General features: G+C 46.3%; 101 protein-coding genes, 2 tRNA genes and 1 riboswitch (1 of these 104 only partly in view). Of the genes, 49 read left to right on the top strand and 54 right to left on the bottom strand.

Annotation, left to right across the window (positions count from 1 at the left end; all coding sequences use genetic code 11):
• Window positions 1-1,666, bottom strand: partial view of a CusA/CzcA family heavy metal efflux RND transporter gene (locus IRJ16_RS12260; protein WP_194111871.1) — the 5' end (the start) only. It extends 2,708 nt beyond the left edge of the window; 1,666 of the gene's 4,374 nt are visible here — the first part of the coding sequence; it begins with the start codon at window positions 1,664-1,666; its stop codon lies off the left edge, out of view.
• Between the two features lie 113 nt (window positions 1,667-1,779).
• On the bottom strand, window positions 1,780-2,157 hold the full coding sequence (locus IRJ16_RS12255; protein ID WP_194111870.1) for a hypothetical protein: 378 nt from the start codon (window positions 2,155-2,157) through the stop codon (window positions 1,780-1,782).
• A gap of 127 nt (window positions 2,158-2,284) precedes the next feature.
• Here IRJ16_RS12255 and IRJ16_RS12250 point away from each other — a divergent pair, with 127 nt between their 5' ends.
• Both IRJ16_RS12250 and IRJ16_RS12245 read left to right on the top strand, forming a co-directional pair.
• On the top strand, window positions 2,285-3,145 hold the full coding sequence (locus IRJ16_RS12250; protein ID WP_194111869.1) for a bestrophin family protein: 861 nt from the start codon (window positions 2,285-2,287) through the stop codon (window positions 3,143-3,145).
• A gap of 251 nt (window positions 3,146-3,396) precedes the next feature.
• The gene (locus tag IRJ16_RS12245; RefSeq protein ID WP_194111868.1) at window positions 3,397-4,503 is read left to right on the top strand and encodes an acyltransferase family protein; all 1,107 of its coding nucleotides are present in this window, start codon (window positions 3,397-3,399) and stop codon (window positions 4,501-4,503) included.
• A 95-nt stretch (window positions 4,504-4,598) separates the two neighbouring features.
• On the opposite strand, the gene IRJ16_RS12240 is transcribed toward IRJ16_RS12245, so the two are convergent.
• From IRJ16_RS12240 to IRJ16_RS12225, 4 genes are all read right to left on the bottom strand, one after another.
• Window positions 4,599-4,680: transfer RNA gene (locus IRJ16_RS12240), tRNA-Leu, on the bottom strand.
• A 124-nt stretch (window positions 4,681-4,804) separates the two neighbouring features.
• Window positions 4,805-6,208, bottom strand: a complete 1,404-nt coding sequence (locus IRJ16_RS12235; protein WP_194111867.1) for an undecaprenyl-phosphate glucose phosphotransferase — start codon at window positions 6,206-6,208, stop codon at window positions 4,805-4,807.
• A gap of 208 nt (window positions 6,209-6,416) precedes the next feature.
• A complete protein-coding gene (locus IRJ16_RS12230) occupies window positions 6,417-7,736 on the bottom strand; it encodes a nucleotide sugar dehydrogenase (RefSeq protein WP_194111866.1) in 1,320 nt (439 codons plus the stop codon).
• 79 nt (window positions 7,737-7,815) lie between these two features.
• Window positions 7,816-8,751 carry a KpsF/GutQ family sugar-phosphate isomerase gene (locus IRJ16_RS12225; RefSeq protein ID WP_194111865.1) on the bottom strand — a complete coding sequence of 312 codons (936 nt, stop codon included), beginning with the start codon at window positions 8,749-8,751 and terminating at the stop codon, window positions 7,816-7,818.
• A gap of 118 nt (window positions 8,752-8,869) precedes the next feature.
• Here IRJ16_RS12225 and IRJ16_RS12220 point away from each other — a divergent pair, with 118 nt between their 5' ends.
• Window positions 8,870-11,575 carry a TonB-dependent receptor gene (locus IRJ16_RS12220; RefSeq protein ID WP_194111864.1) on the top strand — a complete coding sequence of 902 codons (2,706 nt, stop codon included), beginning with the start codon at window positions 8,870-8,872 and terminating at the stop codon, window positions 11,573-11,575.
• 7 nt (window positions 11,576-11,582) lie between these two features.
• Here IRJ16_RS12220 and kdsA read toward each other — a convergent pair whose 3' ends face one another.
• On the bottom strand, window positions 11,583-12,359 hold the full coding sequence (gene kdsA / locus IRJ16_RS12215; protein ID WP_194111863.1) for a 3-deoxy-8-phosphooctulonate synthase: 777 nt from the start codon (window positions 12,357-12,359) through the stop codon (window positions 11,583-11,585).
• A gap of 94 nt (window positions 12,360-12,453) precedes the next feature.
• On the opposite strand from kdsA, the gene IRJ16_RS12210 reads away from it, so the two are divergent.
• From IRJ16_RS12210 to IRJ16_RS12200, 3 genes are all read left to right on the top strand, one after another.
• Window positions 12,454-15,180 carry a carboxypeptidase-like regulatory domain-containing protein gene (locus tag IRJ16_RS12210; protein ID WP_194111862.1) on the top strand — a complete coding sequence of 909 codons (2,727 nt, stop codon included), beginning with the start codon at window positions 12,454-12,456 and terminating at the stop codon, window positions 15,178-15,180.
• 60 nt (window positions 15,181-15,240) lie between these two features.
• Window positions 15,241-15,771, top strand: coding sequence for a Fe-S protein assembly co-chaperone HscB (hscB, locus tag IRJ16_RS12205; RefSeq protein WP_194111861.1), 531 nt, complete (start codon window positions 15,241-15,243; stop codon window positions 15,769-15,771).
• A gap of 23 nt (window positions 15,772-15,794) precedes the next feature.
• A tRNA-Leu gene (locus IRJ16_RS12200) sits at window positions 15,795-15,874 on the top strand.
• Window positions 15,875-15,998: 124 nt separating this feature from the next.
• Here the strand turns inward: IRJ16_RS12200 and IRJ16_RS12195 are convergent.
• Window positions 15,999-16,646, bottom strand: coding sequence for a hypothetical protein (locus IRJ16_RS12195; protein WP_194111860.1), 648 nt, complete (start codon window positions 16,644-16,646; stop codon window positions 15,999-16,001).
• Window positions 16,647-16,920: 274 nt separating this feature from the next.
• On the opposite strand from IRJ16_RS12195, the gene IRJ16_RS12190 reads away from it, so the two are divergent.
• Both IRJ16_RS12190 and IRJ16_RS12185 read left to right on the top strand, forming a co-directional pair.
• Window positions 16,921-17,478, top strand: coding sequence for a hypothetical protein (locus tag IRJ16_RS12190; RefSeq protein WP_194111859.1), 558 nt, complete (start codon window positions 16,921-16,923; stop codon window positions 17,476-17,478).
• A gap of 110 nt (window positions 17,479-17,588) precedes the next feature.
• Window positions 17,589-17,978 (top strand): hypothetical protein, encoded by a 390-nt coding sequence (locus IRJ16_RS12185; RefSeq protein ID WP_194111858.1) that lies wholly within the window; start codon window positions 17,589-17,591, stop codon window positions 17,976-17,978.
• Window positions 17,979-18,006: 28 nt separating this feature from the next.
• Here IRJ16_RS12185 and IRJ16_RS12180 read toward each other — a convergent pair whose 3' ends face one another.
• From IRJ16_RS12180 to IRJ16_RS12160, 5 genes are all read right to left on the bottom strand, one after another.
• Window positions 18,007-19,011, bottom strand: a complete 1,005-nt coding sequence (locus IRJ16_RS12180; RefSeq protein ID WP_194111857.1) for an MBL fold metallo-hydrolase — start codon at window positions 19,009-19,011, stop codon at window positions 18,007-18,009.
• 112 nt (window positions 19,012-19,123) lie between these two features.
• Window positions 19,124-19,711, bottom strand: coding sequence for a hypothetical protein (locus IRJ16_RS12175; protein WP_194111856.1), 588 nt, complete (start codon window positions 19,709-19,711; stop codon window positions 19,124-19,126).
• 62 nt (window positions 19,712-19,773) lie between these two features.
• Window positions 19,774-21,252 (bottom strand): alpha-amylase, encoded by a 1,479-nt coding sequence (locus IRJ16_RS12170; RefSeq protein WP_194111855.1) that lies wholly within the window; start codon window positions 21,250-21,252, stop codon window positions 19,774-19,776.
• 16 nt (window positions 21,253-21,268) lie between these two features.
• Complete coding sequence (locus IRJ16_RS12165; RefSeq protein WP_194111854.1) at window positions 21,269-21,415, bottom strand: lmo0937 family membrane protein; 147 nt, start codon at window positions 21,413-21,415, stop codon at window positions 21,269-21,271.
• Between the two features lie 52 nt (window positions 21,416-21,467).
• On the bottom strand, window positions 21,468-22,412 hold the full coding sequence (locus tag IRJ16_RS12160) for a helix-turn-helix domain-containing protein (RefSeq protein ID WP_194111853.1): 945 nt from the start codon (window positions 22,410-22,412) through the stop codon (window positions 21,468-21,470).
• Window positions 22,413-22,514: 102 nt separating this feature from the next.
• Between IRJ16_RS12160 and IRJ16_RS12155 the strand changes: the two genes are divergently transcribed.
• Together IRJ16_RS12155 and IRJ16_RS12150 are read left to right on the top strand one after the other, a co-directional pair.
• Window positions 22,515-24,773 (top strand): TonB-dependent receptor, encoded by a 2,259-nt coding sequence (locus IRJ16_RS12155; protein WP_194111852.1) that lies wholly within the window; start codon window positions 22,515-22,517, stop codon window positions 24,771-24,773.
• Window positions 24,774-24,815: 42 nt separating this feature from the next.
• A complete protein-coding gene (locus tag IRJ16_RS12150) occupies window positions 24,816-26,192 on the top strand; it encodes an HmuY family protein (protein ID WP_194111851.1) in 1,377 nt (458 codons plus the stop codon).
• An 87-nt stretch (window positions 26,193-26,279) separates the two neighbouring features.
• On the opposite strand, the gene IRJ16_RS12145 is transcribed toward IRJ16_RS12150, so the two are convergent.
• Window positions 26,280-26,756 carry a VOC family protein gene (locus IRJ16_RS12145; protein ID WP_194111850.1) on the bottom strand — a complete coding sequence of 159 codons (477 nt, stop codon included), beginning with the start codon at window positions 26,754-26,756 and terminating at the stop codon, window positions 26,280-26,282.
• 164 nt (window positions 26,757-26,920) lie between these two features.
• On the opposite strand from IRJ16_RS12145, the gene IRJ16_RS12140 reads away from it, so the two are divergent.
• Both IRJ16_RS12140 and IRJ16_RS12135 read left to right on the top strand, forming a co-directional pair.
• Complete coding sequence (locus IRJ16_RS12140) at window positions 26,921-28,516, top strand: M1 family metallopeptidase (RefSeq protein WP_194111849.1); 1,596 nt, start codon at window positions 26,921-26,923, stop codon at window positions 28,514-28,516.
• 7 nt (window positions 28,517-28,523) lie between these two features.
• Complete coding sequence (locus IRJ16_RS12135; RefSeq protein ID WP_194111848.1) at window positions 28,524-30,374, top strand: CocE/NonD family hydrolase; 1,851 nt, start codon at window positions 28,524-28,526, stop codon at window positions 30,372-30,374.
• A gap of 8 nt (window positions 30,375-30,382) precedes the next feature.
• On the opposite strand, the gene IRJ16_RS12130 is transcribed toward IRJ16_RS12135, so the two are convergent.
• Genes IRJ16_RS12130 through IRJ16_RS12120 form a run of 3 tightly spaced genes read right to left on the bottom strand, consistent with a single transcriptional unit; the run spans window position 30,383 to window position 33,903 of the window.
• Entirely contained in the window at window positions 30,383-30,646 is a 264-nt protein-coding gene (locus IRJ16_RS12130; RefSeq protein WP_194111847.1) for a SemiSWEET family sugar transporter, read from the bottom strand.
• A gap of 2 nt (window positions 30,647-30,648) precedes the next feature.
• Window positions 30,649-31,704, bottom strand: coding sequence for a glycoside hydrolase family 130 protein (locus IRJ16_RS12125; RefSeq protein WP_194111846.1), 1,056 nt, complete (start codon window positions 31,702-31,704; stop codon window positions 30,649-30,651).
• A gap of 9 nt (window positions 31,705-31,713) precedes the next feature.
• Window positions 31,714-33,903 carry a hypothetical protein gene (locus tag IRJ16_RS12120; RefSeq protein ID WP_194111845.1) on the bottom strand — a complete coding sequence of 730 codons (2,190 nt, stop codon included), beginning with the start codon at window positions 33,901-33,903 and terminating at the stop codon, window positions 31,714-31,716.
• Between the two features lie 315 nt (window positions 33,904-34,218).
• Here IRJ16_RS12120 and IRJ16_RS12115 point away from each other — a divergent pair, with 315 nt between their 5' ends.
• From IRJ16_RS12115 to IRJ16_RS12090, 6 genes are all read left to right on the top strand, one after another.
• Entirely contained in the window at window positions 34,219-36,216 is a 1,998-nt protein-coding gene (locus tag IRJ16_RS12115) for an alpha-amylase family protein (RefSeq protein ID WP_228080084.1), read from the top strand.
• Window positions 36,217-36,219: 3 nt separating this feature from the next.
• A complete protein-coding gene (locus tag IRJ16_RS12110; RefSeq protein ID WP_194111843.1) occupies window positions 36,220-37,257 on the top strand; it encodes a GntR family transcriptional regulator in 1,038 nt (345 codons plus the stop codon).
• A 42-nt stretch (window positions 37,258-37,299) separates the two neighbouring features.
• The gene (locus tag IRJ16_RS12105; RefSeq protein WP_194111842.1) at window positions 37,300-39,486 is read left to right on the top strand and encodes an alpha-galactosidase; all 2,187 of its coding nucleotides are present in this window, start codon (window positions 37,300-37,302) and stop codon (window positions 39,484-39,486) included.
• 7 nt (window positions 39,487-39,493) lie between these two features.
• Window positions 39,494-40,702: an SGNH/GDSL hydrolase family protein gene (locus IRJ16_RS12100; RefSeq protein ID WP_194111841.1), complete on the top strand. Its 1,209-nt coding sequence runs from the start codon at window positions 39,494-39,496 to the stop codon at window positions 40,700-40,702.
• A 1-nt stretch (window position 40,703) separates the two neighbouring features.
• Entirely contained in the window at window positions 40,704-43,031 is a 2,328-nt protein-coding gene (locus IRJ16_RS12095) for a glycoside hydrolase family 95 protein (RefSeq protein ID WP_194111840.1), read from the top strand.
• 568 nt (window positions 43,032-43,599) lie between these two features.
• Window positions 43,600-44,124, top strand: coding sequence for an ankyrin repeat domain-containing protein (locus IRJ16_RS12090; RefSeq protein WP_194111839.1), 525 nt, complete (start codon window positions 43,600-43,602; stop codon window positions 44,122-44,124).
• A gap of 113 nt (window positions 44,125-44,237) precedes the next feature.
• Here the strand turns inward: IRJ16_RS12090 and IRJ16_RS12085 are convergent, their stop codons facing one another.
• Window positions 44,238-46,577, bottom strand: a complete 2,340-nt coding sequence (locus tag IRJ16_RS12085; protein WP_194111838.1) for a S9 family peptidase — start codon at window positions 46,575-46,577, stop codon at window positions 44,238-44,240.
• A gap of 409 nt (window positions 46,578-46,986) precedes the next feature.
• Window positions 46,987-47,107, top strand: a riboswitch (SAM riboswitch).
• Between the two features lie 155 nt (window positions 47,108-47,262).
• On the opposite strand from IRJ16_RS12085, the gene IRJ16_RS12080 reads away from it, so the two are divergent.
• The 8 genes from IRJ16_RS12080 to IRJ16_RS12045 all read left to right on the top strand — a co-directional run bounded on the left by IRJ16_RS12080 (window position 47,263) and on the right by IRJ16_RS12045 (window position 54,176).
• Entirely contained in the window at window positions 47,263-47,898 is a 636-nt protein-coding gene (locus IRJ16_RS12080) for a peroxiredoxin (RefSeq protein ID WP_194111837.1), read from the top strand.
• 260 nt (window positions 47,899-48,158) lie between these two features.
• Window positions 48,159-48,662: a DUF4395 domain-containing protein gene (locus tag IRJ16_RS12075; protein ID WP_194111836.1), complete on the top strand. Its 504-nt coding sequence runs from the start codon at window positions 48,159-48,161 to the stop codon at window positions 48,660-48,662.
• Between the two features lie 168 nt (window positions 48,663-48,830).
• On the top strand, window positions 48,831-49,481 hold the full coding sequence (locus IRJ16_RS12070) for a redoxin domain-containing protein (protein WP_194111835.1): 651 nt from the start codon (window positions 48,831-48,833) through the stop codon (window positions 49,479-49,481).
• 189 nt (window positions 49,482-49,670) lie between these two features.
• A complete protein-coding gene (gene kduI, locus IRJ16_RS12065) occupies window positions 49,671-50,501 on the top strand; it encodes a 5-dehydro-4-deoxy-D-glucuronate isomerase (RefSeq protein WP_194111834.1) in 831 nt (276 codons plus the stop codon).
• Window positions 50,502-50,530: 29 nt separating this feature from the next.
• Window positions 50,531-51,346: an SDR family oxidoreductase gene (locus tag IRJ16_RS12060; RefSeq protein WP_194111833.1), complete on the top strand. Its 816-nt coding sequence runs from the start codon at window positions 50,531-50,533 to the stop codon at window positions 51,344-51,346.
• A gap of 95 nt (window positions 51,347-51,441) precedes the next feature.
• Window positions 51,442-51,879 carry a hypothetical protein gene (locus IRJ16_RS12055; protein ID WP_194111832.1) on the top strand — a complete coding sequence of 146 codons (438 nt, stop codon included), beginning with the start codon at window positions 51,442-51,444 and terminating at the stop codon, window positions 51,877-51,879.
• Between the two features lie 51 nt (window positions 51,880-51,930).
• Window positions 51,931-52,713 carry a DUF4350 domain-containing protein gene (locus IRJ16_RS12050; protein WP_228080082.1) on the top strand — a complete coding sequence of 261 codons (783 nt, stop codon included), beginning with the start codon at window positions 51,931-51,933 and terminating at the stop codon, window positions 52,711-52,713.
• 2 nt (window positions 52,714-52,715) lie between these two features.
• Window positions 52,716-54,176 carry a M28 family metallopeptidase gene (locus IRJ16_RS12045; RefSeq protein WP_194111831.1) on the top strand — a complete coding sequence of 487 codons (1,461 nt, stop codon included), beginning with the start codon at window positions 52,716-52,718 and terminating at the stop codon, window positions 54,174-54,176.
• A gap of 40 nt (window positions 54,177-54,216) precedes the next feature.
• Here IRJ16_RS12045 and IRJ16_RS12040 read toward each other — a convergent pair whose 3' ends face one another.
• From IRJ16_RS12040 to IRJ16_RS12020, 5 genes are all read right to left on the bottom strand, one after another.
• Window positions 54,217-54,513: a hypothetical protein gene (locus IRJ16_RS12040; protein WP_194111830.1), complete on the bottom strand. Its 297-nt coding sequence runs from the start codon at window positions 54,511-54,513 to the stop codon at window positions 54,217-54,219.
• A gap of 38 nt (window positions 54,514-54,551) precedes the next feature.
• A complete protein-coding gene (locus IRJ16_RS12035) occupies window positions 54,552-55,145 on the bottom strand; it encodes a nucleotidyltransferase family protein (protein ID WP_194111829.1) in 594 nt (197 codons plus the stop codon).
• A complete protein-coding gene (locus IRJ16_RS12030) occupies window positions 55,138-56,292 on the bottom strand; it encodes an XdhC family protein (protein ID WP_194111828.1) in 1,155 nt (384 codons plus the stop codon). Before IRJ16_RS12030 ends, IRJ16_RS12035 begins: the two co-directional genes overlap by 8 nt.
• A 148-nt stretch (window positions 56,293-56,440) precedes the next feature.
• Window positions 56,441-58,333 (bottom strand): DNA topoisomerase IV subunit B, encoded by a 1,893-nt coding sequence (locus tag IRJ16_RS12025; RefSeq protein ID WP_194111827.1) that lies wholly within the window; start codon window positions 58,331-58,333, stop codon window positions 56,441-56,443.
• A 263-nt stretch (window positions 58,334-58,596) separates the two neighbouring features.
• Window positions 58,597-59,604, bottom strand: a complete 1,008-nt coding sequence (locus IRJ16_RS12020; protein ID WP_194111826.1) for a WD40/YVTN/BNR-like repeat-containing protein — start codon at window positions 59,602-59,604, stop codon at window positions 58,597-58,599.
• Window positions 59,605-59,744: 140 nt separating this feature from the next.
• On the opposite strand from IRJ16_RS12020, the gene IRJ16_RS12015 reads away from it, so the two are divergent.
• Together IRJ16_RS12015 and IRJ16_RS12010 are read left to right on the top strand one after the other, a co-directional pair.
• On the top strand, window positions 59,745-60,308 hold the full coding sequence (locus IRJ16_RS12015) for a Crp/Fnr family transcriptional regulator (protein WP_194111825.1): 564 nt from the start codon (window positions 59,745-59,747) through the stop codon (window positions 60,306-60,308).
• Between the two features lie 75 nt (window positions 60,309-60,383).
• Complete coding sequence (locus IRJ16_RS12010; protein WP_194111824.1) at window positions 60,384-60,713, top strand: DMT family transporter; 330 nt, start codon at window positions 60,384-60,386, stop codon at window positions 60,711-60,713.
• Between the two features lie 19 nt (window positions 60,714-60,732).
• On the opposite strand, the gene IRJ16_RS12005 is transcribed toward IRJ16_RS12010, so the two are convergent.
• The 4 genes from IRJ16_RS12005 to IRJ16_RS11990 form a co-directional block, all read right to left on the bottom strand.
• Window positions 60,733-62,454 carry an outer membrane beta-barrel protein gene (locus IRJ16_RS12005; RefSeq protein ID WP_194111823.1) on the bottom strand — a complete coding sequence of 574 codons (1,722 nt, stop codon included), beginning with the start codon at window positions 62,452-62,454 and terminating at the stop codon, window positions 60,733-60,735.
• Window positions 62,451-62,984, bottom strand: coding sequence for an RNA polymerase sigma factor (locus IRJ16_RS12000; RefSeq protein WP_228080080.1), 534 nt, complete (start codon window positions 62,982-62,984; stop codon window positions 62,451-62,453). Before IRJ16_RS12000 ends, IRJ16_RS12005 begins: the two co-directional genes overlap by 4 nt.
• A gap of 185 nt (window positions 62,985-63,169) precedes the next feature.
• A complete protein-coding gene (locus IRJ16_RS11995) occupies window positions 63,170-63,931 on the bottom strand; it encodes a hypothetical protein (protein ID WP_194111821.1) in 762 nt (253 codons plus the stop codon).
• A gap of 121 nt (window positions 63,932-64,052) precedes the next feature.
• Window positions 64,053-64,595, bottom strand: a complete 543-nt coding sequence (locus IRJ16_RS11990; protein ID WP_194111820.1) for a hypothetical protein — start codon at window positions 64,593-64,595, stop codon at window positions 64,053-64,055.
• A 155-nt stretch (window positions 64,596-64,750) separates the two neighbouring features.
• Here IRJ16_RS11990 and IRJ16_RS11985 point away from each other — a divergent pair, with 155 nt between their 5' ends.
• The 4 genes from IRJ16_RS11985 (at window position 64,751) to IRJ16_RS11970 (ending at window position 68,500) form a co-directional block, all read left to right on the top strand.
• Window positions 64,751-66,079, top strand: coding sequence for an APC family permease (locus tag IRJ16_RS11985; protein WP_194111819.1), 1,329 nt, complete (start codon window positions 64,751-64,753; stop codon window positions 66,077-66,079).
• Window positions 66,080-66,087: 8 nt separating this feature from the next.
• Window positions 66,088-67,254 carry a trans-sulfuration enzyme family protein gene (locus IRJ16_RS11980; RefSeq protein ID WP_194111818.1) on the top strand — a complete coding sequence of 389 codons (1,167 nt, stop codon included), beginning with the start codon at window positions 66,088-66,090 and terminating at the stop codon, window positions 67,252-67,254.
• A 73-nt stretch (window positions 67,255-67,327) separates the two neighbouring features.
• Window positions 67,328-67,819, top strand: a complete 492-nt coding sequence (locus IRJ16_RS11975) for a cytidine deaminase (protein ID WP_194111817.1) — start codon at window positions 67,328-67,330, stop codon at window positions 67,817-67,819.
• Between the two features lie 9 nt (window positions 67,820-67,828).
• Window positions 67,829-68,500 carry a GDSL-type esterase/lipase family protein gene (locus tag IRJ16_RS11970; RefSeq protein WP_194111816.1) on the top strand — a complete coding sequence of 224 codons (672 nt, stop codon included), beginning with the start codon at window positions 67,829-67,831 and terminating at the stop codon, window positions 68,498-68,500.
• Between the two features lie 67 nt (window positions 68,501-68,567).
• Here IRJ16_RS11970 and IRJ16_RS11965 read toward each other — a convergent pair whose 3' ends face one another.
• Window positions 68,568-68,993 carry a nuclear transport factor 2 family protein gene (locus tag IRJ16_RS11965; RefSeq protein ID WP_194111815.1) on the bottom strand — a complete coding sequence of 142 codons (426 nt, stop codon included), beginning with the start codon at window positions 68,991-68,993 and terminating at the stop codon, window positions 68,568-68,570.
• Between the two features lie 168 nt (window positions 68,994-69,161).
• Between IRJ16_RS11965 and IRJ16_RS11960 the strand changes: the two genes are divergently transcribed.
• A complete protein-coding gene (locus tag IRJ16_RS11960; protein ID WP_194111814.1) occupies window positions 69,162-69,677 on the top strand; it encodes a YdeI/OmpD-associated family protein in 516 nt (171 codons plus the stop codon).
• Between the two features lie 62 nt (window positions 69,678-69,739).
• On the opposite strand, the gene IRJ16_RS11955 is transcribed toward IRJ16_RS11960, so the two are convergent.
• Window positions 69,740-70,267, bottom strand: a complete 528-nt coding sequence (locus tag IRJ16_RS11955) for a nuclear transport factor 2 family protein (RefSeq protein ID WP_194111813.1) — start codon at window positions 70,265-70,267, stop codon at window positions 69,740-69,742.
• Window positions 70,268-70,686: 419 nt separating this feature from the next.
• Between IRJ16_RS11955 and IRJ16_RS11950 the strand changes: the two genes are divergently transcribed.
• On the top strand, window positions 70,687-73,422 hold the full coding sequence (locus tag IRJ16_RS11950) for a DNA gyrase/topoisomerase IV subunit A (protein WP_194111812.1): 2,736 nt from the start codon (window positions 70,687-70,689) through the stop codon (window positions 73,420-73,422).
• Window positions 73,423-73,519: 97 nt separating this feature from the next.
• Here IRJ16_RS11950 and IRJ16_RS11945 read toward each other — a convergent pair whose 3' ends face one another.
• From IRJ16_RS11945 to IRJ16_RS11930, 4 genes are all read right to left on the bottom strand, one after another.
• Window positions 73,520-74,935, bottom strand: a complete 1,416-nt coding sequence (locus tag IRJ16_RS11945; RefSeq protein WP_194111811.1) for a thioredoxin family protein — start codon at window positions 74,933-74,935, stop codon at window positions 73,520-73,522.
• Window positions 74,936-75,013: 78 nt separating this feature from the next.
• Window positions 75,014-75,877, bottom strand: a complete 864-nt coding sequence (locus IRJ16_RS11940) for an aldose 1-epimerase family protein (RefSeq protein ID WP_194111810.1) — start codon at window positions 75,875-75,877, stop codon at window positions 75,014-75,016.
• 91 nt (window positions 75,878-75,968) lie between these two features.
• Window positions 75,969-76,763 carry a 5'-nucleotidase, lipoprotein e(P4) family gene (locus IRJ16_RS11935; protein ID WP_194111809.1) on the bottom strand — a complete coding sequence of 265 codons (795 nt, stop codon included), beginning with the start codon at window positions 76,761-76,763 and terminating at the stop codon, window positions 75,969-75,971.
• Window positions 76,764-76,793: 30 nt separating this feature from the next.
• Window positions 76,794-76,991, bottom strand: coding sequence for a UPF0175 family protein (locus IRJ16_RS11930; protein WP_194111808.1), 198 nt, complete (start codon window positions 76,989-76,991; stop codon window positions 76,794-76,796).
• A 269-nt stretch (window positions 76,992-77,260) separates the two neighbouring features.
• Between IRJ16_RS11930 and IRJ16_RS11925 the strand changes: the two genes are divergently transcribed.
• The 3 genes from IRJ16_RS11925 to IRJ16_RS11915 are packed head-to-tail and all read left to right on the top strand — an operon-like array spanning window position 77,261 to window position 84,663.
• Window positions 77,261-79,717, top strand: a complete 2,457-nt coding sequence (locus IRJ16_RS11925; protein WP_194111807.1) for a hypothetical protein — start codon at window positions 77,261-77,263, stop codon at window positions 79,715-79,717.
• Window positions 79,718-79,724: 7 nt separating this feature from the next.
• Entirely contained in the window at window positions 79,725-82,196 is a 2,472-nt protein-coding gene (locus tag IRJ16_RS11920; RefSeq protein ID WP_194111806.1) for a hypothetical protein, read from the top strand.
• A 13-nt stretch (window positions 82,197-82,209) separates the two neighbouring features.
• A complete protein-coding gene (locus tag IRJ16_RS11915) occupies window positions 82,210-84,663 on the top strand; it encodes a hypothetical protein (RefSeq protein WP_194111805.1) in 2,454 nt (817 codons plus the stop codon).
• Window positions 84,664-84,733: 70 nt separating this feature from the next.
• On the opposite strand, the gene IRJ16_RS11910 is transcribed toward IRJ16_RS11915, so the two are convergent.
• From IRJ16_RS11910 to IRJ16_RS11900, 3 genes are all read right to left on the bottom strand, one after another.
• On the bottom strand, window positions 84,734-85,069 hold the full coding sequence (locus IRJ16_RS11910; RefSeq protein WP_194111804.1) for a DNA-directed RNA polymerase subunit omega: 336 nt from the start codon (window positions 85,067-85,069) through the stop codon (window positions 84,734-84,736).
• 22 nt (window positions 85,070-85,091) lie between these two features.
• Window positions 85,092-86,024, bottom strand: a complete 933-nt coding sequence (locus tag IRJ16_RS11905) for an outer membrane protein assembly factor BamD (RefSeq protein ID WP_194111803.1) — start codon at window positions 86,022-86,024, stop codon at window positions 85,092-85,094.
• A gap of 148 nt (window positions 86,025-86,172) precedes the next feature.
• Window positions 86,173-87,330 (bottom strand): glycoside hydrolase family 88/105 protein, encoded by a 1,158-nt coding sequence (locus IRJ16_RS11900; protein ID WP_228080078.1) that lies wholly within the window; start codon window positions 87,328-87,330, stop codon window positions 86,173-86,175.
• A gap of 125 nt (window positions 87,331-87,455) precedes the next feature.
• Between IRJ16_RS11900 and IRJ16_RS11895 the strand changes: the two genes are divergently transcribed.
• Window positions 87,456-87,671: a hypothetical protein gene (locus tag IRJ16_RS11895; RefSeq protein ID WP_194111802.1), complete on the top strand. Its 216-nt coding sequence runs from the start codon at window positions 87,456-87,458 to the stop codon at window positions 87,669-87,671.
• Window position 87,672: 1 nt separating this feature from the next.
• Here IRJ16_RS11895 and IRJ16_RS11890 read toward each other — a convergent pair whose 3' ends face one another.
• The 5 genes from IRJ16_RS11890 to IRJ16_RS11870 all read right to left on the bottom strand — a co-directional run bounded on the left by IRJ16_RS11890 (window position 87,673) and on the right by IRJ16_RS11870 (window position 94,286).
• Entirely contained in the window at window positions 87,673-88,875 is a 1,203-nt protein-coding gene (locus tag IRJ16_RS11890; RefSeq protein ID WP_194111801.1) for a sensor histidine kinase, read from the bottom strand.
• A 99-nt stretch (window positions 88,876-88,974) separates the two neighbouring features.
• Complete coding sequence (locus IRJ16_RS11885) at window positions 88,975-91,002, bottom strand: tetratricopeptide repeat-containing sensor histidine kinase (protein ID WP_228080112.1); 2,028 nt, start codon at window positions 91,000-91,002, stop codon at window positions 88,975-88,977.
• 193 nt (window positions 91,003-91,195) lie between these two features.
• Window positions 91,196-91,648 carry an SsrA-binding protein SmpB gene (gene smpB, locus IRJ16_RS11880; RefSeq protein ID WP_194111799.1) on the bottom strand — a complete coding sequence of 151 codons (453 nt, stop codon included), beginning with the start codon at window positions 91,646-91,648 and terminating at the stop codon, window positions 91,196-91,198.
• Window positions 91,649-91,737: 89 nt separating this feature from the next.
• Window positions 91,738-93,639, bottom strand: coding sequence for an Nramp family divalent metal transporter (locus tag IRJ16_RS11875; protein WP_194111798.1), 1,902 nt, complete (start codon window positions 93,637-93,639; stop codon window positions 91,738-91,740).
• Window positions 93,636-94,286, bottom strand: coding sequence for a metal-dependent transcriptional regulator (locus tag IRJ16_RS11870; protein WP_194111797.1), 651 nt, complete (start codon window positions 94,284-94,286; stop codon window positions 93,636-93,638). The genes IRJ16_RS11875 and IRJ16_RS11870 overlap by 4 nt, the downstream gene beginning before the upstream one ends.
• A 119-nt stretch (window positions 94,287-94,405) precedes the next feature.
• Here IRJ16_RS11870 and IRJ16_RS11865 point away from each other — a divergent pair, with 119 nt between their 5' ends.
• A complete protein-coding gene (locus tag IRJ16_RS11865) occupies window positions 94,406-94,876 on the top strand; it encodes an Lrp/AsnC family transcriptional regulator (RefSeq protein WP_194111796.1) in 471 nt (156 codons plus the stop codon).
• An 88-nt stretch (window positions 94,877-94,964) separates the two neighbouring features.
• Here IRJ16_RS11865 and IRJ16_RS11860 read toward each other — a convergent pair whose 3' ends face one another.
• From IRJ16_RS11860 to ung, 3 genes are all read right to left on the bottom strand, one after another.
• Window positions 94,965-95,174 carry a helix-turn-helix domain-containing protein gene (locus IRJ16_RS11860; RefSeq protein WP_194111795.1) on the bottom strand — a complete coding sequence of 70 codons (210 nt, stop codon included), beginning with the start codon at window positions 95,172-95,174 and terminating at the stop codon, window positions 94,965-94,967.
• A complete protein-coding gene (locus tag IRJ16_RS11855; protein ID WP_194111794.1) occupies window positions 95,174-95,803 on the bottom strand; it encodes a DUF2975 domain-containing protein in 630 nt (209 codons plus the stop codon). The genes IRJ16_RS11860 and IRJ16_RS11855 overlap by 1 nt, the downstream gene beginning before the upstream one ends.
• A gap of 261 nt (window positions 95,804-96,064) precedes the next feature.
• Window positions 96,065-96,742: a uracil-DNA glycosylase gene (gene ung / locus IRJ16_RS11850; RefSeq protein WP_194111793.1), complete on the bottom strand. Its 678-nt coding sequence runs from the start codon at window positions 96,740-96,742 to the stop codon at window positions 96,065-96,067.
• Window positions 96,743-96,815: 73 nt separating this feature from the next.
• On the opposite strand from ung, the gene IRJ16_RS11845 reads away from it, so the two are divergent.
• Window positions 96,816-97,361, top strand: a complete 546-nt coding sequence (locus tag IRJ16_RS11845; protein ID WP_194111792.1) for a DUF2892 domain-containing protein — start codon at window positions 96,816-96,818, stop codon at window positions 97,359-97,361.
• Between the two features lie 61 nt (window positions 97,362-97,422).
• On the opposite strand, the gene IRJ16_RS11840 is transcribed toward IRJ16_RS11845, so the two are convergent.
• The 5 genes from IRJ16_RS11840 to IRJ16_RS11820 form a co-directional block, all read right to left on the bottom strand.
• Entirely contained in the window at window positions 97,423-97,692 is a 270-nt protein-coding gene (locus tag IRJ16_RS11840; protein ID WP_194111791.1) for a hypothetical protein, read from the bottom strand.
• Window positions 97,693-97,788: 96 nt separating this feature from the next.
• The gene (locus IRJ16_RS11835; protein WP_194111790.1) at window positions 97,789-98,136 is read right to left on the bottom strand and encodes a hypothetical protein; all 348 of its coding nucleotides are present in this window, start codon (window positions 98,134-98,136) and stop codon (window positions 97,789-97,791) included.
• A 38-nt stretch (window positions 98,137-98,174) separates the two neighbouring features.
• Complete coding sequence (locus IRJ16_RS11830; RefSeq protein WP_194111789.1) at window positions 98,175-98,879, bottom strand: SDR family NAD(P)-dependent oxidoreductase; 705 nt, start codon at window positions 98,877-98,879, stop codon at window positions 98,175-98,177.
• Window positions 98,880-98,958: 79 nt separating this feature from the next.
• Complete coding sequence (locus IRJ16_RS11825; RefSeq protein WP_194111788.1) at window positions 98,959-100,737, bottom strand: aromatic amino acid hydroxylase; 1,779 nt, start codon at window positions 100,735-100,737, stop codon at window positions 98,959-98,961.
• A 155-nt stretch (window positions 100,738-100,892) separates the two neighbouring features.
• Complete coding sequence (locus IRJ16_RS11820; RefSeq protein ID WP_194111787.1) at window positions 100,893-101,834, bottom strand: lysylphosphatidylglycerol synthase transmembrane domain-containing protein; 942 nt, start codon at window positions 101,832-101,834, stop codon at window positions 100,893-100,895.
• 170 nt (window positions 101,835-102,004) lie between these two features.
• On the opposite strand from IRJ16_RS11820, the gene IRJ16_RS11815 reads away from it, so the two are divergent.
• Both IRJ16_RS11815 and IRJ16_RS11810 read left to right on the top strand, forming a co-directional pair.
• Window positions 102,005-102,874 carry a carbon-nitrogen hydrolase gene (locus IRJ16_RS11815; RefSeq protein WP_194111786.1) on the top strand — a complete coding sequence of 290 codons (870 nt, stop codon included), beginning with the start codon at window positions 102,005-102,007 and terminating at the stop codon, window positions 102,872-102,874.
• Between the two features lie 124 nt (window positions 102,875-102,998).
• Window positions 102,999-104,054, top strand: a complete 1,056-nt coding sequence (locus IRJ16_RS11810; RefSeq protein WP_194111785.1) for an agmatine deiminase family protein — start codon at window positions 102,999-103,001, stop codon at window positions 104,052-104,054.
• 3 nt (window positions 104,055-104,057) lie between these two features.
• Here IRJ16_RS11810 and IRJ16_RS11805 read toward each other — a convergent pair whose 3' ends face one another.
• Window positions 104,058-105,203, bottom strand: a complete 1,146-nt coding sequence (locus IRJ16_RS11805; protein ID WP_194111784.1) for a hypothetical protein — start codon at window positions 105,201-105,203, stop codon at window positions 104,058-104,060.
• Between the two features lie 20 nt (window positions 105,204-105,223).
• Complete coding sequence (locus IRJ16_RS11800; protein ID WP_194111783.1) at window positions 105,224-105,640, bottom strand: hypothetical protein; 417 nt, start codon at window positions 105,638-105,640, stop codon at window positions 105,224-105,226.
• 223 nt (window positions 105,641-105,863) lie between these two features.
• On the opposite strand from IRJ16_RS11800, the gene IRJ16_RS11795 reads away from it, so the two are divergent.
• From IRJ16_RS11795 to IRJ16_RS11780, 4 genes are all read left to right on the top strand, one after another.
• Window positions 105,864-106,724 carry a LiaF transmembrane domain-containing protein gene (locus IRJ16_RS11795; RefSeq protein ID WP_194111782.1) on the top strand — a complete coding sequence of 287 codons (861 nt, stop codon included), beginning with the start codon at window positions 105,864-105,866 and terminating at the stop codon, window positions 106,722-106,724.
• Between the two features lie 15 nt (window positions 106,725-106,739).
• On the top strand, window positions 106,740-107,777 hold the full coding sequence (locus tag IRJ16_RS11790; protein ID WP_194111781.1) for a sensor histidine kinase: 1,038 nt from the start codon (window positions 106,740-106,742) through the stop codon (window positions 107,775-107,777).
• Window positions 107,774-108,517: a LytR/AlgR family response regulator transcription factor gene (locus IRJ16_RS11785; protein WP_194111780.1), complete on the top strand. Its 744-nt coding sequence runs from the start codon at window positions 107,774-107,776 to the stop codon at window positions 108,515-108,517. Before IRJ16_RS11790 ends, IRJ16_RS11785 begins: the two co-directional genes overlap by 4 nt.
• A 167-nt stretch (window positions 108,518-108,684) precedes the next feature.
• On the top strand, window positions 108,685-108,927 hold the full coding sequence (locus IRJ16_RS11780) for a helix-turn-helix domain-containing protein (RefSeq protein ID WP_194111779.1): 243 nt from the start codon (window positions 108,685-108,687) through the stop codon (window positions 108,925-108,927).
• 47 nt (window positions 108,928-108,974) lie between these two features.
• Here IRJ16_RS11780 and IRJ16_RS11775 read toward each other — a convergent pair whose 3' ends face one another.
• The 3 genes from IRJ16_RS11775 to IRJ16_RS11765 form a co-directional block, all read right to left on the bottom strand.
• Window positions 108,975-110,267 (bottom strand): HAD-IB family phosphatase, encoded by a 1,293-nt coding sequence (locus tag IRJ16_RS11775; RefSeq protein WP_194111778.1) that lies wholly within the window; start codon window positions 110,265-110,267, stop codon window positions 108,975-108,977.
• A gap of 171 nt (window positions 110,268-110,438) precedes the next feature.
• Window positions 110,439-110,846: a VOC family protein gene (locus IRJ16_RS11770; protein ID WP_194111777.1), complete on the bottom strand. Its 408-nt coding sequence runs from the start codon at window positions 110,844-110,846 to the stop codon at window positions 110,439-110,441.
• Between the two features lie 96 nt (window positions 110,847-110,942).
• Complete coding sequence (locus IRJ16_RS11765; protein ID WP_194111776.1) at window positions 110,943-111,986, bottom strand: glycoside hydrolase family 53 protein; 1,044 nt, start codon at window positions 111,984-111,986, stop codon at window positions 110,943-110,945.
• Window positions 111,987-112,149: 163 nt separating this feature from the next.
• On the opposite strand from IRJ16_RS11765, the gene IRJ16_RS11760 reads away from it, so the two are divergent.
• From IRJ16_RS11760 to IRJ16_RS11750, 3 genes are read left to right on the top strand one after another with little or no spacing between them, the layout of a single operon-like run.
• Window positions 112,150-113,496, top strand: coding sequence for a Gfo/Idh/MocA family protein (locus tag IRJ16_RS11760; protein WP_194111775.1), 1,347 nt, complete (start codon window positions 112,150-112,152; stop codon window positions 113,494-113,496).
• Window positions 113,497-113,499: 3 nt separating this feature from the next.
• A complete protein-coding gene (locus tag IRJ16_RS11755; protein ID WP_194111774.1) occupies window positions 113,500-114,360 on the top strand; it encodes a sugar phosphate isomerase/epimerase family protein in 861 nt (286 codons plus the stop codon).
• 15 nt (window positions 114,361-114,375) lie between these two features.
• Entirely contained in the window at window positions 114,376-115,137 is a 762-nt protein-coding gene (locus IRJ16_RS11750) for a 3-keto-disaccharide hydrolase (protein ID WP_194111773.1), read from the top strand.
• The last annotated feature ends 206 nt before the right edge of the window (window positions 115,138-115,343 follow it).

Genomic DNA, 115,343 nt, shown 5'->3' with positions numbered 1-115,343 from the left:
ATAGCAATACCGCAATGGCGAATAGCCCAAAAGCAATGCCCACCATCGTTTTTTTGAACTGCAAGGCTTTGGTAAGCCAGCTTTGATAACCATTCTCAATACGGGTCATTACCCTGTCCGAGATATTTGGATTATGCGATAGCTTTTTGCTGATGAACATCGAGCTGATCATGGGGACATAGGTCAGCGATAAGATGAATGCACCTAAAATAGCAAAAGCAACGGTCTGCGCCATTGGTTTGAACATCTTACCCTCAATACCCGACAGTGAAAGTATCGGCAGATAAACGATCAAAATAATGATCTGCCCGAACACCGCCGCATTCATCATGCGGGATGCAGAGCCGGTCACCTCGGTATTCATCTCATCCTGCGACAATTCGTTTACGTTAGCGTACTTTTTAGAAAAATGTAGGTGATGCAGGATAGCCTCGACGATGATCACCGCGCCATCCACGATCAGTCCAAAATCCAGCGCGCCTAAACTCATCAGGTTACCGCTCACGCCAAAGGTGTTCATCATAATAATGGCGAACAGCATAGCCAGCGGGATCACCGAGGCTACGATCAAACCGGCACGCAGATTCCCTAAAAATATCACTAGAACAAACACTACGATCAGCGCCCCTTCCAGCAAATTACTTTCTACCGTACCAATGGCGTTGTTAACCATTTTGGTGCGATCCAGGAAAGGGTCTATCACCAATCCTTCCGGCAAGGTTTTTTGTATCTCGGCAATGCGTTGCTTCACGTCAACAATAACCTCTGATGAATTGGCGCCTTTCAGCATCAGTACTATCGCCCCGCTTACTTCGCCAACAGGATGATAGGTGAGGGCACCATAACGTGTTGCCGCCCCTAAGCGCACATCGGCTATCTGTTTGATCAGTACCGGTGTGCCATTGGCGGTATTTTTAACCACGATGTTTTCAATATCATCAACATTACCTGCCAAACCCTCGCTGCGGATGTACATTACGGTTGGGCCTTTTTCGATGTAAGCACCACCGGTATTTTGATTGTTGGTGTGCAGCGCGTTAAAAACATCGCTGATAGTAAGGTGCATCGAACTTAACCTCGCCGGGTTCACGGCAACTTCATACTGTTTAAGTTCTCCACCAAAAGTAGCTACATCAGCCACGCCTTTGGTACCTAATAACTGACGGCGCACGATCCAATCCTGAATGGTCCTCAGGTCGGCCAGGCTATATTTGCTTTCGTAGCCGGGTTGGGGGCGTAATACATACTGATAGATCTCGCCAAGGCCGGTAGTTACAGGTGCCAGCTCAGGCTTGTTTGCACTTGCGGTGATATCTACCTGTTGCAGGCGCTCGGTCACCTGTTGGCGCGCCCAGTAAACATCGGCATCGTCGTCAAACACTATGGTGATGAGCGACAGGCCAAATCTCGACATGCTCCGGCTTTCTTTCAGTCCGGGTATATTACTCATCACCTGCTCTATGGGGAAGGTTATCAATCGTTCCACATCCTGCGCGCCAAGGGCAGGGGCGGTGGTAATGATCTGTACTTGATTGTTGGTGATATCGGGCACAGCATCTATTGGCAATCGGCTAACCTCGAACAGGCCGTAGATGATCCACAGCGCCATGAATAAGCCGATGACCAGTTTGTTCTTTACAGAGAACAGTATGATCTTATTTAGCATTTTAACAGAATATAATTTGCGGGAATGCCTGTTGACCGCATAGCAAAAAGCCAATGCACGTCAAGACCCCCAACGGGTCTTTACAGACAAATTGATAGAAAATAAAAGGCAAATTATACCCGCGGAGGGCGGAAATGGGAAGACAAGGCAGCATCAGGAATGTGGCCCGGACTATAATCGGTTAAATTGATATTAACGGGTTGGCCGTAAGTATTGACGGCGATAGTACGGACGGTAGGCATCATCAAGACGGTCGAGTGATGCGCATCAAGCTTTTTGAAAGGCAGCGCTTCATCGCGGTCATTATCGTTATCATCCTGATCGTTACCGCCATAATGCATGGACAGGAATTGCATCAGGCTTACACTTTTATCGCGTTCCTGATGTTCGGCAAAGTGCTGAAAAAGGATAGGCAGCTTAGCCAGCTGATCTACTTCCGTTGCTTCGGCCGCGATCAGGAATAGCATAAAGTATAGCAACACCTTTTTCATTAGTGGTAAAAGTAACAATTGTTACCGAAGCAGGCTTAACCCTTGTATAAATAATTTGTGAGGACGTAAGTCACCGCTGATAAAAGATGCCTTGCCATCTGCCCGCTATTTAGCATATTTGTGTGGTATGATAGATTACAATCCTAAAAGCTGGTTCACATTTATATTCCGCATCCACCGGGCAGATACCTTTCGCAAGTTGGCCCCACTGATGATGGCTATCATGGTTTACTCGGCCATCATCGTTTACCTGGAGGTGAATGTTTTTAAGTTGGCCGAGACCAGTCATGTCAAGAATATCAGTCTGGTGCATACCATTTTAAGTTTTGTGATATCGATGCTATTGGTATTCCGAACTAATACCGCATACGATCGCTGGTGGGAGGGGAGGCGCATACTTGGTTCGCTAACCAACACCAGCCGTAACCTGGCGATCAAGCTGAACGCGATCAAACTGAATGGCCAAGATCGTGCTTTCTTTGCAGCGGGAATACCGACGTATGCTAATGCCCTGCGTATGCACTTGCGTGAAGAACGATGGATCGCAAATGATGATCACATCGTCCAGATCGATCCCGATAAACATGTTCCCAATCAAATAGCGGCCGCGTTAACCGCCCGAATTTATAAACTACACCGCGACGGCATCATCGCCCGCGAGGAGTTGTTACTCATCGGTGTAGATATCGCATCGTTCACCGATATCATTGGTGCCTGCGAGCGGATCAAGACCACGCCGATACCATTCTCTTACAGCGTATTCATCAAAAAATTCATCTTCTTTTTTGTGATGACACTGCCTTACGGCTGGTCGTTCAGTTTGGGGTATTTGGTAGTGCCGTTGGTGGCGTTCGTACTATACGTGCTGGCCAGTTTGGAATTGATCGCTGAAGAGATAGAGGACCCCTTCGGTTACGATGCGAACGATCTGCCGGTAGATAGGATCTGCACTAATATCCAAAAGCATGTGCGGGAGGTGTTGGGATAGGGGAAGACCCTGTACCTAAAAAAACTCTTCTTCCCCAGTTCAGCTATTAACAAGCTGCACCCGGTTATTGATCTGTAATTTGCGATAGACGTTTTGATATGTTGGCGCACGACAAGGGCTGGTTCCGGTATCCGGCCGCCGGTAGGCTGTGTAACGATGCCACGAGGTTATATAGTTTAAAAGTAAAAACCGCATTCTTTTTATATTTTGCGGATAGTTTTGAACTATAAACCGCATATCTACTTTTATTAATGACCAATACCCAACTGGCCACCAAGCCACATTACCCCATTTTAGACGGACTTCGCGGCGTCGCGGCAATTATAGTAGTAACCTTTCACCTTGCCGAACCATTCTCTACCGGTAACCTGGATAAATTCGTGAACCACGGTTACCTCGCGGTCGACTTTTTCTTTTTACTATCGGGCTTTGTGATGGGCTATGCCTATGACGACCGCTGGCATAAAATGACCGTCGGCGAGTTTTTTAAACGCCGTATCATCCGCTTGCAACCTATGGTGGTGTTAGGGATGACCCTGGGCGCCATAGGGTTCTATTTTACCGATTCTACCTTGTGGCCGCTTATTCATACTGTTCCGCTTTGGAAGATGTTATTGGTATTGATAGTAGGTTATACGATCTTGCCGGTACCATTATCGCTTGATATACGCGGCTGGGAAGAGATGCACCCATTAAATAGCGTGGGATGGTCCTTGTTCTTTGAGTATGTTGCTAATATCCTTTACGCTATCGGTATCCGTAAGTTCTCTAAATCGGTTTTAGGTGTCTTGGTTGCTATATCCGCTATTGCACTCGCTCAACTGGCTATTAGCAACGGCGACGTAAGCGGTGGATGGACACTTAACCAGCCGCAAATGCGTATCGGTTTTACCCGGGTGATGTATCCATTCTTTGCCGGTCTGTTGCTCTCGCGCATTGCTAAGCCTGCCCAAATAAAAAATTCATTTTTATGGTGCGGTCTGTTGGTCGCCGTGGTGTTTTATATGCCACGTATTGGTGGTGCCGACGATATGTGGCTGAATGGTATTTACGATTCTGTTTGTATCATCATCCTGTTCCCGCTCATTGTCTATCTTGGTGCAAGTGGTGTTATACAGTCGCAACGTGAGCAAAAGGTATGCAAGTTTTTAGGCGACCTATCGTACCCGCTTTACTTGGTGCACTACCCGATCGTGTATTTCTACGTAGCCTGGATCAGCAATAACAAGGGCATGACACTTGCGCAAGCCTGGCCTTACGCTTTGGCTATCCTGATCGGCGCAACGGTGCTGGCTTATGCCGCGCTGAAATGGTATGATGAGCCCGTACGTAAATGGTTGCGGGAGAAGTTGGGCTGATACCGGAGTCGGAGACCTAAAGGCATTTGTGCGGAAGAAGGCATCTAATAACTAACAAATAAAAGAGGCTGTCCTTTTGGGACAGCCTCTTTTAGTGCGGAAGAAGGGACTCGAACCCCCACGCCTCGCGGCGCCAGATCCTAAGTCTGGTGCGGCTACCAATTACGCCACTTCCGCATCTTTAGGATTTTGAGTTGGCAAAGATATAATTAAAAACACTTATTGCGAAATGATTTTTGCTTTGCACACGTTTTAGCCTGTATGTTAGGCAGATAAAATAATAACGGGTGAAAATAGCCGCTTAAAAAGCGTTCTCTTCTCCTTTAACCGCATTCCAAACGGTCAGGAAGATGATTTTCAGATCCAGCAAGAACGACCAATTTTCAAGATACCAAACATCGGCCTCCACTCTCTCCATCATATCATTGGTGGTTTTGGTTTCACCGCGATAGCCTTTTATTTGTGCCCAGCCAGTGATACCTGGTTTCATAAAATGGCGCACCATAAATTGGTCTATCAGTTTAGAGTACTCTTCGGTGTGGCTAAGCATGTGCGGCCGCGGACCAACAATAGACATTTCACCCATCAGCACATTAAAGAACTGCGGTAATTCATCCAAACTTGTACGGCGCATAATAGCGCCGATCTTGGTAACCCGCTTGTCGCCTTTGGTAGCTTGCACCTTATCCGAATCATTATTCATACGCATGCTACGGAACTTATAGCATTTGAACGGCAGGTTGTCCCTACCCGATCGTAATTGAACGAACAACGCAGGGCCGGGAGATTGCATTTTGATGATCAAAGCTAAGAGAGGATACAGCCAGCTTAAAATAAATACGATCACAAAGCACGAGAACCCAAAATCGAACAGACGTTTCATCATCCTGTTCAACATATTCTCTAACGGTTCGGCCCTTACCGCGATCACGGGGATATGATCAAAGTTTTGTACCGTCATGGCTTTTTTTGAAGCGATATAATATTCAGGTACTATTTTAAAGCGGATAAGGTGTTTGTCGGCGTCCAGCATCAGTTGCTCTATCTTGTCAGAGCTTGATACGGGCAGGGCGCAAAATATCTCATCTACCTGGTTGGTGATCACGTAATCGATGCAGTTATCTGTATTGCCGAGGTACATTCCTTTTTGACTTATCTTTTTGGGGTCATCGTCAAAAAAACCCAATACGTTATAGCCTTTATCGGGATTGCTTTTGAAATAATGATAAAGATCATGACCAATCGTTCCCGCGCCAACAATGATCACATTGCGACCATCAATCAGCAAATTACGGTCGCTTTTTCTGATGGCCAGGAAGATCAGTTTCCATATGCCTACCAAAAAACCAAAAAGCGCCAGCGCATAAAATAAGTATTCGCGAGTGATAGAATAGGCTGCGGGGCCTATGATAATGATGATCGTAAAACAGATAAGGCAAACAAAAAGCAAATAGGTTTTAAATACGCTTTGGTAAGTACTGATGGAGTCCTTATTTAAAACCTGCTCGTAAAGGCCGGTTATATTGGCCGACAAAAGCCATATCAGGTTAAAAACCAATACCACAGGGAGGTAGTTTTTATTTTGAGCCCAAAAAATGTAAGATTTATCAACTATCAAATAGGCTATTACCATACTGATATTCAGTATCGTGTAGTCGATAGATAAGTTGATGGCCTTTATAAAAGTAGTATACCTGTAGATCATTTTTTAATTAGCAATAATTTGCCGGTTTGGATCAGTACCCTTAATGCCGGCTCAACCTAAAAAAGATAAAACAATATTTATGTCGATCTATCTGATCTCTCGGCCTCTAAAAAACGGGGGGCTTTTTAGAAGCTATAAAATTAGTATTTTTATGATATTAAAATAAAAGAATGGCGGCTTAAAAGCGTTTTTAGATCTTTTTTCCCTACTATAAATATCCATCGGCTAAACCCGGGGCCAATATTCGTTTCAGATCGTAGATCACCGACCTTGGATCTTTCTTCAACGCTGTAAGGTCTACTGCCAAAAACTCCCGGTGCGCTACAGCTATAACTATAGTATCATACCTATTTTTAAGCACCTCGGCATCCCTTGTTGTTTGTATGCCATATTCCAGTTCCACTTCTGCCGGATCGGCCCATGGGTCGTATATCCGGTAATTGGTATCATAATCGGCCAGCACATTAACTATATCTATCACACGGGTATTTCGCACGTCCGGGCAATTCTCCTTAAAGGTAAAGCCTAAGATCAGTATATCGGCGCCTTTTACCGGCACATCTTTACGGATCATCAGTTTGATCACCTCTTGGGCCACATAAGTACCCATACCATCATTCAACCGGCGCCCGGCTAAAATTATTTCTGGATGATAACCAACCTCTTGTGCTTTTTGGGCCAGATAGTAGGGGTCAACCCCGGTACAATGCCCGCCAACCAAACCGGGTTTGAATTTTAAAAAATTCCACTTAGTACCCGCAGCTTCTAACACAGCATGGGTATCTATACCCATGATATTGAATATCTTGGCCAGTTCGTTCACGAACGCGATGTTGATGTCCCGTTGCGAATTCTCGATCACCTTACAGGCTTCGGCTACCTTAATGCTTGGGGCCTTATGCGTACCTGCTGTAACGATCAGACGGTAAAGATCATCGATGAACGCAGCTACCTCCGGTGTCGAACCGGATGTCACTTTCAAAATATTTGTAAGCGTATGCACCCTATCACCGGGATTGATACGCTCGGGCGAGTAGCCTGCAAAAAAATCATGATTAAATCTAAGTCCCGATACCTGCTCCAAGATCGGCACGCAAACCTCTTCGGTAGCACCCGGGTACACAGTAGATTCGTAGATCACTACATCGCCCTGCTTAAGTACCGTGCCTACCGTGGTGCTTGCTTTTTTTAGTAAGGCAAGATCCGGTCGGTTGTGCTTATCGGTAGGTGTTGGTACGGCTACTATATAAATATTGCAGTTGGCAATATCGGCAGTATCCGACGTAAAGGACAAGCCATTGTGTAAGGCTTGCCTAAGATCAGCAGCATCGGTCTCCTGGGTACGGTCATAACCTTGCGTTAATTCATCAAGGCGCGATTCTTTAATATCAAAACCCTTAACCTTGGTCTGCTTAGCAAATTCGACCGCGAGCGGAAGCCCGATGTACCCTAAACCTATCACGGCTATACTGGTGTGCTTTGGTGCGTTGAATATGGTAGATGTAGCCGAAGCTGCTTGGACAGACATTTAAGATATTCGTATTAGTAGTAACAAATATATGTAATTTTCACAACAATATGTTTTATTTGATGCAAAAACACATACGTTAAAGTGTGTATATTTGATATACGCCAACAACCGACATATCGTTTGCAGAACCTACTAATAAAGTGGTGATCTTTTTTTCGATCATCAAATGTTCGGCCGCGTTGATGTATTCTTCGGGGTCGACGATGATTGGCGAAGTGGTCATAACGTCCTCAACTTGCAGGTCGGCGATGTTGTTATTTTTAACCAGTGCACGCCTAAGATCACCATCAGTTACGATACCGACTATACGGTCGGCGCTACCTACCATCACCATACCCAATCTTCCTTCGGACATTTTAAGCAATAGTGCAGTGAACGATGCATCGGGCTGTATGAACGGCAATTTATCGGTACGCATCAGATCTTTAACCTTTACCAGCAATTTTCGGCCAAGGCTCCCCCCCGGGTGGAAACGGGCAAAATCCTCGTGCAAAAACTTACGGGCTTCCATTAAGGCAACGGCAAGGGCATCCCCCATAACCAGCGCCGCCGTTGTAGATGATGTTGGTGCCAATTTAAGCGGACAAGCCTCGTGCAGGATATGGATATTAAGGTGATGGTCGCTATGTTTAGCCAGGGTTGATACCGGGTTGCCCGACATACCGATGATCACATTTTTGTTCCATTTAAGGAATGGGATCAGCTGCAGTACCTCGTCCGTCTCGCCTGAGTAGGATAGGATCAACACGGGATCGTTCTGACCCACGATACCCAAGTCGCCGTGAAAAGCCTCGCCAGGATGCAGAAAGAATGATGGCGTACCGGTACTGGTCAAGGTTGCAGCGATCTTCTTGCCGATGATACCCGATTTACCTACGCCCGTTATGATCAGCCGGCCGCTGGCATTCAATATCAGTTCTACAGCGCGGGTAAAGTTATCGTCGATATTATCCACCACATGTTGCAGCGATTCTATCTCGGTCTCGAAAACTTTTTTGGCAATATCTTTCATTGTTGCTTGGGGCGGCTAAATTCTGCAATATTAGCAACATAATACACATTGGTAACGTAAAAAGTTTTTGAAGGCTTTTTTTATGTAGATTAGCCCCTTACCTATACCATATATTCTGATGAAAAAACGTGCGCTCAGCCTTATTGCAATTACCTTTATCCTGTTCTCGTTCACCGTTGCCGACGAGCCTTTAGATAAACTATTAGCCGCTTTAGAAAAATTAACTGCCGATGCCCCGCAAGAGAAAGTGCATTTGCATTTAGATAAACCTTTTTACAGTCTTGGCGAAGATATTTGGTTTAAAGGCTACGTAGTTAATGCCGATGGCACCTTATCCGGCCGAAGCAAGATACTTTACATAGACCTGTTGGACGACCGCGACTCGGTAAAGAAGACCATTTTGCTGCCGGTTGTTAACGGCAGCACCAGCGGCAACATTCACCTAAGCGATTCGACCTTGAGTGCCGGCAATTATCACATTTATGCCTACACCAAGTGGATGCTGAATTTTGGCGGCGACTTCCTGTTCAAGAAAACTGTCCCGGTGATCAGTCCGCTGCATGGGGTTATCAGATCGTCTATCCAATACAGCAATGTGGTGCAGGCATCGGGTAAACAACTTAATGCGCAGATAAGCTACCTAACGGATAACAGCAAACCTTATGGCAACCAACCGCTGACCTATACGGTGCAGGTTAACGGCAAAGAGATAGCATCGGGCAAAGGCATAACATCTGCCGATGGCACCTTGCGCATTGCCGAACTTATTAAGAACGACAACAAGAACGCCAACATATTTATCAGCACCAGATTTGGCGGCAAGGATAGCGACGGCCCAACGTATGATTTTACAATTAAACCGTTGGCAGGCGCGGCCGATGTGCAGTTCTTTCCGGAGGGTGGGCACTTTGTTAATGGACTGCGCACCAAGGTGGCATTTAAAGCCCTTAAACCGGATGGCTTTGGCGAGGATATTAAAGGTTACATCACCGATGGCGGCACCGAGCATCTGGCCGAATTTAGTTCGGAACATGCAGGTATGGGCGTTTTTGCATTACAACCGCAGTCGGGCAAAACTTATACCGCGGTGGTTACCCATCAGGATGGATCAGAAAGTAAACACATCTTGCCCGCAGCTGACGAAAGCGGTTACGTATTGAACATCAATCGCGTTGGTAAGGATAGCGTATCGGTACGGATAGCAGCAAGTCCTGCCTTTGCTAACGGACGCGAAGTGGCGATAGTAGCGCAAAGCAACGGTGTCACTCAATTTGTGGCTAAAAGTAAATTGGAGCAGGCATCCACCGTAAGTATCGTATCTACCAAAAAGTTCCCGACCGGGATCGCGCACTTTACGTTGTTCTCTCCGGATATGCAACCTGTGGCCGAGCGTTTGGTATTTGTCGACCATAATGACCATCTGAATGCCGCCATAGCTCCTGATAAGCCAACCTACGCCAAACGCGGTAAGGTAAAATTAGATGTAACGGTGACCGATGCGCTTAACGAACCGGTGATCGGTAGTTTTTCTATGTCGGTAACGGATGCTAGCAAGGTAAGATCTGCCGAAGATGAGGAGATGAGCATATTCTCTGACCTGTTGCTCACGTCGGACATTAAAGGTTACGTAGAACAACCTAACTATTATTTTAATCCGGCCAATGCCGATAGACTTAAACATCTGGACCAATTACTACTTACCCAAGGCTGGCGACGCTTTACCTGGACCGACGTAATTGCCGGTAAACTCCCCGTGATCAAATATCAGCCCGAACAAAGCCTTACCGTTAGCGGCCTTGTTACCACATTGGGCAATAAACCTGTAGCAAAAGGGCACGTAACCCTTTTTGGTAAAATAAGTGGCGAAACGATGATCATAGACACTGTAGCCGATGACAAAGGCCGCTTTGTATTTGCCGATATGAATTTTGATGACAGCACTAAACTGGTAGTAAGGGGCAGTAACGCTAAAGACAGAAATTCGGTAAAGATCTTGATAGATAAGAAACCGCGCATACCTTACGCGGCCGGTTTTAGCAACGGCAACGTGCCTGCCAGCAGCTTGGACGATTACTTAAAATACAGCCAGTTACGATTTGATGAGTTGGCTAAATTTGGTCAGTTCGTTAATTCTATCGGGTTGAGGGAGGTGAAGGTTAAAGCCAGGAGAGATTATTTTGCCGAGCGTATTATCCCTAATTCCTCTAATATTTCGCCGGGATCTGCAGATCAGGTGATCAAGGCCGAAAAAGTTAGCCAGCAAACCAATTTGCTTAATGTGTTTTATGGTTTGGCGGGTATCGAGGTCAAAAACAATATGGTTTACCGAATAGGCCGCATTTCATCCATAACCCGCAGCGCCGGTGTGCCCATGATGGTGATATTGGATGGTGCTACTATAGAGGCATCTATGTTAAAGGACATTCCGCCGTTCGATGTTGCGGGGATAGAACTGCTTACCTCAGGATCAAACACGGTTTTATACGGCGATCAGGGTGCATGGGGTGTGATCATCATCACCACCAAACGCGGTACAGGATTGGGCAGCGTAGCAAATGCCATGAATGTGGCGCATTATGTACCATCGGGATATGCGGTGACCAGGCAATTCTATTCACCGCAGTACGATACTCCTACACAAAACAAAATGGCCGACCTGCGGTCGACCATTTATTGGGATGCTGACATTATCACCGATGCACAAGGCAAAGCCGGCGTAAGTTATTTTAACGCTGATGACCCGGGCACTTACAAGGTAACTTTAGAGGGGATGGACACTAAGGGGAAATTCCTGCGTAAGACCATCACCTACAAAGTGGAATAATTTAGCCTTAGGCAAGCAGCGGCAGGATGGTCTCTTCTAACTGGTGAAGCTTTACCATGTTAGGGCCATCGCTCAGCGCGTTATCCGGATCAGGGTGCGCTTCCATAAAGTAACCGCTTGCGCCAAATGCTTTAGCGGCCAGGGCCATCATGGGTACAAAAGTACGGTCGCCGCCAGTCTTACCACCGGCGCCGCCCGGGCGTTGTACCGAGTGGGTGCAGTCCATACAAACGGGGTGGCCAAAAGCCTTCATGTCGTATATGTTCCTGAAATCTACCGCAAGGTTATTGTAACCGTACATGTTGCCACGCTCGGTCAGGATAACCTGTTGGTTACCGGCCTCAATAACTTTTTGCGCCGGGTAGAACATATCTTGTCCCGACAGGAACTGCGCTTTTTTAACGTTAACGATCTTGCCGGTCTGCGCGGCGGCTACCAACAGGTCGGTCTGGCGGCATAAAAAAGCGGGGATCTGCAAAATATCAACAACCTCGGCAGCAATAGCGGCCTGATATGGCTCGTGGATGTCTGTAGTGGTTGGTAAACCAAAACGCTCTTTAACGTTCATCAGCATTTCCATACCTTTTTCTATGCCTGGTCCCCGGTACGAATGGATAGATGTACGGTTAGCCTTATCGAAAGATGACTTGAATATCACCGGGATATTGTGCTTTTGCCCTATCTCGGCAACCTTTTCGGCCACGGTGTAAAGTAACTCCTGGTTTTCCATTACACACGGACCTAATATAAAGAATGGCTTTTGCCTGATCTGATCGTATAACATAGTTTGCAATGTCTTTTTTTTGCAAAGATGCTTATTTTTTAAATAGGCGAAATTATTGTTAACTTTATATTATCCCCTTTAACCTCTGCCTGCCATGAAAAAGACCACCGGTTTTATTGCACCGATATTGTTGATCGCGCTCACTGCTATCGCCTTCAAGTATAAGAACGATCAGTTAGAAAAGCTATTTTCGCGGTTAGAGCGCTTTAATAAAGAATACCCGCAGGAAAAAGTCCACCTGCAATTAGATAAACCCTATTACAGCGTTGGCGAAGATATTTGGCTAAAGGCCTACGTAGTGAATGCCGAGCGCAATGTACTATCCGACCAAAGCAAGATCCTGTACGTAGACCTATTGGACGACCGCGACTCGGTAAAACAGACGCTATTGCTGCCTTTAGCTAACGGACTGGCTGATGCCAACATCCACCTGAATGATTCGCTGTTATCGACAGGGAAATACCACTTGTTTGCCTACTCCAAATGGATGAACAACTTTGGCAGCGAAAGCTTTTTCAGAAAGGATATCTCTATTGTGAACGCCTTACGCGGTGCTGTAAGCGGCGACATGCAATACAAAGCGGTAGTTAACGACAAGGGTAAAACCATCACCTCCGAGATACTTTTTAAGGATGAGAATGGCAGCACCTATGCTAACAAGCCGGTTACCTATACCATAAGCATTGGAGGCAAAAAACTGGGAGAGGTTAAAGGCACCACGGATGCGAGCGGCAAATTGGTGATCAGCAAAGATATTAAAGACGAATTGAAGGATGCCAACGTTGTGATCAGTACCACCTTGGCGCCGCAGCCCGGCAAAAGTATCTCACAGAACTTTGTGATCAAACCATTGGCCTCCGTGGCCGACGTTCAGTTCTTTCCCGAAGGTGGCACGTTGGTTGCCGGACTGCGCACCAAGTTGGGTTTTAAAGCCATTAAACCCGATGGTTTGGGCGGCAATGTTAGCGGCTTTATTACTGAAGACGGCGGCGCGAGGTTAGTAGACTTTAAGTCGGACCATGCAGGGATGGGGACGTTCGCTTTGCAACCCTCAGCGGGTAAGAACTACACCGCCGTGATCACCCACGAGGACGGCTCTGTAAAACGCTATGCCCTACCCAAGGCAGCCGCATCAGGCTATGTACTGAACGTGAACCGTATGGGCGACAGCATTGCCGTACGCATATCAGCAAGTGCCGGCTTGATAGATAACCGCGAGGTGACCATCGTAGCACAAAGCAACGGCCTTGTACAATTTGCCGGGCATACCAAAATGGACAGAGCATCTAACGTGAGTTATATCCCGCTTAAAAAATTCCAGTCGGGTATCACACAGTTCACGCTTTTCGCACCGGATATGGCCCCAATAGCCGAGCGCCTGATCTTTGTAGATCATAATGACCAGCTCTCCACCGAGATAAAACCGGATAAACTAACTTACACCAAACGCAGCAAGGTTGATCTTGATCTTACCCTGACAGACGCACTTGGCCAACCTGTAGTGGGCAGTTTTTCGGTATCTGTTACCGACGAAGGTAAAGTGAAGCAAGATGAAAATGATGAGACATCGATCTTATCAAACCTGTTGCTTACGTCAGACATTCGCGGGCATATCGAAAAACCTAATTACTACTTTAACCCGGCTAACCCTGAGCGTGGTAAACACCTTGATCAGCTTTTGCTGACCCAAGGCTGGCGACGTTTTAGTTGGACCAACCTGCAGTCTGGGCAATTGCCTGCGATAAAACATCCACACGAAAAAAGCCTGACCGTAAGCGGCCTGGTCACTACATTTAGCGGCAAACCTATACCAAAGGGCAAGGTGAGCCTGTTCTCCCTTGGCAACGGCTTCCCGATGATGATGGATACGGTGGCTGATTATAACGGCCGATATGCATTTGAGGGGCTTAATATTTCGGACAGCGCTAAGCTGATCGTGCGGGCTACTAATGCCAAAGACCGGGCGACCGTGAAAGTCACTATTGAACCAAAGAAAAGGATCCCGTTCATTAACCCCGACCATTCGGTCGGTCAGGTTGCGGACAATAGTTTGGCCGACTACCTTAAAAACACCCAACAGCATTTTACCGAACTGGGCAAATGGGGTTTGATGAAAAATACCACCGCCTTGGCCGAGGTTAAGATAAAAGCAAAGAGGGACTACATAGCCGAAAAAACGATACCACATTCCGCCAACTTGGACCCCGGCCATGCCGACTATGTGTTAAAGAAAGATCGCTTTGAACGTTACACCCGCTTTTTAGATGCCATGTATGGCTTGGCTGGCATAGAAGTAAAGGCCGGAAAACTATTTAATTTACGCGTAGGGGGGAGTTCCTTATCCAGCAATGGAGCGATGCTTATAGTAATTGATGGCGCGCAGATCCCCGAAGCTGTAGCACCTGAAGTACTGCAGAGCCTTAACGCTGGTGATATTTTAGGGGTTGAGTTGCTGATCGGAGGATCACGGGCCATTTATGGCCAGGCGGGAAATGCCGGGGTTGCCGTGATCACTACTAAAAGAGGCGGAGAGGATAATGTTTATGTACCGTCATTGAACGTGGCGCATTACACTCCACGTGGCTATACACCAACCAAGCAATTTTACGCGCCCGCTTATGACACCGCTGCCGAACAAAGCAAAATGAGCGACCTGCGATCTACGATCTACTGGGATCCCAACGTGGTGACCGACGATGCGGGTAAAGCCAAACTGTCTTTTTACAACGCCGACGGAACGGGCAATTACAGAGTAACGCTGGAGGGTATTGATACCCACGGCAAACTGGCCCGTAAAGTTTATACCTATATGGTTAACTAAGATCGCTATGCGGTTGCGGGAACTATGCAGCTTAGGCATATTTCCCGTAACTTTGCGCTGATGACGATCAACTATTTTGAATTTTACGATATACCGGAGTCCTTTAACCCGGACCAGGCCCAGCTGAAGAAGAACTTTTACCGTTTAAGCAAAGAATATCACCCCGATTTTTATGCCAACGATACCGAAGAACGCCAACAGGAGATACTGGAATTGTCTACCCTAAATAACAAAGCTTACCATACGCTATCCGACCCGGCTAAACGCCGCGAATACATCCTGCAAACGCATGATCTGGCTACCGAAGGTGCCAAACCACAGCTCCCCGCCGACTTTTTAATGGAGATGATGGACATCAACGAGCGCCTGATGGAGGTAGAAAACGCCGAAGAACTGGCCCATATCACTGCCGAAGCACTGGCTGTGGAAAACGAATTACAAGCCGACCTTGACAGCTTAACCGCTGATTATGAGACGCTGAACGACACAGCCAAAGAAGAACGCCTGAACCGGGTGGCAGATATTTACTATAAAATGAAATATTTGTTGCGGATAAAAGAGAGTTTAGATACATTTGCATCCCGCTTCTGAACAACGTCCTGTTCAAAATGCATGCCCAGCTGGCGGAATTGGTAGACGCGCTGGTCTCAAACACCTGTGGGAAACCGTGCCGGTTCGACTCCGGCGCTGGGTACAAACCCTCTCTACATTGCGTAGAGAGGGTTTGTTTTTTTTCGGGATTCTAAATACGTACTATAAGCATAGAAAAGCACCTTTGTGATTCGACCTCCGGTTTTAATACTGACTCAGACAGCAATTTAATCATAATCGGTTTTTGAAAGTATCCAAAACTCTCCTAAAGTACCGTCAAAAAGAAAAAACGTCACATCCAAGCCCATACCCATTTTTCCAAAATAATCAGACCACCCCTCATCAAATGTGTAATAAATTTTGAAATTCTTAATATTCTCTTTAAAAATAGAATTGGAGAAATCTAATGCAAGGTTCTTAATTTGATCGGAAGATTGTTTTGACTTTTCAAAAAGACCACCTACTTGTATCAACTCCTGTAATTTGACAACAAAAGAGGTAGGAGATATCTTTTCAAAACTCAATGATTTAAATCGCTCCCAATCTACGCCATCGGTAAATTCAGCGATCGGGGAAGGGCCTGGATTGAGGTAAAGATTTGTTATAAGGCTTTTTATAACATCATTTTCTAAGCACCGATAACCATGTTTTTCTTGTTCAAAAAAGTCCAAAGATTTAATTATTTCAGAAAATAACTTAGAATCCTTACAAGTACATCTTAATAAAATAGGGTCTGTATTATATAAATTGGAATATTCTTTAAAAAATGGGCTATTGTGTTGTTCAGTTGCCCATTCGTATTTGAACTCAAAATTGTTCAGGATACTGACAACTTCGGTAAATGTAAACTGTTTAAACTCCTCTCCCATAGACATAAAAATAATAAATATATGAATTTAGGTATATCCATATATTTCGAGGTAACACTTATAATAATGGTTCAATTAAAAACGAGTTAAATATTTCAAAACGGCCTCAATCATCAAACAGCGTGGATAAGCGTTTCAGATCGTCGAAAAATTGGTTCGTGGGCTCAACGGTTTGGAGTACTGAAAGCAAAACGCCTGATACGAAGTATCGGGCGTTTTTGTTTAACTTAGGTCTGTCAATAATAGCCCTTATTATGGATCTTGAGGCCTGCTCATCAAAATGGAAAACTTTATATCGAGGTTAAAACAGAACCTTTTGCTGCAAGTGTTTACGATCAACCTGCGCTATCTGCTCGGATCTGCTTTTGTTTACGCCAGCATCTTTAAGATCAACGGCATTAGGTTTATGCCAAAACCAACTGAAGGCACCCCGATCAATACCTTATCGCATTTTTTTGAAGCAATGTATCAGGCAGGTGTTTATTGGCATTTTATTGGATGGGGGCAGCTGATCGCGGGCTTTTTGATCATGTCCCAATCATTCAGCACGTTAGGGGCTGTCGCCTTTTTTCCGTTGATCCTTAATATCTTCGTGATCACCATATCGTTCAATGCCCCTAATATCCTGCTTGTAACTACATTGATGCTGTTTGCAAATACCTATTTGCTTATCTGGGATTGGAATAGATTAAAGTTTATATGCCTACCCGGGCCGTTAACTTATATAGATGACAAAGCGGCGTTCTCTAAAAAGAAGATCTGGACCTTTATTGGACTGGTCTTATTTTTTGTTGTCGTTTCTTTTCGGCTGTATCAAACGTATCATTACATGCTCTGATCTGCTCAGTGTTTTGCCTGTCAATACTTATTGTAGCTACCGGATCTTAGTTTGAAATGTCTTCTGATCATCGTTATTTCTATATTTGATATTCAAAAACCTTAACCAGTATGAAAAACCTTTTGCTATGCTTTTGCCTGTTACTGACCGCGGCTTGCCGGATACCCCCTAACGATACCGAACTTGATGTCATCGGCACCACCATAGAGTACTCGTTCGAGCCTGCCACAAAAGATGTGCTGTATCAGGTGCAATTTACCAGTCAGATAGGGTCGCAGATATCAGAGCGGATACAACCCGGGCAGTCTTTCAGTAAAAAGATAAATACCAACCAAACCATGGGTTTTAAGAATGCTGACCTTGTGGTACAAAACCTCGACGGACAAAAGATAATGACGGGCATAATCTCTTTTAAAAGGAGCGGCCGGGACAGAAAGACAGAAACAATAACAGTGGCACCGCAGGGGGCTTATAAGTTTACTGAAGTAGTTTATAGATAAGCCACCCCTCAAATAAGATCTTGGCTATCTATTCCCACCAAATATTCTGCTTAGGCTGTTCGCCCAGCGTGTATGGCTCGCCTATACGTGGTACATTGAGCGGCACCTCCAGCTTTTCGGCAGCGGGGATGAGGGTTTCGATCGGTTCTGTCCAGGGATGGTCAGCTTCAACGAATTTGGCCCAGTGGATGGGTTGTAGCAAAGCGGTCTGCAGGTCTGCGGCTGCCTGTGCGGGTTGTTCGAGCCAAAGATGTGTCCACGGCCAATTGGGGCTGTATTGGCCGCATTCCAGTAGTGCCAGGTCGAAGGGGCCGTACTGCAAACCTATCTGTTTAAAATGCGGACCGTAGCCACCATCGCCGCCATAAAAGATCTTGTATTGGCCGCTCTGTATCACAAAAGATGCCCATAATGTTTTGTTGGTTGTGCTGTAGCTGCGGTTGCTTTTGTGTTGAGCAGGGGTAGCGGTGATCTGTAACCCGCCGGATATCGTGGCCGACTGATGCCAGTTCAATTCGACGATCTTTTTGCGGTCGAACCCCCAATACACCAGATCAGCGCCGACACCCATCGGTACTATGGCTTGTTTGATCTTGTTTTTGAGTTTTTTCAATGTGCGATAATCCAAATGATCGTAATGATCGTGGGATATAATCAGCACGTCTATTTCGGGCATGTCTTCGGCGTCGTAATGAGTAGTCCCCTTAAAGGCCATCATCACCCCGGGTACTGGTCCGGCATGGTTGCTGAAGACAGGGTCGATCAGTATATTCCCTTGTCCGGTTTTGATCAGCAAAGACGAATGCCCGAACCAGACCACGGTAGGGGCGGGGGCTACCAGTTTTTTTAGATCAGTTTTTACCCACGGCAAAGCACTTGATGGGCGGATGCTCTCAGGTCGGCGTTTAAGAAATAGCCAGCGGTCGTGTTTGATGGAGTCTAACTTGGCCGTCAGGTTTTGGAAAGCACCTTCTTTGTAATTGCTCAGGCTGTCCCAGCCGCTTAGCGCAGCGCCCTCGGGGTTGGTCCCCATCGATCGATATACTCCGCAACTTGCTATCGTTAAAAGCAACAGTGACATTATCACATACCCCAAAGAACTTCGCATCATAACTTAAAATAACGCCTAATTGCGGCGTATTATTTCAATAACGGGCAAGGCGGACTGAATGTTTAGTATCTTCCGTCCGATCTTGTTGACGATAGACCCTATGATAGAAACGATACCTGCTGATCTGCAAGTAACGCGGCAAATGATATTTGATGAGTTCGGTATAACCTGCTCGGCACCCGTTGAGGTCGGTCTCTATTTTATCTTTGGTTGGCCTAAGTATAACGAACCAAAACACCAGCACACCCGATACGATCAGATAAGCCCAATTGCCACTGATCAAAAAGCCGACGATACCCAGCATGGATGGCCCTTCTATCAAAGCCAGCCTAATGATCATGGCGGTTTGATAGCCGCTTAACTTTTCGGTCAGGGATGTCCGGCTAACGGCAGCTTCTAACTGTTTATTGAAAAGCAGGTTGCCAACAGTAAATGCGCTTACCGCCAGCACAGCTACAACGATCATTAACGGCTGACCATTAAAGTCAAGATCAAAGTGCAGGTTACGGATCTGTAGGAATGCTACCGCCCCGAACATCACCTGCCCTAAGAGTAAGGCAAGATGTATTAGTTTCAAAGTTTTAAGGGCATTGCCGGGAGTGATCTGTGATGTGTTTGGCATGTCATAGGTTCTTTAAACCCAAGTTACAATTAAAACATCACAGATCTTATCCAGGTCAACAATTATCCTTCGCGTTTAACCGCCCAAACCGATACCGATCCGCCTTGCACTTTAAATTCAGCCCAGCCGTTCTCGTCTATGGTGATCTCGTCGGCCACTTTGCCTAAGTGATCTGTAAATACCTGTCCGGCAAATTTTGCACCTACCTCCATTGCTTTGGCGGCCTCATCAGCGTTGGATATTAATACCGCGCAACCTGATCCTTCGTGTTTGTCGTCGCCTTCGCGTGTCCAGCCAATGCAGTTGGGGTTATCGAAGTAGTCGCGTTGTTGGCCATAGGCTAAGTGTTTACGCGCCCACAGTAAGGTCTCCATCTCGGGCACTTTTTCAAGCGTTACTTTTTGGTCCTCGCCGTCGTGTCCTTCATCGGTGTAGGTCGATCCGTAAAGGTCGGTGTAAAAGATGCAAGGATAGCCCGCCTCGCGCAACATGATCAGCGCATATGCAATTGTCCTGAACCAGGCTTCTACAGGTTGCTCTAATGATTGCAACGGTTGCGTGTCGTGGTTCTCCACGAGCGTAACGGCCAATTCAGGGTCAGTTTCAACCAAGCTCCCGTTAAAGATGGTGGTCAGATCGTATTCAGCACCCTCGTTAGATGCCAGGTGGAAGTTGCGTTGCAATGGTGCATCGAATAACGACATACGCCGACCGGTTATCTCGATGTATTTGATCAGTGATGAAACATCAGTCTGCGCCCAGTATTCGCCCACGGTGAACAACTCTCTGCCGGTCTCGGCACGCAAATGATCCAACCATTCGTTGTAAAAGCCGGGGTCCATGTGTTTGATCGCATCCAGGCGGAAACCATCGTACCCAACGGTATCCAACAGCCATTTGCCCCAGCGTTTCATTTCCTCGCGCACAGCGGGGTTACGGAAATCGATATCGGCCAGCATCAGGAAATCGTAATTGCCATGCTCGTCAGACAGTACGTCTTGCCAGCCTTCGGTATCAGGATGGAGGATATTAAAGATGGCGGTCTCCTTGGTGCGGTCGTCATAATCAACTCCGGCAAAACAGTTATGGTCCCAGATGAATTCCGAGTACTTGCCTTTACGGCCCGGGAACGTGAATTTGGTGTAAGCCTCGATCTCGTACGGTTCGCTGATAAACTCGGTACGGTTTTCCGGATCCACTTTACGCACGGTCACGTTCTCCTTTTCGTCGGCACCGCCCATATGATTCAGCACAATATCGGCGTAAACCTGCAAGCCGGCAGCCTGCGCTGTTTTCACCGCGTCGATCAGCTGTTCTTTAGTACCGTACTTGGTACGGACAGATCCTTTTTGATCAAATTCGCCAAGGTCGTAAATATCGTAAGAGTCGTAGCCATTGGTTTTGTCGCCTCCCATGCTTTTTTGGGCAGGGGGGAGCCAAACGGTATCGATTCCTATCTCTTTCAATCGGGCCGCGTCATTTTTAAAATGGTCCCATAGGCTGCCATTGGCAGGGTAGTACCACTCAAAAAACTGCAGCATAGTGAAGTTTTCCAAATTATGCCCTCCTGATGACACCTAAAATTAAAGCGATAATAGCGATAACCAATAGGATATGGATAAGGCTACCTACAGCATAAGCAAATGTTCCGATAGCCCAACCAATGATCAGGATAACGGCGATAATATAAAGTAAGTTTGACATAGGTTATAATGTTAAATGTTTCAACACTTAACCTGATGCAGAGATGAAAGTTTTAAAGATCTGATATTTTTAGGATAGAACTTAGCTCGGCAGCCTTGCTTGGCACGTGGCCGAACTTCTTTTTAAAAGCGACGGTAAAGTGGTGCCCGTTCTTATAACCAACCTCGTGCGCTATCTCGCCGATAGTGTATTGCCCCGACGCGATCATGCGTTTGGCTTTTTCCATCCTCAGGTCTGTCAGGTAGCCAAATACCGTAGTGCCGTAAAGTTCCTTAAAGCCTTTTTTGAGTTTAAAATCGTTCAGTCCTACTTTATGGGCAAGTTCTATTAGTGTGCAAGGGCTCTGCAGGTCGCGACCGATCAGCGTACGGGCTGCGTCCAGTTTTTGGCGGTCTGCCGGGGGTAGTTTGGACTGATCAGTACCTTCGCCCGGTTTTGACTCATTGGTCATGGTCATAAATAGTAACTCCAGCGTTTTGGCGATCATCATGATACGGTGGAACGGCCCCTCGCCCGCATGGCGAATGATCATGCCGATAATAGCTGCCATAGCCGGATCGGTAGGGTAGGTGGTCTTGGCACTACAGACATGCCGGTCCGCATCTGCTATTAATTTGGCCGATGCATCTTTTTTTATCCCGACGATCAATAAGGTGGCATCACCGGATATCGATAAATGGGTTTTATCCGCAGGTAATGCCCGATAGGTATTCTCGTGGAGGATATTAATATTGTTGGCAGTTATACCAACCTTTAACGCTCCCGATAGTATATAGGCGATAACACATCCCTGGTCCGCTATCAGTGTTCCCAAACTTATTGCGTCCGGTAATTTCAGATTGATGACATGCAAATGCAAGTCATCTGCTGATAGCGTCTTCACCGTAAGGTATTTTGCAATGCCGTCACCTACAGCTATTTTGCTCACAACATTCTCGTGACCTGCGTCGCCGTCGAACAAGATCGTATTTGTAGAAAGTGCTGTAAGCCTGAACATTAATGAAATATCCGTTTAGCGTTGATAAAAATCCTTTTGGCGTTGACCGTTAGGTTCTAATAAGTTTCAAATTTGCGACATTATTTTTAATTAGTCTAAATAATGATAAAAGTTTTCAAGATATTCTTTATCACGCTCTTATTTACATCTGCTACAGCCTTCGCACAGCATACTTTAGGGACTTTAAAAGGAAAAGTGATCACCAGCGATAACCAGCCCGCCATAGGCGTTACCGTACAGGTGACCGGTACGCGCTATGGTGCCTTGACCGGCGCTAATGGCCAATACAATATTAAACTGCAACCGGGTAATTACACAGTGGACTATAAAGCTTTAGGTATGCTGGCCAAACAAGTGCCGGTAACCATTACCGCCGGCCAAACCACCGCCCAGCCCGATATTAAACTGGAAGTAAATGCCCAACAACTGAAAGAAGTAGTAGTGACCGGGCAATATGAGCAACGATCACTTAAAAACTCGGTTTACCAGGTGCGTACCATCACCAGCGAGCAGATCCGGTTGCGCAACGCTACCAAAGTGCAGGATGTGCTGAGCGATCAGTTGGGTTTCCGCTTCACTAATGATCTTACCTTAGGTATATCTGATGTTAGCTTGATGGGTGTTGCCGGACAAGGTGTTAAAGTTTTGTTAGATGGCGTACCGTTATTGGATAGGGGCGAATCGCGCGAGAGTATCAATCAGATAGATATCAACACGATAGACCGTATCGAGATCGTAGAAGGACCAATGTCGGTAAGTTATGGGCAGGATGCTATGGGCGGTGTGATCAATATGATCACAAAAAAAGGTACAGGCGGTGAAGCGCTGACCGTTAACGCCCGTGCTCACGAAGAATCGGCCGGTAAAAAATTCCAGGGTGTATCCGGTACAGGCAGCCACCTGGCATCGGCAGGGATCAACTGGGAGCGTAAGGGCTTGCAGTTAGGCGGTAATTTCACCCGTAATAATTTTAACGCCGAGTACATTGGCTGGAAACCTAAAGACCAGTATATGGGTAACGCTATTGTAGGTTACCGTACTAATAACATGCACGTATGGTACCGCTTTGATGGCGAGGACGAGACCATCAACGCCAAAGGGACGGTGAACCCTACCGAGAACAGCCGTACCGACCAGAACTATATGAGTAACCGCTGGATGCATCAGCTACAGGCAGATATGAAATTGAGCGACCGCCTGTCATTGAACGGTGCCGCATCTTACACCGACTACACGCGCCGTACGCAGACCACTAAGCTGGACCTGAACACCGGCGACCGCCGCCTTACCTTAGGCGCGGCCGAACAGGACAAGGCCACTTTCGATACCAAATTTTTAAGGATGACTGCGCAGTACAAGCTGTCGCACCGGGTATCTTTTCAACCCGGTGTTGAGGTCAACCTAACCCGCAGTACGGGCGCCCGTATCACCGGCACACCGCAGATCAATGACTATGCTTTCTTTATCTCGTCAGAGATAGCGCTGACCAATGCGATCAGCATCCGGCCGGGAGCAAGGTTCACTAAAAACTCTATTTACGATGCACCGCCGGTGACGCCATCGTTGAATACCAAGATAAAATTGAACAACGTGTTGGATCTGAGATTGGCTTATGCCCGCGGTTTCCGTGCGCCGGCCTTGCGCGAATTGTACTTTAACTTTTTTGATGCCAGCCACTCCATCCGCGGTAACGAGAACCTGAAGGCAGAATATTCTCAAAGCTTTAATGGATCGTTATCATGGCAGGTCATCCAGCAGACCGATGTTAGGCTACGGTCGACCATTGGTGGTTTCTACAATCACTTTAACAACCAGATCGTGATGGGTTTTGACCCGGCCGACGCGTCCATCTCTACCTATCTTAACCTGGATAAAGCAAAAACAGCAGGTGGAACATTCGAAAATACGTTGAATTACAAGCAGCTGCAAGCCAAGGTAGGTTTTTCTTATACCGGCATGTCTAACCGTTACGCCGAGGATGATAGATCTTTGCCGGCCTACCGCTGGTACCCTGAGGTTAACACCAATCTGATGTACAACTTTACCAAGCTTAAAGGTAACATCAGCCTGTTCTACAAACTTAACGGCACGCTACCAAGCTACAACGCGGCTTTGGTGGGCGGTAACTTAACCGTAACCAGGTCTGAACGTGCGGCCTTCCACACAGCCGACCTGACGCTGAACAAACAGCTGAACAAGCAACTGACCCTATCAGGCGGGATGAAGAACCTGTTCAATGTGACCAATGTGGCTAATACAGCTACTAATTCAGGCGGTGCGCATAGCACGGGCGGCCTTGTGCCGATGGGGTATGGCCGATCATATTTCCTTGGGCTGACCTTCCAATACAGCAAATACTAAACAACAGCAAATTAACTATTTAACATAACAAGCAGAATAACTATGAAACGTTCGTTCATTTACCTTTTAAGTTTGGCTTTACTTGCAGGCGCATGTAAGAAGAACGATCCGGCTTTACCGGACAATCAGATCGCCTTCACGGCATCAACCCAGGGCCTTGCATCTACCGACAGCGAGATAACTGTAACTTTAAACCTTGGCCGCGTTAGCGATGTAACTGTACCTGTGGTATTAACGCTACAAGGCGCTAACGTAACTTATGGTACGCATTTCACTACCACGCCGGCAGCTGCCGACGGCACGCTGAACCTTACCGTACCTGCAGGCAGCAGCTCAGTAAGCTTTAAGCTGACCAAAGTAGCGGGCATATTGTTACAAGGTACCGAGTCGTTAACGTTCACTATCACATCAGCCGGGTCGGGCATTGTGTTGGGTAGCACTAAAGAGTTAAAATTGAGCTTCTCATCTATCATCTCAACAGGTTCGACTCTGACTTTACAAGGTGGCACCGGTGGCGCGGTTGCTATCAACGCTGTTTATGTAGACCTGAGTGCTAACGCGCAAACTTCGGTTGCCCGTGCAAGCTGGGATCTGGGCTTTTACAGCGGTACCGATTTCCGCGTGATCCTGAACAACACTACTTCTGCATCAGCCGTAGTGGTTAACAAAACCGACATCAACGCTGTTACCGCTGCCGATGTTACTTTAGACGCACTGCGTGTTGGACAAGGCCAGGGTAACTTCACCATCATTGATGACGTGACCGGCGACCTGACCAACACCGTTATTGGTGCAGTATCTGCTACTGATGCCGAAAACAAAGTTTACGTGATCAACCGCGCGGGCGGTACAGGTAACGTGGCCGAGGCTGCCAACCTGATCAAGATCCGTGTATTGCGTACATCAACAGGTGGTTACACCCTGCAATATGCTAAACTGACCGAGACCACTTTCAAAACCGCTACCATCACTAAAAACACAGCTAACAACTTCAGCTATGTGAATTTGGATAATGCCGCTGCTGTTAACGTGGAGCCGGCTAAAGATCGTTGGGACTTTGTATGGAGCTACAGCATGTATTTCACCGGGACACTTCCATACGCTTTTTCTGACTTAGTATTTACCAACTACCTGAACAATACTACTGTTGCCGAGGTAACTAACACTGCCACCCTGACCTACGCATCATACGCCGAGGCTAACATCGCTACAACTGCCTTCGTTACAGGCCGTAACACTATCGGCAGCAACTGGAGAGCTACTACCGGTACGGTAGGAGTTAGGACCGATCGTTTCTACGTGATCAAAGACTCAGCAGGTAACGTGTACAAACTGAAATTCGTAAGCTTCACTACTCAGGATGGCGGCGAACGCGGCTATCCAAAGATCGAGTACGCTTTAGTTAAAAAAGGCGCATAAGCTATTAAAGACCTTGTTTATAAAGGTGCGAACCGGTGCAAGACCGGTTCGGTTGCCCGTCCAAAATTTGGACGGGCTTTTTTGTGCTTAGGCGTTATCGTAAGCCGCTTGTAGGTCGGCTATAATGATCTTCTTCATCTTCATCATGGCCTGCATCACGGCGTTGGCTTTTTTGCGGTCGGGATCTTTCATTAGTCGCGGCAATATCTCGGGTGCAACCTGCCACGAAAATCCAAATTTATCCTTCAGCCAGCCGCATTGCACTTCCTGCCCACCATCGGCTGTAAGCGTATTCCAGTAGTGGTCAACTTCTTCCTGGGTGTCGGGTTCTATAGCGAAGGAAACGGTCTCGGTAAATTTAGCCTCCTGTCCCCAGTTAAGGGCTACTACCTTCATGCCGAATATCTCGAACGAGGCTGTCATTACCAAGCCGGCCATTACAGGGGAGTTTTCAGGGTATCGTTCCACGCTCAACAATTTGCCGTTGAAAGTAGATACATAAAAATCGGCTGCTGCCTCGGCCTCGTCTCTGAACAGCAGGAAAGGGGTGATCTTGTTACGCATAATTTTATTGGTTTGATGATAACAAAGTTAACCCGTTAAAGTTAGGGCAGTGCGGGTGTATAACGCCGAACGTGGGGGCGTTTTACGACAAAAATTATTTTAGGAAATTTTTGTATTTGTCTAAAAATATTAGTATATTTACGTTCCGGTTTTCCCTATCCTTCATGAAGAAACTTTACGCGCTGGTATTCCTTTTCGCACCATTTATCGTCATCGCTCAAAAGCAGTCGTTCACATCAGGCGGAAAATTGAAGCCCGAGCAAGCCATTATGGACATCAGGCATTACACCATAGCGCTTGATGTGGATGTTGATCAAAAGTTGATAAATGGACATGCCACCATCGATGTGGTGATGGGAAAGCCTACCAAAACATTGTTGCTTGATCTGCTCGACTCGTTCAAGATCAGCAAGGTACTGGTAAACAACACCCCGCAAAGTTTTAAGTACGAAAATGATCTGATCACCATCGATCTGAAAAACGAACTGCCAGCCGGGAAAGCCGCCATACAAGTATTTTACGGCGGTAAGCCACACATAGCCAGGCGCCCGCCCTGGGATGACGGCTTTAGCTGGGCCAAAGACAGTAAAGGCACACCAAGGGTAGAGATCACGGCCGAAGGCACCGGCGGTAAATTATATTTCCCGTGCAAAGACCACCCGTCCGACGAGGCTAACGAGGGTGTGGATATGATCATCACCGTGCCCAAAGCGTTGGTGGTAGCCGGGCCGGGGCTACTGGTCAAAACATTTAAGAATGGTGACAAAGCCACCTATCATTGGAAGACCCGCTACGGTATTAATAACTACAGCATTGTTTTTAACGCGGCCGATTATACGGTAGTGAGCCGCCCGTACAAAACAATAGACGGTAACACTGTCCCTATTCAATTTTACGTGCTGAAAGAAAATGTGGACAAGGCCGAACATCATTTAGATGTTTTTGAGAAAACCATCCGCCAGCAGGAAAAATATTTTGGCGAGTACCCTTGGGTTAAAGAGAAGATCGGCATTGTAGAGACAGCGCACTTGGGCATGGAGCACCAAAGCATGAATGCCTATGGTAACAAATTTAAATACACCAAAGTTGGCGGCGAAGATCATGACGGCCTGATGCACCACGAGTTAGGCCACGAGTGGTGGGGCAACAAAGTTACCGCTAACGATTGGGCGGATATGTGGATACACGAGGGGATAGGCACCTATGGCGATGCCCTATATATTAAGGATCTGGAGGGCGATCAGGCTTACATCAATTATTTTAAGCGTAGCGCGTTGGGCATCCGCAGCGCTAAGCCGCTAATCATGGGTAAGGATATTGACGAGGAGACCGCCTACAATGGGGAGATATACAGCAAAGGCGCGTTTTTTATGCATACACTGTGCTATGTGATGGGTGAGGACGTGTTTTTTCCGGCGCTTAAAAAGTTCGCTACTGATCCGCGGTACACTTACGATAATATTATCAATACCCACGATGTGGAGCAGTATTTCAGCAGCGTTTACGGTAAAAGTATAAAGCCTTTATTCAACCTATATTTGTACACCACCAATAAACTGGAAGTTACCGTTAAACCTGGTTCTAATGATCGTTATAGCATCCAGTTGACAAATATCGATATGCCTTTGCCGGTTGATATCACTACTGATAGTGGCACTCAAAAAGTAGTGCTCAGCAAAACGCCGACGGTCATCACCAGTAAAACTATGCCTGTGATCGACAAAGACGCTTACTACCTTAAAAAGATAACTATTGACTGATAGACCGATGAAGAAATTTTACCTTCTGATCTTCCTTTTTATCCCATTTATAACCGCCGCTCAAAACCCCGACTCGGTATGGTTCGTGAATAATTACATCAAGAAAGAAGTTGCCATACCAATGCGCGATGGCGTGAAATTATTCACGTCGATATATTTCCCAAAAGATAATTCAGAGAAGCACCCGATATTGCTTACCCGTACACCATACTCGGTGTCGCCTTATGGCACTGTTTACAAAGCCTACTGGCGTAATTACATGATGCGCTATTGCCGCGAGGGTTATATCATGGTCAATCAGGATATTCGTGGTAAGTATATGAGCGAGGGTAAGTTTGAGGTGGTGCGCCCTTTTAACCCGAACAAGAAAACGCCGCAAGACATTGACGAGGCGAGTGATAGCTACGATACCATAGATTGGCTGGTAAAAAACATCGATAATAACAATGGCAATGTAGGCGGCATAGGTATCTCCTTTCCGGGATTTTATGCCACGATGATCGCGCTTAGCCACCACCCGGCTTTGAAAGTTGTTAGTCCGCAAGCACCGGTGACCGACCGCTTTTTTGGTGATGACGATCACCACAACGGCGTAATGATGCTGATGGATGCTTTTGAATTTCAGGTAGCAGGTGGTTTTGCTGCGCCAAGTCGTACGCCATCGGTTAGAGGAGCAAGGGGAACTTTACGTTTTAACGCACCTGATAATTATGAGCATTACCTTAAACTTGGCGCGATGCCTAACCTTACCAAAATGAGCGGCGATACCATGAAGTTTTGGAGTGATATGATGGAGCACCCAAATTTGGATGCCTGGTGGAAAGCTCGCGATGCGCGCGCGGGTATCAAGGATGTAAAACCTGCCATGCTGGTGACCGGTGGCCTGTTTGATGCAGAAGATGCCTATGGTGGCTGGGAAACTTATAAAGCGTTGGTAAAGAAAAGCCCGGCTACCAATAGTAAGCTGATCATTGGTCCGTGGTATCACGGGCAGTGGGCCAGCGCTAATGGATGGCAATTAGGTAATATCCAGTTTGATAGCAATACATCGACTTATTACCAGGATCTGGAAGTGCCTTATTTTAATTACTACCTGAAAGGCAAAGGAGCTGATACCCTGAGCAAGGCGACGGTCTTTTTCTCGGGCGAGAATAAATGGCGACGTTTTAAGGAATGGCCGGTAGCAGATGCAAAACAAACGCCGATCTATTTACAGCAAGGCGGGAAGTTGTCCTTTAACCCATCTAAAACCAAAGCACTGACTTTTGATAGCTACCTAAGCGACCATGCCAAGCCTGTGCCTTATGCCGAAAAGGTACACAGCCGCCGTACCCGCGAGTACATGGTAGATGACCAGCGATTTGCCGCGCGCCGCACCGATGTGCTGACCTACGACGGTGGCATCCTGACCGAAGACATAACCCTTGCCGGCCCCGTAATAGCCGACCTGATGGTAAGTCTGAGCGGCACAGATGCCGACTTTGTGGTGAAACTGATCGACGTATTACCGGACAACACGCCCGCCGATCCGCTGACCAAATACCCGATGGGCGGCTACCAGATGCTGGTACGGGCCGAGATCATGCGCGGCAAGTTCCGCAATAGTTTTGAAAAGCCTGAGCCATTTGTGCCTAATAAACCAACGCAAGTGAAATTCACGTTACCAGATATTGCGCACACCTTCAAGAAAGGCCACAAGATGATGATCCAGATCCAAAGCACCTGGTTCCCGCTAACGGATAGGAATCCGCAGAAATATTTAGCCAACATCAACAAAGCGACCGATGCCGACTTTGTGAAAGAGACCATTAAGGTTTATCACAATAGCTCGAAGGTGATATTGCCGGTGATCAGGTAATGTGATATTTAAGCGTTATCCCGATACCTGAATTTTAAAAACAGCATGATAAGGTCGAACGTAACTGACAGGCAGTTAGTGATAATGATAGGAAGGTCATCTTTGTGAATACCATAATATACCCAAAGGCCGTTTCCGATCATCAACACAGCGAACATCACAGGTGACACCTGCTTGGCCTCTTTCTTTTTAATGGTGGTAACGATCTGCGGAATAGCCGCGCCTGACGTGCAGATCCCTGCCGCCAGGCCCAAAATTTCGGTAGCTTCCATAGCTACAAGTACTTCAATCCGGCCATGATCTGTTGGATAGATAATTTAGCTCCACACACGAACTCATCGGCTGCGCCGTAATAGATGGTCGCTTCGTCACCGTCAACTATGTGTCCGTTGGTGAATACCACGTGGCCAAAAAAGCCGCTGGTCTCATAAGTCTCGGTAGGTACCATGATCGGGTCCTCAGAGCGGGCTAACACTTTTGACGGGTCGTCAAGATCTAACAACAAAGCACCGAGGCAATAACGATGTTCTTTAGTAGCGCCATGATAGATCTCTAACCAGCCTTTGTCTGTCTTGATAGGGGCGGCACCGGCACCAACACGACCGCTGTCCCACATACCTGCGCGCGTTTTGGCGATGCATTTATGGTTGCCCCAATGCAGACCATCCGGCGACTCGGCTAACCAAATATAGTTACCGCCGAGATCTACACTGCTGGGGCGGTGTAACGCGTAATATTTGCTTTTGATCTGTTCCTCAAAAATGGCGCAATCTTTATTATGCGGCGGGAAGATCAGACCATGGTCGATGAACGTTTGCCAGTCGGTAGTGGTCTTCATGCCCACTGCCACACCACTTTCGGATACGGCTGTAAAGGTAAGATAGTAAGTATCGCCCATTTGAGTCACGCGGCAATCCTCTATCCCGAAGGTCTGCCATTTGCCACGGCCAAAGATCTTAGTGTTGATATCGGTAGGTTCGTAAAAGTGAATGCCATCATCGCTGCAAACCAAACGGAGGTGCGATAATGTGGTGAGGTAATCAATGCCTTTGTAGCGGACCACGCGTGCGTCGGTAGCGATCAATTCAGGGTCGGTCAACTCTATTTCCATGAGGCTGGTCTCGCCGTCTTCACTCAAAATAGGGAAGGATACATGTATCTCGCTCTGCTCGGGGCGTTCGGCCACACGCACCAGCATCCAGGTCTTGCCTTGAAAGCGGAACACGCCCGGATTTAACAGGCAAGCGATCTTGAGTCCTTCGGTGCTTGGGTTAAGGTCCTTAGGCGATAACAAAGGATTCTCCGGGAAACGTTTGGCTATATCTGTCATGTTCGTTCTTTATTTAAAATGTATCGTAATGTGCTGATCACCGGCAACGGTAAATTCCATATGCCCGTCCTTTACTTTTTTTCCTTTAATGGTGGTTTTAGATGAGTCCGTTACTTCTATTTCAGGCAGTTTATCCTTGTCAGCTTTGATGACCATCAACCGGCAAATAAGCCTGCCGTCACCCGCCAACCTGAATTTGACCGTTTTGCCACGAGTGGCCGAATAATCGTAGGTAGGGTAATCGGTATAGATCATGATATCAGAACCCGGCAACCTTAAGTAGTGCCTTGGGATAATGCCGAACGCATTACCGGCACCGTAAACTTCCTGACCGACCTCGCCGCTGGGTTCCCAGCCATCGTGCAGGTCTTCCAAGGCTATCCAAAGGTTATGATCAACGTCGCCAACTTTTACCTCGTTGGATAGCATCTCTTTAGGGAGTTGCGTTGGGTAATAATATACCGCCCGTTCAACAAGGTAACGGATATACTCGGCCATCAGTAATCGTAACGATGGTAATATGTCGACATCCTCGGCCTGGTTAAGGTACTCGTGAAAAGCGCAGAACACTTCCTGCTCTTCGTAAACCGCCGTGTAAGGGGCATCGTTAAGTGGAAATAACGCAAAGAAGGTCGGGAAGTTTTTGCCGAAGCCGTAATTGCAATCCCATAGCTGCACGTTCTTAAAAACACTTGCCAGGCACAGATAGCTCAGATCAAGATAAAGTTGTTTTTTGGTGATCTTATACAAACGCAATAGCGCACCGGCAGAGAATGCGGTATTGTTGGCTTGATAAAAAACATCGAAACCAAGCCCTTGGAGTTTATGCGCGGCTTTTTCGGCTTCGGCCAAGTAACGTTTCTCGCCGGTCAGTTCCCAGGCTTGCAGCATCACGTGGGCATATAATCCGGGAACATCTTTTTCGCCGCCTTTACCGGGTTGCGTCTCTTCTTTCACCACCTCTAAAGTGTCCATCTTATAAAAGACCGGCCACTGATATTTGAAATGATGCGCAACTTTAATAGCGAACGGCAGAGAATCGAGAAAGAGCTTCTTAGCTACCTCATCACCCTTTAAAGCCAAACGCGAAAGATTGAGCAAAGGGTGATGCAGGTACCAGGAGTCCATCGTCAATGGCTCTTTCTGCTCTTCTTCGCCCTCCAATCGGTCAGCAACTTTTGGGTGCCAGCGCATGATGGTTTTGTACTGTTCGTCGTAAAAAGATGGCAAGCCTTCGCGGAGTTTATCAATAACATCGTTCGGCTTACCGCTCCACTCTTTGTAGTCGGTAAGCGGCAACATCACGGCCAGCTGTACCATGATCTCGGGAGGAGTAGCATGGTCGGATACATAGGCATTAAAATAATGTTTACCATCTACCTGCTGCCAGCAACCGGGACTGTCGATCAGGTCGGTCAAACCTTTTTCCAGTATTTCCGGCCAGGGTTGGTAATGGGTATTGGGTTTTGGCAGGGCAAGATAGACCTGGGCAAGCAGATCTAAATATTGCTGAGTTATGTCACGTTCTTTTTCGGGAACTTCGGTTGTAAGTGCGATGAAGGCGTCGCTGATCACGTAGGTGGTCCCTGCTTGGAGCGGTTTGTTTTTTAACGTCGGTGGCAAAGCAAAACCTATCTCCGGCCACTCACCGCCAACGGTCTCACCGGCAGATGTTTCGGTCTGCTGGTTGTAATCAGCAAGCGCGCTTAAATTTTGCAGGTAAAGTATTGCGGCTTTTTGTGGCTTAGTGGTCGTAAAATAAAGCTGTCCGGAACGGGTCCCGACCTGCTTTAACCAAATTTCCCCTTCGGCATTATCTAAAGGGAGGATATCCCGTGGCCAGTAAGGGAAAAGCGTCCCTTCGGTCGGGGTCAGCGTGACGGTGTATCGTAACATCGACGCCTGTTCTGTTGGGAGTATGACCTTCACATCGAATTTGCCTAATATCGATGTTATAGTAAAAGTTAGCTGCCCGTTCTTGTCGGATACGTTCCCGATATCTAACTCGTCATCGGGCGAGTAAGCCAGTCGGAATGCGATGCGGCAACGGTTCGGCCAAATAACCGTCAACCAGCAGGCGCTTACAGAGAGATGGAAATTGAAGGTGTAACCCTCTGCGTCCAATACTTTGAAAGGTTGTCGCACAGGGTCATTCAATAGTTTGGCAGCCGCGGCGGCCCAGGGTGAATGAGGTTTCATAATAACAAGGTTTTAATTTATAAAGCAAAAAGTGATGGGTAGCTGTCCATACTTGTCTGATCAAAAATTAGCTCAGTGTTATGTAGGTCGTCCATGTGAGTAGAACAGGGGCTTTGTTAAAAGTGTTTTATTGATAATTAATAATTTGTCGTTTAGGATAAGTTGACCCGGTGCATCTATAACACGAGCAGTGCCAAAATAGTAGAATTAAAAGCTTAGAGAATTTATATAGAATAGACCAGAATAGAATAGATTTGTAATATGCTATCTACTTTTTATAAAACCGCTCTCACGGCTTTTGCTTTATTAACAACCATGTTCATCAGCACAAAAGCTGTTGCACAGCATAAGGTTTTGCCTTTTGGTAACAATGAAGCTTTGGTGATCAATATTGCTAAAGGGACTTATAGTATTCGCTGTAAGAACAATCTGATCATTAATGGGACCACCGCAGCTTTCTCATCCAACGGAAAAAATTACCAGACTAATTATTACGCTAAACATAGCCTAGTGACCAGTGCGGTAACCGATAAGTTAGGTAAAGGCAAACATTACACTTTAATATCCGAAGCAGCGGACAAGCCCACCATGCTACAGCATTTTTACTGCTACCCTAACCGGGATTTTGTGGTGACGGCTTTAGAGATACAAGGCGAGAGCTTAAGCTCTAATTATATGGCGCCTGTGATGGTCGGTGAGGCCGATCTGCGTGCGGGGACTAAGCTATCCACGCTGTTCGTGCCGTATGATAATGATACTTTCATTCGCTATTCGTCTATCAAGCTAAGTGATAAAGATAACACCAGTGCCGAAGTTGGCGTAGTGTACGACAGCGTTTCGCGCAAAGGTTTGATTATTGGCTCATTAGAGCATGATGTTTGGAAGAGCGGCGTAACGACCGCGGGTACGACAGGCAAGATCACTAAACTGCAAGCCTGGGCTGGTTATAGCGATGTAAAGGTTACCCGCGATTCGATGTCGCATGGATACCTGAGCGGTAACAGTATCGTATCGCCAAAAATGTTCATCGGTTATTTTAATGATTGGCGCGATGGGTTGGAGGCCTACGGTAAGGCAGGCAGCCTTGTTGAAGGCCGCTACATTAAACCCTGGACCAAAGCCACACCCGTAGGTTGGAATAGCTGGGGTGTGATCGCCGAGCACTTGACGTATGATAAAGCTGCCGGTGTGGTCGATTTTTTTGATAAGCAATTACCTAAGTTCCGTAATGAGGATGGAAAGGCCTATATCGATCTGGATTCTTATTGGGATAATATGACCCGGGGCGGACTGAACGGTGATGTATCTGAATTGAAAGATTTTGTAGCTTATTGCCACTCCAAAAACTTAGAGCCGGGTGTTTACTGGGCGCCATTTACCGATTGGGGTTACAAGTCTACCGATAAGAACCGCAAAGCCGAAGGCGGCGACTATAAATTTGCGGATATGTGGACCAAGACCGCTAAAGGTTATCACAATCTGGATGGTGCCCGCGCATTAGATCCTACACATCCCGGTACTAAGCAGCGCATCGCTTTTGTGATCGGCAAGTTAAAAGAATGCGGTTTTAAAATGATCAAGATAGATTTCCTTGGTCATGGCGCGGCGGAGTCTACAAAATTTTATGATCCAAAGATCACTACCGGCATGCAGGCTTATCGTATAGGTATGGAAGCTATTACAGATGCTTTAGATAACCAAATGCTGGTTTACGCGGCCATTTCGCCGTCGTTGGCTACAGCCAAATATGCCCACATGCGCCGTATTGCCTGCGACTCTTGGAAATCCATCAAGGATACCCATTATACACTTAACGCTGTGACCTATGGCTGGTGGCAGACCTATTTGTACGACTATATAGACGCTGACCATTTGGTTTTTGAGAAAGAAACGTTGGGCGCTAATAAAGCCCGTTTGGTATCGGGCTTAATAAGTGGCCCGGTAATCCTCGGAGACGATTACTCCAAGTCGGCCGATTGGCAGGCGCAGGTGGCTAAATGGTTACAACTGCCCGAGGTGAAGACATTGATCAAATCGGGTAAAGCTTTTAAGCCGGTTGATGGCAATGCAGGTGATGGTACGGCGCAGGCTTTCATTCGTAAGGATGCGACTTGCTGGTATTTGGCGGTATTCAATTATCAAAAGAAAGCTGCTGATTTGCAATTGGATCTGAAGCGTTTGGGATTAAATCCTACGGGAAATTATCACGCTGTGGAGATACTGGATGGTAAACAAGCGATCTTAAGTAAACAATTCAATGCAAGTTTTACTGCCGAGGGCGCTTATCTATTTAAAATAACTGCAAAGAAGTAACTGATGGCAAACGTCTCGTCAAACTCTACCATCATCTTCGATAAGATCCGTCTGCTGGAGAAGTTGCGCTCTTTATCCAAGCACGAAAAATTAGTACAAGGGATATTGGATGCCATTGCCGATGGCGCTTTGCAGGTGAATGATGCCCTGCCGACGGTCAACACCATGATCGCTGAATTGGGCTATGCCCGCGAGACGATCATCAAAGCTTATCGCGAACTCATAGAACGTGGGGTGATCGCGTCACAAAACCGTAAAGGCTATTTTGTGGTGAGTACCAACACCAGTCAAAAGCAAAAGATCGCGCTGATCATGTACGCGTTCGATGCTTTTCAGGAGGCCTTGTATCAAAGCTTTATAGAACACGTCGGTGCGGATATGCAGGTTGATCTTTACTTCCATCACAACAATCCCGATGTTTTTGAGGCGGTCTTTAACCGTATCGCCGGGCATTATGGGCTGTATATCGTCGCGCCGATCATTAATGATCATACTGACGAGATACTTGCTCAATTATCACCGTCCAAGCTATTGCTGATCGATAGATACGTGGATCTGGGTAGTGAGCATTCCTATATCGTACAGGAATTTGAGGATTCGTCATATAAGATATTTAAAGAGCTTGAAGCCGGTTTTAAGAAATATGATGAGCTTATCTTCTTTTTCCGTGAGCATACCGCCGAGCCGGAAGAGATACTGCGGTCGTTCCGTAAATTTATTTCGGAGAGTGGTATTGAAGGTAGCGTCGAGACCCATTTCAGACCGGGCAGTATCCAAAAGGGCAAAGCCTATTTCAGTATCCATAACCCGGAGTTGTATGCCATCCTTAAAGAGAGTATGGATAAAGGCCTGCAACCCGGAGAGGAAATTGGCGTATTGGCCCATAACGATGATATCGTGAAAGAGATCATCGCGGGAGGGATCACAACCTTCTCTGTCGATTTTAGAGAGATAGGACGCCTGGCGGCTCAGTTCGCTATAGACCGGCAGAAGATACAGATCACTTTACCGACGCTCCTGCATCAGCGGAAGTCGCTGTAAAACCGAAAAGAACCAATTTTAGAAACCTACAAAACAAAATAAATGAAGAAGACCCTACAGATCACCGGCGTGCTGGCTGGCGCGTTATTCGCGCAGTCAGCCTTGGCGCAAACCGTTATCCCCATCCAAACGGCTAACAACGCGCTGGTTTTAGAAGTGACCAAAAGCAACGACCTGAACATCCAATACTTCGGTAAAAAATTGGCTGACACGGCTGAGTACAAGCTGATCGGCGGCGTAGCTAAGCAGAGCAACGATTATACCGGCCAATATAACGCGGCTTATACCTCGTCGGGTTCGCGCAATTTGTTGGAGCCTGCTATCTCGGTGACCCATGCTGATGGCAATAACTCTTTAGATCTTAAATATGTAAGTCACGAGTTGAAGTCGGGTGATAACGGTACTTCGGTATTGAGCATCAAAATGAAAGACCCGGTGTATCCGTTCGAGGTGACGTTGTATTACAAAGTCTACCCTCAGCAAGACGTGATCGAGCAGTGGAGCACCATCAAACATAGCGAGAAAGCCCCGGTGATCTTACAGAAATATGCTTCGGCTAATCTGTACTTATCGGCAAAAAAATATTACCTGACGCAGTATCACGGCGATTGGGCCAAAGAGATGCAGCCCGAAGAGACCGAGTTAGTACATGGCATCAAGACCATTGATACTAAGTTGGGCACCCGTGCTAACCTGTTCATGCCGTCGGTATTTATGGTTTCTTTAGATAAACCTGCTGCCGAGGATGAAGGTAAAGTACTTTACGGCGGCCTGGAGTGGAGCGGCAATTTTAAGACAGACATGGAGGTTGACCCGATCAACCACCTGAGGTTGATATCAGGCATCAATAACTATGCTTCGGCTTATGAGTTGAAGCCGGGTGTGGAGTTCACTACGCCTGCGTTCTGGTTCACTTATTCAGAAAAAGGTAAAGGCGATGCGAGCCGTAAAGTGCACAACTGGGCGCGCAATTTTAAGGTAATGGACGGCAAAGGTGACCGCTTTACCCTGCTGAACAACTGGGAAGCCACCTACTTTGATTTTAACGAGCAAAAGCTAAGCGAACTGTTTAAGGACACCAAAAAACTGGGTGTTGACCTGTTCTTGCTGGATGACGGCTGGTTCGCTAATAAATACCCGCGTAATGACGACCATGCAGGTTTGGGCGACTGGCAAGAGAACAAAAAGAAGCTGCCTAACGGTATCGCCTCGTTGGTGAAGGATGCGCAAAGTAATGGCGTAAAATTCGGTATCTGGCTGGAACCTGAGATGGTGAACCCGAAAAGTGAATTGTACGAGAAACATCCTGATTGGGTGATCAAAGAGCAAAAGCGCGATGAGTATTACTTCCGTAACCAATTGGTGCTGGATCTGGCTAACCCGAAGGTGCAGGATTTTGTGTACAGCATCGTCGATGATCTGTTCACCAAAAACCCGGATGTGGCTTACATAAAATGGGATTGTAACGCGGTGATCTATAACGCTTACTCGGTGCATTTAAAAAATAAGCAATCGCAATTTTACGTGGAGTATGTGCGTGGATTGTATAACGTGTTGTCGCGTATCCGTGCCAAATATCCAAAGGTGCCAATGATGTTGTGCTCGGGTGGTGGTGGCAGGGTAGATTACGCGGCGCTGCAATACTTTACCGAGTTTTGGCCGAGCGACAACACCGACCCGCTGGAGCGTATCTATATGCAATGGCAATATTCTTACTTCTATCCGGCTATCACATCATCAAACCATGTGACGGATTGGGGCAAACAACCGATCAAGTTCCGTACAGATGTAGCGATGATGGGCAAACTGGGTTTCGATATTGTGGTATCCAAACTGCCGGCTAAGGATCTGGAATTCTGCCAGAGCGCGATCAAAAACTACAACAGCCTTAAAGATGTGATCTGGCATGGTGATCAGTACCGTTTGGCCGATCCAACGGCTGGTGATGTAGCTTCGGTTTTATATGTCGATGCGGCAAAATCATCAACAGTAATGTTCAATTACCTGGTGAACAACCGTTACGATAGCGGCAATAAGTCGCCGATCAGATTAAAAGGTTTGGACGCAGGGAAGAGATATAAAGTGACCGAGATCAACCTTTATCCGGGCAATAATTCTGCCCTGCAGCAAGGCAAAATTTATTCGGGCGATTTCCTGATGAGTATCGGTGTTGATCCGCAGGTACGTAAGGATAGGGAAAGTGTAATACTGGAAGTTAAAGCGATATAAGTTGACCATGATGAGGATCCGCCTGATACTTCTCTTATTTGCTTGTTGTTTTTGCTCTGCGGCGATAGCACAGCGAACATCTGTCGACACCAATTATTTTGAGGTACGCAAAGGTCTTGGTCATTTTTATCAAGCCGTGCTGAAAGACAAAAAAGCGACGATAGCATTTTTAGGCGGATCTATCACCTTTAATCCGGGATGGCGGGATAAGGTTCGCGCTTATTTGAAGGGTAAATATCCTAATACTAAATTCCGGTTCATATCGGCGGGGATACCGTCGCTGGGTAGTTTGCCGCACGCGTTCCGTTTGCAGCGGGATATTTTAGATAGTGGCAAGGTCGACCTGTTGTTTTTTGAAGCAGCCGTGAACGACAAAGTGAACGGCACCGATAGCCTTACGCAATACCTTTCGTTAGAAGGTGTTGTCCGCCATGCGCGTAAGAGTAACCCTTATATGGACATCATCATGATGTCCTTTGCTGACCCGACCAAGACGGCTGATTATACTAAGGGGGTCGTCCCCGGCGAGGTCTATCGTCATGAACGGATCGCTGCTTATTATGGCCTGCCATCCATCAACCTGGCTAAAGAGGTTGCTGATAAACTGAATGCTAAAGTCTTCAGCTGGGAAGAGGATTTTGTGGACCTGCATCCGTCGCCCTTTGGGCAAGAATTGTACTATCAACGGATCAAAAAGTTGTTGCGGTCAGAAGCTGATAAATATTCCCCAACAGAAGCAAAGATATTTTCCTATCAATTGCCAAAACAGCTAACTAAAGGTGTTTTCGAGAATGGCGCTTATGTTGATATCAAGACCTCCGCTTATGATAAAGGTTGGAAGTATAACCCTGAGTGGGAACCGGATAACGGACAGGAAACACGTCCCGGTTTTGTGAATGTGCCGATGCTGATCAGTACCGCGCCGAATAGCGAGCTTAAATTTCAATTTAAAGGCAATGCGGTTGGCATAGCTATAGTTTCAGGCGGTGACGCAGGAATGATCAGTTATCGTATCGATAACGGTCAACCTAAAACGTTGGATCTTTTTACTGAGTGGAGCAGCTGGCTGCATTTGCCGTGGTACCTATGCTTGAGCAGCGATCTGAAGCCGGGCAAGCATACTTTGACCCTAACTGTATCGGCAGATAAGAACGCCAAGAGCAAGGGGAATGCTGTGCGCATTGTACATTTTTTAGTGAACCAGTCTAAACAATAATATGAAGATCAGTAAGATGATTCTGGGTTTGGTGTTCGTTGCTGCCGGTCAGGTGGCCGTTGCACAAACCCAGCCTTTAAAACTTTGGTATAACAAACCGGCCCCGCAATGGGAGGGTACTTTGCCCTTAGGTAACGGTCGTTTAGGGATGACGCCCGATGGTGGCGTAGAGAAAGAGCATATCGTGCTGAACGATATCACGCTATGGTCGGGCGCGCCGCAGGATGCCAATAATTACGAGGCCTACAAATTTCTGCCGCAGATAAGGCAGTTATTATCCGAAGGGAAAAATAACGAAGCGCAGGAGCTGATCGATAAGAACTTTGTTTGTACGGGTAAAGGTTCGGGTGCGCCGCCTTTTGGCTGTTTCCAAACCTTGGGCAGTTTGGATATCGCTTTCAGCTATCCGGGTGATGCTAAACCGGCGTTTACTAACTACAACCGCGCATTATCAATAAATGATGCTATCGCGACAGCGACTTATAAAGTGGAGGGCGTAACCTATAAACGTGAGTATTTTACCAGCTTTGGCACCGATGCTGACCTGATCAGATTAACGGCAGATAAAGCAGGTCAATTAAGTTTTACGCTTGACCTTAACCGCCCTGAGAGATCAAAGACCATTGTAGCTAATGGCATGCTGCAAATGTCAGGTCAGTTAGAGAGCGGCAATGCTAACGGCGGGATGAGATATCTGACCAAAGTAAAACCGGTGATCAAGGGCGGTAGCATCAGTGTCGATGGTAATAAACTGGTGATCAAGAACGCTACCGAGGTGGTGATCTACGTGTCGACCGCTACCGATCTTAAAGATCCGGCTTATGCTACGAAGGTTGACGCGATCATGGCTAAGGCTATCAAAACGCCATATGCCCAAGAAAAAACAACGCATATCGCCAATTTTCAAAAACTATTTAACCGCGTTAGTTTGAGAATTGGGAATACGCCAACACCTAATATCCCTACAGATGAAAGATTGTCTGCTTATTACTCTGCTCCTGATAAAGATACAGGGCTGCCAAGTTTATTTTACCAGTTCGGGCGATATTTGACCATCAGCAGCACACGTGTTGGACTATTACCTCCAAACCTGCAAGGGCTTTGGGCTAAAGAGATACAAACCCCTTGGAACGGCGATTATCACCTGGATGTGAACGTGCAGATGAACCATTGGCCGGTCGAGGTATCTAATTTGTCTGAGTTGAATTTGCCGCTTGCCGACCTTGTCAAAGGTATGGTAGCCCCTGGGCAAAGAACGGCTAAGGCTTATTATAACGCCGATGGCTGGGTGGCGCATGTGATCACCAATATCTGGGGATTTACAGAGCCGGGCGAAAGCGCATCGTGGGGCGTTACTAAAGCCGGGTCGGGTTGGTTGTGTAATAACTTATGGGAGCATTACCTATTCAGTAACGATAAAAAGTATCTGGCGCAGATCTACCCGATCTTAAAAGGTTCGGCGCAGTTCTATAATAGCATGCTGGTGAAGAATCAAAAGACCGGCTGGTTGGTAACGTCACCATCATCATCGCCCGAGAATACTTTTTACCTCCCCAACGGGAAGACGGCAAGTATATGCGAAGGCCCGACCATTGATAACCAGATCATTCGCGAGTTATTCAATAACGTGATCACCGCATCTAAAACTTTAGGTGTTGATGCCGGATTACGTGCCGAATTATCGCGCAAGCTGGCGCAGATACCGCCGCCAGGAGTGGTGAGCAAAACTGACGGTCGTTTATTAGAATGGTTGGAAGATTACAAAGAGACAGATAAACAGCATCGCCACGTATCGCATTTATACGGATTATATCCTGCTCCGCTGATCACTCCGGAAAGCACTCCTGAACTGGCCGAGGCTTGTAAGAAAACGTTAGAAGACCGCGGCGATGACGGCCCAAGCTGGTCTATCGCAAGTAAGCAATTGTGGTGGGCAAGGTTAAAAGATGGTAACCGTGCATACAAACTCTTTAACCAAATGATGCACTCTACCGAAAAGACCCACATTAACTACGGCGGCGGGGGCGGGGTATATCCTAATATGCTATCAGCGGGGCCACCGTTCCAGATCGATGGTAACTTTGGCGCGTCGGCAGGTATTGCCGAGATGCTGATCCAGAGCCATGCCGGGTTTATCGAACTATTACCGGCTCTGCCCGATGCTTGGAAAGCAAGCGGCGAGGTTAAGGGTATGAAAGCACGTGGCAATTTTACCGTCAACTTTAAATGGCTGAATGGTAAGGTGATAAGTTATCAGATCAAGTCGACCGCAGGAAGGCTTGTGAAAGTGAAAGTTAACGGAAAGATAAAACAGGTGCGTGCCGTATAAATGTCTACGTTCGGACTATCCGGCCCGCACAAAAAAATACGTAGTAATACGGGTTGATTGGTGACCTGTAAAACAAGTACTTAGTATTGTTTACTTGATAGTATACGATCAATAGTTTAGTGTTACGGCCGCGCCTGCAAGAGGTAGCGGCCGTTCGTCTTTTGTAGCCTTTCGGGGAATGTCGAGGAGCGTCTTACACATATTTTGTTTGATCAATATGTAATTCAACCGTTTATGCCTCAGAAATTGCAATCGGTTGATCGTCATGTTCATTTCACAATCAAAAGAGCTTACACCTTTTGTCTCTTTAACTTAAGATAAAATATGGCTTACCAAGGCTATCCTGCTCAAAACTTATAGTTGTTGTAACATTTATTAAGCGATCTAAGGGCAGATTCTACTGTGCTTTTAAGATCTAAAATATTTCTTTAAACGAAAATCAACCTCAAGATGCTGAAAATGAATATAATGAACAAAAGATCCATGGGGCTATTTTTGCCGTAATATTGACGTGATCTTTAAAAATAACGGCGCAAGCCACACACTATTAAACTATTAAAAAAGTAAAATGAAGAAGAAATTATTCCTGTTGACCGCGGCCCTGATGTTCTCGGCGCGTATGTTCGCTCAAGACATTTTTACCGCAATTGCTGCTAAAGACGCGGCAGGCGTGAAACACCTGTTAGAGCGTGGTGCTGACGTGAATGTGAAGAACATAGCGGGTAACACGCCGTTGATGACCGCCGTTCAGTCTTCGCAAGACCGCATGGCTAAGTTGATCCTGCAAAAAAATGTGAATGTTGATCTGACCGACAAAGCAGGCAACACCGCGCTGATCCTGGCTTGCAAAGCTAACCGTACCGATGCCGTTTATTACATCCTGAGTCATTTCCCGGCAGTTAACACAAAAAACACCGAGGGCCAAACCGCTTTAATGGCTGCTGCCGCTAACGGTAACACCGAGTTGGTGCAAACACTGATCAAGCACGGCGCTAAATCTTCGTTGAAAGATAAACAACATAAAACCGCTGCCGACTATGCCGCTAACAACGCTGAGGTTGCCGCCGCATTAAATAACACTACAGCTGAGTAAGTAGTCGGTAAATATTTTAAAGGTTCCGAATAATAGTAATTCTGAACAACCTTTAAAAACGACGAAGCCCCGAATGATCACATCCGGGGCTTCGTCGTTTTTATATTTAAAGCTTATTGCGCGGCAGTAGGCTGTGCAGGGCGGCCGCCTGTCATTTTGTAATCTAAAGGTGGCTCAATACCTTTCAGGTGTTTTACAAAGTAATCCCAACGGCGGCGCATCATGTAGGCCGAGTGTTCGCCAAAGCCGTGTGCGCTGTTAGGGAATACTACCAGGTCAAAGCTTTTGTTGGCACGCTCTAAGGCTTCAACAACCAGCATGGTGTTTTGCATTGGTACATTGTTATCTAACAAGCCGTGTACAAGCATCAGTTTGCCTTTCAGGTTTTTGGCGATGCTTTGGTTAGCTTGCGCGGCGTAGTCAGAGTTGGTAACTAAACCGTTATAACGCTCGCCCCAGTTGTCTTCGTAGTTCAGGTTCTCGTGGTTGCCCGATTCGGCTATGCCTACTTTAAAGAAATCAGGGAAACGGAACATGGCACCCGCTGTAGCGAAGCCACCACCTGAGTGACCCCAGATACCTACCTTATTCACGTCGATATATGGGTAACGGGTAGCTAATTCTTTAATCCCTGCTACCTGATCGCCAAGCGTGTTGTCGGCCATGTTGCCGTAGCTCATATCGTGGAAGCTTTTTGAGCGGTAAGGGTTGCTTGTTCCTTCGATAGCTACTACCACAAAGCCTAATTCGGCTAACGCATTACAATCGCCTTTTGCGATAGAGAAAGACCAGCTACCTACGCTACCACCTTGCGGACCAGGATAGATATAATCGATAACCGGATATTTTTTGTTAGGATCCAGGTTACGCGGTACCCACATTAGGCCGTAAACATCGGTCTTGCCGTCGGCTGCTTTTGTAGAGAATGGGATAACAGGTTTCCAACCGGTAGCGGTCAGTTTGCTGATGTCGGTCTTCTCTAACTCCAGCAATTGCTTGCCCTTCATGTCGCGTAATACGGTAACCGGAGCAACATCCGGTTTAGAGTAGGTATCGATGATGTAATTTCCAGATGGCGAGAACGACGTACTGTGCGTACCAGCGCCCGGGGTTAACACGGTGAAACCTTTACCGTCAAAATTAACTTTGCAAAGCTGGGCAAAATACGGGTTCTCTTTTTGCAGACCCATGGCCGTTAAATAGATCACTCGGGCTTTTTCATCAACCTTAACTACGTTAGAGTTTACCCACTCGCCTTTGTCTATCTGGTTCTTCAGTTTACCGGTAGTGGCATCGTATAAGTAAAGATGGCCCCAGTTATCACGTTCCGAAAACCACAGTATCTCGTTGCTTTTGCTCAGGTATCGCCAGTTAACATCGCCCCAGCCCGACTCGAATTGGGTTTTAACTGTCTCCTGGAATATCTCGCGTACATCGCCGGTGGCAGCATCGGCCATGCGTACTTTCTCTTCTTTGTGATCGCGGTTGGTAGATGCGAAAACCAATTTGGTTGCATCATCGCTCCAATAAACGTCGGCCCAACCTTCGCCTCCTTTAATATCGTCGCTCAGGGTAGAACGGTGCGGATCAGCATCGCATTTCAAGCGGATCACTTTTGGCTCATCCACATTAATGATAACACGGCTTAGCATCGGTATTACTTTATCACCAGGGAAAGGATACTTCCACTGATACAGTTTAGGCGCACCAACCGAGGTGTTCACCATGTAAAAGTCGTTCACCTGGCGCTCATCTTGCTGAAAGGTGGCTATCTTTTTAGAATCGGGCGACCAAACCAATATCGGGCCCGGGCCTTGTGCCCAACCGGCGTTGTCGGTACCGTAGCCGTTGTCTTTAACACCATCGGTAGTCAGTTGAGTTTCTTTATTGGTGGCCACATCGCGCACCCAAAGGTTGTAGTCCTTAATAAATACTACCTTCTTTTTATCCGGAGACGTGCTGCCTGCACCAAAACCGCCGCGGCGGCCGCGACCACCGAAGGCACCGGCGGCTGATTCGATAGGTGTTGAATCGGGAGTTACCGCCGAACCATCAAATTTATACTGTTTACCATCCGCCGTAAATATCACCGACTTTTTATCGGCCGCGAAGCTGATGGTAGTGAACGGCAGGGTAGTAGCTGTATAACTTTTACCAGCGGTAGCAGAAAGTGCGGCCGCTAATTTAGCGTGATCAAATGCCAGGGCTTTTGAACCCTTTGCCGGGTTGTAAACCATAAACTGGCCACCTTCGGCAGGGCTAGCTTTGTACCAGAAACGGTCGTCAGGCATCCAGTTAGGGCGGATGCCACCGCGGGTAACCAGCGGACTAAGCGCGCTTGTTAATTGAGTTTCGGCACGTTCGTAATCTTTTGCCGTGTAGGCGGCAGGGGCTTGCGCCTGCGCGGTCAGGGCCAGCGCGAAGGGCAGTGCAGAGAGTAAAAATTTATTCATTATTGATGAATTTGTAAGCAATAGTTAGGAGCTAACACAATGAAGCAGCAATATACCGCAAATTAAGTACAAGTCAAGTAAAGGTTGTGATACAGTTAAGGGTTGTCTGAACTGCTGATCTTGACCGCTGATCTGAATGATTTTTTTGATTTCGCTGATTGTGGCAAATGATGCTTAACTACGATGTATCGTTGGTATGCATGTCAAGGAGCATCGTTTAAAAGTGTAAACTTTTTCAGGACGAGACAATAACCCAAAACAGCGAAATCAAAAAAATCATTTAAATCAGCGGTTCAGACAATTAATTGCCCTAAAAATCAATCCTTTAAAAATAAATACTACTAATTCCATAGATTTATTTGTTATTTAAAATAACGTTCTTACATTTGTGTCGTTATCGTTCTTTATTTACTTATCCAGAAAGACTGAGGGAAAGGCCCAAAGACGTCTTAGCAACCTGTACCAAGCCCGTTGGGGCAAGTAAAAAGGTGCTAATTCCTGCTCTGTTACCAAACAGGGAAAGATAAGCGAGTGAATACACCGCCGTGAAAACGGTTCTCTCTCTTGCAGCTTCTGCGATAAGCAAACAACATCAGGATATTAATTTTAGGTTAGGCATCTGCGTAAAACTTTTTGAAGTAATTGCTGCCAACCAACATAAAAAAACATTTTAACACATCTACCCATGGGATTAAGATTAGGCGATGATGCCCCAAATTTTAAAGCACAGACCAGCGAAGGCGACATCGATTTTTACGAATTTTTAGGCGACGGCTGGGGCGTGCTGTTCAGTCACCCGGCAGATTATACGCCGGTTTGCACCACAGAGTTAGGCCGAACTGCGGCACTGAAAGAGGAGTTTGCTAAACGCAACGTAAAAGTAGCGGCGCTAAGTATCGACTCGGTAGCATCACACAAAGAATGGATAAAGGATATCAACGAAACGCAAGGCGTTGAAGTAACTTTCCCCATCATTGCAGATGAGGACCGCAAAATTGCTGAGGCTTATGATATGATCCACCCGAACGCCTCGCTGAACGCGACCATTCGTTCGCTGTTCATCATCGGTCCCGATAAAAAGATCAAACTGATCATCACTTACCCTGCATCTACCGGCCGGAATTTTAATGAAGTACTGCGTGTGATCGACTCGCTGCAACTGACCGCCTACCACAGTGTAGCCACCCCGGCCGACTGGAAAGACGGCGATCAGGTAGTAGTGTTGCCATCGATCAAGACAGAAGATATCCCTGACAAATTCCCGAAAGGGCACACCGTGATCAAACCTTATTTAAGGTTGACACCGCAACCGAATAAATAAGAACCTAACCCCAAAAGGGGACAGGAAACAGAGAAAAGCAGGGCTGTGCAAGGTCCTGCCAAAATTATAACACCACCCTTGATAAATATTACTGTGCAAGGTTTTATAAACAAGGAAATTAAGATACACGTGGCTCCTTTAGTAAAGTAAAACTGTGAAAGGTTTTATGAAGCCTTCTCCGCTGTTTGGCGGAGAGGCTGGGGGGAGTTTTCTTAAGTCTTAAGTAGGAAGTCAAAAGTAAGAAGTCAAAAGTCAAAAAAATGGGATCGGCAGATATCATCAAAAGCAAAAGAAGCTTGCTCCCCCTTCAGGGGGCTGGGGGGTATGGGCTTAGTTGCCCTGTAGATCACGTTACTATTAACGAGCACAAAGCACGCGTGAATGCCTTCTTTGTGCTGGCGTTGGCGACCACCTATCTGTTCAGCGGGTTTTGGCCGATACTTGTTTTTCTGGCTATCGATTTTTTGCTGAGGGCAGGGCAATGGGGTAAATATAGTTTGATAGGTCTGCTAAGTGATGTTGTTGTAAAGCAACTCAACATGGGCCACAAACCTACCGACGGTGGCCCTAAGCGTTTCTCGGCCGGAATGGGTTTTGTATTCATCTTTAGTATTTTGGCCCTTGTAGTTTTCAATGAAGAACTTGCCGCACAGATACTCACTTTGGTGTTGTGCACCTTTGCATCCTTTGAAGCCTTTGCAGGCTTTTGTATCGGTTGCCATATCTACAGCTTCGGGTTATTTTTAACAAGGAAGAAAAGCTAAAAAAATTTAACAAAAAAGACTACTTATTTGGTCGACTAAATTAAATACGATGAGTTATCCAATTAAGGCATACATGCTGATACCCACGCAGTGGCGATGTTGTTGTTGCTGCCATCAACTGCAATAAACAAATGTCTTTTTTACTATAACTCTTAAATAAAATATACCATGTTAGCTACCGCCCTAAATACCGCCAAATACCCATTCTTTGATCTGTTAGAAGTTGTTCCGGATGTGGATCTGTCGTTCCGCAAGTACAAGCCCTTGCGCCCTGTGCGTACGGGTAATTCGTTACCGGGTTTCAACCTGCGTTCGGGTTATAACAACTGGCAGCACTTTTTTAACGGAGCCGAGATACATGGCCCTATCCAGATCAGGCAATTGCTGAACAAGCCATTGGTGATCAGCTTTTACTCGCCGCAATGGCAGCAGCACGGCGTAGATCAGTTGAAACAACTGAACGCCCTGCAAACCGAGATCAAAGCTAATGGCGGCAACCTATTGATCGTCACCCCTGAAAAAGAAGCTGCTTTAGAGAAATTGGCTTGGGATAACAGTTTGTCGCTAAACTTCTACTTCGATGCCGACCATGAGCTGGCCCAAAGCCTAAGGATCTACAGCGATGCTGACCCGATCTGGAACCGTTTTTCGGGCATAGACGAGAATGTGCCATTGGCCGCTACCTATGTGTTGGATACCAACAAACAAGTGGTTTACGATGAGCCCGGACTGGACCTGGAAAGATCGATAGACGGTAAGGATATCGTAGCGGCCGTTTATCAGGCTGGTTTGAGTAACAGCCTGAAGCGTTCGGCATAATAATAATGGCTGTCCGGAATAGACGCCCACCATGATTTTGTACCTATATTTTTGTTTGGTTTTTGAGTTAAGGTCCCGCGATGGGGCCTTACTTGTTTTAGTGGTTGGCCGGGTTTGTAAATTCGGGTGCATTGCTGTAAACTTGTATATCCCTAATTGAAAGGTAAAACCACATAGCACCAAACACTTTTGAAAGTTATACATAGCGTACACCCCGAAGATTTTAAGGCCTATCAAACCGCGCAGATCCGCGAGCGTTTCCTTTTGGATGGTATTGTATCGCCGGGTAAAATAGAACTGGTTTACACACACTACGATCGTATGATCGTTGGCGGGGCATCGCCATTAGAGACCACTTTAGATCTGCCTAACTATGCCAACCTACGCGCCGAATATTTTTTGGAGCGCCGGGAGATCGGCATCATTAACGTGGCCGGTAATGGTACAGTAACCGCTGATGGCGTTACCTATAACGTAAACAAGCTGGATTGCCTGTACATTGGCAAAGGCACTAAAAATGTCAAATTCGCCAGCGTAAACGCCGAGGAACCTGCGGTGTATTTCATCCTGTCGTCACCAGCGCACATGACCTATCCCACGGCCTTGATGACGAACGAGGATGCCATAAAGGTTAATGCAGGAGCTGCCGAAACCGCCAACCAACGCACTATCAACAAATACATATTTTTAGAAGGCATCCGCAGTTGCCAATTGGTAATGGGCCTGACCATTTTAGAGCCGGGCAGCATTTGGAACACCATGCCGCCACACGTGCACGATCGCCGGATGGAAGCCTATTTCTATTTCGATGTGCCGGAAGGGAATAAGATCGTACACTACATGGGTGAGGGTAGCGAGACGCGCCATATCATGATGAATAACCACGAGGCTGTGGTATCGCCACCGTGGAGCATACACAGTGGCAGCGGAACGGCCAACTATAAATTTATTTGGGGGATGGCCGGCGAGAACCAGGATTATACTGATATGGATGCCATTGCCGTACCTGATCTGAGATAAGTTTAACATCGTACATACAAAGAGAGACATTGGAAAATAATTTTTCGTTAGCAGGTAAGGTGATCGTCGTTACGGGCGGTACCGGTATATTGGGCAAAGCTTTCATCGACGGTATCGTAGCCGCCGGTGGGGCTGTCGGTATCTTAGGCCGTAACGCGGCCATTGCCGAGGAACGTGCCGCTGCCATTAACGCGGCTGGTGGCAAAGCGATCGCCCTGATTGCCGACGTATTAAATACTGAAGAACTGCAAGCTGCTAAAGCCAAAGTAGAGGCCGAATTTGGTCGCCTGGATGGTTTGGTAAACGCCGCCGGGGGGAACATGCCCGAAGGCGTGCTACAGCCGGATCAGGATATCTTTAGTATGAATATCGAGGGAATGAAACGTACTTCCGAAGTAAATCTTTGGGGGACGATCATCCCGACGCAGGTTTTTGGCGAGTTAATAGCGCGGACAGGGAGTGGCAGTATAGTAAATATCTCGTCGATGAACTCTAAACGGGCCATTACCAAAGTATTAGGTTACAATATGGGCAAGGCTGCTGTCGACTGCTATAACCAATGGTTCGCGGTAGAGTTGGCTAATCGTTACGGCGACGCTATCCGGATGAATGCATTAGCGCCGGGCTTTTTCCTGACCGAACAAAATCGTAACTTGTTGACCACAAGCGACGGCGGTTATACCCCACGCGGCGAACTGGTGATCAAACAAACGCCTTTCAAACGTTTCGGCAAACCCGACGAACTGATCGGTGCGCTGGTTTGGTTATTGAGCGATGCATCGGCATTTGTGACCGGATCGATGATATGCGTGGATGGTGGGTTCTCGATATTTGGAGGGGTGTAGTAGTGAATGCGAAAGGCGGTCCCGATAGCTATCGGGAGCCAATTGCGAAATGTTCCGCTATTGATTAAAAGCTATAAATTTAAACTGAACGATATATGAGGAAAATACTTTTACTCACTTTACTTATCATAGGCGGCTTATATGGCTGCAAAAAGGGTTACGACGAATCTACATCTACCAATACACTCATCGTTGGTAAATGGGGCCACGTGAAGGACTCGATAATCAATTTTGTGAACGATACCTCTGTTGTGACGGTGCAACCCGGCGGAGTTGATTCGATCGAATTTAATAAAGGTACATCGGGTAGTGATAGCTTTACCAACTTCAGGTACGAGTTGCGTGGCTACTTCCTGACCTTAAAATATCCCAGTTATGTATCGGTTAACAACATCACCGTACCGGCGACTGATTATGATCTGAAGATCCGCTCGCTGACCAAGAACGATATGGTGCTGTTTTTTGATTTTACCGAAAGGGACAGTATTGGCCGTTTGAATGGCAGCACTGTGTTCCGTACTTATTCAAAGTAAGCTTGGTATATCAACAATAAAACCTAAATTGGCTTTGTAAACCATTAGCCAATGAGGACCATCTTTAAAAATATTTTGGCAATGGGCATCGTTATGGTGCCCTTTGTTGTTAGCGCCCAAAAAGTAACGCTCGATTATTATTTTAACCGCGAGGTACGCAAAGTAAAGGGCGCAGAAGAGCGTTTTCACTATACCTGGGAGGATTTATCGCAAGGCGGTTTCTCTAAATGGGGCGGTTGGTTCAAGGATGCCGGTGCTACATTGGGTTCGTTGGAGACCGCGCCAACTGTAGAGAACCTGAAAGGAACTGATGTTTACATCATCGTCGACCCGGATTCCAAGAAGGAAAACCCGTCGCCTAACTACATCGAACAGAAAGATATCGACGCGATAGAGAAGTGGGTTAAAGCCGGCGGCGTACTAATGCTGATGGCTAACGACAGTGCCAATGTGGAACTGCCGCATTTTAACAAACTGGCGACCGTATTTGGAATGGAGTTCAATAACGATCTGCATAACCACGTTACAGATGATGCCCACTTTGCTGATGGTACCCTCACCGTCAGCAATAACCCGATATTTAAAACGGCTACCAAACTATTCCTGAAAGACATCGCTACGATCAGTATCAAAGGCCCGGCAAAGGCTGCCCTGAAAGATGGCGACGCGGTGATCATCGCGACAGCTAAATATGGCAAAGGTACGGTACTGGCCGTTGGCGACCCATGGTTGTATAACGAGTATGTGAATGGCCGCCTGCCCGTCGGTTACGAAAATGACAAGGCCGCGCAGGATATTGCCCGTTGGTTATTGCAGCAAGTCCCTAAAAAGTAGGTATGCGTTACCTGTTCGCTGTACTGCTATTCTTGAATGTTGGTTGTGACGCCCAACAAAAGCCTATCAAAAAGATCGCGACTGAATGCTCTGAAGCCGATCTGAAGGCCAGCCTGTACCACTTAGCCAGTAAGGAAATGAAGGGCAGGCTGATGGGTAGCCATGAGGATACACTGGCGTCGTTGTTCATTATCGATAGGTTTAAGAAGGAAGGCATTGCCGGCGCGTATGATGGTGGCAGATCATATCTGCAGGCTATCACCGTGCAACGACAGTACGACAACGCATCGTTGACCATCGGCACCAAGGTCCGTCAGCAATTAGATGGTTGGGAATTGTTCCCTTTCAAACCGATCAGTTTAAAAAATGCAGGCGTAGTGGTTACCGACCATACCGACGCGGCCGCTTTTATGAAAGATATCCTAGCCATGAATGTTAGCGGAAAAGCCGTGGTAATTGATCTTGGGCTATTTCAGCGAAATACCGAACAGGCCGTAAATGCCTTGATGAAAAAGCTAAAAGCGGCGGATGCTAAAGTACTGGTCTTCGGTAGCCCGGGTATCATAGACCGTGTCGAAGAGCAAAAGAGCACGGCCTATCTGCCCAAGTACAAATTGCCTTTTTATTTTGAACCTGAAGAACAGATACTGCCGAATCTGTACCTTACACCCGAGCGGTTTGACGAATTGCTGAGTACAGGCTTAACTAATACTACTCCCGGAAAGCATTATGCAGATCTCAAGTCAGGCATTGATCTGTCGGTAGATATCACTTACAAACCGGAGCAAGCGCCTAACGTGATCGGTGTATTGAAAGGGACTGATTCTAAGCTGCCTGCCATTATTCTATCCGCTCATCACGATCATGACGGCCCCAAGGGAGACGAGATCAATTACGGCGCGGTGGATAATGCCAGTGGGGTAGCGGCCATTATGCAGATAGCTACGATGCTTAACAAAGCAGCCAAGCAAGGCTTACGACCCAAGCGAACCATTATCTTTGCGTCCTTCACCGGCGAGGAGCGGGGATTGTTGGGGGCGCAATGGTACGCCGATCATCCGCTTCTGCCCTTGAGTAAAACGCATGCGATATTGAATATTGACCAGTTAGGCAGGACGGATACTTTGCATGGCAACAAGTCGAAGGATAGTGTTAACTACGCCTACATCTTAGTGAAGGACAGCGTGAAGCGAGGGTTACGTAATGCCTTGTACAAGGCAAATGAAGTGATCCCAAAATTGGTGTTGGATAAATACTATGAAGATCCGCGGTATGAGCGCCGTCGGTTACTCGGTTCAGACCAATATCCCTTCCACATTAAGGGGGTGCCTTTCATCAGGATAGATTGTGGTTTCTCGCGCGATTATCATCAAGTGACCGACACGCCTGACAAGATCAACTATCCGCTCTTGAAACGGCAAACACAACTTGCCTTTTTAACACTGTGGAATTTGGCCAATTGAACTTTGAGAAATGCGAAATGGCCGATGACGCTACCAACCGCTAATTGATCGGCTTTAGTTCGTCAAAAAAGCCGCTTTCCCAAGCTTCGTTGACAGCATTTTCCATCTGCGCTCTTTTTAGGGCTGATACCACGATCATATTCGGGATGGCGATAAATTTTTTGTCGGCCACTTCCATTGATAATCTCATCGCGTTATAAAAACAGACCTGATAAGAATTTCCGTCAGGTAACCCCCCGACGACGTTATCGCAATATCCCCATATCGCCAGTTCGTCTTCGTAGCGTGAAATATCAAAGTTGTAATGTAAAGTTGGTAGGGGTTCCGGTTGGCTCATATACGATCCCTATCTAACACTTTTAAAGAATCTGCACATTACTTCAATCCTTCGTAGTCTTCCTTGGTATCGATATCTATAGCCGCCGGTTTAAATGGCACGGTCGCCAGTTTAACATCCGGTTCTAACAGGATCTGGCGTGCACCTTTATCGCCTTTGAGTTGATAGATCCGCTCGAACATCTCGCGACCGAAAATGGCAGGTGAGCCTACCGTATCGGCAAATGAGGTGGCGACAATGCTTTGATAACCTTTATGGGCAAAGATGTCGGTCAGGTTATCCAAATGGGCACTGGTGATCAGTGGTTGATCGCACAGCAATACCAAAGCGCCCTTTACATCGGGATAGGAGCGGGCCAGGGCACGCAAGCCGGTATGGATAGACGAGGATATGCCGGTTTGCCAGTTGGTATTATGGGCAACGCCAACCTGCAGGCCGGCGCATTCTTTAAAAAGTTCGTCGTGCAGGGCGCCGGTCACTACAATGATCGGGCCTTTGCGGCGTATAGCCGAGGCGGTCTCGACCGCATGGCGCAGCAGCGACTTGCCTTTGTACTGTAAAAACTGCTTGGGCTCGCCCATGCGGCTCGAACTTCCGGCCGCCAGGATGATGATACCGATGTTATTATCCATTTGTTAGTGCCTTAATATTTAGGTCGCGGTTATGTATCGGGGCTTTCAGGTCCCTTAACGATCCGCCTTTAAAACCATTACGTACGGCCTGCAATTCGGCCATAATGCTCAGGGCTATCTCATCGGCGTTCTCGCCGCCAATGTCCAGGCCGATCGGACTGTAAATGCGCTCGTCGAGCACGGCGGTGTTAATGCCTTGCTGCTCCAATTCGCCCAATATCCGGTCGGTCTTTTTACGCGGACCAAGGATGCCAATGTAGCTAATATCCTGCAACATACTCAATTGTTGCAACACCGCCATGTCGTAAAAATAATTATGGCTCATTAAAACCGCCAACCCTTGCGGGATGACATGTTGCGGCAGTTCCTCTAACCGGGCTACTTGTACCCACTCCGCTCCGGGGAAGCGATGTTCGGTCACCAATTGCGGGCGACCATCCACCACGCTCACCCGCCATCCTAAACGGACGGCCAGTTGCACCAACGGCTGGGCATCATTACCGGCTCCGTAAATGGTCAGGATAGGGGAGGGTTTGATCAGCTCTAAAAATACTCGGACATGACTGCCGGCATATCTATAGTCCTTAACCTCAGATATGCCATCTGCCAAAACTTCCGCCATATCCGGTATCAGATGGTTGTTGCCGAATGTTTGATCAAGAGCATTGTTTTTGATGCTGCCATCGTTCAGTAGCAACGCACGGTCACCGGTGCGGGCAATATCCGGACTATCGCTTTTAAGCACAGTAGCCAACAGAGATGGTTGTTGCAACAAAAATACCTCTCGAAGTAACTCTAAGGGATTATGCTCATCATTAAAGTCGATCGGCTCAAGTAGGATAAATATCTGGCCTTGGCAGCCAAGTTGCGCGCCGTGTTCCAGGTCTTCCTCAATATCGGTGCTATCGTAAACAACGATCTCCGGCTTACCACGGAACATCACCTGTTGCGCGCGACGACGGGCATCGCCTTCCAAACAACCCCCGCTGATGGTGCCGTTTAGTTGACCGTCGTTAGTGATCAACATCCTTGCACCCGGTCGGCGATAAGCCGAGCCGTTAACCTCCACTACCGTGGCTAAGGCACATGGCCTGCCCAACTTACGTTCGGCATCATAGGCGGCAAGAAGGGGTTGTAGTTCGGACATGGGCTGTTGTTAACCGTAAATATAGTATAATATCGGTTTAAACAACAATGAGGTGATTTTGATGGGAAGAAAGTTGAGAATATCGGAAAGTGGGAGGGGAAGACTTACGAAGTATTAAAAACTTCGTAAGTCTGATCGCAATTGTTTATCACACCGCCACCGGCAAAACCACATCCTCAGCTACAGCAATTGTCGGGTTAACCGTCTCGTCATCCTTCTCCACCCTCAAGTTACCGATGATATGCTGCTGACGAGTTGGCGTGTTCTTACCCATAAAGTATTCCAGCAGGCCTTTTACGTTGGCATCGCGCAGGATCACCGGGTCAAGGCGCATGTCTTTACCTATGAACAGGCCGAATTCCTCGGGTGATATCTCGCCTAAACCTTTAAATCGGGTTATTTCGGGTTTAACACCTAAGCGGTTGATGGCGTTCACACGTTCTTCGTCGCTGTAGCAATAAACGGTCTCTTTTTTATTGCGGACGCGGAACAGCGGCGTTTGCAGGATGAACACGTGACCGGCCTTCACCAGATCAGGGAAGAATTGCAAAAAGAAGGTCATCAACAGCAAACGGATGTGCATACCGTCCACATCGGCATCGGTAGCTATTACTACGTTGTTGTAGCGCAGGTTCTCTATGCCGTCCTCAATATTCAGGGCGTGTTGTAACAGGTTAAATTCTTCGTTCTCGTAAACTACTTTCTTGGTCAGGCCAAAGCAGTTCAATGGTTTACCCTTCAAGCTGAATACGGCCTGGGTCATCACATCGCGCGATTTGGTGATCGATCCGCTGGCCGAGTCACCCTCGGTGATGAATAGCGTAGTATCCTGACGACGCTCGTGGCTGTCCTCAAAATGCAATTTGCAATCGCGCAGTTTACGGTTGTGCAAGGATGCTTTTTTCGCACGCTCGTTGGCCAGTTTTTTAATGCCGGCAATATCCTTACGCTCACGCTCTGATTGCAGGATACGGGCTTTCAACGCCTCTGCAACCGCTGAGTTTTTATGCAGGTAGTCATCCAGCGCTTTCTTCACAAAATCGCCGATGAAGGTACGTACCGATGGCCCATCTGGACCAACGTTCTGCGAACCTAATTTGGTTTTGGTCTGCGACTCGAATACCGGCTCTTGCACTTTAATGGCTATAGCTGCCACGATCGAGGCACGGATATCCGACGCATCATAATCCTTATCAAAAAACTCGCGCACCGTCTTCACCACCGCCTCGCGGAAGGCTGCCTGGTGCGTACCGCCCTGCGTAGTATGCTGACCGTTGACAAAAGAGTAATATTCCTCGCCATATTGCTGGCCGTGGGTCATGGCTATTTCGATATCCGGTCCTTTCAGGTGGATGATCGGGTAGCGCAGATTTTCGGCAGTGGTGTTCTTGGTCAGCAGATCATACAGGCCACGTTCTGATAAGAACTTCTGTCCATTGAAATTCACGGTTAAGCCCGAGTTCAGGAATACGTAGTTCCAGATCATATTCTCTACAAACTCCGGGCGGAAGTGGTAGTTACGGAAGATGGTCTCATCCGGGAAAAAGTTGATCGCTGTGCCGTTACGTTGTGTGGTCTCTTTTTCGGCGTCATCGCGGATCAGTTCACCTTTGGCAAATTCGGCAACCTTGGTGCGGTTATCGCGGTAGGATTGTACGGTGAACGAAGCACTCAAAGCATTTACCGCCTTGGTACCCACACCATTCAGACCGACCGATTTCTGGAAGGCCTTACTGTCATACTTGCCACCGGTATTTATCTTGGATACGCAATCGATCACCTTACCCAGCGGGATACCACGGCCATAATCGCGCACGGCAACCTTGTGGTCGCTCATGTTGATATCAATGGTACGGCCTGCCCCCATCACAAACTCATCTATCGAGTTATCCACTATTTCCTTCAGTAACACGTATATACCATCATCGTAAGCCGAGCCGTCGCCCAATTTACCAATGTACATACCCGGCCTAAGCCTGATGTGTTCCTTCCAGTCTAAGGACCGTATGCTGTCATCTGAATATTCTACCTGATCTGCCATGTGTATCGCTGGTTAGGGCACACAATTGTGCCTTTTGGCAAAAATAATAATTGAAGCGAATTAAAGCGGAGCGAGTATTCCACATGTTAACAATTGGGAGGGGCAAGGCGGTGAGTGCAAGGCGACGGGGAGGGGGGCGTCGTTATTTATCGTCGCGAACCCCTCCCTGCTACCGCTCAAACCTTGCCCACCCCTTCCCAAGGAGGGATTTGAATATTTTACAGAAAATTCTTTAATTAATAAAGAATTAGATATCTTTGTATCTACCTATTGATCGTCATCACTTTGGTGTCATTCAAGCCTGTGCCGATGATCATGATCTTATAATCGTTCATGGCGGCTATGGAGGTGAAGTTGAATACCTGAGATGGCTCAAACCCTTTCATTTGATACGTTGTCCACGAACTTCGGTTGGTCACAAAGACCATCCCGTTAGGCCAAAAGCCGGTCCCGAATTTATTGCCGATGCCTACCGCGTCGTTATCGTTCACAAAATGTAGTTTAAAAATGGCGGGATCGATCTTGGTGATAGCCATGTTGGCATCCACATTGATCAGCGTATCGGCCGACTTATTGATCAGCGTCCGCTCTGGTGTAAAGTAAACGTTGCCCAGGTTATTGGTAGTTGTGGTCTGCACTTTTAGCCAGGTATTGCCGCCGTTGGTGGTTTTAAAGTACATGCCTTTGGCCGCTGTAGCAATACCGGTCTGAGCATTTTTAAAACGGATATCGTGAAAGCCGTTCGCGCCGGCTTCTTTAACACTGGTCCAGGTTTGGCCACCGTCGGTCGTCTTGCTGAAAAGGTTATCGCCAATGATGAATCCAGTAGTATTGCTGATGAAATACATGCCCGTAAGCGGTTCGGTAGTGCCAAAATTAATGACGGTCCAGGTCTGGCCGGCATTGGTTGTTTTAAGCAGGATCCCGGCGTTGCCTATGCCGCCTGCAATGTATCCCGTCTGGCTGTCGGTAAACTGGACGCGTTTAAGCGGAACATTTGCAGGTGAGGGAATAGATGTCCAGCTAAGGCCACCGTTGATAGTTTTGATGATGGCGCCTGTGGTGACGGCGTAACCCGTTAGGCTGTCGGTAAAGGTCAGGTCATAGTAATCAGCCTTGGGTATGTTGGTGGTTAATGTTTTCAGGCTGTCCATGGTAAGGTGCCTTATTTTCGGCCAGTAGTCTACATTAATTTCTCCTCCTGTGTTTTTGCGGCAGGCGCTAAAGGTGGCAAGGATCAGTAAAGCAAAAAGTAATAGTTTGTTCTTCATACAGGTTTTTAATTTGGTTTAATGGCTTTACGGGGGTAAATGCCATTGTGCTACAGGGGGCAAATTTGGGTCTTATGAAACTGTCCCGCGAAATAGGATCCTGATCTGTGTAGATTTGCAGTGCTACCATCAGCATCCAAATGCAAATAGAAGATATCATATCCCGCCTGCAACCAATGTCTGCCGCATCTTCCGATGCCCTAACAAGCATCACCACTTTGGTGAGTTATCCCAAAGGACACGTTCTTTTAAAAGCTGATAAAATAGAGCCGTACCTGTACTTCATCCGCAAAGGTTTGGTGAGGGCTTATGCCAATACTGTCGATGCGCAGGTTACCTTTTGGTTCGGGTGTGAAGGCGACGCGGTGCTATCCATGAAAAGCTATGTGGCCGATGAGAAAGGTTACGAGGATATTGAACTGTTAGCCGATAGCGAATTATACCAGATACGCACCGAGGATCTGCGGGCTTTATTCGCTACCGATATCCACATTGCCAACTGGGGGCGCAAATTGATAGAGCGGGAATTGGTAAAGACAGAAGAGCGCCTGATATCCATGCAATTTAAAACCGCTACCGAGCGTTACCAAGATCTGTTGCTAACAGACCCGAACTTACTGCAGCGGGTGCAGTTGGGTTACATCGCATCGTACCTTGGCATATCGCAAGTAAGTTTGAGCCGTATCCGGGCGGATATTAAATAAACTCCTGCATTTTTTAACATTTGTAAAAAGTCGGAGGCATTCATATCCTCATCTTCGCCGTAGATTTTTACGGATATGAATTGGATCATTTTGTGTGTAGCAGGTTTGTTCGAGGTGGCCTTTGCCTTTAGTTTAGGCAAGGTAAAAGAGACCAGCGGCGCGACGATGTATTTTTGGTTGGCTTGCTTCCTGGTATCGGCCACCATTAGTTTTGGTCTGTTAGTCAAAGCGATACAGACCTTGCCGATAGGTACCGCTTACGCGGTTTGGACAGGCATCGGGGCAGTAGGTACGGTGATAGCCGGCATCATTTTCTTTAAAGATCCGGCCACGTTCTGGCGGTTTTTCTTTATCGGGACGCTGATCGGATCTATCGTTGGTTTAAAAGCGGTATCATCTCATTAAGACGATACCGCCTGAAAATTTACTCTTTTGCCCGGTTCAACCTAACGCCTACAGTAATATGTAACGATCCCGGGTCTGTCATCTTATAATTTCCATAGCCTGACGTGACACTGTATCCGCTCAGGTTCTTCAAGTAATTTGCCTGGATATTGAACCTGCCATATTGATACTGCAATCCGCCCGAAATACCAACGCTCATCTTTTGATCTAAGCGAGTGCCGTTGAGTTGAGCCATCGTATTGCGGAAGTAGGCGGTATCCCGGCTGATGGTGGCAGGAATGAGGCTGGTAACTCCGCTGGTCTGACTGATCGGGAATTTCAATACCGGTCCAAGCTTAACACTCAAATTGTCGTTCACCTTGTAAATGGCTTGTATGGGCAGGGTTACAAAATAATCCTTGCGGCTGTCGGTCACCCGGATCAACTGACCCGAATCTACCTTGCTGCCGTTAGCATGGTCATACCCGCCACTGATCTTTTGCGGGTTGTACAACCACAGTTGCGCACCGATACCCCACTTGGGTTTAAAATAGTAAGTACCATAAAGCCCTGCATAAAAGTCGATCTGTAAAGAGGTGTTCCCATTGGTATCGATCAACCTACGACTAAAACTACTATTAGTATTGATCCCTGCCAAAATGCCCCATTCAAAATTGCTGGGTTCGCCTGCTGTTTGGTTTTTGGTTTGGTTGATCTTGTTTTGCAAAGCAATGTTCCGGATGTTCCCCGTCAACGGCGACCATCCTCCCATGCCGGGTGATTTAATGGTATGTTGAGCATCGGCAAATTTGTTAACCGACAATGCCTGCATTGTGCGCTCGTACCAGTCGTTCGCAGTGGCTATCTCGTTAGCATCGTTCCTGACCGAAGAATATGATGTATTTGCTTTATCATCGATATTGTTGACCCTACCATCAGGCGATCTTTCTTTTGATGATCTGTCGCCTCCGGCCGGCATCCTGCTGTTATTTCGACCGCCATTATTCCCTTGTGCTCCACGCCCGGATCTGTCATTTCTGCCCTGACTCCTGCCACTCCTGTTCGGTACATAGCCCGAACCATTCTTGCTGATGCCGGACTTGTTATTGACCGATGCAGCGAGTTTTCGTCCACTGCTATTAACGACAGCACCTGACCTCGAAACTGAAACAGTCCTCGACGCAGTGTTCTTTGATATGGTGTTATTTTTTGATGTTGACGAAGCCGCGTTGTTTGCAGGAACAATACTCGTCGGATCCTTGCTGTTTGCTGAGTTCTCTGCATTGTTATTATAGTTCGCCGCGGTATGGCCGTTCGTTACGATACTATCAACGTCAGCGGTCATCTCGGCCGAGTCGGTCAATGCCTGATAGTTTTCAGATAGCGTATCGGTCAGGATCTTGGTCGAGTCCATCAATGCTTTCTGTTCGATAGCGGATCTGGTTAAACTGTCCTTGCTTTTTTTATCAGAGGTGCTGCCGATAAAATGCGACGCCACATAAACCGTCACGGCTACAACTGCTGTCGAAAGGCCAATTATGCCGCCTAACTTAGCCAAGCCCGATGCTCCCGCAGATGCGCCTGAACTTGCACTTGAACCAGCCGAACTACCGCCATCGGTCGGGCCGCTTTGAGTTGTAACCGGCATGTGCTGATCCAACAGACCTTGCATACCCGACCAATCCATATCCGGGTTGGCATCGATCTTTAACTCGTCGCGTTTTTGCTGCCAAAGTTTGGAGTACTTCAATGAATTTTTCATAGTCCGTTGCTCCTCCTTTCTTTTGTTTGTTGGTTGCCGGGGTCCAGCAGTTCGCGTAAACGTTTTTTTGCTTCGGCCAAATGCCAGCGCGATGTGCCCTCGCTGATGCTCAATTGTTCGCCTATCTCTTTATGGCTAAGGTCATCCAGCACCGACAGATTAAAAACCATTTGTGCTGCGGCGGGCAGGGTGCGTATCTGTTTCAGGATTTCGTCAAAGTAAAGCTTCTCTAATATCCTCGGCGGGATAAACTCGTCGTCGGTATCGGCAGCGATGGTGTTGGTGTTGTTGAACCGGAGTTCCTTCCGGCATAGGTCGATAGCCGAAAACACCATGATCTTGCGGATCCAGCCACCCAATTCGCCCTTATCTATATCGAAATTTTTGATCGACTGAAAAACTTTTAAAAACCCGGTATTGAATGCCTCCTTAGCCAGCGCCGGGTCGGCCAGGTAGCTATGGCAAACACGCAGCATATCGCTGTAAAAAAGCTTATACAAAGCCTCTTGCGATGCCCTGTTATTTTGCATACATCCGTTTACTAATTCCTGAGTGCGTTGCCGGTTAAGGTCCATTAATAAAAAGTGCTCATAGGTATATTCAGAAGCATCTTCGTACGCTACGGTTAAAACGTTGGGTAGGTTGGTAAATATTTTGAAAAAAAATTAGCGGGCGACGGTCAACGCCATCGCCCCGCTAATATAGGGTGATAATTTTATCTGATGATCACTTTGTTGCTCAGTATTACACCGCTGGTATGGTTCCAGTTAAAAGTGATAGTGGCAGCAGTAACTACCACGGTACCGGTGTAGGTAACATCATTCAGCCTAACGCCGATCGTGTAGGTACCGTTAGCCAGCACTGCCGGGCCCTGGTTAAATTTGATGGTGGCATATAACTGCTCGGTGCCGGTAGGGCAATTGCCATACATTAATACGTTGATGATGTTAGAACTGTAATTACCGTTAGCATCTACCGATGCATTGGTGTTAAGCCTGCCGGCAGGGCAATACTTGTTTTTAGTATTGGCTATCATGTAAATGTAGGTGCTGTCGGATGTTGCGCTTTTGTACAATTTAGGGTTCAGTGTAATGTCGTCGTTAATAATTTCCATTGGTACGCTTGTGCCCGGTGCCACATAGACCTGCGAGTTTACAACAATGGTAGCGGTTTGTACCGCGCCGTTGTTCACTTTTGCAGTAACGGTATAAGTACCCGCTTTGCGAAAGGTAAGCACCGCTGCCTGGCCTTTGGTGGCGATGGTGTTATACCCGGTTGGCAATACCGCCCAGGCGATACTATCAGTAGCGGCGGCGTTGGTGATGTACAGTGTATCGGGCTGGCCGATCATTACCTCGGTGTTGCTCAGTTTAATGTTGCCAACGGTTTTAATGGCCGGGTCGTTGAGTTTGTTGCAGCTTTGAATGATGAAGCAAAATGCGATAAGTGCCAGAACGGAAAAGATAAGCTTTTTCATGGTCGTGTTCTTTTTAAATGGTTTAATTGATGTTTTTTACTGCATCATCGTACCATGGAAAGAAAACGTTGGGTAGAGCAGCACTTTTTGTTGAAAAAGTGCTGTAAGTGAAGCGATAGCGTTATTGTTCGTCCTTAAATTTAATGCAACTTTTTGCCCTATAGATATTCTTAAACATATCCGGACCACGATCATTGGTAATGCAGACGGCCATGATGATGCCTTTGCGGTTCTTCTGTAGGACGGTAAGCAGAGCGTATTTGTAATGGTTAGTGGTCGGCGAGTCGGGCAGGCTCATGAAATAAACCTTACCGGCATCGGCGTTGTAATCGGATAGACTTGTCGGCGGGATATCCTTAATGTAAAACATATTATCTCCGGCCAATTCCTTTGCCAAGGTTTTGCCCCGCTCTATATAAAGCGAATCAGACGTGCCTTCGGTATGTGGGTTTATTTTAAAACGGATCTCGAAACTGCCCTCGGGGATGGCTATAGCGTAATCATACTTATTATCATCGGTCTTGGTAACTTCTTTAAATCCCTCGGGTAAGTCAAAACCGGCTATATCGCTGCCCGAGCCTTTTGGGAACGCCCGGTATTCTTTAGCGCTTTTGGTTTTAGCGGTTTGCGCAAGGGTTACATTGCCGAAAAACAACAATGCCACGATAAACAATAAATGCTTAATTTGCCCTTGACAATATTTCATAGTTAGCTGATAAGTGCCGCTTTGTTTACGAATTTATGTATTTAAATGTTACATCTTTACGGCAAAATTGTAATAATAGTTTATTGTAATTAAATTAATACGCAAACAGATACATGAGCATTATCCCCCGCCTTAACCGGTTCGACCTGACCATGATCGTTATCAGCCTGGTGATAGGCATGGGCATATTTGCAAACCCCAGCGAGGTGGCCGTACGCGCGGGTGATACCTATATTTTTTTCGGCGCCTGGATATTTGGGGGGATAGTTACCCTTTGCGGTGCACTCACTTTTGCCGAGATCGGCGCGCGTTACCCGCATACCGGCGGTTTTTATAAGGTGTTCTCCTATTGTTATCACCCGGCCTTCGCATTCATGATCAATTGGGTGTTGGTGATCAGTAATGCGGCTTCGGTAGCGGTAGTGGCTATCATCGGTGCAAACTATATTAACCCGGTAACACTTCCGCCCGAATGGCAGGGGCCGACGGGTGTGAAAGTAGTGGCGGTGCTTTCGGTACTGATCTTATACGCGCTGGCTTTCTTTGGTATCAAAGTAAGTGCACGTACACAAAATGTGCTGTCGATATTGAAAGTGCTGGCGGTGATCCTGCTCTTCTCGGCGGTATTTATGCATGATGATAGTACGGTTATCACTAAAGCGATACCTACGCAAGGCAGTCTCATTACTGCCTTAGGTTTAAGTTTGGTGCCGATATTTTTCACTTACGGCGGCTATCAACAGACCATCAACTTTGGCGGTGACATCATCGACCCGAAACGGAACATCCCCAAGGCTATCGGATTAGGCATCGGTACGGTGATCTTTCTTTACCTGGCTATCAACTTTGCCTACTATAAAGTATTGGGTTTAGGTGGATTACAACAGACCACTACACTGGCATCTACCATGGCGGGCGTGATCTTCGGTAGCGTAGGTTCTAAAATAGCCTCGGTGCTAATGTTCATTTCGGTGCTGGCTTATATTAACGTTAACGTAATGGCCAATCCACGTGTTTACTACGCCATGAGCGAGGACGGCACCCTGCCCGAGATATTCCGCAGGGTTAATCCTAAAACACAGGTACAGGAATTTGGCGTAACCTTCTTTGTGGCGAGTATATTAGTGATCCTTTTCTTTTCGGACAGTTTCCGTAAGATGCTGGACTACGTAATGTTCTTTGATACTATTGGTCTGTCCTTGGCGGCAGTGGCGATATTCATCCTTCGCAAAAAGACAAAAGAACTGGACAATACCGATATCTATACCATTAAGTTGTTCCCGCTTGTGCCTATTGTTTTTATCCTGTCGTACTGGTTCGTTACGTTGAATATCTTTTGGGCTAACCCGGGGGCGGCTTTGGTTTGTTTAGCAGTGTTTGCGCTGGGATTGGTGATCTATTACGCGAGTGTTTATATGAATAAGGGAAGGTTGCCGAAGTGATGAATAATATGGACCTTTCCTACATCCTCAACCAATTGGGCGAAGATCGCGAGCAGTATTTCAATGCTGTCGCGCCACCTATTGTGCAAACGAGTAATTTCAGTTTCAATTCCGTAGCCGACTTCCGCAAAGCCATGAGCAACGAGTTTGAGGCTAACCTTTACTCGCGCGGCAATAACCCAACTATTAATATCCTTCGCAAAAAGTTAGCGGCTTTAGATGGTGCCGAGGACGCTTTGGTTTTTGGTAGTGGTGTAGCAGCCATCGCCATACCCATCATCGCCTTACTTAAAAGTGGCGATCATATTGTTTGTGTAGAGAACTCTTACAGTTGGACCATCAAACTATTCACCAAACTGCTACCTCGATTTGGTGTCACCTGCACTTTTGTCGATGGGACAGAGTTGAAGAATTTTGAAGCCGCCATTCGCCCGGAAACCAAACTGATCTATCTCGAAAGCCCCAATACGTTCAGCTACGAGTTGCAGGACTTGGCTGCAATAGCCCAATTGGCAAAAAGTCGCGGTATCCTGACTATGATAGATAATAGCTATTGCACGCCGCTATATCAACAGCCCATCAAACTCGGTATCGATCTGGTGGCTCAATCAGCAACCAAATATATCGGCGGGCACTCGGATGTAGTTGCAGGCGTAGTTACGGGCAGCAAGGCTTTGTTAAGTAAGATATTCGAGTTGGAATACATGGGCATAGGAGCCAGCATGGCACCGCAATCGGCGTGGTTACTCATTCGTGGTTTGCGCACTTTATCTTTAAGATTACAGCGTAGTTTTGAAAGTACAAAGATCATCACCGCCAGGTTGCAACAACACGCGGCTGTCGATCAGGTGATCTGGCCATTCCTCCCCAGCTTTAAACAAGCCGAACTGGCCCATCAACAAATGCAAGGTTGCGGCGGCTTGTTCAGCTTTACATTGAAGAATTCGTCGTTACAAAAGATAGAAGCTTTTTGCGATGCCTTGCAACATATGCTGATGGCGGTATCGTGGGGCGGGCACGAAAGTTTGATCATTCCGGCAATAGCGACCATAGCAGCTGATGACTATGACGCGAATAATTATCGTCATCAATTGATCAGAATGTATGTGGGGTTGGAGGATGCCGAGTATTTGATAACAGATATGGAAGGTGCATTGAGTGCACTTAAACCATAATGAAGTAGTTTCTTGCATTATTCCCCGATTTTCCCTATCTTGTTTCCCCCGCTTTTTTAACCGGGCCGAAATAATGATAAAGCACGAAATAAAGATAGCGTTCACCGAATACAACAGCCTTGCTGAACTTGATACGGCCGACCAAATTATCTGTCGCGAAGCAGTGAAAGCAATGGAGCATTCGCATTCACCATATTCCAAATTTAAAGTAGGTGCGGCTTTGCTGTTAGAGAGCGGTAAGGTGATCCGTGGCAGTAATCAGGAGAACGCAGCTTATCCATCCGGGCTTTGTGCCGAGCGGACCGCCTTGTTCAATTGGGGTGCTAATCATCCGGATGATCCCATCCAAACTATCGCTATAACGGCACATACCGATAATTTTGATATCCTGAAGCCTGTAACCCCTTGCGGATCCTGCCTGCAGGTGATGGCCGAATATGAAAAAAAGCAAGGTGCCCCGCTAAAAATTATCCTATATTGCATCGACGGACCGGTATGGGTGACCACGGGCGTCGCCAGTTTTTTACCCTTTATGTTTTTTGAGGAGCGCCTTGTCGCTCAGTAAACCTGCAAAATGAAGATCAAATTTTTACTTGTCGCCGCGCTGATATTCAGCACGCATGCTTTTGCCCAAACGGCTAAACCGAAAGAAACTTACCCTTTCGAGAACGAGATCAAAGTCTACAAAGCCAAGGATAGCGTTAGCATGCCTAAGTCGGGCGGCATCCTGTTCATCGGCAGTTCGTCCATCCGCATGTGGACCGACCTACCGGCCAAGTATCCTAAAAAGAATATCATTATGCGCGGTGTTGGTGGCTCTACTATAGCGCAATGGGTGCAATACTATATGCCGTCTATTGTATATCCGTACCAGCCGTCAAAGATATTTATCTACGTTGGCGATAACGATCTGGCCAGCGGGGCAAGCTCGGCATCGGTGTATGATAATTTTGTGAAACTGCTTGGCATGATCCAAACCAACGTGCCTAAAGCCAAGGTTTATTTTATGTCTATGAAGATGAGCCCAAGCCGTGCCAAATTTTACGGCGAGGTTACCTTGGGGAACGAGCGTATCAGGGCCTACATCAAAAAGCAAAAAGATGTGGAGTATTTAGATGTCAACACGGCCTTGTTCCACGCAAAGGCAATGCCCGACTCAACGTATTTCCGGTCGGATATGTTGCACCTGCAACCCGGCGGATATGACCAGTGGCAAGCGGTGCTTGAGCCATACATTAAAAAATAAAACAGAAAGGCCCCGAATTTCGGGGCCTTTACTTCGATAAACAAAACTAAAACTCGGGGAAATTATCTTATTTAAAAACGCTATGCACGTTGGTGATCTTCCAGCCATCGCCGGTGTTGGCTACCGTTACGTAGTTGCTGCGGATAAAGCCGTTAAATTTCATATCAACTTTCACTACGGTAATGTTGTCGTTGCTTTCAACTTCTGATGTGCTTACGGTACAGGCTTGCTCCACATTCTGGTTGTCTTTCATAAATTTCAGCATGTCTTTTTTGTTGTAGCTGCAAACTTGCGTGCCGCGTAACATGCTAAAAGTGGCGGTCGGGTCCAATACCTCATTAAAGCCTTGTAGTCTGCCGCGGCTCATGGCATCGATGTAAGTATTGATGGCGTAGTGTTTGGTTAGGCGCTCAATCGGTTTGTCGGCAGCATTAGCGGTAAATACGGTTGTTAATAAGGCAAGGCCTAAAGCAATTGTTTTTAAAGTTTTCATGGTGTTGTATTTTTAAAGGTTATTATTGATCTGTTACTGTCTATAAGATGTTCGCAATTATCAAAACGTTACAACGTTTCGGGTTCAATTGCGATATTTAACAAACATTTAACATTTTCGCATATTTTTTAACGTGCCTCATTATCAATTCGCTCCATTCTCAACATTATGATCAGCTACGACATCATCATTCTGCAATTCGAGGATAAGGGCGAAAAGACCGAGTGGACCTATATCGAGATCCCGGCAGACATCGCTCAGGAATTAAAACCGGGGAACAAAAAGTCGTTCAGAGTAAAAGGCATGTTGGATGCTTTCCCGATCAAAGCTGTAGCCCTGATGCCGATGGGAGAGGGGAAGTTTATCATGGCTATTAATGCGGATATGCGCAAAGGCATCCATAAGCGGGCCGGAGCGATGCTAAAGGTAACATTAGAAGAGGACACCGATACCGCCGTAATACTGCCCGACGAACTGGAAGAATGTTTTGAATACGAACCCGAAGCCCGCGCCTATTACGATAGTTTGGCCCAAGGGCACCAACGCTATTTTATCACCTGGATCAACAGCGCTAAGACAGCGCCAACGCGAGCCAACCGCATCGAAAATATGTTTAAAGCGATGCTGAATAAATGGGACTATGGGCAAATGATCAGGGCGATGAGGAAAAAGGATCGATCATAACAATTATGCCCGGGAAATAAGCGTACGGATATGGGTGTGCAGATCCGTACGCAAGATCTTTCTTAATGTGATGGCATGGTAAAATGGCGCGAAAACTCATCGATCTGTGCTATTCGGCCCCCTTTAAATTGCATGTGGTCGGTATAGGATAGCGAGTCGGCTTTGCCTTTGCTGTCTTTCCAGCATTGCGTGTACCAAACAGTAACAAATTGTTCATTTCTGTCCTTATCAGTAACAGCCTGCCAATCTTTTATGCTCATTTTAATATCTTTCATGTCTCCCATGCCTTCTGCCATTTGAGCCATCCAGTCACCGAACGCACCTTTAAAGGTCCCGCCATCGTAATTGAACACCATGGTGTCGGCAACGCAAGCTTTGGCGGTGGTGTTGTCGTTAGTTTCTAAAGCTTTCAAGAACTTTAAGGCTGTTAAGGTATTGGCATGGCTGGTATCGGTTTGCCACTGATCGGGTTTCTCGATCTTGTAAGGATACTCGGGCGATGCGCTGATGGCCGGTGCAGCGACCTTTTCGGGTTGTGAACATGCGGTAGCTAATAATACCGGAATGGCCAATAGATAAATTTTTTTCATGATGATCAGGGTTTGATGATTTGAAGATAGATATTTAAACCGGGATATGTCAATACCTGTCTTTTGGTGCAGCACTGACCGGTAGACCTAAACCTGATCGGAGGGAAAGCTTTTGCGAAGGGCCGGTCTGGAGCGTAAGGGCAAAACTTGGACAGAGAGCAGGGTTACCGGTACCGAAGAACCACTGTCGTTCATTTTCCGGATATCTAAAAGCAGGTCCTTCTGTAGAGACTTATACTTGCGTCTCAAACTACAAAGGTCCAAAATGCAGATCTTGAATTTTTGCATGCGGAAGCCACAAATATGCTGCTCTACATTTATCAGGCACGATCCCACACCGCACTCCCGATGTGCAAAACTCGTCCCCCTATAAAAGGCAAGTATTTTTATCTTTACCCATCCATAATTTTTAGCTGCCGATGAGTGAAGATCTGGGCGCTGACGACGCGCTTTTAAATAACGAAGACAATAAACTGAAAAACGTAATATCGCTCGACGGGTTGTACGAGAACTGGTTTTTGGATTACGCATCATACGTGATCCTTGACCGTGCTGTGCCGCACATTAACGACGGCTTGAAACCTGTTCAGCGCCGTATCCTGCACTCGTTGAAGGAGATGGACGACGGGCGTTTTAATAAAGCGGCCAACGTTATCGGTAACACCATGAAGTATCACCCGCACGGGGATGCTTCTATTGGCGACGCCATGGTGCAGATAGGTCAAAAGGACCTGCTGATAGACCGCCAGGGTAACTGGGGCGACCCGATCACCGGCGACTCGGCAGCGGCGCCGCGTTACATCGAGGCGCGTTTGTCTAAGTTTGCTTTGGAGGTTGTCTTTAATCCTGATACTACCATTTGGCAGGCCAGTTATGATGGTAGGAACAAAGAGCCGATCACCCTGCCGGTAAAGTTCCCTTTGCTGTTAGCTCAGGGGGCGGAAGGCATTGCTGTTGGATTGGCCACCAAGATCATGCCGCACAACTTCATCGAGCTGATAGATGCCTCTATAGGCATCCTGCGAGGTGTCCGGGCCGATCTGGTGCCCGATTTCCCGACCGGAGGCATGGCCGATGTATCGTTATATAACGAAGGGCAGCGGGGCGGCAAGGTGCGTGTTCGGGCTAAAATTTTGGAACGCGATAAACGAACGCTTGCTATTACCGAGATACCTTTCAGTACAACAACAGGTGGATTGATCGACAGTGTTATCGCGGCTAATGATAAAGGCAAGATCAAGATCAAAAAGATCGAAGATAATACCGCCAAGGATGTTGAGATAGTGATACACCTGGCGCCGGGTATATCGCCGGATGTGACCATCGACGCGTTATACGCCTTTACCGATTGCGAGGTCTCGATATCGCCTAACACTTGTGTGATCAAAGGCGACAAGCCACACTTTATGAGTGTGAATGACATCCTTAATGAGAGCACCTTGTTCACCAAGGAGTTGTTGAAGCGGGAGCTGGAGATAAAACTGGCGGAGCTGATGGAGCGGATATTCTTTAGTTCTTTGCTCAAAATATTTATTCAGGAAGGGATGTATAAACATCCTGATTACGAAAGTTCGTCGACGTTTGAATTGGTGGTGGAGACGCTGACCAAATTGTTCACGCCTTTCTTCCCGCAGTTCTATCGCGAGATATTGCCCGAGGATTATAAAAAGCTGATCGATAAGCCGATGAGCAGCATCACCCGTTTCGACTTTAAGAAAACAGATGAGCAGATCAAAAACCTGAACGACGAGATCAAACAGGTTAAACACCACCTGAAACATCTGACCGACTATACCATCGACTGGTTCGAAAAGCTAAAAGTTAAATTCGGTAAAGACCGTGGCCGTAAGACCGAACTACGGGCCTTTGATAAGGTAGAGGCAGCACAAGTAGCTTTGGCTAACGTAAAATTATACGTTAACCGCGAGGACGGCTTCATTGGCACCAGCTTAAAGAAAGACGAGTTTGTAGGCGATTGCTCGGATATCGACGAGATCATCGTGTTCCGCGGTGATGGTAAAGCCATGATCACCAAGGTGCAGGAGAAGGTATTTGTGGGTAAGGATATCGTACACGTAGCCGTCTTTAAAAAGAATGACGAGCGCACGGTTTACAACATGATCTACAAGGACGGCGAGAGCGGCGTAGCTTACGTAAAACGTTTTAACGTTGTGGGCGTTACTCGTGATAAGGACTACGATCTGACCAAAGGTACCAAAGGCAGCAAGATGCTTTACTTTACGGCTAACCCTAACGGCGAGGCCGAGTTGGTGAACATCCAACTGAAGCCACATTCAAAATTAAAGAAACTGCAGTTTGACGAGGACTTTGCCCAGTTGGCCATCAAAGGCCGTGGATCTATGGGTAATATCCTGACCAAGTACCCGGTTAAAAAAATCACGCTGAAGAGCAAAGGTGTATCTACCCTGGCCGGTCGCAAGATCTGGTATGATGACATCTTAAAACGCCTTAACGTTGATGGCCGAGGTAAATATCTTGGCGAATTTGATGGCGAGGACAAGATCCTGATCATGGAAGGGAATGGTTTGTACGAGCTGGCCAGCTTTGACCTGAATAACCACTTTGACGATAAGATGATCCTGATCGAGAAGTATAACCCCGAAAAGGTTTACACTGTGGTGCATTACGAGGGTAAGTCTAAAAATTACATGGTGAAGCGCTTTATCTTTGATAACATCGTTATCGGTAAACAGGTCAGCGTCATTAGCGAGGAGAGTGGTTCCAAACTGATCCTGATATCAGGCGCGGCCCAACCTATCGTAAGTGTTGAGCAACTAAAAGGTAAAGCACTGACACCGGAGACGGTTGAATTGAATCTTGTGGACCTGATCGATGTGAAAGGCATGAAAGCCATGGGTAACCGCCTATCGGCCCACACGGTACAGACCGTAACCCTGATTGCCGAACATGACGACGAAAGCGATGTGCCGGATCCCGAACCAAATACGATAGAGGATACTGAGATCACCGTTACACCTGATGATAAAACTTCAGTCGATGCCCCGCCAACGGCCGCCCCTGTATCAGAGGCGGTTGATCAGGCTGAACCGAAACCGGCAAAAAAGGTCGACTTTGAGATCACCAATCCTGATGATATCGATATAGATGATTCGGGACAGTTAGGATTGTTTTAAGAAAGAGAAGGGACGCAAGTTTTGCGCCCCTTCTTAGTTTATCTCTCATCGTTCCTCGCAATGACGTTCGGAGAGAGATTTGTTGTAGGGGTAAAAACTATAAACTCCTACCTTTGATCTTACCCAACTCCACCCTTACCCGCTCCATGGTCTCTTTATCTTGTTGCTCCAGCTTAGCGATCTTAAGCGCGTTCTCCTGACTGGAATTAGCCTCGTCATATAAACCCATACGGTAAAGCAAATGCGCCAACGTGTCGTAGTAGGCATATCGGTTGGGATCTAACGCGATCGCTCTTTTAGCCCAAGTTATGGCTTTAGAAAGGTTACCCTTATCTTTTGTGCCCATTTTGTAAAACTGCCATGCCGCGTTATTAAGTGTGTTTGCCGTACTGTTGTTGATCCCGGGTATCAATATGGTGTTGGCAATAGTATTACCGTTCTCGTCTTTCAACTTTGCACCGGCTATCAAGGCATCATCGGCAGCCTGTAACCCCGGCGCCTTTCTGATGCGTTCCCTTATCGCGTTATCCTTTCTCTTGGCAGAGTCGGCACTGATGTCCATGTAAAAACCATCGTGTAAATAGGTCGATAATTTGTAATAGGTTGTGGTGTCATGCACTGCATCTACGTACTCCAAAAGTCGGCCATAACCCGTAGCCATACCCTGCCTTGGGTTGCCGCGCCAGGTATTGAGCAGAAAATCGATCGCCTGTTTGGCCATAGGGAAATCTTCGCGCCTGATGGCTTCGGCATACGTGTTGTCAATAATACGGTCGTTGATAGCGATGCGCAGGTTAACGGGCTCGTATTTATATAAGCTGTCCATTAATTTACGGTTGGTTTTGAACGACTGATAGGTCTTGCCAAAAGCGTACGGTCCCGCTTTCATCACAAAAAGTAATTGCTTATAATCCTGAAAGGCGGAGGGCGGCAGTTGGGCGGCATAGTCGTCGGCCAGTTTAGCATTGTCGTAAACGCCCATGCCCTGGTTCAATTCTATATAGTCTTTCAAAAACTCTGGCTTTCTATTTCCTGCCAGGTATTGAGCCTGGTATTGGCTAATGGTTTTCCCCGATGCCAATGTTTCTTTTGCCTTTTGGAACATATTAAGATACCGCGCAGGCGATAACGAATTGGTGTCGGCTTTGTAAACCAAATTGTTCAGCTTATCAATGAACAGGTAAGCCGGGGTGCTTAGCAAACTATATTTTTTTTGAAAGACGGCGGCCTCGGGGTCCTTGTAAAATATATGGTAGGGAATAAAATTATGGTTAACAAATTGGGCAACCTGCTTGTCATCCAATCCACTTTTATAGGACACTTTCCTTTTAAACTTAGCCGAGTCGAGCATGGCTTTTGGGATGATGGCCGATATCACCACCAATACCATTTTATCTTCGGACGCGGACTTGCTTAAGGCTTGTTCGTAAGTGGGTTGGTATTGTATCTTTTGTGCAAAGGTCGCTGTGGTCGCAAAAACCACAATGCATAAGAGTGATAAGGATCGTCTCATTGTTAGGATATGAAAAATGGTCCCTGCAACTTACATAAATTGCAGGGACCACACAAATGCTTTCAACCCTAAGGTTTTTTATATGCTGATGTAATAACTTGCGTCAAAAACATGGCCGTGTACCAGTTTTTGGATGCCTGCTTTGTTCTTCAATTCAACGGGTTTTCCGCTTACGTCAGCATGGCCCAACCAAGGCTCGATGCAGACAAAATCGGCGCCCGGCTTTGCCCAGATACCCAGGTACGGGAAGTGCGGGAACTGCACAGTAAGGCTTTCATTGTGCTTGGTACTCCTGATCGCCACCTGGCGCGACTGCGGATGGACGAATACCAAAGCATCTTTAGCGAACATCTCGCGGGTCAGCGGTAGGTTGCGGCCTTCTAATTTCACTGGTTCGGTCTGGCCGTTAAAAAAGCCGTCGCTACCTAACAGGTGGGTATCTAAAGGTTCTTCGATCTCAAACTCCAGATAGTAATCCTCATAATTTTCACCTTCGTTAAAAGGAACATTGAACGCCGGGTGGCCTCCGACAGAAAAATAGATGGTCCGCTCATCAAGATTCAAAACCTTGTAGGTGATGCGCAGGGCGTTATCGATCAGGTCATAGATCACCTGAAAGTCGAATTTGTAAGGATACATCTTCAGCGTCGCCTCGCTATATTTTAACGAGAACTTGGCGTGAGTACCATTGGTCTCTTTAATAGAAAAATCCGAACCTCGGGCAAAGCCATGGCGTGGCGGCAGATCATACGTTTTACCATCCACCACGATCTGGCTGTTGATCACCGAACCTACCACCGGGAACAGGTTGGGTGCGTGCGATGGCCAGGCATCGCCATGCCACATGATCTCGCGGCCGGTAGCCTTATCTATTAGCGAACTTAGTTGCGCGCCCTTATGGTCTATGGACGCCTTTAGGTATTCATTTTCGATAACTGTCATCTCTATAGGTTGTATTTGTTCCGTTCAAATATCAACACAAATATCCGTATCGTGTTTACGAATTTTCTTTTTGAGATGACAGAGCTCTGCCTTATTGTGAGACCTTCAATTTTGCCATGATCACCGAGTCCTTCTGCGCCGGTGTCAACTTGTAATTAAATTTGAATAGCGCACCTTCAAAATCGCCATATGATGGATTTGGTATCACGATGAACTTCTTGCCAAATTCGGCCTTCAGTTTTTCGGTGGTCGCCATGCGGGCTTCTTCGGTGGGCTTGTTATCGTACAGCAGGTCAAAATCCGGCAGGTTATCGCCGCATAATAACACAATATTGTATTTGGCCAGAACCATTTGGCGACGGGCTTCCTTGCTCGACGTGCCCGACTTTAATAGCAAATGCGCATCATCGGCAAAGGGCAGGTTGAATGTCTTTAGATTTTTAAGCGTGCCATCACGTTCGTCCTGATCGCGGTTGGTGATATAGAAAACCGTTACGCCTTTCTTAGCGGCGTATTTAAAGAATGCTGCTGCGCCCGACACCGTATCGGCAATACCTTTGGCTGTCCAGGTTTTCCAATCTTTGGTGTTAAAATCCTGATTGGCTAAGGCGGCACGGGCACCCTCAGGACTGTTATCTAAAAGGGTCTCGTCAATATCTGTCACTAAGGCCAATGGTTTTTTGCCTTTGTGTTTAATGGCTTCATCTAAACGGAATTTGGCAATATTGTAGGCTTGGAAACAAAGGGCCTTATACTCGGCCGAGCGTTGTTGATATATGGCCGCCCAAGCTTTTCCCGCGTTTACGGTGGATAAGCTTTTGTCTTGGGCAAATGCGTTAGCGGTAAGGCAAAGCACGGCAATGCTTAAACTTAATTTTAACTTCATGATGTAATTGTCGATGGACGGAAAATTCCGTTAGTAAAGATAGGTAGCGGTGGCGCTTTCCTGCAAACTTTGGGCCGTCAGTTCTTCAATGAAGGTCGACGTGGTGCATCCTACAAGCCCGGCGGCTTGTTCAATGGTCACTTTACCGGTATCATATAGCCTGGTGGCTAAAGCCGTAAGTACATCTTGCTCAGATACTTTTAGGCCTTCAGGTAAGTTGATGCTCATTGTTTGCATGTACGAATATACATTATTTTCATTAATGCAAGTAGTTGAGGTTAAATTTTTCAACAAATTCTTAATGAAATTTCACCATTTTGTGGGAAACTTTTGATAGTTAGCGGCATTTGAGTTTGAATGTTGAAAAACTTCTCGGCATCTCGCCCCGGGTTTCATAAAATTAAGATGCCGCGTTAAAAGTGTTTTGGAACACCCTCTTCGTCCAATTTTTTTTTGCTAAATTTATCTCAACCTAATAACCAATAAACCTTAATAACATGTCTCTGCGTACTATTTACTTGCTTGCCATGCTATTGGTATCCATTTCGGCCGCCAAAGCACAGGATAACTACAAAGATACTGTAGATCAAAAGATAAAATGGTATTCTAAAAAGAATGCTTCGTCGGTATTGTTCGCGCATATCGATAAAACCATCTATGTGAATAACGAGACCATCTGGTTTGCGGCTTACCTGTTGGTCCCTGATAGTAACCTGCTCAAACACCAGGTTATTTCGGTCGGTCTGGTAAATAACAACACGCAGAAATTAGTTGTCGAGGCTAAATATCCCATGCGCGCCTTTGCCCATGGCAATTTACTGGTGCCGGACACCGTTGCGCCAGGTAATTATAGTTTTGTAGCCTTTACCAACCTAAAGGTCAATGGACAGCCGGCCTTGCGGTTTATACAACCCGTTACCATTAAAACGCCGGTGCAACCGCCATTTACGATCAACGTAACATTGGATACGCTTTATAAAGACCCTCTAAACACCCGTTTGATCCTGACCGCCCGTGACCCTAACGGTTTGCTGGAGGGCGCTAAATTGAATTTTACCTTAGGCAAAGACAAAAAGACCCGGTTTGTGGCCGAGGCTAAAACCAACGTGTTAGGCAGCCATACCTTACTGATCCCAAAGAGTTATATCAACAACGATCAGCATAATTTAGAGATACAGGTAAAAGCCGACCGAAAGGTAAAGACCATTCATTTTGATATACCTGTTAAAAAACAAGTTAACGATGTGAAATTCTATCCCGAGGGTGGTAGGTTAGTAGCCGGCCTGACAAGTAGGATAGGTTGGGAGGTGAAGACACCTGCCGGTACGCCCATTCGTGCTGCGGCTATACTGTATGCTGATAAGCGGGCGGTAGATACGATAGAGACCGACAGTTACGGCATGGGGATCTTCAGCTTAACACCTATGCCGGGCAAACATTATACCGCCAAACTCATCCGTATTAAAAATGATGATGCTGTATATCAACTGCCGCCCGCAATGGCATCGGGGGTAACTATTAATATGCCCAATGCGATAGTGGACGATACACTTAAACTGGGCATTAAAAGTGCTGTCGCCGGGAAATATATTTTAATGATACATAACTACAGCAAGATCGGCGCGTCGGTCACGCTCAACGTAAATAAGGTAGGTAACGCTATTAAATTGGGTTTGCCTAATGTGGCCAGGGGGCTTAATACTATAACAGTGCTCGATGATAAATTTAGACCGGCAGCTGAACGGATGTTTTTTGCACATTATGATAAGCGATCCGCCGTCAAGATCGGCGTGAGCGATATGCAGCCGGGTCTGCGGCAGTTAATGACGATAAAACTAAGGCTTGATCCCGGCAAAACTGACGCTACTAAAGCCCTGGTATCTGTAGCGGCGGTGCACGACGACAGGCTGGCGATAAAAAAAGAGAATAACATAGAGAACTATTTTTATCTGCAAAAGAATATTAGCGACCTGCCGGTAAAAGAGCACGTGATGGGGAGACAAGCACTCGACAAAAGCTACCTGAACAATTTATTATTGATACGTGGTTGGACCAAATACAACTGGCCCGATATGTTGAACACTGTTGCCGCTGATACTGTTAAAACACTGGACGAAGTATTGTTTTACGGCAACATAGCCGATCCTGACCAGGATCACCTATCTCATAAGAAATTGGTTGGCGTAAATCTGTTTAAAGATTCTTCCTACGTATCCAAATTAAAGGCGGATATTAATGGTGACTTTAAACTATCCGGTTCGCAGATATTTGCCAAACGTAAGGATGATCGTATCTGGCTAACCGGAGATAATAACACGGTCCTATACAGGATCAAATTGACAGATCCGTTTATAGGCATTCAAAAAGAGATAGCCAAAAACATCGAACCCGGTCTTTTTGACCCGCCGGTAAGTAAGAATACCGAGGAATTTGTTTTTGCGGGTCTGAAGAGAACAACTAATTTGAGGACGGTGGTCATTAAGGGAGCCCCCAAAAAGAGCTATGGTGCCAATGATTGCGGCGATTACGTTTGCCGCTTCAATATCCTTAATTGTCCTAACCATCCGTTCGAGTCGGATAATCGCCCGCCCGTTGGTGGCGAGTTGATACGTGATCCGGGTGCTGGTGGTCTGATTTCTTACGAGCGTTGCGGCATAGCGATAAATAAGGAGCACATGGAAGCAGATGGCATGCTCATATTCAGAGGTGTTTTTAACGGTAAAGAACATTACGGCGCCGATTATAAAAAACTCGATCCTTTAGATGATGACTTTTTATCTACCGTGCTTTGGAAGCACGACATCATGCTAAGCACAGATAGTGATACCGAACTAAGTTTTTACACCAGCGATATTACAGGCAAATTTAGGATAGTAGTGCAGGGTGTTACTGATAAGGATGTGGTGTATAGCGAGGCGATATTTAACGTTAAAAAGAAGGAAATAGCAAAATAGCTATCATATGAATATTTCAAAGAACTTGGTTAATGCTATTGTTATATCGCTGCTGTTTTTTGCAGAAGCAGAGGCACAGGCACAAACCCCCGCTACTTTAAATGATAAATTGGCGCTTTACGCCAAAAAACATGCAGCGCCGGTTTTATTCCTCCATTTTGATAAGACCATTTATACCAGTAACGAGGAGGTTTGGTTCACCGGATACCTGTTAAATGCCGACAGCATTGCGGCTAAAGCCCATCGCACACTTTCGGTAAGTTTGATCAGGGGGGCGGACCGCAAAGTAGTGGCACAGAAAAATTTTGTGATGGATGGCGGCTTGAGCTTTGGCAATATGTCTATCCCCGATTCGAGCGCGGCGGGTGGTTATACTTTTGTTGCCTACACCGACCGGATGAACGGCAAAGATCCCGAAGTGCTTTTTGAGCAACCGATAGTTTTAAAAACTACTAACCAGCCTTCTATAGGCTTAACATTGAAATTATTGGACAGCACAAGCACCGTTGGCCCTGTGAAAACGCTGTTGAAGGCGCGGTCGGATAAGTCGATCTTGCTGATCGGTGCGCCAATAAAATATACTGTTGGCGGTAGTAAGAAGCCTGTGTTGGCTGTCGACGCGCAAACTGATGTTACCGGGGGGCATACCTTAACCATCGACAGGAAATTACTGACCTCAGCTAACCACACCCTCCGTGCAGAGGTTAAGAACGGTAAACAAACCGAGTTTATTAAACTAAGCATCCCGGTAAAGAAAGAAAAGCCCATTGTGAAGTTCTATCCGGAAGGGGGCAATTTGGTCTTGAATATGCAAAATCGCATCGCCTGGGAGGCCAGGGATGCCGGTGGAAATTTCCTGAAGCTTGGTGGGGTCCTATTTAAAGATAATAAGCTTGTCGATACCTTAGAGACCAATAGCTATGGCATGGGTGTGTTCTATCTTAAACCCGAAGCCGGGTCGGCGTATAGGGTAGCCATTTTGCAGAATGGAACAATCGATACCAGCTATCGCCTGCCAGCTCCAATGATGAACGGACCTGTGGTCAGTGTAGCCCAAGCTTTACCTAAAGATACACTGGTGCTACGTCTGCTAAGTAACGAACAACGCACCTACCGTTTATTGCTGCACAATTACCGTAGCGAGTTTGCTGACCTTCAAGTTGTAGTGCCCAAATATGGCCGCACCGTGAAGATCAGTACGGCGGCTATGCCACGCGGCCTGGCTACCATTACGCTTTTGGATAGCCTGGACAGGCCATGTGCCGAGCGGATGTTCTTTGCCGGATACAGCGATAGGCCGGTATCGGATATCTCATCAGACAAAACATCGTACAGCATGCGCGAACAGGTAAACGTAAAACTAAAATTCAATACCGGTGATGCAAAGCCAACCAGTGGTTTTGTGTCTGTAGCCTGTGTGCAGGATAATAGGCTAAGCGCTAAAAATCCTAACAACATCGAAACCTATTTTTACCTGCAACGCGATCTGCAAAATTTACCACCTATAGATGGCGTTTTTGGTAACGACGAGGTGCGTAACCGTTATGTGAACGATCTGCTATTGGTGAGAGGGTGGAGCAGGTACACCTGGACCGATCTTAACAAAGTATCATCCACCGATACGATTAAGAATTTTAATAATCTGGCTTATAAGGGTAGCGTATCTTACGCAGGAAAAAAATTGAAAAAGCCCATCAACCTAACATCAATGATGAAAGATAGGATCGGGATGATATCGACCGATGCAGCGGGTGATTTCAAAATGTCTGAAAACGAACTGCTGACCGAGCCTGACAAGAACATCTTTCTTTTTATTAATGGTATTGCCCGTGATGTTCCTTACCGTATCAAACTTGATGACCCGTACGACCGGACATCTAAACGATTGGCGGATACACTGGACCTTGACGAGCCTGAAACGCCTGGTGCTGCAGAGAATAACCGCTCGTTAGTATCGGTTGAACCGGGTTTGGCTACGCAATTAAAACAGGTCAATATCAAGTCAACAACTGATAATTCTTTGTATGGACGTGAAGGTATCCACCGGCAGAATGAGTGCGGCGACTATGTATGCCCATTTAATATATTGAATTGTCCAAGGCATAATAATGAACCGGGTAACACCGAACCAATACAAGGTGCCACTTATGCAGGTGGGATAGTTTATACCGGCTGTAAGGTCTTTAAAAACGGATCGGCCGCTCCCGATAATATGCTAAAGGTAAGTGGTATTTACACCCATAAGGAATTTTATGTTACTAATTACAATGAAACTAAAAACGGTCCGCCCGACTATCAATCTACCATATTTTGGAAACATGCCGTGGCTTTGAATGATAAAGGCGAGGCGGATGTGATGTTCTACACCAGCGATATTGCCGGCAAATTCAGAGTGGTGATGCAAGGCGTTACCGATCAGGGATTGGTATATGGTGAGACTTCCTTTGATGTTAAAAAGAAACAAATACCCCAACAATAATTTTACTTGACTAATGCACAGACTGTTTAGTATAGCTTTCGCCTTGTCCTTTCTACTGGTATCCGTTGCTAAGGGTCAGGGCAAGTACATTGATACGATATTTCAACAAGCCAAGGTCTACAATAACCAAAAACCATCGTCAGTGCTGTTTGCCCATTTAGATAAAACGGTGTACGTAAATAACGAGACCATCTGGTTTGCGGCCTATCTGCTAAACCCGGATAGCAACCTGCTTAAACATCAGGTAATATCTGTTGGCCTGGTGAATGATAACACTCAAAAGCTGATCGTAGAGGCCAAGTATCCCATGCGCGGTTTTGCAGATGGTAACCTTATCATTCCGGACACAATCACCCCGGGCAATTACAGTTTTATAGCCATCACCAACCTTAAAGTAAATGGCAAACCGGCTTTACGTTTTGTGCAGCCTATCACTATTAAAACTGCTACGCAACCACCTTTTACCGTAAGTATTACGTTGGACACGCTTTTTAAAGATCTGGTGAATACCCGCGTACTCATTAATGCCAAAGGCCCCGATGGTCCGCTGGATAAGGCCAGCGTGAGCTATATTTTAGGCCGGAACAAAGACAAAAGTACCCGTGTAATGGGCGAAGCTAAAACTAATGTACTCGGCAGTTACACGCTGCTTATCCCCAAAAACAGGATCAATAACCTGCAGCATAATTTAGAGGTGCAGGTAAAACACAACAAGATAACCAAGACCGTGCACCTGGATATCCCGGTGAAAAAGCAGATAAACAGTGTGAAATTTTATCCCGAGGGCGGCAATTTAGTTTCAGGACTGATCAGTCGGGTTGCCTGGGAGGCTAAAACTCCGGCCGGTACGCCCATTAAAGCGTCGGCTGTGTTATATGCCAACAGTAAGCCGATCGATACCATCCAAACGGATAGTTATGGGATGGGGACGTTCAACATCAGCCCAACTACTGCCGCAACCTACACGGCCAAACTGATCAGGGTTAAGCATGATGATGTGGTTTACCCTTTACCTACGGTGTTACCGGCCGGAGTTGTGATGTACATGGCCGAATCTGTAGCTAATGATACCGCCCGGCTTATTGTGCGGAGTAGTTTTAAAGGCAAGTTTACCTTACTGGTGCATAACTACCGCGAAATATTTGCAGCGATAGATATTGATGCCGACAAACGCGGACGAAGTGTGAAGATAGATCTTAGTAATATGCCGCGGGGCCTTACCACGGTGACCGTATTGGACAGTTACCAAAAGCCGGTCGCCGAACATATGTTTTTTGCGCATTACGATCACCGCTCTAACATTAACATTAAAGTGGACGATAGGCAACCCGGCCTTCGGCAAAAAATGACCGTTAAACTTAAGTTAGACCCGCTGAAGACCAAAGCGTCATCGGCGCTGGTATCTGTGGCTTGCGTACAGGATAACCGGCTGGAAGTGAAAAAGGATAACAACATCGAACAATATTATTACCTGCGTAACGAGATAGAGAATATCCCGGCTAAAGAAAATCTGATGGGCAGCCGCGCCCCCGACCGAAAATACTTGAATGACCTGCTGCTCATTCGTGGCTGGAGCAAATATGCCTGGCACGAGATGATGAAGGCCGTCCCCGAAGATACTATCCGCCGGTATGATGAGTTTGCTTACAATGGCACCGTACTTAAGGGTAAGGACTCGGTAAAGAGAGCGATGAGATTATTATTGCGCAAGGATTCGGGCATACTGATCATGGTCCCAACGGATCAGAACGGAGATTTTGCGCTGACCAACGGTAACGTATTTGCTCAAAAGACCGACAACAGGATGCGGATACGAACGACAGAAGCATCGGCCGACCATACGGTTATGCTAACGGACCAGTATCATTTGGCGCAATTAGGCATTGCCAAAGGAATCGAACCTGAGCCATTTGATCCGCCGGTGACGAGCGATACTAAAACTTTTGTATTCACCCCGTTAAAAAATGCAACCAAACTTAGGCAGGTGAATATAAAAGGAAAGAGCGATAAACTGCGCGGCGCTAACGATTGCGGCGATTATGTTTGCCGTTATAATATCCTTAACTGCTTTAATCACCCCGGAGACCCGGAGAACAGGCCACCAAAAATTGGCGAAACGCTGCGCGAGGCCGGCGGCGGCGGTCTGATCAAATATGTGCATTGCGGCGTAGGTAACGTATCTGCCCCGGGTATGACCGTTTTTACCGGCATCAATAATTCCAAGCAATACTATGGTGCCGATTATGCTGTGTTAAACCCGTTGGAGCCCGACTATCTATCCACCGTTTTTTGGAAACATAGCGTAATGCTGAGTAAAGATAAAGAGACCGAACTGACCTTTTACACCAGCGATATCACCGGCAAATTCAGAATAGTGGTGCAGGGCGTCACCGATAAGGATGTGATCTATAATGAGGCATCTTTTGAGACCATCGCCAAAAAAGACGACAAACAGATACAGCCATAGTTAAAGCTACAAACAGCAAAAGCCGCCTTGCAAAACAAGGCGGCCCCGGCGTATCGTTTCAGCTTAAATATTAAGCGTCTTTCTCTTTATTAGGGTTGCGGTAGTAAACCTTATCCTCTAAAAACTCTTGTATAGCTACCAAAGTTGGTTTTGGCATGCGCTCGTAGTGTTTAGATATCTCTATCTGCTCGCGGTTCTCAAACACCTCTTCCAGGTTATCGTTAGCTGATGCGAACTCAGATAGTTTTTGGGTCAATTCTTCTTTGATATTGTTAGATATCTGGTTGGCCCTTTTAGCAATGATCACCAACGACTCGTAAATGTTATCGGTTTTCACGTCAAGCTCGCGTAAGTCGCGGGTAACGGTGCTGCTGGCAACAGTTGGTTTGTTATTAACGTTTGTCATATATCTTTTTTATCAAAAATTATTAGTTGGCAGGTATTTTTTGGCTGCTTTGTTTGATCGATGGTAGCGCTGTGCGTTGTAAACTGTCTTTTTGAGCAGCTTTACGTGCTTTGGCCATATCGGCATTGATCTCTATCAGCGCTAACTTGTTTTGCTGTATACCGCGTTCGCTATCTTTTTTATAGTTAGCAGCGTCTTTAAGGTATTTGCTTGCCGGATATTTTTCAGTGAACTGATCGGCAAAGGTGATCGCGGCATTGTAACGCTCTTCTTGCTTAAACTCGCTGCTGTTCTTTGCGTACAGGTATTGCGATTTGATGATCAAATATTCCATCTCCTCGGCATACTTGGTATCCGGATAATCGCGCAAGGCATTATTAAAGGTGATCACTGCAGCTTGATAATCCAAAATGGTCAAGTGCAGGTTAGCGTTAGCAAAAGCTTTTTCTTCCAGCTTGTTACGCAGGTCGGCTATCAGTTTGCTGGCCTCGGCAACACGGTCGCTTTTAGGGTACAAGTTAATGAACAATTGCAAAGCGTCGATAGCTCGGCTTGTGTTATCCTGATCCAAAGTGTAGTTCGGCGAATCAAGGTAATAGCAATAAGCGGCCATAAAGCGGCACTCTTCGGCACGCGGGCTGTTTTGGTAAGTATCAGCAAAGTTTTTGAACTGGTACCTGGCCGACGTGTAATCGCGCAAGCGATAGTTGGTGTAAGCGTAATAGTAAAAAAGGTCAACAGCATCCTCGCGGCCACGGTAGCGTTGGGCAACATCATCAAATAATTCTAAAGCTTTAGAATATTCTTTTCTGTTATATAGCCTAACTGCCTCTTGGTACTTTTTAGTGTAATCGTTACTTCCTTTTATCTTCTCGAACTTGCTTTTGCAGCTTGCCACGATCGCAAAAACAGCTATCAGTACACTAAAAAAAACGACACTTTGTCTTTTAAACATTTTGCAAAGATAATGAATAATGTAAATATGGTCAATTATTTATTTGACGACCAATATAGCACGAACAGCGCTTCAATTTAGCATAGCGCCTTGCGTTTTAACATCTTTTAACAAGTGTAAATATTTACATCACATTACGACATTCCTATCACTTTGCTTTAGGATGGGTAGCCATATAATCATAAAGTTGTGTGCCGGCTAATAAAAACGATCCAACGCCATAAACTTCGGTGCTTGTCTCGGTAACGCTGTCGGGCGCGCCACCAATGCGCTGTACATAGCCCAACATGCCGTCAGGATGTACGGCAGTGGTTAACGCCGCCCAGGCTTTTTTAGCGACCGGCCAATAGGTCTTAGCGTCGATCAGGTTATTATTCAATCCCCACAGGATGGCGTAAGTGTAAAAGCCTGTCCCGCTGGTTTCTTTTATAGGGTAGCTTTCGGGGTCCAGTAATGACGCATGCCAGCTACCGTCGGGTTGTTGGATAGATACTATTTTAGCCATCATCTCTTTATACTGGGTCTCAAATTTCTTACGCTCGGGATGGTCAAGCGGCATATTGTCCAGCACGCGCACCAATCCGCCCATCACCCAACCGTTTCCTCTGGACCAAAATACCTTTTTGCCATTCTTTTCGGTCTTGTTAAGGTAACTGCCATCGCGCGAGTAAAGGCGCTCTACCGGGTCGTACAGGTATTCGGTGGTCTTCCACCAAAGTTTAACGGCGGTCTCCAGATATTTCGGGTCGCCGGTGGCAGTGCTGAGGTAGCTTAAAGCGGTCGGCCCCATAAATAAAGCATCGCACCAGGCCCATTCGCGCGATTGTATCTTGTTCTTCCACTCCAACGATTCGTCGTGCGGTTTGGCCACAATGCTATCGGCCAGTAAGCGGAAAGGAGCGATCATCTTTTTGTCCTGATACTTGGTGTACAGCAACGAGTAGGTTTGCCCGATGCAATAATCATCAGCCATAAAACGGTCGCGGCCGGTATTCCAGTTCAAGCTGTTGCCAATATCGACAAGGAAGGTAAGGTATTTCTCGTTATTGGGCATGCTACCCAAGGCGTATAGCCCGGTATAGCAGGCGGCGTTGGTCCAATCTACCTTGGCATGGCGGAAACCGGTCTTGGTCCAGGAATCCAGCTGCCAATCGGCAACTTTGTGCATAATGTTCTGTATGTAGTCTTTTTGCAGGATAGGATCGAGCGTGCCGGGGCCTTTATCCAGATTAGCCGACCAGCTAAGGTTGCTACACAGTAACGCAACCATCAATACCGAAAGCAGTTTACGTTTTGCAGTTGACATGTTAATAGATGTAAAATTGGTATGGGCAATTTAGTAAAAATAGCCTACGATAAAAATACTTATTGTTATGCAAACCAAACATTTACAAGTGTTAAGCTATTATCAATTTACTAATTTAAACAGACATGAATAAGCCAATAGGGATAATATTATTGATCATAGGGTTGCTGATGTTCATTTACACCGGATTTACTTACACCAAGAAAGAGAAAGTGGTAGACGCCGGCCCGATAGAGATATCGGCAGATAAGCAACATACTGTGAACTGGCCGCCTTATGCGGGAGGAGTATTTGTAATTGCCGGGATTATCTTATTGGTCACCGGAAAGAGAAAGCCCTGAGCTATTTAGGTATCGACACGTAGAAAGTGGTACCCTTGCCAATTGCAGATGTTAATGATATACTGCCACCCAAGGTATTGATGATCTCTTTAACGGTAGATAAGCCAATACCCGTGCCTGAGTTATCAAAGCGGTCGGCCTTATTAAGCGTGAAGTTATTGGTGAAGATATCGTCAAAATGTTTTTCGTCGATGCCGATACCGTTGTCTTCTACCTCAAAAAGATAGTTATCATCATCGTAGCTAAAGCGGATATCGATAAGGCCTTCCTCTTTATCGTTATATCGGATAGCGTTGGTAAGCAAGTTGATAAAGATCTGCTCGGTCGCGATAGGGGATACGTTTACCTGGTAACCATCTTCGGGCAGCGATATCTTAAAATTGGCAGGCACCTTGATCAACCCGATAACCTGTTTCAGGATATCATTCAGATAAATGCGCTGTTTGCGTTTCAATAAAGTATCGGGCGATTTAGAATAGGCCAGCATCTCGTCCAGCATGCTCATTAAGCGATTGATGGATGTGATGTTCAGGTCGATCAATTTCATGCAACCGGCATCTTGCATCTTTGCCAAGCGCATCCGCAGCGCTTGCGATGATAGCAGCATACTGCTTAGCGGGTTCTTGATATCGTGCGCCGCCATGCTGGCAAACTTCTCTATAAAGGCGTTAGAACTACGTAATTGCTGATGGGCCTTCTTCAAGGTCTCGGCCTTACGGCGAAGATCGAGCTTGTTGATCACCTGTTTGGCCAAGATCTTAAGCGCGTTGATCTGTTCGGCGGTAAGTTCTTTCGGGGTATGGTCTATCACGCAAAGCGAACCTAAAGCAAAGCCGTCTTCGGTAACCAAAGGTACCCCTGCGTAAAATATCACATGCGGTTCGCCGGTAACCAAACTATTCTCTGTAAATCGAGGGTCTTGGCTGGCGTCGTTCACCATCATCACCTCATTGGGCGATGCAATGGCATGGGCACAGAACGAGACATTTTTTGGGGTTTCGCGGGCATCCAGCCCTTTGTGAGATTTGAACCATTGCCTGCTATCGTCAACCAAACTGATCAGCGCTATAGGCGTTTGGCATATTGCCGAAGCCAGCGTGGTCAGCTCGTCAAAGTCATCCTCTTCGGCTGTATCCAGTATGTTGTACGATCGCAGGGCAGCTAACCTGTCTGCTTCGTTATCCGGCAAGGGGAATTTAGGCATATTTGAATTAGGGATCTGCTACAAAGATACCCTGTTTAACAGTTAAAAGTTCAGCATCATTAACGCAATAAGTTGTGTAAATGTTTTAGATCGCGGATATTAAGTTGTGGGCAGCTCCACATAAAAAGTGGTCCCTACGTTCACTTCGCTATCCAGCCAGATACGACCCTGGTGCATGCCAATAATGCGTTTAGAAATAGACAGACCCAAACCGAACGGATGCTCACCATCTGTACCTACCTTTTTAGCCGGGGTAAACATCTCAAAGATACTTTCCCTGTCTTCTTCTGGGATCCCAACGCCTTGGTCAGCTATCGATATAAGCACGGTATCACCGGTAGTTTTAACCCCAACCTTTATCTCACCACCAATATGGCTGAACTTTACAGCATTACCGATAAGGTTGTTAAATGCCCGCCAGATCTTTTCCTGATTGGCCAAGACCACCGCAGGCATTGCAGATGGTTCGAACAAGATACGTTGCTTTTTTTCGTCGGCCTTAAATTGGAGTAGTTCGATAGAGTTTTGCAATAGCGCATTAATATCTATCGGCTGCTTTACCATTTCCAACTCTTCTTTTTCGTCGGCCAGTCCGCTTTTCAGCAATTCGTTGATCATATTCATGGCGTTATTGCCGGTGGTTTCGATCAGTTGCACCATGTGCTGACTATCCGCTGAAAGATCATCCTGTAATTGCAACACGTTAGACAGACCGATCATGCCCGATAAGGGATTACGAAGATCGTGCGCCATTACCCGCATAATACGGACATGATTCTGATTCACGCGTTCCAGTTCGCTCAGCGTTTGTTGTAATTGCTGATTATGTAAGGTGGATGCCTGATGACTTTTGCGGGTCTTTTTAAGGCTGCGGTAAACAAGGTAGCCTATGATCAGCGACAACAACGCGATTATACCGATACCTATAAGATAAAGTTTTTTTAATTTATTACGCTGAGAAAGCTCGTTAAGCGACTGTTGTTGCTGGATGCCATAAAGCTCGCGCTGGATATTGAGGCGGAAAAGGTTGGTGGAGTTTTTGTCCAGTGTATCCTGCTCGCGTATGTACTGATCCAGAAAATGATAAACACTATCCGGTTGCCTGGTCATTGATAGGTAATAGGCATAAAGCCTTTTCCATTCGGCAGCCGAATTTTGATTCAGGTCAGCGTACTTGTTCAATAGCTTTTTACTATGACGGAAAGACTGGTAAGCGGTATCAAACCGCCCGGTAAGGATGTCTAACTCGGCCAGTTTTAACAATGGTGGGATCCGCATGCCATCCGTTTCAGGGTCGGGGATGCTCAGGCATTTATTTAGATAATACCGGGCCGAATCAAATTTACTTTGTGTAAGGTGTACGCTGCCAAGGTTATCATACAATACCTCGTAAGCCCCGTTTACAGATACTTTGCTGATCTGGTCATTACCCACCGCGGCATTGATCAGGGCGTGATCTAAGCGATAGTAATGTAACGCGCTATCCATCATCCCGGCTTGTTCGTATGATACACCTATGTTATTGAGCGTGCCTTGCTTTACAAAAAAATCTGTTTGTGCACTCACATTTTGGTCGCAAAGACCTTGCTTACGGTAACACGACCGCCAGTAGCTTGCGGCGTGGCGGTAGTTTTTTTGGTTAAAATAGATCATACCAAGTTTGCTGTCCAACGTGCCATCATCGCACATATGGGTCAGGGGCAATGTCTTTTTTGCTTTGTCAAAAAGGTCTAAAGCGGTGGCATATTGGCCTGTTTTTAACCGGTGGTCGCCGCCGGCAAGTGTAGCGCAGTAGTAGCCCTCGGGGCATTCGTCAATGGCTTGCTGGTCGGGGAATAGTGCCAATGCGCTATCAACATACAAGCCCATTACATCGGCTGTGCGGGCGTGGTGTTGTGCCATCAAATAATAATAGCGGACCAGGGCGCCTTTCTTGTCACTCAGTTGAGGGCGCAAGTTAGCCAGCGATCTTAATGCCTTTTTGTGCCTGCCCGCGTAAAAGTCGGCTTCGGCGGCGTTAAGTTCCGCGCTGATGCCTGGCGATACCGAAGACCGTGGTTTAGAACAAGAATGTATGAATGCTAAAAGTATAATTATCGGCAAAATGTATTTGCCATTATATATCATACTTGCCACGCGATGCATAAATAGTTAATAATGAATTGGGGTAACTTAGTGCCGGTTATAATTTCGGTGCTTAATTTATAGTAAATAATATAACCCGTCGAATTTTATTTTTGAATTTATAATGAATGAAGTTCAGGTTTTATTGCTTAAAGGTTTTGGGTGGGTTGTTATTGATGAAAGATGAGCGTCGATGCTACATTTTCATCGCGCGGTCAAGTTCCATTTTAGAATCGCGCTCTTTCATGGTGTCGCGCTTATCGTATAGTTTTTTACCCTGGCCAAGGCCGATCTCTAATTTGGCAAAACCACGCTCGCTAATGAAAAGTGCCAGCGGGACGATGGTAAAGCCTTTCTCGGTGCCTTTGGTCTCCAGTTTTTTTAATTCCTTTTTATTAAGCAGCAACACACGATCGCGTTTTTGCTCGTGATTATAAAAAGAACCGTAGCTGTATTCGGCAATATGCATATTGCGCACATACAGCTGCCCGCTAATAAAAGTACAGAAAGCATCGTTAAGATTAGCTTTGCCCTCGCGGATAGCCTTTATCTCAGTGCCGAGCAGTTTTATCCCCGCAACATATTTATCAGATATGAAGTACTCGAAGTAAGCTTGCTTGTTTTTGATATAGATATTATCCTTGCTCATCTGTTCTCCGTTTGGCGGGATGCAAATATGCAAAAAAAATAATAAGGAGATGTAGAGACGCTATACCTCGTGTCTCTACAAGGAATGTTTTACTTGTGCCCTTTAACGATCAGCACCGGCACTTTAACATTGTGCCTAACCTTATCAACGGTAGATCCATAGATCAGATCCTTTAAAACCTTGTGGCCATGGGATCCCATTACCAAAAAGTCGATCTTTTCTTTCTCGACCAGACCTACGATTGCGTTAGCCGGGAATCCGTAGCCGATACGCGGTTCTACCCGATAGCCCATCTTTCGTATCTCGTGGATGTATTTATCCAGGTTATCCACGTCGCTTTGGGTCTCGTGGTCCATTACCTCGGTGCCATGGTAACGCGCGCCGGCGGTCTCTACTACGTGTATCAACGTGTAATGCGCCTTTTTGCCGCCCTGCATCAGCGCGTGGCGGATAGAATCGCGATCGTTATTAGAGAAATCGATGGTGATACCGATGTGGTGATAGGTGATCGGCTGGATATCGTCCAAGGCCTCGGCCAAACCGTGCGGAACGTAGATCGGTGTCTCCTTATATTTGAATATCAACGGGCGGATAAATACATAGATCAGTAACAACGCAATGCCTATCACAATAGGTAACACCAATGCATACATCCATACACTGCCGCCGGTCTCCTGTATCCATTCATGAACCTGATCTACCACCAATTTGGCATTCAGCGCCACGATAAGCATCGAACTCGCCCAGGCAAATATTTTGGTTTTGATACCGATGGCAAATTTGCCCATCCGCTTTTTGTCTGATGTAAAGTGGATCAGCGGGATAACCGCAAAACCTAACTGTAAGCTCAATACCACCTGACTGAGGATGATCAGGTCGCCCAGACCTTCTTCGCCGTAATATAGAATGGTAAATACGGCAGGTATGATAGCCAAAGCCCGTGTAAGCAAACGGCGCAACCAAGGCTCGATACGGAGGTTGATGTGCCCTTCCATAATGATCTGCCCGGCCAACGTGCCCGTAATGGTAGAGCTTTGTCCGGATGCGATCAGCGCGACCGCGAACAGGGTAGGGGCTACCGAACCGAAGATATTCTCTAATAGTTTATAAGCGTCCTGTATCTCGGCCACTTCGTAAAAGCCATTGCGGAAGAAAGCGCTGGCTGCCAATATCAAAATAGCGGCGTTGACGAAAAATGCCAGATTAAGGGCAATGACGGTATCAAAGAAATTGAATTTGATAGAGGAAGCGATACCCTCGTCGGTACGCTCGATACGGCGGGTCTGAACTAATGACGAATGCAGGTACAGGTTATGCGGCATCACTGTAGCCCCAATAATACCAATGGCGATGTACAGCATTTGCTGATGCACCTTGTCGCCACCGAAGAGGTTGTTGGGAATGAAGCCCTTAGCCAGTTCGATCACATCAGGCTTAACGATGAACATCTCTACCAGAAAGGACAGCCCGATAATAAAGATCATGGCTACAATAAAGGCTTCCAGCTTACGCATGCCCTTGTTCATCAGCCAAAGCATCAGCACGGTATCGGTAATGGTGAGCGATACACCCCAGATGAGCGGCAGGTTGAACAAGAGTTTTAAGCCGATGGCCATACCAATGATTTCGGCCAGATCGCAGGCGATAATAGCAAGCTGGGCAAGGATATAAAGCCAAAAGTTGACAAATGGCGGATAGCTATGTTTAGATGCCTGAGCCAAGTCTAAACCGCGCACGATGCCCAAACGGGCCGATAGCGATTGTAGCACCAGCGCTATGAGGTTTGATGCCAGAAGTACCCAGATCAGCTTATAACCAAAGGCACTACCACCGGCAATATCCGTAGCCCAGTTACCCGGATCCATATAACCCACACTCACCAGATACGCCGGACCAATAAAGGCCAAAAAACGCTTCCAGCCGGTCTGTTTATTGGTATCGACAGAGCCATGTGCCCCGCCTAATGATTCGCCGCTTACTTTTTTTGTCATAAGGCTACTAAGAGGTTTTTAGCCACCTCGCGGCTGATGTTCAATTTTTTATCGGCTATCTGCAATACTACAGAGTGGTCATAGTCGATGATCTCTATCACGGTTAGCTTAGTGCCGAGCGTGAGCGATGCTTTTTCTAAATATTGCAAAAAAGCCGTGCTGTGGTCACCTACGCCTAATACAACGCCGGTGTCATTAACAGCCAATCCCGATACCGGTTTTAGTTCTTGCCGTTTAAATCTTCCGTTGGAATCCGGGATCGGGTCGCCATGGGGATCATATTTGGGGTAGCCCATAAATTTGTCCAGCCGGTCTATCAGTTCTATCGAGGAGATGTGTCCCAATTCTTCGGCCACCTCGTGCACCTCGTCCCACTTAAAATCTAACTTCTCTACCAAAAAATACTCCCAAAGGCGGTGCTTGCGGATCACACCAATGGCTATTTTTTCACCCTCAGCGGTCAAGGTCACACCCTGATATTTGGCATAATTGATCAGCTTTTTTTCGGATAATTTCTTCAACATATCCGTAACCGAAGCTGCACGGGTATTGGTAGCGGCCGCTATCTGATTAGTAGTGGCACTACCCGATGCTAAGGTACAGTGGTATATGGTTTTAAGATAGTTCTCCTCGGTAAAAGTATGCATTAAGACAAATCTAACCATAAGTTTAGACTTATCTAAAAATTATCGTAAATAAAAATTATTTTTTGTTTGAGGGTGGGTATAAAAAATATAATTTTGTTTCACTCAATTATATCTCCTTTATGGCCGCCGAATTAGATAAAACCGACCTGCAAATACTTAAAATTTTACAAGAGAACGGACGGATAACCAACCTTCAGTTGTCGAACGAGATAGGCCTTTCGCCTGCACCTACTTTAGAGCGTGTGCGCAAGCTGGAAAATGCCGAATACATCAAGAGCTACCACGCCCTTGTCGACGAGGAAAAATTGGGCTTAGGTATCAAAACCTTTATCCAGATATCGCTGGACTTCCATCAAAAAAATACCATCCAGATATTTTTGGACGAGATAAAGAACATCAAAGAAGTGACCGAGTGCCACCACGTGACCGGTCAGTGCGATTTTCTATTAAAGGTATACGTAAGCAACATCAAAGCCTACGAGCAACTGATCATGGAAAAGATCAGCCGTATCCCGGTGGTAAAAACTTTCCAGACCATGATGATCATGTCGACCAGTAAGAAGGAGCCGATAGTGCCGTTGGAGTATTGATGTGCGAATGTGCAGACGTGCAAATGATCTGATCATATTTCTTCATCTGCAAAAATCTTCTGATCTGCATATTTTCATATTTGCACATTTACTCATCCGGCCTGTAATCCAAAATATCCCCCGGCTTACAGTTCAGCTCTCTGCAAATGGCGTTGATGGTATCGAAGCGGACACCTTTTACTTTGCCGGTCTTTAGCAGCGACAGATTGGTCATGCTGATGTCCAGCCTTTCGGCCAGTTCCTTGAGTGACATTTTGTTTTTGGCCATCTCTACGTTGAGGTTTACGATTATCGCCATTATACAAACTCCTCGGTTTCTTTTTTTAGTTCCAGACCGTATTTGAAGATATCGGCTATAATGTAAATAACTGCGCCTAAAATCGGCCCTATAAAATTATCAGACCAAACCATCTTCATCTGTTTATCAAAATCAACTATAGTGTCCTGATATATCATGTAGCTACAATAGATATACAATAGGTGTAATGGAGTTATGCAGGCCAGCAATAAAGCAATCGACTTTAAGCTTTTTACAACGCTCATATGGAATGGTTGGTTGTGTTTGATCGCGTCGAATATTTTGCGTAAGTTTTTGATGATGCCTGTCGTTAGCGTTGCAAATATTGCTGTGACCGTTAAAAAGAAAATTACGATGGTCGGAGAGGTTGCTAAACTGATCGTTATTCCAGCCCCTTTCGGAAATATGACAGCTGAACTGGCCTGAGGCGCGATGTGTTTCAAAGTTTTCGCTGCCAGCGGTGGGCCTTCTCTAAATTTTACAGTCGCAAGTGCTGTCGTAACATGATCATCGACAACAAACAATACGAGTAATGCGATCAAGCCAAATGATATGTAAATTATGTTCAGATACCAAGCTATATTGGTAATGCTGCTTATCAGGTTGAGGAGACGATTATTAGTTTTCATGTGTTAAAGCCAATACTCCAAATTAACACATCATAATTTAATTAAACAAGGATTATTTTATGTAAAACATAAAATAATCCTTGTTTAGTGTGTACGAGTCCAATCCGTCAAGCTGATTATATGTCCCATAACCAGGTTTAGAAAGCAGAGTTTACATCACAATGCTCTTTTTTATTTTAAATAACTGATAATCATTTTTTTAGATTGTATTCTACTTTAAAATTGTTAACCTTTGTAAACTTTCTACCAAGTTGATCGGCCTTAATGTATTTGCCAGTTTATAGGTTGCTTGCCTGTCCTTATCAGATACTCGTTGGCTTTAGAGAACGGCTTCGATCCCCAAAAGCCACGCTCCACAGATAGCGGTGATGGATGCACCGACTTGATGATATGGTGTTTGTTAGCATCGATCAGCGGTATCTTCGATTGGGCATAGGCACCCCAAAGGATGAATACCAAGCCATCTCGTTTTTGTGATAGCGTGCGGATCACCTCGTCGGTAAATATCTCCCAGCCCTTCTTTTGATGCGAGCCGGCTTCGGTAGCACGGACGGTGAGTGTAGCATTCAATAGCAGCACACCTTGCTCGGCCCATTCTTCCAGATTACCGTGGGAGGGTTTTATAAAGCCGAGGATATCGGTAGCCAGTTCTTTATAGATATTAATGAGCGATCTGGGGATAGCGATATCCTTTTGAACCGAAAATGATAACCCATGCGCCTGTCCGGGACCGTGGTAAGGGTCTTGCCCAAGGATCACTACCTTGACATTGTCGAACGGTGTTTTATTGAATGCGTTGAAAATGTCGGCATTACGGGGATAGACCACCTTGCCGGCCACCTTCTCGTCCTGCAGAAATTTGCGCAGGTTGGCCATGTAGGGCTTATCAAATTCGTCCTTTAAAACTTCGAGCCACGACGGCGGTAACGCTACTGACATATTTATTAGTAAGATGTTGATTTGGATCGCAAATTAACGGATATTTGCAGCCTGTAATATAGTATATCAAATTATGTCAAATTTTGTTCGTTTAATTATAGCATGTGTGATCATGGGAGCTGCCGTTACCATGGCCGGTTTCGGCCTGTGGGGTTGGGGGATACCGGTGCTATTTATTGGCGGTATATTTTTATTAAGCTTCTTTTTTAACGAGAACATGATCATAGCGCAATACTTTTTGCGCAAAGAGAACCAGGAAAAGTCGGAAGAGTGGTTGCTGAAGATCAAAGATTACGAGAAGGAACTGCACAAGAACCAATGGGGTTACTATAACCTGCTGATCGGCTTGATCGAATCGCGCAAGAGCCCGATGAAGTCTGAAAAATATTTTAAAAAAGCTTTGTCTTTGGGCATGCGTATGTCGCACAACACGGCTTTGGCTAAATTGAGTCTTGCAGGTATCTCCATGGCTAAACGCAACAAGCGCGAAGCCCAAATGTACCTGACCGAGGCCGCTAAGGACGACAAGAACAAACTATTAGCTGATCAGATAAAAATGATGAAAGGCCAAATGGCGCAAATGGATAAACAAGTTGTACGCGGCTATAGGAACTTTTAATAGCTGACACTGAGCATAAAAAAGCGGATAAGATCAAGATATTACCCGCTTTTTTATTGTCCTATTTTTCGTCGAGGGTATCAAAGTAATCCGGCTCGGCGTTGTGGTTTTGATCGGGTGAGATGTGTCGATCGGGTATTTCCAGATCGTCGTCATAGTCGGCCTGTTCAACTTCGTCGGCATTTTCTTTTGGGCTATGTTGTTCCTCCTCGTCACCGGGCGAAAAAACCGCTGCCATCTTCAGCAGGTCGCGCACAAAAGATAAATTGAATTGGCTACGGTTCAATTTGATCAGGTATTCATTCTCGGTTATTTCCAGTATCGAGTCCATTGTATTACCAATTTAATTAAGCGATATACACAATGATAATGATCGGGATCTACGTTTGTTTTAAGCTTGTGTTAAGAAATTGCGCGTCGGCGTAACTTATTCCCCTACTTTAATAACTTCTGATCCCGCCCTACGGTCGTTCAGGTTCGATGACGTGATCTGAAAGAACTTGTTGCCCGATACTTTGCCCATGGTCACTGTCAGTAATGCTTTTGTTGGGATCTTGTATCGTTTAATGGTTTCGGACGTTGGTTTTAGCGTGTAGGTATGATCACTAAGCCACTTTACCTCAAATTCCATCTTGATGCCTTTGTTGCTCAGTTCGGATTGGTAATTGCCGTGACGGGTGATGAGGATAGTACCCGATACCGATGAAGTTGTTTTAAATATTCCGTTACGGAATTTAGCATACATCATCTTTTGCGCCGAGGTGATTGTCGGCACAAAAAGAAATGCGGTCAACAAGAGCCTCACTCGCAATATCATGGTGTAGTTACAGCAACAGGTAACACTTTGCCATTAAAAAAGCGGTGCCCGGTCAGCGCAAAATCAGCAATATATTTACCCATCTCAAATGCCATCACCGGCGACTCATATCCCGGGAAGGCTTTTTCCAACATCTCTGTTTGGGCCGATCCCAAAGCCAGGCAATTCACTTTGATCTTGCAATCCGTAAGTTCTAATGCTAAGCATTCCGTCAGCGTGTGTAGAGCCGCCTTACTTGCCGAGTAAGCTGCCAATCCAGCGAACTTCACACTGCCCTGAAAGCCGCCCATGCTACCAATATTGAGGATATGCGACCCCTCGGTCATTACCGGCAGCATCGCCTGTATCATACGCACATGACCCAGATAATTGCTTTGCAGCATTTCTACAAAGTCGGTTTCATCTGTATCAGCAAATGGCTTGTTGATGAGTACACCCGCGTTATTGATCAGAATATCTACCTTGCCGTCAAAGCGTGCAGCAATAAAATCTTGCAAGCCGTGGTAATCATCGTGTATAATATCAAATACCAGCGGATAAAGCGTTGCTTCCGGGTTCAACCCTAACGCTATCTCCGCTAATTTGGTCAGCTTATCTTCCGATCGAGCTAATGCGATCACGTTATGCTTATTAGTTAAGCACAGCTCTAAAACGGCTTCGAACCCTACGCCGCTGCTGGCTCCTGTTATAATGATGTTCATAGTTGTCGATGCGAAGTTCGTTATTGTTTGGTTAAATCCAAAAACGCCCATGCACTTAATAATTTGGAAATTACAGATCCTATAAAACTACCAATTTCTGCTCCACCGGGTGGCTGATCAGATAAAAACCATCTTTGATCAATTTGCTTAACTCAGGTTCTGTGTCGGCTTTACGCTGCAAGAAAGATCTGATCTCTGCAGCCAACTCAGGCTGGATATCTTCGTGGTCCATTATCTCTAATATCTCCATCGCACAGAGCCAATCGTCCTGATGGTTTTTATGCAGCTGCTCCCAAACGTTGCCTAAAAACTCGTAACCTTTATGTGTTTGCCGGACATTGCGCACCTGCTGATATAGTTTATGCAATTGAAGCGTAGCCGGATCGTGAACAGGATGGAAAGTAGCAGTTGTCGACCTTGGGCCGATCTCTTCAAACGACTCCTTATCTGCCGCTCCGCAAAATACCGATGTGATCAACTCGCCCACGGCCATGTCATATACTCCCCATGATGGGTCGAATAACAAATTGCCTATAGCATCTTTTACAGTACAATCGGTAAAGGTGATCAGTTGGATCTTACCATCGTTACTGATGATCGACTTTACTTTGCCTGTTAATTGGATGCCGCTTTCAAATTGCAAATGGGCCATCTTACCGGTCTCGACACCTGCCTGGGTCAACTCGTCTTTGCTAATGTCTTCCAAGGCTGTTTCCCAACCTTTAAATTTACCTACAGGTGAACTAAAGCCGTCTTTATGATAACCCTTACCGTGATCTTTCAATTGCTTATCGCTATATGCCAAAGCCGTCGGTCCGGCGGTTTTGATGAACGTTGGTTTGCCTTGATGTTGCTTGAATTCCGCGACGGTACCCGATACCTGTAAGCCTGAACTGTAGACGATCGTGCAAGTATTCTTGCTTTCGATCGCTTTTTGCAGACCATAAATCCCACCACGACGGAACGACATCGTATCGGCAAATTCCTCTAATACATCGATCAGGTTCTGGAATGTCGGCGTTACAAATAACTGCGGTTGGGTTGTGGTGATATCGTAACTATAGTTCAATGCGTCGATCGTGTAAGGAATCTTTTTTACCTTCTGTTTCATACAGCTTGCGCTTTCGCCGATGGATGACAGCAGACCTGCGCCGTATATTTTCGGGTCTTCCAAGGTGCCGATCAATCCATACTCTACCGTCCACCAATGCAGGCGACTAAGTAATGCCATTTCGGATGGTTCACCCATGTTCTCCTGTCGATGGATGAGCAGGTCTTCGGCTGCTTTCAGTTCTGCTGGATCGGCATAGGGCATTTCTTTTAATATCGAAAGGGCGCGGATGGCCTCGTATAATTCAAAGTCCTGTGCCGAGAACATCGCTTTGGCACCTATCGAACCAAAGTAACTCAAGTATTCGTGATAATCTTTATCTGCGATGATAGGCGCATGCCCGGCTGACTCGTGAATGATATCCGGAGCAGGCGTGTATTCGATATGTTTTAACTGACGGATATCCGCAGCGATCACCAATACACGGTAGGCTTGATACTCCATGAATGCGGCGGGTGGGATAAAACCGTCGACAGTGACCGCGCCCCAGCCGATCTTTGCTAAAGCATTGTTCATTTCCTGTAAGTCTGGGATCTTTTCTATGGTCAGTCCGGCGGCTTCCAGCCCGGGGATGTAGGGATAGTACGCAACGTCCTTTAGGTAGCTGTAATTTTGACGCATCACATAGCGCCATATCGCATGGTCGATAGGGGTATAGTGCTCGTAGTGTTGATCTACAATAAATTGCTTTAAATGAGCGGGCAGCGCAGCCACCTGCGGGTTATTAAAGTCATTAAAACGGCTCATGGGCGTTATCGGTTTATAACAGAATAACGCCAAGTTAAAGCAATGGTTGTGTGATAAACAAATATCAGTATATGATTCTGAAATTTGAATTTATATCAACTTTTGAGAAAGTTTAAAGGATGAATATTGAAATAAAATTTGGGATGGCCTTAGGCTTAATCTTCGATATGCTCTTCGGTTGGTTTGGGTAGGCCTTCTTCTAACCTACTTGGGCGTAGCACGTAGTAAACACCCAATAAGGCAACCAATAACGATATTAAATAGAACGTACCCGGTAAAAATACCGCCATGCTCTCATCCATGGGGAACCATTTGGTAAGATAGGTGAACACCGTTTCGCGGATACCTGCACCACCAACGCTGATCGGGATAATGGTAGCTAAGGCTGATATTAAAAAGGATAGTAAGTAAGGAGAGAACTTGCCGTCAAAATCTTGACCCAGCAATACAAAAACAATGGCGATCACCTGAAATCCTTGTACAAGGATAGCTTTTAAATGCGCTTGGAAAAAGAAGCGAGTATAATCTTTAAAAAACTTGTAGGCCACAAAATAGTAAACTGCCGATGCCGCAACAAAAATAGTTAGCGGGATACCGATATGAATATCTATTTGCGGGATCATAAATATCAGTGCCACAGTGATCAGCCCGATGGCCCATAAACCGCTCAACCTATCGAACATGATAGCCCAGAATACTTTTTTGCCCGGTAGCTTATAATTTTTATGCAGCAGGTATATCTTATAACCATCGCCGCCGATACCGCCGGGAAGAATGAAATTGTAGAACAGACCCAAAAGGAACAAACGGAAGTTAAATTTAGGATCGAGCTTAAGATCTATCGACTTAAAGAAACTAAGCAAGCGCCATGACGATACCACCATCGAACAGAAGAAACTTAACAAGGCAGCCAGCATCCACCAGTAATTAGCGTGCAGCAAACGGTTCTTAACGTCGGCAAAAGGCACCTTCCTGAAAACAAAATAAAGCAGAACGCCGGTCACCGCGATCTTTAAGATAGTTTTAGTGGCCGACCAAAGCTTTTGCTTAGGCGTTTTATGGTCGTGGTACTCTAATTCTTCTTCTATTTCTGACATTCGGGCGCAAAGATAATGTTTTGTTTCTTTTAGTGAATTAGCGATAAGTTAATTAGAGGTTAGGCGGATGTTGCTTGTGATTTTTTACTCATGGCTGATCAACTGATCTCCGGTTAACTAATTAACTGATCACTAAAAAAACTACCTTTGCGCAAAATTTCGAACTAATTATGAGTAAGGTTAAAGTTGGTATCGTTCAAACTACTTGTGTTGCTGATAAGCAGCAGAATTTAGATAAAGCTATTGTAAAGATCCGCGAGGCGGCCGCTAAAGGCGCACAGATCGTTTGTTTGCAGGAGCTGTTCACCTCGTTATATTTTTGCGACGAGGAAAATTACGACAATTTTAAACTGGCCGAAAGTATCCCCGGCCCATCTACCGACGCGCTATCAGCCGTAGCGGCTGAGTTGGGCGTGGTAGTTATCGCCTCTTTGTTTGAGAAACGTGCGCAAGGTGTTTACCACAACACCACCGCCGTGCTTGATGCCGACGGTGCTTACCTGGGCAAATACCGTAAGATGCACATCCCTGATGATCCGGGTTTTTACGAAAAGTTCTACTTCACGCCGGGTGATCTGGGTTATAAAACCTTCAAAACCAAATTTGCTACCATCGGTGTGCTGATCTGCTGGGATCAGTGGTACCCTGAGGCTGCCCGTATCACCGCTTTGATGGGTGCCGAGATATTGTTCTACCCGACCGCTATTGGTTGGGCTACCACGCAGGACGAAGCCACCAACACTAAGCAATACAATGCCTGGCAAACTATCCAGCGTAGTCACGCCGTAGCTAACGGCGTACACGTGGTAAGCGTGAACCGTGTAGGTGAAGAAGCCGGCGTGAAATTCTGGGGCGGATCTTTCTTTGCAGACCCGTTTGGCGAACTTTTGCATCAGACCACTGTTGATGAAGAAGAAGTGATAGTTAAAGAACTGGATCTGGATAGGTCGGATTACTATCGCAGCCACTGGCCGTTCTTAAGGGACAGAAGGATCGATAGTTATCAGCCGATCACGAAGCGTTTGTTAGATAACGACTAATTCTATAATTATTTGTCATTGCGAGCGTAGCGCGGCAATCTCATAGGACAATCCACGAAGACCTGTCTGCGGGATTGCCACGTCGATATCGCTCCTCGCAATGACAAACGAAATACACCCAATTATGACCTCATCATCAGATATCATATACCCTAAAAACCTTGGCTTCAGCTTTCCAGCTGAATGGGAAAGACATACCGCCACTTGGCTGTCGTGGCCACATAAAGAAGAATCATGGCCGGGCAAGATCGGTTTGATCTATGGTAAATATGCCGAGTTTATCCGCGAGGTTGCCACAGGTGAACTGGTACGCATTAACGTTAAAGACGAGCAGATGCAAGCTTTTGCTAAGCTGCAACTGGAAATGGTGGGTGTGGATATGACCAAGATAGAGTTCTATCGTTTCCCTACTAATGATGCCTGGTGTCGTGACCATGGCCCAGCGTTTTTGGTGAACCGCGAGAAGAAAGAGAAAGTCATTGTCGATTGGGGCTACAATGCCTGGGGCGGTAAATATCCTCCCTTTGATCTGGATGACGTGATCCCGACGCTGATCGGTGAACGCTTTGGCCTGCCGGTTTACAATCCCGGTATTGTGATGGAAGGCGGCTCGGTAGAGTTTAATGGTAAAGGCACGTTGTTAACCACTACCGCATGTCTGCTTAATCAAAACCGTAATCCTCATTTAAACCAGGGGCAAATAGAAGAGTACTTGTATAACTATTACGGCGCCGAGCAGATCCTTTGGTTAGGTGACGGCATCATTGGTGACGATACCGATGGTCACATCGACGATATCACCCGGTTCACTAACGAGGATACCGTGCTGACCGTAGTGGAGGAGAACAAGAACGACGAGAATTACCACATCCTGCAAGAGAATTTGGAGACCCTAAAAGGTATGCGCCTGCTTAACGGAAGGCAGTTGAATATCGTAGAGTTACCAATGCCCGATCCGGTGATCTGGGAAGACCAGCGTTTGCCGGCATCCTACGCCAACTTCTACATCGCTAACTCGGCGGTTGTAGTACCTACTTTCCGTTGCGATAAGGATGATAAAGCTTTGGATATTATCCAAGGCTGCTTCCCCGACCGTAAGGTTGTCGGTATCGACTCAACAGATATCATTTGGGGCTTAGGCAGTTTCCATTGCCTGAGTCAGCAAGAGCCTGAGGTTTAGGCTTTACATATCCAAATAGAACCATTTTATACTCAGCAAACCCCTCTTGATGTGCCCGCCAACGGGCCCGTCGACAGGGGTTTGTTCGTATTCGGTGCGTGTGACTTCGATCTCTATCGGCTCTTGGTGGCGTTGCCACGGGGTCAAAGTTAGATGATAATGCGTATTGCCTTTGCTTTTGCTGGTGTATTTGTTTTGAACACTGGTGTTGAATTTGAGTGGAGGGGAATTATCAGCCATGCAGTTTAAATGAATGGTTGCGGCATAGCAATATGGAATAGCAAATAAACTGACCCAAAGCCAGTCATATTTGTTAGCTTCTTTTTTAGGCAGGGCAAGATAAAATGCAAGACAAGATATAGCAAAAGCGCAACAAGCAGGCAAGAGGACTTCCCATTCGTTAAGAAGATCATAGTCTTTAAATGACCGGATCATCAATCCAAAGGATGGAGCGAGCATTGCCCAACTTATCGCTGGTCTTGCTCCTCCCGTATCGACTGGGGAAATGATATTTTTATATCTGCTCAATACAAATAAGGCGACAACCGGAAATATCAAAGCCACGCATATAGCGATGTTATAAGGGTTAGGATAAAACCCCGCCCAAATACCGATCGCTATCCCAATATAGTTCGTATATGAAGCGATCTTTTTTGCTTTGTTTAATGATTGTTTGCGCTCGGCGCGTGTGAAGCCATTTTCGTTGTCGTCTAAGATCTCTTTTAGCTCGTCATTATGAGCTTTTCTATCAAGGTCGACACCATAACGTCGAACGGTATTTAAGATCTTGTAATCGTCGGTCAGGTAAACATGATCTGTTATTGCGATTCGCAACTTGTCTTTGGATTCGATTACCAATGTGTTCTTTTCTATTCGATAACCCTTAATTTCTTTGAATAAAATCGTTTTGGTGTTGAACGTTCCGCGATAGGTAAGATGGTCATTAGCAATTATAACTTTTTTCCGATATGTATTCAAGACCATATACACACCTAACGCTAAAATAAGTATACCAATTCCAATATTTAAACCCGAATCTTTGCCTGTCGCTGCTACATTAAAAAAATAACATCCGCCCCCGGCGAATAGTAAGCCAAATATGTATCCAGCTATCTTAGTCAGCCTACCATAGGTAATTTCTTGTTGCATTGTGATAAGTCTCTAAAATTTTAGTCCAACCTCGCAAACCGCTCCTCGGCCCAGCGCAATATCTCATCACCCTCATCTAACTGAAAATAGCGCACATTCATGGTATCGCCGTTACGTGATACAAACACCAGCATCATACGGCGGGTACGCGGGATGTGGCGCAGACGGTAACCGGCAATGTCGCTGATCAGCATTTCTTTGGTGCCCAATAAACCTATGCGAGTAATACTCCAGGTAGTAATGGTGAGTTTGGTGGTCAGCAATAAAGGGAAAACGATACAGGCGATCACCAGCGGTACTATGCCGGGCAGGATCCACATCGGGTCATTCAGGGTTTTGTACAGGTAAAACCCGCGGCCGGCTGTGATCAGCGCGAACATTAAAAACAAGCTGATGAACACCAGTCGGCCTTTACCCAAATGATACACTTTTTCCATTGCGGGGGTTAATTCTAACGCCAAGATACAAATATCGGCTGCATTGCAAATGCCTTATGTGCGGCACCCGATCATAGCTATTGGTTGTGCGTTAAAATGCGGTAATTTTTTCACCGACAATTTCACCGCCTTTACCGACTTATGCCCCGCCCATACCATATAGTGGTTTGCAAAAGCAAGCCATTATATTAGTTTTACGCTATCAAAATTAATTCATCAGATCATGAGTATCGATCCAAAATATAAAAATATACCACAGACCGGCAAGGCTTTCGCCGGAGTGATCTTACTGGCCATTGGCCTGGTTTATCTATTAGAAGAAACTAACTTGTTTTACATCCCCGATTGGGTCATCAGCTTCCCGATGTTTATGATCGCCCTTGGCGTTTACATTGGTGCTAAAAACGATTTCAAGCGCCCGGTCCCGCTTATTATTATCGCTATAGGCGCATTAAGTCTGCTGGATGATATTTTCCCCCGGGCCGACTTTTCAAGGGCTATCTGGCCAATGATATTGGTCGGTGTTGGTTTTTGGCTTATCTATGGCCGTAAGAACCAAACGGCGGGTTCTATCTTTGGCAAACACAAAGTTGGTCGTACCGACCCGTTCAAAAATGCTGAGTTCAGTGACCCTTTCGCGCCAAAGCCAACCCCGAATTTCGACACCGCTTTCGATCCGAATTATGACCCGAACGCGCCTGCTGCCGATCAACCTGCCGGTTCAACGCCTCCGCCGTACATGGGCGACAATCATATCGATACCGTATCAGTTTTCGGCGGGGTAAAGCGTACCATACTATCTAAAACGTTCAAAGGCGGCGAGATCGTGAACGTGTTCGGCGGTACCGATCTTGATCTTACCCAGGCAGATATACAAGGCCAGGTGATCGTGGAGATAACCCAACTGTTTGGCGGTATCAAACTCATCATCCCGCCGCACTGGCAAGTAACCTCTGACGTAGCCGCGGTGTTCAGCAGCGTGGACGATAAACGCCGCAACATGGGTACACCGCTTAGTCCGGATAAGATCTTAGTGATCAAAGGCGTATCTATATTCGCGGGTGTTGATATCCGCAGCTTTTAATAAAAGCTAATTTAAATGAGCACTCCTACATCTACATCATCCTTAAAACTCGACTGGGCTTTTGCAGGCTGTGGTTTAGCCTGGGCACTGCTGTTGACGTATATCATCCATAACTTTGGTTTTGATTGGTACACCTCTATAGCAGATGGCCTGGTGAGCACCTTCTTGCTGGCAGCCGCCTGTTGGCTCATCAATAATAACCTGCGCTATTATCAGCCGGGCAAGGGCAGCTACATCAACCTGTTGATCTGGTGCGTATCCCTGGCGGCATTGGTAATGGCCGGTAGCCGCTGGTTGCTGCCGTTCTTTAACAGCAATGTGGCCTTTACCGATTTCCTTTCGCGTTCGCTCATTATTCGTTTCTTTACCAACTTTTTGGCGATAGGGTGGATGGCCATGATCAGTTTGGTTTGGTATGCTACGCTTGACCATAAAGAGAACGAGAAACGAAAGTTAGAAGCCGAGCGTTTAGCCCGCGATGCGGAATTATATAACCTTCGTCAGCAATTGCAGCCGCATTTTTTATTTAACAGCTTAAACTCTATCAACGCGCTGATCGGTTTCAGGCCCGACGAGGCCCGTAAGATGATCCATCAGCTTTCTGATTTTTTAAGAGGTACGCTCAGAAAAGATGATCAGCAACTGGTAACACTTACCGAAGAGCTCAACCACCTGCAACTTTACCTTGATATAGAAAAAGTACGTTTTGGACATCGCTTGAATACCGAGATCAGTTGTGATAACCAATGCGGTAAAGCGCTGTTACCTGCATTATTATTACAGCCTATTGTAGAGAACGCGATAAAGTTTGGTTTATACGATACTACCGATACCGTAACCATTAGCATACGAGGCGAGATGGAGGATAACTACCTGACCATTATGGTACAGAACCCTTACGATGCCAAGACCACCCGACCGCGTACCGGCACCGGATTTGGCCTGAGGGGTGTACAGCGCCGTTTATCTTTACTTTTTGCACGTAATGATCTGGTTGAAACTCATGGAAATGATGATATCTTTACAACCATAATAAAAGTGCCGCAGGTATGAGTAAACGTGTACTGATCATTGATGACGAACCATTGGCCCGTATGGTAGTTCGGGAGTATTTATTGGATTTTCCGGACTTGGAAGTAATGGCCGAATGCGGCGATGGTTTTGAAGGCATCAAGGCTGTAAACCAGTACAAACCCGACCTGATATTTTTGGACGTGCAAATGCCCAAGATAAACGGTTTTGAGATGCTGGAACTGTTAGACCCTCAGCCCGCCGTGATCTTTGCAACCGCGTTCGATGAATATGCCATCAAAGCTTTTGAAGCACATGCAGTAGATTACCTGCTGAAACCCTTCAGTAAAGACCGCCTGCACAAGGCCGTTGAGAAATACCTGGGCCAAAACCCTATCGAGACCAAAAAACATACAGAACAATTGCTCGAAAGCCCGGCGCTATCTCCGTCGCAGCACGATCGTATCGTAGTTAAAACCGGTACTAAAGTGAAGATCATCCCCGTTGCTGATGTTTTATACCTGGAAGCCGACGACGATTACGTAAGCATCCACACTGCCGAAGGCTCGTTCCTGAAGAACAAGACCATGGGCTTTTTTGAGCAGACCTTAGATCCACGTCAATTCGTCCGCGTGCACCGTTCCTACATCGTTAGCATCCCCGAGATCACCCGTATCGACCCTTACGAGAAGGACGCGCATTTGGCTATCCTCCGCTCGGGCGCTAAAGTGCCGGTGAGTAAATCGGGCTATACTAAATTGAAGCAGGTGCTGGGGATTTAGTTTGAAGTAATTAAAAATGCGAAAGAGGGTAGAATTGGCTTGATAAGTATTTGTCATCTTAATTTAATAACAATAATATTTTAATTAATAGGAAATCCACCGTCAGTTTATCTCCGTAATTCTATCTAACCAACACCCGTGTCACTGCTAAATTTTATTTACCAGTTATGCAGAACCAAAAAGATCTGAGTTACATTAATCAAAACATCCGTAAATTAAGAGAGCGCGATTTTTTATCGCAAGAGTACATGGCCGCTAAAATGGGTATCGGCCAAAACGCTTACAGCAAGATCGAATTAGGTAAAACTAAGATCACTCTTGATCGCCTGTTCGCCATTGCAGATATTTTAGGCGTAACAGTTATCGACCTGTTGATCCAAGAGCGAGTAGAATTGAGGAAAGAGGCGTAAGTAAAAGTTAAAAGTCGAGGTTTTAACTTCGACTTTTAACTTTTCTATTAATATAATAATCTGAATTTGATCGTCTGCTCAATAGCTTTCAATTCCTCCAATACCTGTGTGTCATAACCAGTGTTCACGTCGGTGATTACATAGCCGATCTGCGCATTGGTTACCAAAAACTCACCTACTATGTTGATATTGTGGCGGGCAAATACATCGTTGATCTTGGCCAGGATACCTGGTACGTTCTTGTGAATGTGGATCAAACGGTGTGCATTGCTCACGCGTGGTGGCTGAAGATCAGGGAAATTACAGCTGGTGTGGGTCTTACCCTCGTTCATAAAAGCGATCACGCGCTTAGGGATGAAGTCGAAACTACGGGGGTTGTCTTTGCGGTCGTCAAAAATAATGATACCGGCTGCACAGGCAGCTTCGCCCAATTTGCGGCTTTGTACACGGCCAAAGCAACCGATCACTTTTAAACGGCCCGCATTTTGCAATTGTTCGGGGCTGGGCTGGTTAGCTTCATCGCAAAATAATATACCGGCCTCTTGCAAATAGACATCTTCGATATGGTCCTTTTGCCGAATATTATAACCTTCCTTGCGCATTTGAGCGAGTGCTTCTTCATCAATATCGCCCACTACTAAACACTTGATCCGATTCTTCGGATAAGATATTGCACGTGGAAGCTTATTAATATACAGGAATTCGTCAAAGCTTGGGGTAATATGGTCAGCACGTTCGGTGACTGACTTCCGCTCGATATTCTCGGTATAAGCAAAAAACTTCTTGATCATCCCCGACTCCTTCAATTGGAAGTCAGAATAGCCATCGCCGATACCAAAGATGTCTCCTTGCAGATCCAGTTCTTTCAGCAGTTTCACCTTACCGCCTTCTTGCGATAGGGGATTGGTCTCGTCGTAGCCAATGATCTTTCCACGTTCGTCAAATAAGAAGGTGTTAGCGTAGATATTTTCTTGCTTGATGTGATATTCAGAAACAACGGGTGTGATGAATTCCTTAAATCCGCCTGATACGATAAGGACCTCATCGGCGTGGTTCTTAAAGAAAACGCTGTTGCGGGAAAACGATACCGACACTTTTTTCCTTAGATGTTTTACAAGCAATTTAAGATCGTCCCGGGTAGCTTCTAACAACTTGACCCTCGCCGCTAAACTTTGGGTGAACGATAAACGGCCTTCCATGCTGGCGTTGGTCAGGTCCTCTATTTGCTTATAGATATCTTCACGGTCGGGGCGGTCTTTCAACGAGATGCGGGCCAGCTCATCAAGCGCCTCTACCTGTGTGAATGTACTATCGAAATCTATAATATAATATTGGCCCATCGTAATGCTGTTTTTCGTCGTAAAAATGCAAAAAACTGCCGAGGGTTTATCCACAAATTGTTAATGTTGAAAAACGATCAATTTGGTAGATCATTTCAGTAGGCAGTTATGGGTTAGCAGTTTGCAGTGGGTAAAACGTAACTATGCAAACTGCAAACTCGCACCTGCAAACTACTCCGCAGGTGGTCCTGCCGGATCCATGTAGGCAAATTCCCAATGATGGCCGTCCAGGTCTAAGAACGAGCGGCCGTACATCCAGCCGTAGTCGGTAGCATCTTGTGCCGGGCTGGCGCCGTTAGCAATAGCCAAGTCGTATATCTCGTCCACACGCTCGCGGCTTTCGGCAGATAGGCAGTTGATGGCAGAGATAGTTTTGTCTCTGTCTGCCAGTTCTTTTTTAGTAAACGTCTTAAAGAAATCCTCGGTAAGCAGCATATAAAAAATGTTATCGCCGATAACCAACGCACCGCCCATTTCGTTAGTAAACTGAGGGTTAAAGGAGTAACCCAGTGCTTCAAAAAAGGCTTTGGACTTGTTGAGGTCTTTCACCGGTAGGTTAACAAAAATTTGAGTTGCCATAATTGTTTTAGTTTTGCTCAGGTCAAAGATAACAGCTTGCGGCAATGCTCGGTGCTGTGCAACAACGACATTTATCGGGGCATTTGCGGCAAGCCTCTAATTTAGCAAAAAGGCATCCATGGCTATAGTTGGCCGGCCGTTAGCGCCGAATGCACCTAACGAGTAATTGTTCCAGTTATAGGATTGCGGCTCCCAATAAAATACGCCGATGCCATTGTCACCGAAACTGCCGGTCTGGGTGAGCAGTGCGGTCAGCATATCCTTCGTAGCTTTTGGTGCATTAACATCCATGCCCACCTCGCTGATCACCACCGGCTTGCCGTAACGGCTGATCAAGTCGGTCATATTGGCTTTCACTTTGGCAAGGTGGTCCTTCCAATCGGCCACGGCCGGGTAGACCGACATGGCTATCATATCGAACTTAGCATTGTTACTCACCATACTATCAAAATGCCAACGGAACAGGCTGTTGTCATATCCGTTAGATACGTGTACAATGACCCTTATATTTGGATCTACGGCTTTAACGGCATCATAGCCGCTATTGGTCAGTTTGGCGTAGTTGGCACCGTTGCCGGTAGATATCTGGCCTAAAGGGTAAAGAAAACCGTCGTTGCTCTCGTTACCAACTTGTACCCACTCGGGTGTAACGCCGTTCGTTTTAAGAGTGTTCAATACATCGTACGTGTGGTCGTAAACTGCTTTTTGCAGTGCGGTAATATCATATGCGGCCCAGGCGGCGGGAGTTGCCTGATGGCCCGGATCGGCCCAGGTATCGCTGTAATGGAAGTCGATCATCAGGCGCATGCCTTTGTTTTTTGCGCGGATAGCCATGGCGACCAAATCGGCCTTGCCGCAATAACCTTTTGCCGGGTTAACCCAAACCCGCAGCCTGATGGAGTTGATGCCTTTGCTTTTCAGCACATCGATAAGGTCGGCTTGCGTTCCGTTGCTCTCGTAAAACTTCATGCCCGATGCTTCCATTTCAGATAGCCAGCCAATGTCGGCACCTTTTGCAAAGCCTTGCGGTAATACGTTGGTTGGTATGACCATAGAGGTATCGATGGGGGCAGGCGTACTTTTACTGCACGAGGTGAGCGATAAAAACAGCAGGATAATTAAAAGACGGTGAACGGTCATTTACAAATATGAGGGATCGGATGAATATCCTAACTATATCAGGCTACATTTCGCAAACGTTTGCGCAATACGCTATTGTAAATAACATGTTGCCATTAACATTTGCGGGATATAATCCCTATGTTAGTATTCCAATTATATGAAACCCTAATTGTTTGACCAGATGGAAAAACGGAGAGAATTCTTAAAAAAACTTGCAGTAGCATCGGCCGGCGTTGCGGCCAGTAACAGCCTGATGGGTATGAGCGCCAAAAGTTATCGCAACATCATTGGCGCTAACGAGCGTATCAATGTAGCGCTGATCGGTCTTAACGGACGCGGTACCAGCATGGCCGGCACTTTTGTTAAACAAGCCGATTGCAAGGTTGCCACTTTGTGCGATGTAGACACCCGTGTTTACGCAAAAGCACTTAAAGCAGTAGCTAATGCTAAACAAGCTGACGTGCCGACCACTGAAAGCGATTGTCGCAAGGTGCTACAAAACAAGGATATCGACGCGATCTACATCGCAACTCCAGACCATTGGCATGCTCCGCTTACCATTATGGGATGCCAGGCAGGTAAGCATGTTTATGTAGAAAAACCGCTAAGCCATAACCCGCACGAGGGCGAGTTGGCTGTAGCTGCCGCTAAAAAATATAAAAAGGTAGTACAGATGGGCGCACAGCGTCGCTCGGCACCTGTGTTGACGCAGGGTATTAAGGAACTGCACGATGGTATCATCGGTCGTGTGTATTTGGCCAAGACCTGGTACACCAATAAACGTGGTCCGAATGTACTGAAACCCGGAACGGTACCTGCCGAATTGAACTATGACCTGTGGCAAGGCCCTGCACCACGCATGGATTATAAAGACGGACTTATCCATTATAACTGGCACTGGTTCTGGAATTGGGGAACCGGCGAAGCCCTGAATAACGGCACGCATGAGGTTGACGTAGCCCGCTGGGGACTTGGTGTTGATTACCCGACCAAGGTCGCATCGATAGGCGGTCGCTATAATTATAAAGACGATTGGGAGACCCCTGATACACAGATCATCACCATGGATTTTCCCGGTCGTGTGTCGCTGATGTGGGAAGGCCGCAGCGCGAATGGTCGTAAGACCGAAGAATTGGATCGCGGTATCATTTTTTACGGCGATAAAGGTAGTTTAGATACCGGCGGCGATAGCTATAAAGTTTACGATCTGGATGGCAAGCTGATCAAGGATGTAAAATCTTTAATAAAAGAAGATACCGTTGATGCCCGTAACACCGCCAGCGTTAGTTTGGGCATGGATAGCCTGCACGTGGCTAACTTTTTGGATAGTATCCGCAATAATAAAGAAGCTAATTGCAGTGCCGAGATCGGTCATAAAAGTATCCTGGGGATGCAGTTAGGCAACATAGCCTGGCGCGTAGGCCGCGACCTGAAAGTTGATCCTAAGAATGGCCACATTATAAATGATCCCGAAGCACAAAAGCTATGGAAACGTAGCTACGCTCCGGGTTGGGAACCTAAAGTTTAATGCATGTTAGCATCATATAAAAAGATCATACTGTCGGCGGCTTTAGTGGCCGGTTCGGTTTCGGGATATGCGCAAAAGCTGTTGTTTCCCGAGGCTCCGGGTATTGTGTCGTACACGTATCGTAACCAGTTCGCTAAAGATGTGCCGGGTACGCTGGATATTGTTAAGGGTAACGGGATAACGGATATTGAGTTCTCCAGCTTGTTCAAACAAAATCCAGAAGACCTGCGACGCATGTGTGATGAGCGCGGCATCAAAATATCGTCATACGGTGTAAGTTATGATGACTTCACTAAAAAGACGGATGAAGTTGCACACGTAGCCAAGATCTTGGGTGCGGAATATGTGCGTGTATCAGGCATACCGCATAAAGGTACTTTTACGTTAGAGAACGCTAAACAGACCGTAGCCGATTTTAACCAGTACGGCAAGATCCTGAAAAAGGAACATGGGCTAACGTTCATCTATCACAACCATGGCTTTGAGTATGTGCCTTACGAGGACGGTACGCTTTATGATTATATCCTTAAAAACACCGATCCCAAATACGTAAGCATGGAGATGGATATCCTTTGGGTGTTCTTCCCGGGGTTCGATCCGGCGGCTTTGCTTGCCAAATATGGAAAGCGGTATAAGGCTTTACACTTAAAGGACTTGAAGCAAGGCGTAGCACGCGGTAGTCTATCAGGCGGTACCGACCCTAATAACGATGTGGTGTTAGGTACAGGACAGATCGATATCCCGGCCGTCATGAAAGCCGCTAAGAAAGCAGGAGTGAAGCATTACTACATCGAGGATGAAAGTAAGGATGCAATTACGCAGGTGCCTCAAACCATTAAGTATTTAAACAGTCTGACTAAATAAAAAAATAAACAATACATGAAAGTAAAGACCATATACACCCTTGGTGTAGCATTGTTATTGACGGGAACGCTGATCGGTAAATCGGCTATGGCCCAAAAGATCAACACCCTGACGGCGAAGGAGAAGAAAGAGGGCTATAAATTACTGTTCGACGGTAAGACAACCACAGGCTGGAAAGGTGCCAACATGGATAAATTCCCCGATAACCCTAAAGGCTGGATCGTCAAGGATGGCTTGCTGACCATTCAGGGATCAGACGGTAAGGAGTCGGCTTTTGTGGGAGATATTGTTACTACCGAAGAGTTCAGCGCGTTCGATATGTCTTTCGATTTCAGATTGACCCCGGGCGCTAACAGCGGCGTTAAATACTTTGTTACTCTGGCTGAGAAAACCTCAGGTTCAGCTATCGGTTTAGAATACCAGGTTTTGGATGATGACCTGCACCCTGATGCAAAATTAGGCCGCAATGGTAACCGCACCATGTCATCGTTATATGACCTGATCACATCCACAAAAACTAAAGAGATCACCCACCCGATCGGCGAGTGGAATACCGGCCGTGTTGTTGCTTATCCCGACGGTAAAGTTGAACACTATCTGAATGGCACTAAAGTGGTATCGTACGATCGCCATTCAAAAGAGTTCCGCGATCTGGTGGCTATCAGCAAATACAAAAACTGGAAAGAATTTGGCGAAGCGCCTAAAGGCCACATCTTGATCCAGGATCACGGTAATACGGTGAGCTATCGTAATTTTAAGATCAAGGAATTAAAATAATAAAACATATAAGTTGTGTATATACTGCCCGTGCCAATGCAACGGGCATTTTTTATTTCAGGACCGGTAAAATGCGGTCGAGCTAAAAACTAAATCGACGTTAAGCAGTTAACTACCTATCCGAAAACGAACCTGTGCTACCAGTTGCCAGATCAACCCGCCGTAGGAAACTTTTAGATGAAAGCTACCTTTACAATCTTTTGCAG

The sequence above is a fragment of the Mucilaginibacter myungsuensis genome (genome assembly GCF_015222005.1).
Classification (GTDB): domain Bacteria; phylum Bacteroidota; class Bacteroidia; order Sphingobacteriales; family Sphingobacteriaceae; genus Mucilaginibacter; species Mucilaginibacter myungsuensis.
This window is presented reverse-complemented; position numbering and strand designations above follow the sequence as displayed.

Coding starts and splice junctions, on each gene's coding strand:
- IRJ16_RS12255 (WP_194111870.1), bottom strand. CDS start 2,157: ATGAAAAAGGTGTTGCTATACTTTATGCTATTCCTGATCGCGGCCGAA.
- IRJ16_RS12250 (WP_194111869.1), top strand. CDS start 2,285: ATGATAGATTACAATCCTAAAAGCTGGTTCACATTTATATTCCGCATC.
- IRJ16_RS12245 (WP_194111868.1), top strand. CDS start 3,397: ATGACCAATACCCAACTGGCCACCAAGCCACATTACCCCATTTTAGAC.
- IRJ16_RS12235 (WP_194111867.1), bottom strand. CDS start 6,208: ATGATCTACAGGTATACTACTTTTATAAAGGCCATCAACTTATCTATC.
- IRJ16_RS12230 (WP_194111866.1), bottom strand. CDS start 7,736: ATGTCTGTCCAAGCAGCTTCGGCTACATCTACCATATTCAACGCACCA.
- IRJ16_RS12225 (WP_194111865.1), bottom strand. CDS start 8,751: ATGAAAGATATTGCCAAAAAAGTTTTCGAGACCGAGATAGAATCGCTG.
- IRJ16_RS12220 (WP_194111864.1), top strand. CDS start 8,870: ATGAAAAAACGTGCGCTCAGCCTTATTGCAATTACCTTTATCCTGTTC.
- kdsA (WP_194111863.1), bottom strand. CDS start 12,359: ATGTTATACGATCAGATCAGGCAAAAGCCATTCTTTATATTAGGTCCG.
- IRJ16_RS12210 (WP_194111862.1), top strand. CDS start 12,454: ATGAAAAAGACCACCGGTTTTATTGCACCGATATTGTTGATCGCGCTC.
- hscB (WP_194111861.1), top strand. CDS start 15,241: ATGACGATCAACTATTTTGAATTTTACGATATACCGGAGTCCTTTAAC.
- IRJ16_RS12195 (WP_194111860.1), bottom strand. CDS start 16,646: ATGTCTATGGGAGAGGAGTTTAAACAGTTTACATTTACCGAAGTTGTC.
- IRJ16_RS12190 (WP_194111859.1), top strand. CDS start 16,921: ATGGAAAACTTTATATCGAGGTTAAAACAGAACCTTTTGCTGCAAGTG.
- IRJ16_RS12185 (WP_194111858.1), top strand. CDS start 17,589: ATGAAAAACCTTTTGCTATGCTTTTGCCTGTTACTGACCGCGGCTTGC.
- IRJ16_RS12180 (WP_194111857.1), bottom strand. CDS start 19,011: ATGGGGACCAACCCCGAGGGCGCTGCGCTAAGCGGCTGGGACAGCCTG.
- IRJ16_RS12175 (WP_194111856.1), bottom strand. CDS start 19,711: ATGCCAAACACATCACAGATCACTCCCGGCAATGCCCTTAAAACTTTG.
- IRJ16_RS12170 (WP_194111855.1), bottom strand. CDS start 21,252: ATGCTGCAGTTTTTTGAGTGGTACTACCCTGCCAATGGCAGCCTATGG.
- IRJ16_RS12165 (WP_194111854.1), bottom strand. CDS start 21,415: ATGTCAAACTTACTTTATATTATCGCCGTTATCCTGATCATTGGTTGG.
- IRJ16_RS12160 (WP_194111853.1), bottom strand. CDS start 22,412: ATGTTCAGGCTTACAGCACTTTCTACAAATACGATCTTGTTCGACGGC.
- IRJ16_RS12155 (WP_194111852.1), top strand. CDS start 22,515: ATGATAAAAGTTTTCAAGATATTCTTTATCACGCTCTTATTTACATCT.
- IRJ16_RS12150 (WP_194111851.1), top strand. CDS start 24,816: ATGAAACGTTCGTTCATTTACCTTTTAAGTTTGGCTTTACTTGCAGGC.
- IRJ16_RS12145 (WP_194111850.1), bottom strand. CDS start 26,756: ATGCGTAACAAGATCACCCCTTTCCTGCTGTTCAGAGACGAGGCCGAG.
- IRJ16_RS12140 (WP_194111849.1), top strand. CDS start 26,921: ATGAAGAAACTTTACGCGCTGGTATTCCTTTTCGCACCATTTATCGTC.
- IRJ16_RS12135 (WP_194111848.1), top strand. CDS start 28,524: ATGAAGAAATTTTACCTTCTGATCTTCCTTTTTATCCCATTTATAACC.
- IRJ16_RS12130 (WP_194111847.1), bottom strand. CDS start 30,646: ATGGAAGCTACCGAAATTTTGGGCCTGGCGGCAGGGATCTGCACGTCA.
- IRJ16_RS12125 (WP_194111846.1), bottom strand. CDS start 31,704: ATGACAGATATAGCCAAACGTTTCCCGGAGAATCCTTTGTTATCGCCT.
- IRJ16_RS12120 (WP_194111845.1), bottom strand. CDS start 33,903: ATGAAACCTCATTCACCCTGGGCCGCCGCGGCTGCCAAACTATTGAAT.
- IRJ16_RS12115 (WP_228080084.1), top strand. CDS start 34,219: ATGTTCATCAGCACAAAAGCTGTTGCACAGCATAAGGTTTTGCCTTTT.
- IRJ16_RS12110 (WP_194111843.1), top strand. CDS start 36,220: ATGGCAAACGTCTCGTCAAACTCTACCATCATCTTCGATAAGATCCGT.
- IRJ16_RS12105 (WP_194111842.1), top strand. CDS start 37,300: ATGAAGAAGACCCTACAGATCACCGGCGTGCTGGCTGGCGCGTTATTC.
- IRJ16_RS12100 (WP_194111841.1), top strand. CDS start 39,494: ATGATGAGGATCCGCCTGATACTTCTCTTATTTGCTTGTTGTTTTTGC.
- IRJ16_RS12095 (WP_194111840.1), top strand. CDS start 40,704: ATGAAGATCAGTAAGATGATTCTGGGTTTGGTGTTCGTTGCTGCCGGT.
- IRJ16_RS12090 (WP_194111839.1), top strand. CDS start 43,600: ATGAAGAAGAAATTATTCCTGTTGACCGCGGCCCTGATGTTCTCGGCG.
- IRJ16_RS12085 (WP_194111838.1), bottom strand. CDS start 46,577: ATGAATAAATTTTTACTCTCTGCACTGCCCTTCGCGCTGGCCCTGACC.
- IRJ16_RS12080 (WP_194111837.1), top strand. CDS start 47,263: ATGGGATTAAGATTAGGCGATGATGCCCCAAATTTTAAAGCACAGACC.
- IRJ16_RS12075 (WP_194111836.1), top strand. CDS start 48,159: ATGGGATCGGCAGATATCATCAAAAGCAAAAGAAGCTTGCTCCCCCTT.
- IRJ16_RS12070 (WP_194111835.1), top strand. CDS start 48,831: ATGTTAGCTACCGCCCTAAATACCGCCAAATACCCATTCTTTGATCTG.
- IRJ16_RS12055 (WP_194111832.1), top strand. CDS start 51,442: ATGAGGAAAATACTTTTACTCACTTTACTTATCATAGGCGGCTTATAT.
- IRJ16_RS12050 (WP_228080082.1), top strand. CDS start 51,931: ATGAGGACCATCTTTAAAAATATTTTGGCAATGGGCATCGTTATGGTG.
- IRJ16_RS12045 (WP_194111831.1), top strand. CDS start 52,716: ATGCGTTACCTGTTCGCTGTACTGCTATTCTTGAATGTTGGTTGTGAC.
- IRJ16_RS12040 (WP_194111830.1), bottom strand. CDS start 54,513: ATGAGCCAACCGGAACCCCTACCAACTTTACATTACAACTTTGATATT.
- IRJ16_RS12035 (WP_194111829.1), bottom strand. CDS start 55,145: ATGGATAATAACATCGGTATCATCATCCTGGCGGCCGGAAGTTCGAGC.
- IRJ16_RS12030 (WP_194111828.1), bottom strand. CDS start 56,292: ATGTCCGAACTACAACCCCTTCTTGCCGCCTATGATGCCGAACGTAAG.
- IRJ16_RS12025 (WP_194111827.1), bottom strand. CDS start 58,333: ATGGCAGATCAGGTAGAATATTCAGATGACAGCATACGGTCCTTAGAC.
- IRJ16_RS12020 (WP_194111826.1), bottom strand. CDS start 59,604: ATGAAGAACAAACTATTACTTTTTGCTTTACTGATCCTTGCCACCTTT.
- IRJ16_RS12015 (WP_194111825.1), top strand. CDS start 59,745: ATGCAAATAGAAGATATCATATCCCGCCTGCAACCAATGTCTGCCGCA.
- IRJ16_RS12010 (WP_194111824.1), top strand. CDS start 60,384: ATGAATTGGATCATTTTGTGTGTAGCAGGTTTGTTCGAGGTGGCCTTT.
- IRJ16_RS12005 (WP_194111823.1), bottom strand. CDS start 62,454: ATGAAAAATTCATTGAAGTACTCCAAACTTTGGCAGCAAAAACGCGAC.
- IRJ16_RS12000 (WP_228080080.1), bottom strand. CDS start 62,984: ATGCAAAATAACAGGGCATCGCAAGAGGCTTTGTATAAGCTTTTTTAC.
- IRJ16_RS11995 (WP_194111821.1), bottom strand. CDS start 63,931: ATGAAAAAGCTTATCTTTTCCGTTCTGGCACTTATCGCATTTTGCTTC.
- IRJ16_RS11985 (WP_194111819.1), top strand. CDS start 64,751: ATGAGCATTATCCCCCGCCTTAACCGGTTCGACCTGACCATGATCGTT.
- IRJ16_RS11980 (WP_194111818.1), top strand. CDS start 66,088: ATGGACCTTTCCTACATCCTCAACCAATTGGGCGAAGATCGCGAGCAG.
- IRJ16_RS11975 (WP_194111817.1), top strand. CDS start 67,328: ATGATAAAGCACGAAATAAAGATAGCGTTCACCGAATACAACAGCCTT.
- IRJ16_RS11970 (WP_194111816.1), top strand. CDS start 67,829: ATGAAGATCAAATTTTTACTTGTCGCCGCGCTGATATTCAGCACGCAT.
- IRJ16_RS11965 (WP_194111815.1), bottom strand. CDS start 68,993: ATGAAAACTTTAAAAACAATTGCTTTAGGCCTTGCCTTATTAACAACC.
- IRJ16_RS11960 (WP_194111814.1), top strand. CDS start 69,162: ATGATCAGCTACGACATCATCATTCTGCAATTCGAGGATAAGGGCGAA.
- IRJ16_RS11955 (WP_194111813.1), bottom strand. CDS start 70,267: ATGAAAAAAATTTATCTATTGGCCATTCCGGTATTATTAGCTACCGCA.
- IRJ16_RS11950 (WP_194111812.1), top strand. CDS start 70,687: ATGAGTGAAGATCTGGGCGCTGACGACGCGCTTTTAAATAACGAAGAC.
- IRJ16_RS11945 (WP_194111811.1), bottom strand. CDS start 74,935: ATGAGACGATCCTTATCACTCTTATGCATTGTGGTTTTTGCGACCACA.
- IRJ16_RS11940 (WP_194111810.1), bottom strand. CDS start 75,877: ATGACAGTTATCGAAAATGAATACCTAAAGGCGTCCATAGACCATAAG.
- IRJ16_RS11935 (WP_194111809.1), bottom strand. CDS start 76,763: ATGAAGTTAAAATTAAGTTTAAGCATTGCCGTGCTTTGCCTTACCGCT.
- IRJ16_RS11930 (WP_194111808.1), bottom strand. CDS start 76,991: ATGAGCATCAACTTACCTGAAGGCCTAAAAGTATCTGAGCAAGATGTA.
- IRJ16_RS11925 (WP_194111807.1), top strand. CDS start 77,261: ATGTCTCTGCGTACTATTTACTTGCTTGCCATGCTATTGGTATCCATT.
- IRJ16_RS11920 (WP_194111806.1), top strand. CDS start 79,725: ATGAATATTTCAAAGAACTTGGTTAATGCTATTGTTATATCGCTGCTG.
- IRJ16_RS11915 (WP_194111805.1), top strand. CDS start 82,210: ATGCACAGACTGTTTAGTATAGCTTTCGCCTTGTCCTTTCTACTGGTA.
- IRJ16_RS11910 (WP_194111804.1), bottom strand. CDS start 85,069: ATGACAAACGTTAATAACAAACCAACTGTTGCCAGCAGCACCGTTACC.
- IRJ16_RS11905 (WP_194111803.1), bottom strand. CDS start 86,024: ATGTTTAAAAGACAAAGTGTCGTTTTTTTTAGTGTACTGATAGCTGTT.
- IRJ16_RS11900 (WP_228080078.1), bottom strand. CDS start 87,330: ATGTCAACTGCAAAACGTAAACTGCTTTCGGTATTGATGGTTGCGTTA.
- IRJ16_RS11895 (WP_194111802.1), top strand. CDS start 87,456: ATGAATAAGCCAATAGGGATAATATTATTGATCATAGGGTTGCTGATG.
- IRJ16_RS11890 (WP_194111801.1), bottom strand. CDS start 88,875: ATGCCTAAATTCCCCTTGCCGGATAACGAAGCAGACAGGTTAGCTGCC.
- IRJ16_RS11885 (WP_228080112.1), bottom strand. CDS start 91,002: ATGATATATAATGGCAAATACATTTTGCCGATAATTATACTTTTAGCA.
- smpB (WP_194111799.1), bottom strand. CDS start 91,648: ATGAGCAAGGATAATATCTATATCAAAAACAAGCAAGCTTACTTCGAG.
- IRJ16_RS11875 (WP_194111798.1), bottom strand. CDS start 93,639: ATGACAAAAAAAGTAAGCGGCGAATCATTAGGCGGGGCACATGGCTCT.
- IRJ16_RS11870 (WP_194111797.1), bottom strand. CDS start 94,286: ATGCATACTTTTACCGAGGAGAACTATCTTAAAACCATATACCACTGT.
- IRJ16_RS11865 (WP_194111796.1), top strand. CDS start 94,406: ATGGCCGCCGAATTAGATAAAACCGACCTGCAAATACTTAAAATTTTA.
- IRJ16_RS11860 (WP_194111795.1), bottom strand. CDS start 95,174: ATGGCGATAATCGTAAACCTCAACGTAGAGATGGCCAAAAACAAAATG.
- IRJ16_RS11855 (WP_194111794.1), bottom strand. CDS start 95,803: ATGAAAACTAATAATCGTCTCCTCAACCTGATAAGCAGCATTACCAAT.
- ung (WP_194111793.1), bottom strand. CDS start 96,742: ATGTCAGTAGCGTTACCGCCGTCGTGGCTCGAAGTTTTAAAGGACGAA.
- IRJ16_RS11845 (WP_194111792.1), top strand. CDS start 96,816: ATGTCAAATTTTGTTCGTTTAATTATAGCATGTGTGATCATGGGAGCT.
- IRJ16_RS11840 (WP_194111791.1), bottom strand. CDS start 97,692: ATGGACTCGATACTGGAAATAACCGAGAATGAATACCTGATCAAATTG.
- IRJ16_RS11830 (WP_194111789.1), bottom strand. CDS start 98,879: ATGAACATCATTATAACAGGAGCCAGCAGCGGCGTAGGGTTCGAAGCC.
- IRJ16_RS11825 (WP_194111788.1), bottom strand. CDS start 100,737: ATGAGCCGTTTTAATGACTTTAATAACCCGCAGGTGGCTGCGCTGCCC.
- IRJ16_RS11820 (WP_194111787.1), bottom strand. CDS start 101,834: ATGTCAGAAATAGAAGAAGAATTAGAGTACCACGACCATAAAACGCCT.
- IRJ16_RS11815 (WP_194111786.1), top strand. CDS start 102,005: ATGAGTAAGGTTAAAGTTGGTATCGTTCAAACTACTTGTGTTGCTGAT.
- IRJ16_RS11810 (WP_194111785.1), top strand. CDS start 102,999: ATGACCTCATCATCAGATATCATATACCCTAAAAACCTTGGCTTCAGC.
- IRJ16_RS11805 (WP_194111784.1), bottom strand. CDS start 105,203: ATGCAACAAGAAATTACCTATGGTAGGCTGACTAAGATAGCTGGATAC.
- IRJ16_RS11800 (WP_194111783.1), bottom strand. CDS start 105,640: ATGGAAAAAGTGTATCATTTGGGTAAAGGCCGACTGGTGTTCATCAGC.
- IRJ16_RS11795 (WP_194111782.1), top strand. CDS start 105,864: ATGAGTATCGATCCAAAATATAAAAATATACCACAGACCGGCAAGGCT.
- IRJ16_RS11790 (WP_194111781.1), top strand. CDS start 106,740: ATGAGCACTCCTACATCTACATCATCCTTAAAACTCGACTGGGCTTTT.
- IRJ16_RS11785 (WP_194111780.1), top strand. CDS start 107,774: ATGAGTAAACGTGTACTGATCATTGATGACGAACCATTGGCCCGTATG.
- IRJ16_RS11780 (WP_194111779.1), top strand. CDS start 108,685: ATGCAGAACCAAAAAGATCTGAGTTACATTAATCAAAACATCCGTAAA.
- IRJ16_RS11775 (WP_194111778.1), bottom strand. CDS start 110,267: ATGGGCCAATATTATATTATAGATTTCGATAGTACATTCACACAGGTA.
- IRJ16_RS11770 (WP_194111777.1), bottom strand. CDS start 110,846: ATGGCAACTCAAATTTTTGTTAACCTACCGGTGAAAGACCTCAACAAG.
- IRJ16_RS11765 (WP_194111776.1), bottom strand. CDS start 111,986: ATGACCGTTCACCGTCTTTTAATTATCCTGCTGTTTTTATCGCTCACC.
- IRJ16_RS11760 (WP_194111775.1), top strand. CDS start 112,150: ATGGAAAAACGGAGAGAATTCTTAAAAAAACTTGCAGTAGCATCGGCC.
- IRJ16_RS11755 (WP_194111774.1), top strand. CDS start 113,500: ATGTTAGCATCATATAAAAAGATCATACTGTCGGCGGCTTTAGTGGCC.
- IRJ16_RS11750 (WP_194111773.1), top strand. CDS start 114,376: ATGAAAGTAAAGACCATATACACCCTTGGTGTAGCATTGTTATTGACG.